The sequence below is a fragment of the Vibrio sp. THAF64 genome (genome assembly GCF_009363455.1).
GTDB lineage: Bacteria > Pseudomonadota > Gammaproteobacteria > Enterobacterales > Vibrionaceae > Vibrio > Vibrio coralliilyticus.
This window is the reverse complement of sequence record NZ_CP045355.1, coordinates 1781335-1896677: the sequence shown is the minus strand read 5'-3', so window position 1 is coordinate 1896677 and position 115343 is coordinate 1781335. Positions and strand designations below refer to the sequence as shown.

105 protein-coding genes (2 of these 105 only partly in view) are annotated in these 115343 nt (G+C 45.1%); 58 read left to right on the top strand and 47 right to left on the bottom strand.

All coding sequences use genetic code 11. The features are described 5' to 3' along the window. Together FIU99_RS08715 and FIU99_RS08710 are read right to left on the bottom strand one after the other, a co-directional pair. Positions 1-594, bottom strand: partial view of a DUF3080 domain-containing protein gene (locus tag FIU99_RS08715; RefSeq protein WP_006962351.1) — the 5' portion only. The gene continues 336 nt to the left of window position 1, outside the view; only the first 594 of its 930 coding nucleotides appear in the window; it begins with the start codon at positions 592-594; the stop codon falls past the left edge of the window. Between the two features lie 153 nt (positions 595-747). Then, complete coding sequence (locus FIU99_RS08710; RefSeq protein WP_006962349.1) at positions 748-2118, bottom strand: MATE family efflux transporter; 1371 nt, start codon at positions 2116-2118, stop codon at positions 748-750. Between the two features lie 176 nt (positions 2119-2294). Between FIU99_RS08710 and FIU99_RS08705 the strand changes: the two genes are divergently transcribed. Continuing rightward, positions 2295-2909: a riboflavin synthase gene (locus FIU99_RS08705; protein WP_006962348.1), complete on the top strand. Its 615-nt coding sequence runs from the start codon at positions 2295-2297 to the stop codon at positions 2907-2909. Positions 2910-2944: 35 nt separating this feature from the next. On the opposite strand, the gene FIU99_RS08700 is transcribed toward FIU99_RS08705, so the two are convergent. Both FIU99_RS08700 and FIU99_RS08695 read right to left on the bottom strand, forming a co-directional pair. Next, entirely contained in the window at positions 2945-3148 is a 204-nt protein-coding gene (locus FIU99_RS08700) for a CPXCG motif-containing cysteine-rich protein (protein ID WP_019276122.1), read from the bottom strand. 270 nt (positions 3149-3418) lie between these two features. Next, positions 3419-4285 (bottom strand): fructosamine kinase family protein, encoded by an 867-nt coding sequence (locus FIU99_RS08695; RefSeq protein WP_006962345.1) that lies wholly within the window; start codon positions 4283-4285, stop codon positions 3419-3421. Positions 4286-4637: 352 nt separating this feature from the next. Between FIU99_RS08695 and FIU99_RS08690 the strand changes: the two genes are divergently transcribed. Next, positions 4638-4982 carry a DUF3802 family protein gene (locus tag FIU99_RS08690; protein WP_006962343.1) on the top strand — a complete coding sequence of 115 codons (345 nt, stop codon included), beginning with the start codon at positions 4638-4640 and terminating at the stop codon, positions 4980-4982. A 2-nt stretch (positions 4983-4984) separates the two neighbouring features. Here the strand turns inward: FIU99_RS08690 and FIU99_RS08685 are convergent, their stop codons facing one another. Beyond that, positions 4985-5497 carry a C40 family peptidase gene (locus FIU99_RS08685; RefSeq protein ID WP_039952445.1) on the bottom strand — a complete coding sequence of 171 codons (513 nt, stop codon included), beginning with the start codon at positions 5495-5497 and terminating at the stop codon, positions 4985-4987. Between the two features lie 95 nt (positions 5498-5592). Here FIU99_RS08685 and FIU99_RS08680 point away from each other — a divergent pair, with 95 nt between their 5' ends. After that, positions 5593-7626: a methyl-accepting chemotaxis protein gene (locus FIU99_RS08680; protein ID WP_039952441.1), complete on the top strand. Its 2034-nt coding sequence runs from the start codon at positions 5593-5595 to the stop codon at positions 7624-7626. Between the two features lie 16 nt (positions 7627-7642). Here FIU99_RS08680 and FIU99_RS08675 read toward each other — a convergent pair whose 3' ends face one another. Further along, positions 7643-8431 carry a sterol desaturase family protein gene (locus tag FIU99_RS08675; RefSeq protein ID WP_039952439.1) on the bottom strand — a complete coding sequence of 263 codons (789 nt, stop codon included), beginning with the start codon at positions 8429-8431 and terminating at the stop codon, positions 7643-7645. Between the two features lie 84 nt (positions 8432-8515). On the opposite strand from FIU99_RS08675, the gene FIU99_RS08670 reads away from it, so the two are divergent. The 3 genes from FIU99_RS08670 to FIU99_RS08660 all read left to right on the top strand — a co-directional run bounded on the left by FIU99_RS08670 (position 8516) and on the right by FIU99_RS08660 (position 10843). Then, positions 8516-9256 carry a tRNA-uridine aminocarboxypropyltransferase gene (locus FIU99_RS08670; RefSeq protein WP_039952618.1) on the top strand — a complete coding sequence of 247 codons (741 nt, stop codon included), beginning with the start codon at positions 8516-8518 and terminating at the stop codon, positions 9254-9256. 142 nt (positions 9257-9398) lie between these two features. Next, on the top strand, positions 9399-10307 hold the full coding sequence (gene nagK, locus FIU99_RS08665; protein ID WP_006962335.1) for an N-acetylglucosamine kinase: 909 nt from the start codon (positions 9399-9401) through the stop codon (positions 10305-10307). Between the two features lie 62 nt (positions 10308-10369). After that, positions 10370-10843: a GNAT family N-acetyltransferase gene (locus FIU99_RS08660; RefSeq protein WP_006962334.1), complete on the top strand. Its 474-nt coding sequence runs from the start codon at positions 10370-10372 to the stop codon at positions 10841-10843. A 12-nt stretch (positions 10844-10855) separates the two neighbouring features. Here the strand turns inward: FIU99_RS08660 and FIU99_RS08655 are convergent, their stop codons facing one another. From FIU99_RS08655 to FIU99_RS08615, 9 genes are all read right to left on the bottom strand, one after another. Continuing rightward, positions 10856-12247: a vWA domain-containing protein gene (locus FIU99_RS08655; RefSeq protein WP_038511267.1), complete on the bottom strand. Its 1392-nt coding sequence runs from the start codon at positions 12245-12247 to the stop codon at positions 10856-10858. An 11-nt stretch (positions 12248-12258) separates the two neighbouring features. Beyond that, a complete protein-coding gene (locus FIU99_RS08650) occupies positions 12259-12807 on the bottom strand; it encodes a TadE/TadG family type IV pilus assembly protein (RefSeq protein ID WP_039952436.1) in 549 nt (182 codons plus the stop codon). A gap of 3 nt (positions 12808-12810) precedes the next feature. Then, positions 12811-13353, bottom strand: a complete 543-nt coding sequence (locus tag FIU99_RS08645) for a TadE family protein (RefSeq protein ID WP_080555961.1) — start codon at positions 13351-13353, stop codon at positions 12811-12813. 403 nt (positions 13354-13756) lie between these two features. Further along, complete coding sequence (locus FIU99_RS08640; RefSeq protein WP_006962330.1) at positions 13757-14023, bottom strand: DUF2960 domain-containing protein; 267 nt, start codon at positions 14021-14023, stop codon at positions 13757-13759. A gap of 51 nt (positions 14024-14074) precedes the next feature. Continuing rightward, complete coding sequence (locus FIU99_RS08635; RefSeq protein WP_006962329.1) at positions 14075-15850, bottom strand: bifunctional molybdopterin-guanine dinucleotide biosynthesis adaptor protein MobB/molybdopterin molybdotransferase MoeA; 1776 nt, start codon at positions 15848-15850, stop codon at positions 14075-14077. Beyond that, a complete protein-coding gene (gene mobA / locus FIU99_RS08630) occupies positions 15847-16434 on the bottom strand; it encodes a molybdenum cofactor guanylyltransferase MobA (RefSeq protein WP_006962328.1) in 588 nt (195 codons plus the stop codon). Before mobA ends, FIU99_RS08635 begins: the two co-directional genes overlap by 4 nt. Further along, on the bottom strand, positions 16412-17128 hold the full coding sequence (locus FIU99_RS08625; RefSeq protein ID WP_006962327.1) for an energy-coupling factor ABC transporter ATP-binding protein: 717 nt from the start codon (positions 17126-17128) through the stop codon (positions 16412-16414). Before FIU99_RS08625 ends, mobA begins: the two co-directional genes overlap by 23 nt. A 9-nt stretch (positions 17129-17137) precedes the next feature. Next, positions 17138-17836, bottom strand: coding sequence for an ABC transporter permease (locus FIU99_RS08620; RefSeq protein ID WP_006962326.1), 699 nt, complete (start codon positions 17834-17836; stop codon positions 17138-17140). A 6-nt stretch (positions 17837-17842) separates the two neighbouring features. Then, the gene (locus FIU99_RS08615) at positions 17843-18661 is read right to left on the bottom strand and encodes a substrate-binding domain-containing protein (protein ID WP_006962325.1); all 819 of its coding nucleotides are present in this window, start codon (positions 18659-18661) and stop codon (positions 17843-17845) included. 247 nt (positions 18662-18908) lie between these two features. On the opposite strand from FIU99_RS08615, the gene FIU99_RS08610 reads away from it, so the two are divergent. The 8 genes from FIU99_RS08610 (at position 18909) to FIU99_RS08575 (ending at position 27621) form a co-directional block, all read left to right on the top strand. After that, positions 18909-20357 (top strand): sigma-54 dependent transcriptional regulator, encoded by a 1449-nt coding sequence (locus FIU99_RS08610; RefSeq protein WP_006962324.1) that lies wholly within the window; start codon positions 18909-18911, stop codon positions 20355-20357. Then, complete coding sequence (locus tag FIU99_RS08605) at positions 20347-22374, top strand: cache domain-containing protein (protein ID WP_006962323.1); 2028 nt, start codon at positions 20347-20349, stop codon at positions 22372-22374. Before FIU99_RS08610 ends, FIU99_RS08605 begins: the two co-directional genes overlap by 11 nt. A 132-nt stretch (positions 22375-22506) precedes the next feature. Beyond that, the gene (locus FIU99_RS08600) at positions 22507-23304 is read left to right on the top strand and encodes a substrate-binding domain-containing protein (protein ID WP_006962322.1); all 798 of its coding nucleotides are present in this window, start codon (positions 22507-22509) and stop codon (positions 23302-23304) included. Positions 23305-23318: 14 nt separating this feature from the next. Continuing rightward, a complete protein-coding gene (locus FIU99_RS08595; protein ID WP_006962321.1) occupies positions 23319-24035 on the top strand; it encodes a hypothetical protein in 717 nt (238 codons plus the stop codon). 7 nt (positions 24036-24042) lie between these two features. Beyond that, the gene (locus tag FIU99_RS08590) at positions 24043-24564 is read left to right on the top strand and encodes an RNA polymerase sigma factor (RefSeq protein ID WP_021457547.1); all 522 of its coding nucleotides are present in this window, start codon (positions 24043-24045) and stop codon (positions 24562-24564) included. Then, positions 24549-25301, top strand: a complete 753-nt coding sequence (locus tag FIU99_RS08585) for a hypothetical protein (RefSeq protein WP_006962319.1) — start codon at positions 24549-24551, stop codon at positions 25299-25301. Before FIU99_RS08590 ends, FIU99_RS08585 begins: the two co-directional genes overlap by 16 nt. A 210-nt stretch (positions 25302-25511) precedes the next feature. After that, positions 25512-27104, top strand: a complete 1593-nt coding sequence (locus FIU99_RS08580; protein ID WP_039952433.1) for an ABC-F family ATPase — start codon at positions 25512-25514, stop codon at positions 27102-27104. Positions 27105-27363: 259 nt separating this feature from the next. Further along, positions 27364-27621: a hypothetical protein gene (locus FIU99_RS08575; RefSeq protein ID WP_006962317.1), complete on the top strand. Its 258-nt coding sequence runs from the start codon at positions 27364-27366 to the stop codon at positions 27619-27621. A gap of 98 nt (positions 27622-27719) precedes the next feature. Here FIU99_RS08575 and FIU99_RS08570 read toward each other — a convergent pair whose 3' ends face one another. Further along, complete coding sequence (locus FIU99_RS08570; protein ID WP_006962316.1) at positions 27720-28298, bottom strand: cysteine hydrolase family protein; 579 nt, start codon at positions 28296-28298, stop codon at positions 27720-27722. Positions 28299-28478: 180 nt separating this feature from the next. Then, positions 28479-29246 (bottom strand): SDR family NAD(P)-dependent oxidoreductase, encoded by a 768-nt coding sequence (locus FIU99_RS08565; protein ID WP_006962315.1) that lies wholly within the window; start codon positions 29244-29246, stop codon positions 28479-28481. 472 nt (positions 29247-29718) lie between these two features. On the opposite strand from FIU99_RS08565, the gene FIU99_RS08560 reads away from it, so the two are divergent. The 3 genes from FIU99_RS08560 (at position 29719) to FIU99_RS08550 (ending at position 33628) form a co-directional block, all read left to right on the top strand. Continuing rightward, the gene (locus FIU99_RS08560; RefSeq protein ID WP_006962314.1) at positions 29719-31200 is read left to right on the top strand and encodes an FMN-binding glutamate synthase family protein; all 1482 of its coding nucleotides are present in this window, start codon (positions 29719-29721) and stop codon (positions 31198-31200) included. A gap of 272 nt (positions 31201-31472) precedes the next feature. Beyond that, positions 31473-33050 (top strand): FAD-binding protein, encoded by a 1578-nt coding sequence (locus FIU99_RS08555; RefSeq protein ID WP_006962313.1) that lies wholly within the window; start codon positions 31473-31475, stop codon positions 33048-33050. 2 nt (positions 33051-33052) lie between these two features. Further along, positions 33053-33628: a hypothetical protein gene (locus FIU99_RS08550; protein ID WP_006962312.1), complete on the top strand. Its 576-nt coding sequence runs from the start codon at positions 33053-33055 to the stop codon at positions 33626-33628. Positions 33629-33676: 48 nt separating this feature from the next. Here FIU99_RS08550 and FIU99_RS08545 read toward each other — a convergent pair whose 3' ends face one another. Continuing rightward, positions 33677-33985, bottom strand: a complete 309-nt coding sequence (locus tag FIU99_RS08545; protein WP_006962311.1) for an AzlD family protein — start codon at positions 33983-33985, stop codon at positions 33677-33679. Further along, positions 33975-34688 carry an AzlC family ABC transporter permease gene (locus FIU99_RS08540; protein ID WP_006962310.1) on the bottom strand — a complete coding sequence of 238 codons (714 nt, stop codon included), beginning with the start codon at positions 34686-34688 and terminating at the stop codon, positions 33975-33977. Before FIU99_RS08540 ends, FIU99_RS08545 begins: the two co-directional genes overlap by 11 nt. 106 nt (positions 34689-34794) lie before the next feature. Here FIU99_RS08540 and FIU99_RS08535 point away from each other — a divergent pair, with 106 nt between their 5' ends. Next, positions 34795-35664 carry a LysR family transcriptional regulator gene (locus FIU99_RS08535; protein WP_006962309.1) on the top strand — a complete coding sequence of 290 codons (870 nt, stop codon included), beginning with the start codon at positions 34795-34797 and terminating at the stop codon, positions 35662-35664. A gap of 120 nt (positions 35665-35784) precedes the next feature. On the opposite strand, the gene FIU99_RS08530 is transcribed toward FIU99_RS08535, so the two are convergent. After that, on the bottom strand, positions 35785-36654 hold the full coding sequence (locus FIU99_RS08530) for an MBL fold metallo-hydrolase (RefSeq protein ID WP_006962308.1): 870 nt from the start codon (positions 36652-36654) through the stop codon (positions 35785-35787). Positions 36655-36766: 112 nt separating this feature from the next. On the opposite strand from FIU99_RS08530, the gene FIU99_RS08525 reads away from it, so the two are divergent. Continuing rightward, positions 36767-37642 carry a LysR family transcriptional regulator gene (locus tag FIU99_RS08525; protein WP_006962307.1) on the top strand — a complete coding sequence of 292 codons (876 nt, stop codon included), beginning with the start codon at positions 36767-36769 and terminating at the stop codon, positions 37640-37642. 69 nt (positions 37643-37711) lie between these two features. Here FIU99_RS08525 and FIU99_RS08520 read toward each other — a convergent pair whose 3' ends face one another. From FIU99_RS08520 to FIU99_RS08510, 3 genes are all read right to left on the bottom strand, one after another. Further along, positions 37712-38785, bottom strand: coding sequence for a M23 family metallopeptidase (locus FIU99_RS08520; RefSeq protein ID WP_006962306.1), 1074 nt, complete (start codon positions 38783-38785; stop codon positions 37712-37714). A gap of 425 nt (positions 38786-39210) precedes the next feature. Beyond that, positions 39211-39786: a YceI family protein gene (locus FIU99_RS08515; protein WP_006962305.1), complete on the bottom strand. Its 576-nt coding sequence runs from the start codon at positions 39784-39786 to the stop codon at positions 39211-39213. A gap of 252 nt (positions 39787-40038) precedes the next feature. Continuing rightward, positions 40039-40920, bottom strand: coding sequence for a LysR family transcriptional regulator (locus tag FIU99_RS08510; RefSeq protein WP_006962304.1), 882 nt, complete (start codon positions 40918-40920; stop codon positions 40039-40041). 136 nt (positions 40921-41056) lie between these two features. Between FIU99_RS08510 and FIU99_RS08505 the strand changes: the two genes are divergently transcribed. Continuing rightward, on the top strand, positions 41057-41659 hold the full coding sequence (locus FIU99_RS08505) for a short chain dehydrogenase (RefSeq protein ID WP_006962303.1): 603 nt from the start codon (positions 41057-41059) through the stop codon (positions 41657-41659). Between the two features lie 202 nt (positions 41660-41861). Then, positions 41862-42413 carry a cytochrome b gene (locus tag FIU99_RS08500; protein ID WP_039952429.1) on the top strand — a complete coding sequence of 184 codons (552 nt, stop codon included), beginning with the start codon at positions 41862-41864 and terminating at the stop codon, positions 42411-42413. A gap of 154 nt (positions 42414-42567) precedes the next feature. On the opposite strand, the gene FIU99_RS08495 is transcribed toward FIU99_RS08500, so the two are convergent. Then, the gene (locus FIU99_RS08495) at positions 42568-44457 is read right to left on the bottom strand and encodes a methyl-accepting chemotaxis protein (protein WP_006962301.1); all 1890 of its coding nucleotides are present in this window, start codon (positions 44455-44457) and stop codon (positions 42568-42570) included. Positions 44458-44586: 129 nt separating this feature from the next. Further along, positions 44587-45366: a formate dehydrogenase accessory sulfurtransferase FdhD gene (locus tag FIU99_RS08490; RefSeq protein ID WP_050778653.1), complete on the bottom strand. Its 780-nt coding sequence runs from the start codon at positions 45364-45366 to the stop codon at positions 44587-44589. 181 nt (positions 45367-45547) lie between these two features. Between FIU99_RS08490 and FIU99_RS08485 the strand changes: the two genes are divergently transcribed. The 11 genes from FIU99_RS08485 to cobB all read left to right on the top strand — a co-directional run bounded on the left by FIU99_RS08485 (position 45548) and on the right by cobB (position 56589). Continuing rightward, on the top strand, positions 45548-46012 hold the full coding sequence (locus FIU99_RS08485; protein WP_006962299.1) for a DUF3305 domain-containing protein: 465 nt from the start codon (positions 45548-45550) through the stop codon (positions 46010-46012). Then, positions 46002-46481: a DUF3306 domain-containing protein gene (locus FIU99_RS08480; protein ID WP_006962298.1), complete on the top strand. Its 480-nt coding sequence runs from the start codon at positions 46002-46004 to the stop codon at positions 46479-46481. The genes FIU99_RS08485 and FIU99_RS08480 overlap by 11 nt, the downstream gene beginning before the upstream one ends. A gap of 182 nt (positions 46482-46663) precedes the next feature. Next, positions 46664-48325, top strand: coding sequence for a 4Fe-4S dicluster domain-containing protein (locus FIU99_RS08475; RefSeq protein WP_006962297.1), 1662 nt, complete (start codon positions 46664-46666; stop codon positions 48323-48325). Between the two features lie 3 nt (positions 48326-48328). Continuing rightward, a complete protein-coding gene (locus FIU99_RS08470) occupies positions 48329-48967 on the top strand; it encodes a molecular chaperone (protein WP_039952427.1) in 639 nt (212 codons plus the stop codon). Between the two features lie 60 nt (positions 48968-49027). Continuing rightward, the gene (locus FIU99_RS08465; protein WP_006962295.1) at positions 49028-49228 is read left to right on the top strand and encodes a twin-arginine translocation signal domain-containing protein; all 201 of its coding nucleotides are present in this window, start codon (positions 49028-49030) and stop codon (positions 49226-49228) included. Between the two features lie 11 nt (positions 49229-49239). Continuing rightward, entirely contained in the window at positions 49240-52095 is a 2856-nt protein-coding gene (locus FIU99_RS08460; RefSeq protein WP_006962294.1) for a formate dehydrogenase subunit alpha, read from the top strand. A gap of 11 nt (positions 52096-52106) precedes the next feature. Next, positions 52107-52715 (top strand): formate dehydrogenase FDH3 subunit beta, encoded by a 609-nt coding sequence (gene fdh3B, locus FIU99_RS08455; protein ID WP_006962293.1) that lies wholly within the window; start codon positions 52107-52109, stop codon positions 52713-52715. Between the two features lie 14 nt (positions 52716-52729). Continuing rightward, positions 52730-53776 carry a formate dehydrogenase subunit gamma gene (locus FIU99_RS08450; protein ID WP_006962292.1) on the top strand — a complete coding sequence of 349 codons (1047 nt, stop codon included), beginning with the start codon at positions 52730-52732 and terminating at the stop codon, positions 53774-53776. Further along, entirely contained in the window at positions 53760-54176 is a 417-nt protein-coding gene (locus FIU99_RS08445) for a hypothetical protein (protein ID WP_006962291.1), read from the top strand. The genes FIU99_RS08450 and FIU99_RS08445 overlap by 17 nt, the downstream gene beginning before the upstream one ends. 292 nt (positions 54177-54468) lie before the next feature. After that, positions 54469-55689: an ammonium transporter gene (locus tag FIU99_RS08440; protein WP_006962290.1), complete on the top strand. Its 1221-nt coding sequence runs from the start codon at positions 54469-54471 to the stop codon at positions 55687-55689. Between the two features lie 162 nt (positions 55690-55851). After that, positions 55852-56589, top strand: a complete 738-nt coding sequence (gene cobB / locus FIU99_RS08435) for a Sir2 family NAD+-dependent deacetylase (protein WP_006962289.1) — start codon at positions 55852-55854, stop codon at positions 56587-56589. A gap of 1 nt (position 56590) precedes the next feature. On the opposite strand, the gene FIU99_RS08430 is transcribed toward cobB, so the two are convergent. The 6 genes from FIU99_RS08430 to potA form a co-directional block, all read right to left on the bottom strand. Continuing rightward, positions 56591-57385 (bottom strand): GGDEF domain-containing protein, encoded by a 795-nt coding sequence (locus FIU99_RS08430; protein WP_019274975.1) that lies wholly within the window; start codon positions 57383-57385, stop codon positions 56591-56593. An 81-nt stretch (positions 57386-57466) separates the two neighbouring features. Next, complete coding sequence (locus FIU99_RS08425) at positions 57467-58504, bottom strand: extracellular solute-binding protein (RefSeq protein ID WP_006962287.1); 1038 nt, start codon at positions 58502-58504, stop codon at positions 57467-57469. Between the two features lie 173 nt (positions 58505-58677). Then, positions 58678-59712, bottom strand: coding sequence for an extracellular solute-binding protein (locus FIU99_RS08420; protein ID WP_006962286.1), 1035 nt, complete (start codon positions 59710-59712; stop codon positions 58678-58680). A 122-nt stretch (positions 59713-59834) separates the two neighbouring features. Next, entirely contained in the window at positions 59835-60605 is a 771-nt protein-coding gene (gene potC / locus FIU99_RS08415; protein WP_006962284.1) for a spermidine/putrescine ABC transporter permease PotC, read from the bottom strand. Then, entirely contained in the window at positions 60605-61465 is an 861-nt protein-coding gene (gene potB / locus FIU99_RS08410; RefSeq protein ID WP_006962283.1) for a spermidine/putrescine ABC transporter permease PotB, read from the bottom strand. Before potB ends, potC begins: the two co-directional genes overlap by 1 nt. After that, positions 61446-62579: a spermidine/putrescine ABC transporter ATP-binding protein PotA gene (gene potA / locus FIU99_RS08405; RefSeq protein ID WP_080555960.1), complete on the bottom strand. Its 1134-nt coding sequence runs from the start codon at positions 62577-62579 to the stop codon at positions 61446-61448. Before potA ends, potB begins: the two co-directional genes overlap by 20 nt. Before the next feature lie 366 nt (positions 62580-62945). Here potA and FIU99_RS08400 point away from each other — a divergent pair, with 366 nt between their 5' ends. The 3 genes from FIU99_RS08400 to FIU99_RS08390 are packed head-to-tail and all read left to right on the top strand — an operon-like array spanning position 62946 to position 65259. Next, positions 62946-63749, top strand: coding sequence for a hypothetical protein (locus tag FIU99_RS08400; RefSeq protein WP_006962279.1), 804 nt, complete (start codon positions 62946-62948; stop codon positions 63747-63749). Beyond that, complete coding sequence (locus FIU99_RS08395) at positions 63742-64587, top strand: glucosaminidase domain-containing protein (RefSeq protein ID WP_039952422.1); 846 nt, start codon at positions 63742-63744, stop codon at positions 64585-64587. Before FIU99_RS08400 ends, FIU99_RS08395 begins: the two co-directional genes overlap by 8 nt. 12 nt (positions 64588-64599) lie before the next feature. Beyond that, positions 64600-65259: a DUF2987 domain-containing protein gene (locus FIU99_RS08390; RefSeq protein ID WP_006962274.1), complete on the top strand. Its 660-nt coding sequence runs from the start codon at positions 64600-64602 to the stop codon at positions 65257-65259. Positions 65260-65322: 63 nt separating this feature from the next. Here the strand turns inward: FIU99_RS08390 and ttcA are convergent, their stop codons facing one another. From ttcA to ccoN, 11 genes are all read right to left on the bottom strand, one after another. Then, positions 65323-66255 carry a tRNA 2-thiocytidine(32) synthetase TtcA gene (gene ttcA, locus FIU99_RS08385; protein WP_006962272.1) on the bottom strand — a complete coding sequence of 311 codons (933 nt, stop codon included), beginning with the start codon at positions 66253-66255 and terminating at the stop codon, positions 65323-65325. 137 nt (positions 66256-66392) lie between these two features. Then, complete coding sequence (gene uspE, locus FIU99_RS08380) at positions 66393-67340, bottom strand: universal stress protein UspE (protein WP_006962270.1); 948 nt, start codon at positions 67338-67340, stop codon at positions 66393-66395. A gap of 129 nt (positions 67341-67469) precedes the next feature. Continuing rightward, a complete protein-coding gene (locus tag FIU99_RS08375; protein WP_006962268.1) occupies positions 67470-68219 on the bottom strand; it encodes an FNR family transcription factor in 750 nt (249 codons plus the stop codon). Positions 68220-68310: 91 nt separating this feature from the next. Beyond that, positions 68311-68982: a sulfite exporter TauE/SafE family protein gene (locus FIU99_RS08370; protein ID WP_152472178.1), complete on the bottom strand. Its 672-nt coding sequence runs from the start codon at positions 68980-68982 to the stop codon at positions 68311-68313. Further along, complete coding sequence (ccoS, locus tag FIU99_RS08365) at positions 68979-69143, bottom strand: cbb3-type cytochrome oxidase assembly protein CcoS (protein WP_006962265.1); 165 nt, start codon at positions 69141-69143, stop codon at positions 68979-68981. Before ccoS ends, FIU99_RS08370 begins: the two co-directional genes overlap by 4 nt. Position 69144: 1 nt before the next feature. Further along, a complete protein-coding gene (locus tag FIU99_RS08360; protein WP_152472177.1) occupies positions 69145-71517 on the bottom strand; it encodes a heavy metal translocating P-type ATPase in 2373 nt (790 codons plus the stop codon). A gap of 9 nt (positions 71518-71526) precedes the next feature. Then, positions 71527-72006, bottom strand: a complete 480-nt coding sequence (locus FIU99_RS08355) for a FixH family protein (protein ID WP_006962262.1) — start codon at positions 72004-72006, stop codon at positions 71527-71529. Between the two features lie 89 nt (positions 72007-72095). Then, the gene (gene ccoP / locus FIU99_RS08350) at positions 72096-73076 is read right to left on the bottom strand and encodes a cytochrome-c oxidase, cbb3-type subunit III (RefSeq protein WP_064487386.1); all 981 of its coding nucleotides are present in this window, start codon (positions 73074-73076) and stop codon (positions 72096-72098) included. Continuing rightward, the gene (locus FIU99_RS08345; protein WP_006962260.1) at positions 73073-73249 is read right to left on the bottom strand and encodes a CcoQ/FixQ family Cbb3-type cytochrome c oxidase assembly chaperone; all 177 of its coding nucleotides are present in this window, start codon (positions 73247-73249) and stop codon (positions 73073-73075) included. The genes ccoP and FIU99_RS08345 overlap by 4 nt, the downstream gene beginning before the upstream one ends. Positions 73250-73264: 15 nt before the next feature. Then, the gene (gene ccoO / locus FIU99_RS08340; protein ID WP_006962259.1) at positions 73265-73885 is read right to left on the bottom strand and encodes a cytochrome-c oxidase, cbb3-type subunit II; all 621 of its coding nucleotides are present in this window, start codon (positions 73883-73885) and stop codon (positions 73265-73267) included. A gap of 13 nt (positions 73886-73898) precedes the next feature. Beyond that, complete coding sequence (gene ccoN, locus FIU99_RS08335; RefSeq protein ID WP_006962258.1) at positions 73899-75326, bottom strand: cytochrome-c oxidase, cbb3-type subunit I; 1428 nt, start codon at positions 75324-75326, stop codon at positions 73899-73901. A gap of 258 nt (positions 75327-75584) precedes the next feature. On the opposite strand from ccoN, the gene FIU99_RS08330 reads away from it, so the two are divergent. Further along, entirely contained in the window at positions 75585-75947 is a 363-nt protein-coding gene (locus FIU99_RS08330; RefSeq protein WP_006962257.1) for a hypothetical protein, read from the top strand. A 131-nt stretch (positions 75948-76078) separates the two neighbouring features. Here the strand turns inward: FIU99_RS08330 and FIU99_RS08325 are convergent, their stop codons facing one another. Next, positions 76079-78904, bottom strand: coding sequence for a hypothetical protein (locus tag FIU99_RS08325; RefSeq protein ID WP_006962256.1), 2826 nt, complete (start codon positions 78902-78904; stop codon positions 76079-76081). A gap of 188 nt (positions 78905-79092) precedes the next feature. Here FIU99_RS08325 and sctR point away from each other — a divergent pair, with 188 nt between their 5' ends. From sctR to FIU99_RS08300, 5 genes are all read left to right on the top strand, one after another. Then, the gene (sctR, locus tag FIU99_RS08320; RefSeq protein WP_006962255.1) at positions 79093-79743 is read left to right on the top strand and encodes a type III secretion system export apparatus subunit SctR; all 651 of its coding nucleotides are present in this window, start codon (positions 79093-79095) and stop codon (positions 79741-79743) included. Then, positions 79740-80009 (top strand): EscS/YscS/HrcS family type III secretion system export apparatus protein, encoded by a 270-nt coding sequence (locus FIU99_RS08315; RefSeq protein WP_006962254.1) that lies wholly within the window; start codon positions 79740-79742, stop codon positions 80007-80009. Before sctR ends, FIU99_RS08315 begins: the two co-directional genes overlap by 4 nt. Further along, on the top strand, positions 80010-80792 hold the full coding sequence (gene sctT, locus FIU99_RS08310; RefSeq protein ID WP_039952418.1) for a type III secretion system export apparatus subunit SctT: 783 nt from the start codon (positions 80010-80012) through the stop codon (positions 80790-80792). It begins immediately after the preceding gene. A 2-nt stretch (positions 80793-80794) separates the two neighbouring features. Beyond that, positions 80795-81847, top strand: coding sequence for an EscU/YscU/HrcU family type III secretion system export apparatus switch protein (locus tag FIU99_RS08305; RefSeq protein WP_152472175.1), 1053 nt, complete (start codon positions 80795-80797; stop codon positions 81845-81847). A 169-nt stretch (positions 81848-82016) separates the two neighbouring features. Next, positions 82017-82661 (top strand): two component system response regulator, encoded by a 645-nt coding sequence (locus FIU99_RS08300; RefSeq protein WP_039952414.1) that lies wholly within the window; start codon positions 82017-82019, stop codon positions 82659-82661. A gap of 69 nt (positions 82662-82730) precedes the next feature. Here the strand turns inward: FIU99_RS08300 and FIU99_RS08295 are convergent, their stop codons facing one another. Continuing rightward, entirely contained in the window at positions 82731-83171 is a 441-nt protein-coding gene (locus FIU99_RS08295) for a membrane protein (RefSeq protein WP_039952411.1), read from the bottom strand. Positions 83172-83185: 14 nt separating this feature from the next. Continuing rightward, positions 83186-85966: a two component system sensor kinase gene (locus FIU99_RS08290; RefSeq protein ID WP_006962250.1), complete on the bottom strand. Its 2781-nt coding sequence runs from the start codon at positions 85964-85966 to the stop codon at positions 83186-83188. Positions 85967-86172: 206 nt separating this feature from the next. Here FIU99_RS08290 and FIU99_RS08285 point away from each other — a divergent pair, with 206 nt between their 5' ends. From FIU99_RS08285 to FIU99_RS08215, 15 genes are all read left to right on the top strand, one after another. After that, positions 86173-86556, top strand: a complete 384-nt coding sequence (locus FIU99_RS08285; RefSeq protein ID WP_006962249.1) for a hypothetical protein — start codon at positions 86173-86175, stop codon at positions 86554-86556. Next, positions 86553-88007 carry an EscC/YscC/HrcC family type III secretion system outer membrane ring protein gene (locus FIU99_RS08280; RefSeq protein WP_006962248.1) on the top strand — a complete coding sequence of 485 codons (1455 nt, stop codon included), beginning with the start codon at positions 86553-86555 and terminating at the stop codon, positions 88005-88007. The genes FIU99_RS08285 and FIU99_RS08280 overlap by 4 nt, the downstream gene beginning before the upstream one ends. 12 nt (positions 88008-88019) lie before the next feature. After that, complete coding sequence (sctD, locus tag FIU99_RS08275) at positions 88020-89225, top strand: type III secretion system inner membrane ring subunit SctD (RefSeq protein ID WP_039952405.1); 1206 nt, start codon at positions 88020-88022, stop codon at positions 89223-89225. An 8-nt stretch (positions 89226-89233) separates the two neighbouring features. After that, positions 89234-89422, top strand: coding sequence for an EscE/YscE/SsaE family type III secretion system needle protein co-chaperone (locus FIU99_RS08270; protein WP_006962246.1), 189 nt, complete (start codon positions 89234-89236; stop codon positions 89420-89422). A gap of 56 nt (positions 89423-89478) precedes the next feature. After that, entirely contained in the window at positions 89479-89823 is a 345-nt protein-coding gene (locus FIU99_RS08265) for a hypothetical protein (RefSeq protein ID WP_006962245.1), read from the top strand. Positions 89824-90094: 271 nt separating this feature from the next. After that, complete coding sequence (locus FIU99_RS08260) at positions 90095-90670, top strand: secretion protein EspA (protein WP_006962244.1); 576 nt, start codon at positions 90095-90097, stop codon at positions 90668-90670. 48 nt (positions 90671-90718) lie between these two features. Further along, on the top strand, positions 90719-91510 hold the full coding sequence (locus FIU99_RS08255) for a secretion protein EspA (protein ID WP_006962243.1): 792 nt from the start codon (positions 90719-90721) through the stop codon (positions 91508-91510). Positions 91511-91519: 9 nt separating this feature from the next. After that, positions 91520-91993: a SycD/LcrH family type III secretion system chaperone gene (locus tag FIU99_RS08250; protein WP_006962242.1), complete on the top strand. Its 474-nt coding sequence runs from the start codon at positions 91520-91522 to the stop codon at positions 91991-91993. After that, positions 91986-93425 (top strand): type III secretion system translocon protein, encoded by a 1440-nt coding sequence (locus tag FIU99_RS08245; RefSeq protein WP_006962241.1) that lies wholly within the window; start codon positions 91986-91988, stop codon positions 93423-93425. Before FIU99_RS08250 ends, FIU99_RS08245 begins: the two co-directional genes overlap by 8 nt. A gap of 14 nt (positions 93426-93439) precedes the next feature. Then, positions 93440-94030: a pathogenicity island effector protein gene (locus FIU99_RS08240; protein WP_006962240.1), complete on the top strand. Its 591-nt coding sequence runs from the start codon at positions 93440-93442 to the stop codon at positions 94028-94030. A gap of 68 nt (positions 94031-94098) precedes the next feature. Beyond that, positions 94099-94578, top strand: coding sequence for a hypothetical protein (locus tag FIU99_RS08235; RefSeq protein WP_006962239.1), 480 nt, complete (start codon positions 94099-94101; stop codon positions 94576-94578). 20 nt (positions 94579-94598) lie between these two features. Next, positions 94599-95777, top strand: coding sequence for a hypothetical protein (locus FIU99_RS08230; RefSeq protein ID WP_006962238.1), 1179 nt, complete (start codon positions 94599-94601; stop codon positions 95775-95777). Positions 95778-96086: 309 nt separating this feature from the next. Beyond that, a complete protein-coding gene (locus tag FIU99_RS08225) occupies positions 96087-97724 on the top strand; it encodes an ABC transporter transmembrane domain-containing protein (protein WP_039952400.1) in 1638 nt (545 codons plus the stop codon). Beyond that, positions 97721-99871, top strand: coding sequence for a peptidase domain-containing ABC transporter (locus tag FIU99_RS08220; protein WP_006962236.1), 2151 nt, complete (start codon positions 97721-97723; stop codon positions 99869-99871). Before FIU99_RS08225 ends, FIU99_RS08220 begins: the two co-directional genes overlap by 4 nt. Beyond that, positions 99864-101177: an HlyD family type I secretion periplasmic adaptor subunit gene (locus tag FIU99_RS08215; RefSeq protein WP_006962235.1), complete on the top strand. Its 1314-nt coding sequence runs from the start codon at positions 99864-99866 to the stop codon at positions 101175-101177. Before FIU99_RS08220 ends, FIU99_RS08215 begins: the two co-directional genes overlap by 8 nt. A gap of 113 nt (positions 101178-101290) precedes the next feature. Here the strand turns inward: FIU99_RS08215 and FIU99_RS08210 are convergent, their stop codons facing one another. Continuing rightward, positions 101291-112129: a VCBS domain-containing protein gene (locus FIU99_RS08210; RefSeq protein WP_152472174.1), complete on the bottom strand. Its 10839-nt coding sequence runs from the start codon at positions 112127-112129 to the stop codon at positions 101291-101293. 530 nt (positions 112130-112659) lie between these two features. On the opposite strand from FIU99_RS08210, the gene FIU99_RS08200 reads away from it, so the two are divergent. Further along, positions 112660-113169 carry an HDOD domain-containing protein gene (locus tag FIU99_RS08200; protein ID WP_050778646.1) on the top strand — a complete coding sequence of 170 codons (510 nt, stop codon included), beginning with the start codon at positions 112660-112662 and terminating at the stop codon, positions 113167-113169. A gap of 110 nt (positions 113170-113279) precedes the next feature. On the opposite strand, the gene FIU99_RS08195 is transcribed toward FIU99_RS08200, so the two are convergent. Next, positions 113280-114422 carry a gamma-glutamyl-gamma-aminobutyrate hydrolase family protein gene (locus tag FIU99_RS08195; protein ID WP_006962231.1) on the bottom strand — a complete coding sequence of 381 codons (1143 nt, stop codon included), beginning with the start codon at positions 114420-114422 and terminating at the stop codon, positions 113280-113282. 530 nt (positions 114423-114952) lie between these two features. Between FIU99_RS08195 and FIU99_RS08190 the strand changes: the two genes are divergently transcribed. After that, positions 114953-115343 carry the 5' end (the start) of an MBL fold metallo-hydrolase gene (locus FIU99_RS08190; RefSeq protein ID WP_006962230.1) on the top strand. Its footprint extends 461 nt past the window's final position, so the window shows 391 of its 852 coding nt (coding positions 1-391); its start codon is at positions 114953-114955; the stop codon falls past the right edge of the window.

Genomic DNA, 115343 nt, shown 5'->3' with positions numbered 1-115343 from the left:
TGAATAGCTGAGCGGGCCTAAAACTGCGTTTTTTTCTAAGACTTCTTGGTAGGGTGTTAGTGCGTTTAAAGTGCTGGTGTAATCCAGTGTTTTGCTAGCTGAAAATCTGGAATCTATTTGATCGAGCGCTTGTATGACTTGAGTGCTGCCTCTACCTTGATCGACGGATAACCATCCCGTCGCTTCTAGTTGATTACGCATTGCGTCACTTGAAAACACCAAATTGGTAAAGTGCGCTGGTAATTGTTTGAGCTTCTGTTGTTGGATTGAAGCTAGTTGTGTTTTAAGTGCAGAGGATATATCTGGGCTCATTAAGCAGCGCTCTATGCCGTAACTCACTTGGAGTTGGTAATCGAAATTTCGAAATTGGTCCTGAATCTTTCCTAATACCGAGTTTTTCTCTGCAACAAGATTGAATAAACCGCATTTTCGAAGCTCATAACTGTCGAGTAGTCCTATGCTGATACTAGGGATAGTAATATGCAGTTCTCGTTTCGTGGGCAGTAAGACATTGACGTTATCCGGCATTGGTATCGCTGGTCTATCTTGGACATTGGCGATACGGGCTAAATAGGTGTCCAAACTGGCGTCCATTGGACTCTTGATAAAATCACAAGCAGAAAGGGACAAGAGTGATACCAAAACAATAAAGATACGCATAGGTGTGATAAATAAGGAAACAATCAAGGTTTGTTATTAGTCTACGAAGTAAATGCAAAAAAGGTCAGCATAGCTGACCTTTTTTGGTTATTTAGAGGAAAATTCCAATTGGATATCTTCAGGTTGTCTATGCATCCAACGAAGTCTCAGACCAAGCATGATTGCAGCTGATGAAAGACCGATAATGAAACCCATCCAGAAGCCATGAGCGCCCATAGGCTCAACAATCCAATCTGTCATTCCTAAAACATAGCCAATCGGGAGGCCTAGAATCCAATAGGCGATAAAAGTACGGTTGAATATTGCGGCCATGTCTTTGTATCCCCTCAAGGCACCAGCCGCAACGACTTGCACGGCATCCGTTACTTGGTAGATGGCAGCAAATAGCAGCAATTGCAAAGCAATCTCTATAACAGCGCGATTGTCAGTGTAAAGTAATGCAACTTGCTCTCTGAACAGAACCGTGAATAGTGCAGTGGATAAGGCCAGCAACACAGCAACAATGACACCTACACGAGATGCGATTGCAGCCCCTTCTACATTGTTCTCTCCAAGGCTGTGGCCAACACGAATGCTGGTCGCTGCACCAATGCTCATTGGCAGCATAAAGACTAACGACGAAAAGTTAATCGCAACCTGGTGCGCTGCGACAATCAGCGAGCCGAGTGGGGCAACCAAGAGTGCAACGACAGCAAATAGGGTAACTTCAAAGAATAACGCGGCTGCTACTGGAAAGCCTAGCTTGAATAAACGAACAAGAGGTTTTAGCTGCGGCTTGTGGAATTGTCCGAATAGATTGATATGGGCAACACGTTTGGATGTCACGACATAGAACAGCAACATAAACAACATTAGCCAATAAACAATGGCTGTTGCGACACCACATCCCACACCGCCCAGCGCAGGAGCACCAAATTTACCGTAAACAAAAATCCAGTTTAGCGGGATATTAAACAGCAGCCCAATGAAACCAATGACCATTGCGGGCTTGGTGAGTGACATACCATCAGTAAAACTGCGCAAGGTTTGGAAAAGCAAAAAGGCGGGCACAGCGTAAATTACAGCATGCATGTAACCGTTGGTTTTTTCAGCCATTAACTGCTCGACATTCATCAAACCCATTATATTTTGAGTCTGAAAAAGCACGCCAATAATGGGTATAGATATGAGCAATGCCATTGCGGCACCTTGTTGAATCTCAAACGGAATCTTAACCTGTCGGCCTGATCCATTGAGTTGAGCGACAACTGGGACCAAGGCCATGAGCAGGCCAACGCCAAATAGTATTGAAGGTAGCCAGATACTTGATGCAATGGATACAGCAGCCATATCCGTCGCACTGACACCGCCTGCCATGACGGTATCGACGAAGCTCATGCCTGTCTGCGCAACGGAAGCAATCAGTACTGGCGTGGCCAATTTGATCAGCTTATTCGCTTCTTGTTTATAACGATGCACGTAAAAACTCCAATGAAAGCAAAGATGCTTTGACTTCTGCAGAATCAAATTATGGAATCAACACGAAAATCAAAGGGGTGAACACCATTGTTATCGATAATTTATACATGGTGCTGTTGTGCTAAATGATAATTAAATGTCACACTAACCTCCACGAAAAACTGTTGGAATTTGCAATGTTTACTGGAATTGTTCAGGGAATGGCGGAAGTCATCGCTATCGAGAAGAAAGAGTCGTTTCAAACTCATGTAATTCGATTGAATTCATCAATGGGTCAAGGATTATCTATAGGTGCATCGGTGGCGCATAACGGTTGTTGTCTGACCGTAACAAAAATCGATGGAGAACACGTTTCTTTCGATCTGATACAGTCTACTTTAAAGCTAACCAATCTTGGTGAGCTGGAGGTTGGTCATTCGGTTAACATTGAGCGCGCTGCCAAATTTGGTGACGAGATTGGCGGTCATACCATGTCTGGACATATTTCCATGGTGAGTGAAATTGTTGAAGTGATCGATACACCTAACAATAGGACGGTTTGGCTTGAGTTACCTGAGAACATGATGAGGTATGTATTGGCGAAAGGCTTCATTGGGTTAGATGGTTGTTCGCTTACCATTGGTGAAGTTGAAGGTAATCGCTTTTCCGTTCATTTAATTCCGGAAACCTTACAGAGAACATTGTTTGGTCAGCGTCAGCAAGGTGACAAAGTGAATGTCGAAATTGATCCTCAGACTCAGGCTATCGTGGATTCAGTCGAGCGTGTTCTAGCAGCTAAAGAGATGCTTTGAGCATAGAGAAATAGAAAAGCGCCTTTCGGCGCTTTTTAAAAAATTTGTTCATCGTCGGCATCAATTGAGAGTTCGATTTCGTCCAACTGTTCGTTAACCATCATACTGAGGTGGATGGCGTTGCAACAGGCAGGACAGTCGTCGTAAAAATTCTGGCTACCATTCGTTGCATCTAACGTGATACCAATTGAGTGCCCACAATGGGGGCAGGTAACTCTTTTCTCTGTGTATTTTCGCATAGCTCTCTTCCTTACGTCTTTGATGAGATCAATGCCCAAGCCTTACATACCCGTGATTTACTTGGTCACGCTTTGAGTATGTTCAATCCGTTATTATTGGCTCCGACAAATTAATCTTAAGTCGTTAAGTTAGTAATAGACGTAAATTAAGTACAAAGTTTGAGATAGCTAATAAAAAACACCAAGGTTGGGCTCGGTGTTTTGATTTGGGTTGAAAGTTTTTCGATTGAATGATTCTAATTTGTTGTAAAATAAGAAAATTCCTACAACTTAGTATGTGAGTATTTTGTTGATTAAGCGTTCGCATTGATCTAAGTAGTGTCCACCAAACTGATTATAGTGGTTGAGTAGGTGATAAAGGTTGTAAATATCTTTACGTTCACTATAAGCAAGATCTAGCGGTAGCACGCTCTCATAGCCTTGGTAGAATTCTGGCTGGAACCCTTCAAAAAGTTCGGTCATCGCAATGTCGCACTCTCGATCTCCCCAGTAACAGGAAGGGTCGTAGCAAATGGGGCCAAATACTGAGTTGGCTGCGTTACCATGCCAGAGGTCACCGTGCAGCAAAGATGGACGAGGGTTATGGTTACCTAACCTGTCCTTTACGAGATGGGTAAAATCACCGATATCAACCAGAGTGACTCCTTTCTCTTTCATTAGCTGAAGTTGCCAGCCAATTCGTTGTTCAGCAAAGAAACGCCCCCATTTTCGGTCCCACTTATTGGGCTGTAAGGTGGAACCAATAAAGTTATCTTGATCAAACCCATACTCTTTCTGTTCTCCCCATTGGTGGAGTTTGGCAAGCTGCTGGCCAAATTTGTAACTGTTACTGCTGTCATCGAGTGGTTTAGTAGGGAGATAGTTCAGAATCAGGAAGGCATGTTCTTTACTCTTTCCAGTAAGAATATGTTCCGGTACGAAAACGGTGGAACTCTCACGTAAAATTCGGATGTTTTCCGCTTCTATTTCAAACTTAGCGTAAAAGTCTCGCAGATTGACTTTCACAAAGTAGCGCTGCTCTCCATCGCTTATCATGTAGCAGTCACTGATATCACCGCCATGTAAGCGGTTTTTTTCGACAATATCAAAAGAAAACATTAATGCTTCAGACAGTTGCTCAGTTATGGCTTGCCACATATCAAGATCCGTTTCCGCAGTTGAGTATTAACATTGTAGAATAAGGAATTGGTTAATTCTGAATCAGACTGCAAAAAATTCAATCATTTAGTGGGCGGATTCATTGGGCTTATCAATTTGTGAACTTTGTCATATCTGGTTAGAGTCTATAAGCTAGTAAAATAGTTTAGCCTGATAAAAGTTGATCCTAGTTCAAAGCAATAAGTTGGAAATTAAACCAAACTCTTCAACTAAGGTATAAACAACTTTTGAATTTTATCAGCGTCCGAGTCGAGTTGAGTTGTGAAAACTCATTGATATGTCTTAGTATTAGATAGTGACTCGAAAGTAGAATAATGAATGGAGAACGACAGTGGTTGTTGAAACCGATGGCTACCTAGCACTTATTGAGCATCTGGCTTTTAATCTTGATGTCTTTTCATCTGACGATGGAGACACGGGTGCTGAAAGTGTCGAAGATGTCGTTACCGATATGGTAGCGAGTAACATCATGGCCATTTTTGAGCAGAACCCAGAACTGCACTCTAGTGTTCGCTTCCAATTGCTTAAGGAAGCAGATTCAGTTGTAGAAGATTTAGGAGAGGTGTTAGCGGGTGTGTGGGCTAAACCTGCAACCAATGATCAGATAACATTCCTTGATGAGTATATCGCACTGGTCAAAAATCTATTTGATTCCGCAGTCGCCAAATACGACTGATTTCAATTCACCACAGGCGGCGTGGCAACCCGTCTGAAATGCCAGAATTTCGAAGCCCAATAGGGATTGTCAAGCCTAGAAATTATGACGCCTTTTGATGTTGAAGCATGCATAAATTGCTTGTTACCAATATACACGCCTACATGACGAACCTTTCTTGATGTTTTGAAAAAGGCTAAATCTCCCACTTGAACTTGTTCATAACTCAGCTCGTTTCCGATGCTTACCTGTGCCAATGTGGTGCGGGGTAAGTGGATGTTCAGGACGTCTCTGTAAGCTACTTGAACAAAAGCGGAACAATCAATACCGTTGTAATTGTTGCCCCCTAGGCGATAGGGGACTCCCTTCCAATCCTTATAGACTTCAAGAAACTCTTGTTGCACACCTTTTTCATACGAAGAGATATTTTTACCACTATCTAAGGTATTGAAGTCTGTTGAGGAAGGGGAACTTGAGCATCCTGCTAAGAGGAGAATTAACAAAGCGATTGAAAATTGCGGCGCAACTCTATTCATGGTGTCTATTTCACCTCTTAATGACATTTGTATGTAATATTATCTAAATAGAATCGCACACTAATTAAACTTTTGTATGATGTCGGTTCAAAATTATGCCTAAGCAAAAGACGAGTTTTTCACTCTCGCTCATTCAAACTATCAGTGCTGTATTCTTAACGATAACCATACTGGTCATTGGATTATCTGTCACCAGTATTAAAGGGATTGAGAGAGTTGGAGCTCAATTTGAGACGCTTTCCGATCAGGCCCTTCCTCTTGCAATGACCAATGCAAAGCTCACACAAGCCATTCTGGAACAAGTTAAGCAACTCGGCTACGGCTCTCAAGTTAGCGATATTGAGGGCTTGAATAGAATCAAGGAACAAACCGTTAACAGTTCGGATGAAACGTCGACGTTAGTGGAACAAGTCTTTGCGATTTCCTCGGAATTCAATCAAGCCATATCGCAACAGCAAGAATTAGAACTTAGAGAGAATATCGAAGCGTTATCTGATTTAACCAACAGAATACTTTCAGCTCAGAAGTCGTTACTGACAATGCAGGGGAGTATAGATTCACAAGTGACAGAATTCCGTTATGGCTTGAGCTCAATCGGACCAGAAATGAATCGAATCAGTTCCTTTCTTGCCGTTGATAACCCTGAATCTTCAGATGCTGCGAATCGATTTATTGCTAGTGCGAGCTCTATGGAAAGTACATTTCTAGTTTTGATGATGCAAACGGATCAAGACAAAGCAATGCAAGAGTACAAGGAAATGCGTAATCGTATTGCTGGGATCAATCTAGCGTTCGATGACTTTTCTGAATGGCACCCCGAGGTTAAAGAGTTTGCGAGTTTAATTGCCCCATACGACATGGTCCAAGATGGTTTTTCTGAGTCAGGGGTGTTAAAGCAAATTTTGAAAAAATTAGAACTGGCACAAAATCAGAGCGCACAGCTTTCCCACGCGGCGGTTTTGGCCAATGACACCATCCAACTGCTTAACAACATTTCCCAGACAGCAGAAGCGCTAATCGATGACAGTAAACGTGTCGTTAGCAACACTATATACTCTATCAATACGATACTGATTATTAGTAGTCTGGTGTTGGTCGCTATTATTGTTGTTTCTTGGGCTTCTTTACGAACTTGGATTAATCGAGGCTTGAAAAACATCACTGGTAATCTTAATAGGCTAACTGAGCATGACTTTACCAACACGGTTACTTTGCTCGGACCATTTGAAATGAAAGAAGTGGCGCGCAAACTGAATCAGGTTATCGAGTCAACCCGTGGTTCTATCTCGACGGTGACGAGAAACTGCGAGACGTTATATCAAACAGCGGAAATTAGTCATGATGCAGCGGAGCAATCTAATCTGAGCTTGGCACGTCAGAATGAATCCCTCACAAGCATGGTTGAGACAGTCACGCAACTCGAAGCATCGATAAAAGAAATCGCAACCGTGACCAACGAGTCATACAGTGAATCCCAACAAGCGGCAGAGTATTCTGGAAATGGGGTGAAAGTCATCGAGCTGAATCAAGTCAGGCTTCAATCTTTAGAAGACACACTTAACATGAATGAACACTCCATGATTGAGTTGGACAATCGAGTGAAGCAGATTCGTGAAATGGTCGATATGATTTCCGGTATTGCAGAAAATACGAATTTATTGGCGCTCAATGCTGCTATTGAAGCTGCACGAGCAGGAGAGCAAGGGAGAGGGTTTGCCGTGGTTGCTGATGAAGTACGTAAACTGGCCAGCGATACATCACAACAGACGTCAAACATCCGCGACCGCATGAGCGAATTGGTTGCTGCTGCCGAGAAATCGCGTAGTGCAGTTTCAGCTAGCCGTGAGGAAATGACTTTCGCTCTTGAGTCCAGTGAACAAGTAAAAAGTACCTTTGAAAACATTGAGAAAGCGGTTAATCAGATACGTCTTCGAGTGGAGCAAATTACTGTAGCGACGGAAGAACAGGAGCGGGCAACAGCGGATGTAAGCCATTCCATCGCTCATGTATCGGAACAGGGAGAGCAAACTAAACTTCAACTTGAATCAATGGTTGAAAATTCAGAACAAGTTGCTGAAATTGCAGGTCATCAACAAGCTATGCTTCATAAGTACGACTTACCACAATAGTCATTGAATCAGTAACTTATTTCTCTCGAAAGGGCTGGGTTAACATCTTATCAACCCTTTGTTCGTTTGGCGTCTGGAAAAGTGGAATCCCAATCTTTACATCGTTGTGTCCACGCTCAGGTTGATCGATGTAAGTGCCGAACCAGCGGTCCCAGATAGAGAGAAAAAAACCAAAGTTAGAATGGGTTTCTCGCGGTATTACTGAGTGGTGCACGCGATGCATGTCTGGTGTGACAATGATTTTGCGTAGAATAGCATCCACCTTGAATGGCAACTTGGCGTTACTGTGATTAAACATCGCACTGGCATTGAGAATGATTTCAAACACGATGATTGCAACAGGAGAAACACCCAGTGCGACCACAAGTCCAATTTTAATCCACATCGACAACACGATCTCAATTGGATGGAAGCGGCTGCCTGTCGTGACATCTATATCCTGGTCCGCATGATGCATTCTGTGTAATCGCCATAGCCAAGAGACTTTATGAAAGACCAGATGTTGGAGGTAGATCGCCAGATCGAGAAAGATGACACACATGATGAGTTCCGCTAATAAGGGGAAATCTAGGTGATTGAGTAAGCCCCATTGTTGTTTGAGAGCAACGTTTGCTGCCTCAAAGGCGAGCACGGGCATAAAGATGCCGAGAAAGACCGAGTTAAACGCGACTAAGCCAAGGTTGTTCATCCAGCGATAGAGCTTATTCTGGGTCAGCTTTTTTCGTGGAGTTAGCCATTCCCACAATCCACACAGTATCAGCACAGATAGAAAAAAGCTTAAGCGAATAAGATCTGGATTCTGCATACGACGTTTTTCTCCCACATGGAACTTGCAACGGATTTGTCTCAAGGTAAACTCTGCACCCTTTATCATTATCCATCAACTTACATGAGAATCCACGCTTTTCACCGTCTCTATCAACATCGCCTAGAGCACTCGACTAAGCCGTTCAATGCAAGAGGCTGTAAAGTCCAGCGTTGTCAGTACTGTCAGGTAGCTGAACACTTTTGTATCTGCGCATATCAGCCAGATGTCTCCAGCTCAGTGGCGGTGATGCTGCTAGTGTCTGAAAACGAAGTCTTCAAACCAAGCAATACTGGGCGGCTTATCCTTGATACGGTAAAAGAAGGTTATGTGTATCAATGGAGTCGCACAGAGCCCGATCAGGCGATGTTGTCGTTGCTCAATCATGAAGATTACCAGCCCATCGTCGTGTTTCCTGATGAATATGTTGAAGATAAGTCTCGCTTGCTTGGAGAACATCCTCGTCAGCAGTGTGGTGGTAAAAAACCATTACTCATCTTTCTAGATGGAAGCTGGAGAGAAGCTAGGCGCATTTTTCGAAAGTCGCCATATTTGAACGCGCTTCCTGTTTTGTCAGTGTCGCCAGAATCAATTTCTCAGTACGTCATGAGACGTTCTGAAAATGAGCAACACCTTGCTACGGCGGAAGTCGCAACATTGGTACTTGAACAACTGGGTGAAGAGCAGACAGCGCAAACGCTTAAACTGTGGTTTGACGTGTTTAAAGAAAGTTACTTGTTAAGCAAAACCCGAATTAAGCCAAATTTTGACCGACCACAGCTGCAACATTATCTGCAGAAGGTGAAAAACGAGAATTCAGTCTGAAAATAATGGGCTTGTTGGCGATAGTCTGCACAGTTAAGTCTAGGTAGTGGTTAAATTCGTTCCACGTCACGGATTGTAGGCGTACCAATGTGGATAATGAACCGATTTTGACTTTTTTATATTTGTTTCTGGGAGAGATACGATGTACTACGGCTTTGACGTTGGAGGCACTAAGATTGAATTTGGTGCGTTTAATGACCAATTAGAGCGTGTTGCCACTGAGCGCGTACCAACGCCAACGGAAGACTATTCTTTATTAGTGAGCACGATTGCTGAACTGGTGAATAAATATGACAAACAGTTTGGCTGCGAAGGCAAGATCGGTCTAGGTCTACCTGGAATGGAAGACGCCGATGATGCCACCGTTCTGACGGTTAACGTGCCTGCGGCCAAAGGTAAGCCACTTCGCGCTGACCTTGAAGCCAAAATAGGCCGTAGCGTTAAAATTGAAAACGATGCGAACTGCTTTGCACTTTCTGAAGCGTGGGATGAAGAGCTTAAAGATGAGCCTTCGGTTATGGGGCTGATTCTTGGCACTGGCTTTGGTGGTGGATTGATTTACGACGGCAAAGTATTTTCTGGTCGTAACCACGTGGCGGGTGAGCTTGGACATATGCGTTTACCGATTGATGCTTGGTTCCACCTAGGAGACAACGCGCCACTACTAGGTTGTGGCTGTGGTAAAAAAGGCTGCTTGGACAGCTACTTATCGGGTCGTGGTTTCGAGTTAATATACGAGCACTATTACGGCGAAGCGAAGAAAGCGATTGATATCATCAATGCATATAAGGAAGGCGAAGCTAAAGCAGCAGAGCATGTTGAGCGCTTTATGGAGTTGTTGGCAATTTGCTTTGCTAATATCTTTACTGCTAATGACCCACATGTTGTTGCACTAGGTGGTGGGTTGTCTAATTTCGAACTCATTTACGAAGAGATGCCAAAGCGGGTGCCTAAGTATCTGCTATCTGTTGCTAAGTGTCCGAAGATTATCAAAGCAAAACATGGCGATTCTGGTGGTGTGCGTGGTGCTGCCTTCCTCAACATCAAATAATCTTGATTTGATTGAATAAATTTGAGAGCTTGCTTAGGCAGGCTCTTTTTATGGTAATCACAATGACTTTGCTCGCCTTTCAACAAGAACACTATAAGCAACTTATCGACTGGATTGATTCCGCTGAGCTTAACTACCTGTGGGGCGGACCTGCGTATCAATACCCATTAACGGTTGAGAGCGTCGATGTCCATTGCTCGCAGGCTGAGGTAAAGCCATATCTGTACGCTCATCAGGGCCAAGAGGCTGGTTTCGTTGAGCTATATCATCATTCGAATGATATTGCTCGAATCTGTCGGGTCTTTGTTGCTCCGCAATTTAGAGGGCAGGGCGTAGCGAAAACCATGTTGCAAGCGTTGATTCGAGAAGCTAGAAACCAAGGGTATAGCGAAATTACATTGTGTGTATTTAGCCACAATCTATCGGCTATTCGCTGTTATCACTCACTAGGTTTTGTCGAAGTGAAGAGAGAGTATGGTATTCGAGAGTTCGACGGAGAGAGTTGGGAGCTTATCTATATGGATAAGCCCCTATAACGAAAAGTTGATCTATAGAGTCAGACGTATAATGACGTCCAGCATTTCGTCAAAACATGGACCCAATGCTTCCTCATCGACTGCGTGGCAGTACACCCCTTGAAGCTGATCGGCTCTGAAATCACCTGCTAAGTCTGCATCATCCAGCATTCTAGGGTCGTTCGCCATACGCATCAGAAGATCTTCCCCTTGCTCATTATCCGGTCCAGTTGACGAAGTGAGAGAGGAGCCTAAACCCAACGTGAATACGTATATATCCTCACCACGAGCTGCTGTCGCGATATCCTCAAGTAAATTTCGAGCGACACGATTAACACGAATGTAGAGATCGTTGGCAGAGTGTGTGCTTGGGTTGTATTGAGTGACAGGCCGGTCAGGGTGGCTTGGGTTTAGTACATTGAATTCGGTCGCGCTAGCGCTATGGGCGGTATAGTAGTCAGGCAACTCAGCAATATAATCATCAATATCGCTTCCTTCATAACCTGAACCTGGTAATTGAGTGGCAATTGCATCGTGATACCACAACCCTCTTGGTGTACCGCTAGACTCGTCGCTGGAGCGAATGGCTCCTGTGTAATTCGTGCTGGTACCAACAAAGTCGAATTCTGAAGCGAAGGTGTTTGGCGCACCGTCGGTAAAGAATACAATGACTTTTAGATTAGCAGGGTCAGTCACATTCCTCAGAGCATCTAATGCTAAGTAAATGCCCTCTGAAGAGTTCGTGTATTGCAAGCTGGAGAGGCTGCCAAAATCAAATGCGTCGATCTCGGTAGTAATGTCGCTGCGACTATGGCCCCTGGAACTTTGGAAAGCAACGGGGACTTCTGCACCATAGGCGTATTTAACTAATGCAATGCGGTCAAAGCTCTCATTGAAATTGGTGATGAAGTCCTTGGAGCGAGCAACAACATCATCCGTTACATCGCCGATAGAGCCTAACCTCAATGAAGTGGTGTTATCAACGACTAACACTAAATCAACTGGCCTACGCACAGTTTGCGCAGTGGCACTAATTTCTAAAGAGCTGTGGCCAAAAACACCTAAGAAAGTAGTGCTGACCTCGGCAGACGCGGATAAATCAATGGAGATATTACCAAATGAGTCATAGCCAAACGTTACTGTTGGACTTGCAGTTGTACTGTCATGGTAGTCTGTGGGTAAATTGGCATTGTAAAACTTAATTGCTGCGTCTCTGGCGGCATCTTCACCCTCAGCGACAGCTCGTGCAGCGGCAATACCAGCAGCATCGACAGCAGCGAATAATTTTGCTTTGACTAAAAAAGCACGACCACTGTCGATAGCAGTCCCTGTTGCTAAAATTAGGAAAGGTGCGGCTATTACGGATATTAATGCCACCAAACCTTTTGACTTACGTATGCTCGCTAAGCGTTGTTTGAAAGGCATAAACTTCGTCCTTATAAGTAAGTAAAATCGCTCATCACAAATGAGCTGTCGTATAGATAGTTGGTCAATGGCGTATATTCGTAATGTATTTCAACCACATAAACGGATTCGTTATCTGCCAAAGTGATTGGAAAATCAGTCAGCTCAGGGAGTGGATCAGGCAGTTCACATTGATTATTTGTCCAAGTCGTACACTGGTCCCACGTTGAGCTGCTATGAACCAGTCCCGAGTTACTCCATACATATTGTTCGCTAACATATGGATCTGCAGATTCTTGACCAACAACCAGCGTAATGTACATAACCCCATCACTGTTCATGTCCAATGGAGCCGATGTTGTCGCGACCAAAGTCATAATCTCATCTGGGGTATTGGTACTGGTTCGCGAGACTAAGTTTGCGGCCTCTCTGCTCATCCCTATCATCACACTGTTGGATTGCAACAATTGCGTCACCTCAATGATTCCCCCAATCAAGACCAGCATAAAAGGTGTGATTAGCGCCATTTCAACGGCGGCAAAGCCACCTTGTTTTTTGGGGAGAGATCTAGATATACGCATAAATCAAAATGCCTCGTTTCTCATCGCCGTACTGACGGTAAATTGATATTTACCACCTTCAACAAATGGGTAGGTGAGTGGGCTGGCAGCAGGCCATTCGCAGTCCAAATGAATCGCGATGATGTCACCGGCACTACCAAAAGATGCGACAGCGTTGCCATCGATATCTTCAACACGTATGTCGTCGACATTCATCACTTGTTCTAGGTAGCCGTTAGAGGCGTCAGAGATCATTTGAATGACGGCCGCTTCACGATCACCATTGCCGTCTGGGTCGAGATCTGAACGGCCAGTGACGGCGTAACGCGCACCTTCTCGGACTGCATTCTGCATAGTCAGTTTGACGTAGCCGTATACCGAGAGATCAAGAATGGTCATGAAAATAGCGAAGAAGAAACTTGCAGCAAGAGCAAACTCGACAATAGAGCCACCAAATTGCTTGCGGCGATGTCGTACTGGGCGGTGTGGCTTGTTTTTAGGCGAATTGACTCTGCAATTTGACTTGCCAGTTTGTACCTGTATTGAGTTATGGATGTACGATCTCATACTCACACCTACTTAACCTAAAAACAGTCAATCACACAAACGTGTTGAGCCTCAAATTAGAAAAAGGCCAATGTAGTAGGTATAGCCTGATTTGACCCAATTTCCAGTGGTAAATTGGGGGTTAGACTAGGTGCTCTAGTGCAAATTTGTTAAGTAAGAAAGGCCTGTGTTGATAGATATAAAAAATAAACTTTAGTTGTTCAGTACATTAGATGTTATGTAGAAGATTATAGTTTGATAAAGGAATATATTCCGCCTAGGTGAAAGAACAAAAAGTTTTCAGGATTGAGAAGTATAAAGGTGCTTTCTGGGGAAGCAGGAACGAAGGGAGACAAACTAACTCATACTTTCGTTCAGAAGCACTGAAAGGAAAGGAGCCCAACTGGCGGGGCTCCTGCATTGGTTACTTGTTCTTCTTACCAACACCGAGATTTTGCTTCTGTTGAAGCGTGATTTTTTCAAATCCTAGCTTTCTAAAGTGGTTGTCGCGGTAATTGCGCATTGCCTTAGTATCTGACACCGCTTCAATTTGCTGTTCCATCTTAAGGAACTCGGAAATATCAATACCTTCTGCTTCGGCCACTGCTTCATGAATATTACGATGTTGCTGATATGAAAAAGTCAGCGTTTTGTCTTCACCCTTATAGGTATACAGGATTGTGCGAGCCATATGTCTTTCTCTTAAGATAACTGAGGCCAGCTGAGCTGGCCTTTGATTGCGCTAGATTCTGCCTTGAAGAGGAATGATTGTCACGCTTTCTCCGACTTTTACTGTATCGATCGCTGGCGAAACTTCGATTAAACAATTGGCCTCACTCATTGAACGCAAAATGCCAGAACCTTGTTTCCCTGTGCTCCTGACGGTCAATTGCCCCTGAGGATCTATCTCATAAACGCCACGGCTGAACTCAGTACGGCCTTGACGAGAACGTAAGTCTTCAAGTGCGACCGCGTTGACTTTCAAAGGCTGCCAACCTTGCTCTCCTTGCATTTTACGCAGCGCAGGCTCAATAAAGTTAATGAACGACACCATCACGGCTACGGGATTGCCCGGTAGGCCGAAGAAGGGTTTATCGTTCACCTGACCATAGGCCAGCGGGCGACCCGGCCTCATATTGATGCGCCAAAAGTCAATGCTGCCCAATTTATCTAAAGCGAGTTTGATGAAGTCGGCATCACCGACAGAAACACCACCTGACGTGACAATGGCATCCGCTTGAGCCGAGGCAGCTTGCAGGGCCTCCGTCATGCTCTGTTCATTGTCTTCGAGGATACCAAGGTCGAGGATCTCACAGCCTAATTTTTCTAACAGGCCAAGTAGGGTAAAGCGGTTGGAGTCATAAATAGAGTTTGGTGCTTGCTCGGTACCCGGCGCCTGCACTTCATCGCCTGTAGAGAACACTGCGACTTTCAGGCGGCGAAAAACAGGACACTCTGCAAAACCCAAAGAGGCGATCATCCCCATTTCAGGTGATTCTAGTCTTTTACCTTGACTGAAAACCACACTGTCTACTGGAAGGTCCTCACCAGCCTGACGAACATTTTGACCAGCTTTAATTGATGCACCCGCAAAAGAAACCTGATTTCCAGTTTGCTTTGCCTGCTCACGCATTACTACGGTGTCCCCACCTTCTGGCGTTGGCGCGCCAGTCATGATTTTTACCGCTTCACCTTTGTGAAGAGGTGCATCGTAGGCGTGGCCAGCAAGCACTTCAGCAACGACGGTGTATTGTTCTCTTTCCACATCATCGCCGCGAATGGCATAGCCATCCATTGCTGAGTTAGTGTATTGAGGCACGTTAATTGGCGAGTGGATATCTCTAGCCAGTACTCGTCCGTAGCTTTGCTCAATAGCGCATGTTTCCACGCCTGCCAGGGATTGAACTGAGGAAAGGATTTTGTCTTGCCCTTCGCTGACAGAAAGAAATGCAGGAGACAAAGTGTCGCAACAGCCTGTAGTCTTAGCGACTTGCTCTCGCTTCTCGGGCTTGACGTAGTCGCAAACAAAACGCGCGATTGCATCAAGATCATTAATATTCATCTGAGGAAGGGATACATCTTCAACATGCGTGTCTGCAGCGATAGCGATGATGTTACTGTCGTTAGGGTGCAGCCAAGGTTTGCCCACTTCTTCTCTGTGCAGCTCGATTTTTGGAAAGGCGATGTTTTTGCACCCTTCAACCAAGATGACGTCTAACGTGTCCGTATCGAAGCGGCTAAGTAGGTACTCAAATTCAGATTCAGCTTCGGGAGTTTCAGTCATTAACGCGTAGCGATTACGAGATGAAATGAGCATCTGAGAGGCGCCAGCTTTACGTAGTCGGAAGCTGTCTTTGCCTTCTTTATCTACATCAAAATTATGGTGTGCGTGTTTTAGCATACCAATGCGTAATCCTGCCTGAGTTAATCTTGGCAACAAAGCTTCCAACAGCGTGGTTTTACCGGTTCCAGAATAAGCAGCAAACCCCAGAATTGGGATAGGGAGCGAGTGTTTCATGAATGTATGGTTCCAAATTGTGCCAGTTCTTCAGGGGTGTTCAGGTTAACGAAACAATCCGTCGCATCGCTAAAATCCACATAGTGCGTCTTGCACTCTTTATAAAGAAGAATGATTTTTCTATCGCCACGTTCAAGAAACGCGGTCAGTTTCGGCAGTACACGCTTGTGGTAGAGCGTGAAGACGGGCTGCTGATAGTCACCGTCATGGGCGACCAGAATGTCAGAATCTTCTTTGACTGCAGAGCAAAAACGAGCGACCAAATCCATGCTGATCTGTGGGCTGTCGCAGGGAACAAACCCGACCCAGTCTTTAGTTGCTGCCGCTAGACCTGCGTGAATACCGCCCATAGGCCCAGGGAAACCTTTGATTTTATCGCCGACCACGACACCATACTTTGAATAGGTATCTTGATTGCGGTTTGCATTGACCATGATGTCAGAGACTTGTGTGGACAGTCGTTCATATACATGTTGAATCAAAGGCTTATTGTCGAGTTCAATAAGGCCTTTGTCTTTTCCGCCCATACGTCTAGCTTGACCGCCAGCTAAAATAACCCAACTAGTTTGCGTTGGAAGAAGCATAAGTGTTCTCTTGCCTTGTATCTTTAATAACGTGTAGCAGTGGCGACTCTATCAGAGTCGTATCTTTAATCCACCACTGCCTGCGGCATAAGTCTGTCAGTGCATTTTCCTGGTGACTAGTGATAACGATACTTGATCCCCGAGCCAGAAGATCTTTCGCCATTATCACCAACCTATCAATGGACTCTTGATCGAGAGATGCACTAGGCTCATCCATCAAAAGAATGGATGGTTTGAGTATCCAGGCTCTGGCCATCGCAACGCGTTGTTTCTCGCCTCCCGAAAGCACAGAAATATGTTCATCCGCTAAAGTTTCCAAGCCTACCATGCGTAACGCAGTAATAACTTGAGCTCGCTTAATTTTAAGTGATTCTTGTTGGTATCTGATGCCATAGACGACATTTTGATAAACCGTGCCATCAAACAGGTAAGGCGATTGGTGCAGATAGATAACGTCTTTTCTTCCTGTTCGGCTAAAAAATCGCTTAACCCAAGTATCATAGGGGGCGTTGACGTGCCCAGTTGTGGGCTTCGCCAGACCAGACAGAATTTTGAGTAGCGTCGTTTTTCCAACCCCGTTGTCACCTTTCAGGTAGATGGCGTCGTTAGGACCAATGCTCAAAGTGGGAATATGAAAGAGTACCCGTTCTTTAAAGCGCATCGAAATATCTTGTGCCGTGATTTTGATGGTCATAATTCGCCTTTACGTTCTGAGGTAGCCTTTGCCGCGCATACTGGTCAGGAAAAAGTTGAGGGCAAGCGCCAGCGCGAGTAGAACCATGCCCAGAGCCACACCTTGGGCGAAAGCGCCTTTATGGCTCTCCATCGCGATCGCGGTTGGGATGTTACGCGTCATCCCCATAATGTTTCCGCCCACCATAGTGGAACAGCCAACTTCAGTCACAATGCGTGAAAACGCTGCGATAGTAGCTGCCATGAGTGGAAACCTTGTTTCCCAAATCATGGTCGCCGCAAGGCGTGAAGGGGATGCTCCCAGTGTAATGGCCGTTTCGACAGCGCGGCGATCGCTGGATTGCAGCGCACCGTGCATCATAGAGACCAGAACCGGAAAGCCGATCAACATTTGACCTACGATCATCGCTCGCTGGGTAAACAGCATTTGCCAGTCCCCGAGAGGACCTGAGCGAGATAACATCATGTAAAGGAGTAGGCCAATTACAACGGTTGGAACTGCTTGTAACGTATTAATCAGGGACAAAAAAATCCACTTTCCGCGAAAATCTGTATAAGCAAGAATGAAAGAAAATAGAATCGCCGGCAGCAGTACCAGTGAAATGGCCGTAATGGAGACGCTGAAGGAGACCGCTACGATCTCCCACAGCTCCTGATCAAAGCTGGCCAATAACGCCAAGGCGTCTATTGTTGTCTTCCCTAAGGTCATAACGGGTTACTTTTCGTTTGCATTGGCAACAAACAATTGTTTGCCATGCAACTTATAGTCGTTGATTAGCTTCTGTCCTTTAGGGTTGACCAACCAATCACTGAAAACTTTAGCCCCTTGATAATTGATGCTTGGGTAACGTTCTGGGTTCACCAAAATTACCTGATAAGGGTTAAACAACTTTTGATCGCCTTGAAACAGGATCTTGAGATCGAGTTTATTGTTGTACGCCAGCCAAGTACCACGGTCAGTCATGGTGTAGCCTTGCATCTCATTCGCCATGTTCAGAGTAGGGCCCATTCCCTGACCCACCGAGCGATAGCCGCCAAAGTTTGGCTCGACTTTGGTCTGTTGCCAAATCCCTTTTTCTTTTTTGTGTGTGCCTGAATCGTCACCACGGGAAATAAAGGTCGCGTTCATATTAGCGATGTGCTTAAACGCTTCCGCTACGTTGTGTGAGTCGTGAACTTTGGCTGGGTCAGCGTCCGGACCGACAATCACAAAGTCGTTGTACATGAGTTTACGAGGTAAGACGCCATAACCATTTTGAACAAAATTGGCTTCTGCTTTAGGGGCGTGAGTCATAACTAAATCGACATCGCCATTTTCACCCATTTTGAGTGATTTCCCCGTGCCCGCTGCGATGACATCGACTTGGTAGCCCGTTTCTTTTTCAAACTGAGGGAGTAAATAATCCAGCAGTCCAGAATGGTAGGTGCTGGTGGTGGTCGCCAAGCGAATGTGATGGCTGTCATCCGCCGCAAAGGCTGAAGAACTGATAAAGGCTAAAGACGCCGCTGCAATGGTAAAAGTTGTTGCTTTCATGGCTATTCATTCCGTACTAACTTTATTGCTCAAATGACCGCTTCTGAGCGATCTATCGAGGGCTTTATGTTTAACGCCTATGAATAGCAATCTTGATGCCAATAAACACCGAATATCTTTATCTTAAATATCAATGAGATAGTGTTTGCAAATTTGATGTGGGACAAAATGTCGCACGTTAATTCTCGTCGTCCTAAATTTTCTTGGTACACTCTGTCCCAATTACAATAACGAGTAATGAGTCAATATGTCCCCAACGTTAGATCCCAATAAAGTGGCGCAATATCAAGCATTTTCTGTATTAGTGGTTGATGATGAAGTCGGAATGCAGACGATTCTCAAGAAAGCACTCAGCAAGTGGTTTTCGAGAGTGGACACGTCGGGGAGTATTGAGGAAGCGGAGTCGCTTAGGGTCGTCAACCACTATGATTTGATCATACTGGATATTAACTTGCCGGGGCGCTCAGGAATCGACTGGGAAGAGGCGTTTAACGACGAAGACCGAAAGTCAGATGTGATTTTCATGACGGGTTATGCCGATTTGGAAACGGCGATTTCAGCACTTAAGCTCGGTGCTTCCGACTTTATTCTCAAACCTTTTAACCTTGATCAGATGCTCAAAGCGGTACAACGCTGCATGGATAAGCGCCTGAACGATCGGCTCCAATACGCACTAAAACATGACTTCAAGCGACTGATAAAAACTGACATGGTTGGCAGTTCAGAAAAAACGCGCCAACTGAAACAGCTTATTACTCAATTTGCCCCTTCACGTGCGTCTGTATTAATCGAAGGTGAATCCGGCACAGGTAAAGAGCTGGTCGCTCGTGGTGTTCACGATGCGAGTCAGCGAACAGGGCCGTTTGTACCTATCAACTGCGGCGCGATAGCACCTGAGTTGCTTGAAAGTGAGCTATTCGGTCATACATCCGGTGCTTTCACTGGTGCGAAAAAAAACCGCGAAGGGTTATTTAGAGTCGCTAGCGGCGGCACCTTGTTTCTTGATGAGATTGGCGAGATGCCATTGCAAATGCAGTCGGCATTGTTGCGTGTTCTCGAACAAAGAACGATTCGCCCCGTGGGCAGTGAAAAAGAGATCAGCGTTGACGTCAGAGTCGTGGCGGCTACCAATCGAAACTTGGCAGAGGAAGTGTCGAAGGGCAATTTCCGCCAAGATCTCTTTTATCGATTGAATGTGCTTAAAATCGATGTCGCGCCGCTTAGAGAACGCAAAGCCGACTTGCTTGATTTGGTCCCTTTCTTTACCCGTTTATTAGCGGCTGAACTGGGTATGCCTGACCCTAAGTGGGCGCATGAAGATATTATCGCGATGAACGACTATGACTGGCCGGGCAACATTCGTGAACTTAAAAACTTGATTGAACGTTGTATTTTACTTGGCAAGCCACCGGCGCATTATTGGCGAGAAGTGAATGGATACCTGCCTCAAACGCATGTGTCTGTGACTGTATCTAGCGGCAGTGCTGTGCTGGACTTACCTGATGATAGCGGAGCCAAAGAAGGTTACCCCAATAGCTGGTCGCTCAAGGAAGTTGAAAGAGCGCATATTCAACAACTGGTTGATTACCACGATGGAAACAAATCCGCGGCCTCACGTGATTTAGGCGTGGCGCGCAAGACACTAGAGCGCAAATTTAAAGAGTGGGAAATGGCGGAGTCCAACTATGCCGAGTAAAGGCGGCTTGTGGTCCAAGTGGCGTTATCGATTCAAAACCATGGTTCGTTATCGCCTCATGTTTCTGACTTCTGCGCCAATCTTACTCACATTGATTGCTCTCATTGGAATTACAGTTTACTGGTCAATTCACTACACCTGGCAGAGTGCATTGCTTGATGTTTCTGAGCGCTTAGGTGTGGCGCAAAATAGCATTGAATTGATACAAGAAAAACAAGCCAATCACGTTAAGGCGTTTGCTGAGTCTTATGGGTTTGTATCGAGAGTGAAGCAAGTCGGTGACACTCAAGAGTTTGAACGTTGGGTTTCTGAGCAAAAGAAGCGGTATAAGTTGGATTTTCTTCGATTTCATCGCGTTGATACGATTGAAAAAAAGTTCCGCTATCTCGATTTGACTCGTAAGGAGTCGTTCTTTGATGTCTTAGAACAAGATGAGCTGAATTGGCTTGATCCTGAATTAGCCAGACGAGCGCAAATTCCAATCCTGAAAAGTCAGCGAGTCGAAGGTCGAGGGCTGGTCAGCCGTACAGTAATTACGATTTACAACCGCCATAATGACATTATTGGCTTTCTCGATGGCGGATTGCTGCTCAACAACAGTACGGTATTGGTCGACCAAATTCGTGACCTGATTTATCCAACAAAAGAAGACAGCTTGCGCCCAGTTGGCACCTTGACGGTTTTTCTTGATGATCTTCGAGTCAGCACGAATGTTCCTCTCGACAGTGAAGGGAGAATCGGTCGTGCGATTGGTACTCGCGTATCACCTCAGGTTAATCGAACGGTGCTGCATGAAGGCAAAGAATGGGTAAACAGAGCCTATGTTTATGATGCTTGGTATATCACCGCGTATCAGCCGATTCGAGACCAATACGACAATGTTATTGGCATGCTTTATACCGGGTATTTGTTGTGGCCATTTGTTGAAGCTTATATGACCAACATTGCTGAAATCTCCATTACGACACTGGTGCTGCTGCTGGTGTCTGGGTTAATGGTATATCGAGGGTCGCGTGATTTGTTCAATCCAATCGAGCACATTCACCGAGTCGTAAAGATGATTCAGCTGGGGAAAGAAACTCGCATTGGTCCGCTTGGGCTTGATGAAAATCATGAGTTGGCACAACTGGCAAAACAGTTTGATAACATGCTCGATTTGCTCAACCAAAGAAAGAATGAGTTAAAGGCGGCCGCAGGAGAGCTGGAAGAAAAAGTACAGGAGCGGACGGCGAGCCTTAAAGAAAAAACAGAAGAGTTGGAACTTCATATTCAGCTTCTCAATCAGACCCGTGACAAGTTGGTCATTAATGAGAAATTGGCGGCACTAGGCGAGCTGACGGCTGGCATCGCCCACGAAATTAACAACCCCACAGCGGTTATTCTCGGCAACGTTGAATTGATGCAGTTTGAATTAGGTAACGACTCTCAGCGAGTACAAGAGGAAATTGACGCGATCCACGCTCAGATTGATCGAGTCAGGAACATCACCCGAAGTTTGCTGCAATACAGTCGCCAAGGTGGAGTGCAAGATGAGATAACTTGGCAGCACATCAACCCGATTATCGAAGAAAGTATCACTTTGGTGAAAACGGGTTCTAAAAAGCGTGCGGTACAGTTCATCACTGATCTTAAAGCTAAAAACTCGGTGGAGGTTAATCGCCACCAACTGCTGCAAATTCTGGTCAACCTTGAAATGAACGGCATTCATGCGATGAGTGGAGAAGGTACACTGACGATAAGCAGTGAAGATTGGATTGAAAACGATCAGGAATTGGGCGCTATTATTCACGTCGCTGACGAAGGTTGCGGTATCAAACCAGAAAATTTAGCGCGTATTTTCTCACCTTTTTATACAACGAAGCGGGAAGGAACCGGGCTGGGTTTATCCGTTTCCCAGAGCATTCTTAGCCAAACTGGCGGGGAACTCAAAGCCGAGTCTGAATGGGGCATAGGCAGTAAGTTCAGTATATACCTGCCACAGCGAGCAGACACATCTTTGAAAATCACCAATCTGTAATCATCTCCGGTGTTGGCGCTGGGCAAGATTGCCCAACGCCGGCACGTTTTGAAAATAATTTCTTTTTACTGCATCCAAATTGCGTCGCCGTACGTCTCTTGTCTGAAACTGTCGTTTATTTAAGGAGAAGACATGAAGCGTCACCTGACTTTGACCAGCCTAGCCATGCTAATTGCAAGTGCATCAGCATTGGCTTCACCTCAGCTTGATCCAAGCATCACGCATCAGCCTAAAGATAATGTGATTAACGTCTATGGACCAGGAGGCCCTGATACTGCTTTGCGTCACGCTGCTGAAGCTTTCACCAAGAAAAGTGGTGTACAGGTCAATGTGATTGCCGGTCCCGAGTCGAAATGGACTCAGGATGCACAAAAGAATGCTGACCTAATCTTTGGTTCCTCTGAACAATCAATGAGTGCTTTTGTTGAAACGTATCCTTTCATCACCAATCAGGATGTGGAGCCGATATATCTTCGCCGCGCAGTCATTGCTGTTCCAAAAGGAAATCCTAAAAACATTTCGGGGATTAAAGATTTGCTGGATAAGCCCTCACGTATTGTCGTTACTGAAGGATTAGGCGTGTACAACACATCCGGAACAGGTGTCTGGGAAGATGTTGCAGGTCGAACGGGGTCACTGGCTGATGTTCAAAACTTCCGTGAGAAGATCATTGCGTACGCCAAGGGCAGTGGTGCAAGTTTTAAAGCGTTTCAACAGCAGAGCGCGGACGCTTGGATTACATGGATTCACTGGCCTCTGAATCATGCGGACAAGGTTGACTACGTTGAAATAGAGCCAGAGCGACGCATCTACCGTGATCTAACCCTGGCTAAAACGAAAGGGGCAGATCCGCAAACTCAAGACTTCATCAATTTTGTCAACAGCAGTGAAGGTCGCCCCTTTTTCACCCGCGAAGGCTGGACCCGATAATAAGGAAAACAACAATGAAAGCACTATTCGTTTCAATACTAATGCTCATTCCAACCAGCTACGCCATGGCGTCAGCATCGACAGTCGATACTGGCTTCGGCGAGGTATACGCGGATGATACAGGTAAATCTCTTTACACTTTTGCTAAGGACCCAATCGGGAAATCGGTATGTAAGGGAGACTGTGAGGCGTTATGGCCACCACTATTGGCTGAAGGGCACAATAGTATGCAGTTCGCGGGTCAGGCAGGTTTCAGTCAGATTGTTCGTGCAGATGGCGCCAAACAGTGGGCATTAGAAGGAAAACCACTGTACCGATGGGTTAAAGATAAGCGGCCGGGGGATATTTCGGGTGCAGGTGTCAAAGGTGTGTGGCCACTTGCCCGAGCAGACGATGTGACGATTAAACTGTTTAACGATGGTAAGCGCCGCTTCTTGGTCGATAGTAGTAACCAAACACTCTATACGTTCGATAAAGACAAGATGAACAAGTCAGCATGTTATGGGGATTGCGAAGTGAAATGGCCGCCAGCATACGTTGATTCTAAGCTGACCGAGAAAGGCATCGACAGCCTAAAATTAACCGGAGGGTTTGGGATTACGCAGCGAAATGATCACTCATACCAATGGACATTTGAGGGCAAGCCGCTTTATCGTTGGTTTAAAGACCAGAATCCGGGTGACACCAGTGGTGATGGTGTGAAAAACGTTTGGCACCTTGTTACCCAATGAGGAAAGTGTGAGTACAGATAAACAGCAAATAGGTTTACTGCTTTCCAAAGTAGCGCTTCGAGACCGGGAGGCTTTCGAAGCGCTCTATCAGTTAACCAGCACAAAACTTTTCAGCTTGATTTGCAGTGTTGTAAAAGACGAGCAAGTCGCAGCGGAATTACTTCAGGAAGGCTTCGTTAAACTTTGGTATAGCGACCACCGATACCCATTAGATTATCCATGGGCGTGGCTGTGTCAAAGTATGAGGAACCTTGCTATTGATGAAGTCAGGAAACGTAGCAGGCGAGGAGAAGAGCCGCTGGAAAAGTCATTGGATCAAGTTGATCGGCAAGCTGTATCGACTTCAGATTCTGGGCTCGATCGATGTTTACATTCTCTCAGCGAAGAGAAGCGAAATGCGATAGTGCTAGCGTACCAACACGGTATGAGCCATCAGGAGATCGTCCAACACATTAAAACACCACTTGGCACGGTAAAGTCTTGGATTCGCCGTGGGCTACAGGAGCTGAAACGATGTCTGACCGATTAACGAGCCGCCGTTACCAGAACTCTGAGCTAAGAGATAAGCTGGCCAGTGAATACGTCTTGGGGACGCAAACGCCTCGGGTACGACGAAGGTTGGAAACTTTGATGCAAGCAGACCCGACGTGGTGGGAGCATGTAGAACAGTGGCAACAGCATTTATCTGGTCTAAATCCTTCCACAGAACTTGGAACGTCTGAACATGGCCTAAAACGCCCACCGAAACGGGTTTGGAAAAATATCGCTGAGCAAACATTTAGTCCTAGTCGTGGGGCAAAGCGTATACGTTGGTGGTGGCTACCAACAGGTATGGCACTCTCTTTATTTGCGGGTGTTTGGCTGCAACCGATTTTGTTGCAAAATCCGTTACCTGTTGAAACCGTTCAGGTACGTCCTGTGAGTTATTTGGCCATGATGTCTTCAGAAACCCAGAAGAATCATTTTGCGCTGGTGGCATACCAAGGCGATAAACCCGGCCAATCAAGTCTGCGCATGCAACGCAATCTAAACATGGATAAAGTGCCGATGGATAGGGCGATGGTATGGATGAGAAACTCAGAGACTGGTGAACTCCAACTGATCGATAGTTTGCAAAACGTGAATGACGTTCGTTATATGTCGCCTACAGAGTGGCAGGCGTTGAAGAACAGCTCTGAACTATTGGTGACCGCAAATCGCGATCCAGAGAGTGAAGTCTTGTATCGCGGACGTTGCGTCGAGTTAAGTAGCTGGCAAGCAATTTAAACCACATAAGAAAAGCGCCCTTTAAAGGGCGTTTGTTTTTTAGAGCAACCATCAACGGTGGCAAAAAGTCTCTTGAAAAGGAAATGGATTTGAACAATTGATGTAGTTCACAGTTCCAAACTGCTATACTCTGCGCAAATTCTTATCTGTTTCAATAATGATTTCTCTATCCTTATGAAAAGTATAGATAAATTGTAGGGGGATACTCTCATCATAAGTACAAATAACATCACGCAGCAATTTGGTGCAAAACCACTGTTCGAAAACATTTCAGTGAAATTTGGCGAAGGTAATCGTTACGGCCTGATTGGTGCTAACGGTTGTGGTAAGTCGACTTTCATGAAGATTCTGAGCGGTGAGTTAGACCCGACTGGAGGTAACGTTAGTTACGATCCAAATGAGCGTGTTGCTAAACTGAATCAGGATCAGTTCGCTTATGAAGAGTTTACGGTTATCGATACCGTTATCATGGGCTACAAAGAGCTGTGGAAGGTAAAGCAAGAGCGTGACCGTATTTATTCTCTGCCAGAGATGAACGAAGAAGACGGAATCAAAGTTGCTGAGCTTGAAGTTGAATTTGCTGAGATGGACGGATACATGGCCGACGCAAAAGCAGGTGAACTTCTTTTAGCTGTTGGTATACCAGAAGAGCAGCATTACGGCTTGATGAGCGAAGTTGCTCCGGGCTGGAAACTGCGTGTGCTTCTTGCTCAGGTTCTGTTCGCAGACCCACATATTATGCTTCTTGACGAACCAACCAACAACTTGGATATGGATACTATCCGTTGGTTGGAAGAAACGCTGAACCAGCGTAACTGCACCATGATTATCATCTCGCACGATCGTCACTTCTTAAACTCTGTATGTACTCATATGGCTGACCTAGACTACGGTGAATTGCGTGTCTACCCGGGTAACTATGATGAATACATGACGGCTGCCTCTCAGGCTCGTGAGCGTCTGCTGTCTGATAATGCGAAGAAGAAAGCGCAAATTGCTGAGCTACAAACCTTCGTTGCCCGCTTCTCTGCAAACGCATCTAAAGCTAAACAGGCGACTTCTCGTGCTAAACAGATCGACAAGATTCAGCTAGAAGAAGTGAAAGCATCAAGCCGCCAAAACCCGTTTATTCGCTTTGAGCAGTCTAAAGAGTTATTCCGTAATGCTCTAATTGTAGAAAACCTCTCTCAAGGTTTTGAAGACGATCTATTCTCAGATTTCAACGCAATTTTCGAAGTTGGTGAGCGCGTTGCAATTATCGGTGAGAACGGCGTAGGTAAAACGACGCTTCTCAACACATTGGCGGGTGCTCTTGAACCACGTTCTGGTGAGTTCAAATGGTCTGAAAACTCTAACATCGGTTATTACGCTCAGGATCATGCTGAAGATTTTGCTGAAGATATGAATCTGATGGATTGGATGGGCCAGTGGCGTCAGGAAGGTGAAGATGAGCAGGTTGTACGCAGTTTCCTAGGGCGTATGCTGTTCTCTCAAGACGACATCAAAAAGTCTGTTCAGGTACTGTCTGGTGGTGAACAGGGTCGAATGCTTCTTGGTAAAATCATGATGCATAAACCAAATATGTTGTTAATGGATGAGCCAACTAACCACATGGATATGGAATCCATCGAGTCGTTGAACTCGGCACTTGAGCAATATAAAGGTACCTTGTTCTTCGTTTCGCATGATCGAGTGTTTGTTGACTCTTTGGCGACGCGCATTATTGAAATCAAAGACAACAAGATCACTGATTTCAAAGGAACGTATGCTGAATTCCTGAAATCACGTGGTATAGACGGTTAATTAGCTGACATCACAAAAGCAAAAAGCTCCATAATAGATATGGAGCTTTTTTATTGCTTATTCACAACGAAACTTACCTTCTAAATATTATTTCTGCTTTTTACTTCAATGCGTTAAGAATGGTTAAGCATTATTAATCATAAAGCTTTCTCTAAATGGTAGATTAGCGAAAAGGATAGAGATACTTTCAGTTGCATTGGCTAATGTCCGAATTTATCCAAGGTCAGCGCTATGCTGGTCAAACTGAAAGGTGTCTCTCATGAAAAAATTACTCGTCTTGTTAAGTATTGCTGTAGCGGCAGGTTGTGCTTCTTCATACACCGCAGAAGTGTCGCAAAAAGTGGTCGATGGAAAAGTCCAAGTCACCTACACTGATGAAGAATCGTTTGACGAGTCAACGAACCTTCAGCGCTTTGCTCAATGGAACAAAGAGCTAAGTTATTGCCCGTCAACGTATACAGTAAAATCAACGTCCACGACGTCTGACCGATTTACCATTACTGTCATGTGTGACTAAGTGGTGGAGATATTTGTGACTTATGATTCTTGGATCAAAAATCACTTATCAGGCCTCAAAGGAGCTTGAACGAGCTCCTTTACAAAGTAGATAGCCGCTTACAGTTCTTCTGTTGATAAATCCGAAGCTGAGGCTATATCCGCAATGCGACTGAGCATAGCGAGGGAAGTAGAGTGAGCTTCTTTTGAAGAGGCGGCACAACAGTCTTCCAAGATGGTGATTTTATAGTCTCGGTCATGACCTTCTCTGGCTGTGGATTGAATTGCCCATTCTGTACTTACACCCGCAAGAAACAGCTGTGTCACGTGGTTAGCTCGTAGCGTGGCCTCTAATGATGTGTTATAAAACGCACTAATTCTTGGTTTCACAATGATCGAATCATCTTCTCGAACGTCGACATCGCTATGAAATTCAGTACCAAAGCTCCCCAGTTGTAACGCTTGATACTGGTCTGCCCTACCAAATATAGGCGAGGACTTGGGCTGCGCCGAATAGTTGGTATCAAAACCTACTTTGATGTGAACCACTAACCAGTTGTTTTTTCTCGCATAGTTCAACGCATGATTGGTATTAGTGATTGTCTCCATCTCACTAGCAAGCTGAGCACAGCTTGGTATCTTACCGTCGGGATGAACAATATCGTTGATTAAATCGATTATTAGGATCGCTTTAGACATAGGAGTCTCCTAAATATGAACTGGCTTGAGGGCGGGTATTGACTTATTAGCGATAGTATTGAATCGAGCGATGGAAGAATGGTGTTAAAGTTTAATTTTCAAAAATGGAAAAAACTTAACCGATGATTTCAAAAAAGAAAAGAGCCACATGAGAGGCTCTTTTAAAATGGGGTGACTTGTTTATTGTTTATGGCCCCAATCTTCTGGGTCACTGATGTAGGTGACGCCACCATCCATCATAAGATCGCTAGTGGTCATAAAGGCTGAGTCATCGCTGGCAAGGAATAGCGCAGCGCCAGCCACTTCTTCGACCGCGCCTTTTCTTCCGAGAGGAATTCCGTCTTTAGCAACTTGGTCAACCTGGTCTCGGTAATCAACCTTGTCCCAAATTTCAGTTTCGGTTACACCGGGTGAAATGGTATTGGCGCGGATTTTTTTATGAGTGAGTCCACAGGCAAAGCTCTTAGTTAGAGAAGAGATAGCTGCTTTTGAGGCGTTGTAAGGCGCTTGGTTCCAACTGGCATGTATCGCACCAACAGAGGAAATAGAAATAACCGATGCTCCTTCACTCAATAGTGGCGCTGAATATTGCATAGTAAAGAAAGCGCCTTTAACGTTGAGTGCAAACATGTCGTCAAAGTCTTGTTCAGTTGTTTCTGTAAACGGCTTTAGTTGATAGGCCCCCGCATTAACAACCAATACATCCAGTTCAGAAAACTCTCTTTTAAGCAATTCATACGCTGAAGCAATATCTTCCACTTTGGAAATGTCTGCGACCACTTCGAGTGCTTTGTTCGAGAAGTACTCTCTATTAATTGTTTCCAACTTTTCGGCATTTCGTCCGTTAATAGCAATTGTCGCGCCTTCTTCAAAGAAACGACGCGCAATAGCTAAGCCGATGCCTGAAGTTGCTCCAGTAATGAACGCTTTTTTTCCTGTTAGTTTCATAATATTCCTTCAATAGGTGAATGGTTGAAGATGGACAATCTCTAGTGTTATAGGGTTCGCAAACCTCAGCTGTTTGTAGGGGAAGAGGTAGTGAGTTTGTGCATTCTTGTGACGATAAATACATTTTGACGACTGATTAACACATAACTAATACAAAATGCTCTAAATGGATTTAGTCATACTAAAACAATATGTTAGGTACATGTTTAAGATGAATGTAAGGGGAAAGTCAGCAGTGTAGAAAGTTTGATTTGTGCTAAAGGAACTAGCTATAACATTTATGAAAATGTCAGTGCTGATTAGAGCCTCATGAAAGATGCCGGCGAGAAAACGGAGCGTTGTAGATCAAGTTACTTAATCACGAATTGAAGCCGCTAATTGATTGAAAAAATTCAAATTGCTCCAGATCGTCAACTATATTGATGAAGACGGTCTATACAAATAGAAAATACAAAGACTACTGGAGCATAAAATGGGTGAATTTTTTGTCATCGGGATCGATCTATTCTCAGGGCTTTTCATTATCGCGATTGGGCTTGGTGTAATCAGTGTTCTGTACATGTACGTTGCAGACAAACGCCAGCACAAACATGCCATTCGACACAACTATCCTGTCATTGGGCGTTTTCGCTACTTGTTTGAGAAACAGGGAGAGTTCTTCAGGCAATATTTCTTTGCTATGGACAGAGAGGAGATGCCATTCAATCGTGCAGAACGTAGCTGGGTATACAAAGCGGCGAAAAATGTTGATCGTACGATAGCTTTCGGCTCGACCCGTAATCTGGACGCGACGGGCACCATCATGTTTATGAACTGCGCGTTTCCCACTTTGGAGGAAGATGCCGTATCCCCAGCCGCGGTCACCATCGGTGAAGGTTGCCGAACGCCTTATACCACGTCATCGATTTTCAATATCTCCGGAATGAGTTTTGGTGCCTTATCAAAGCCTGCGGTTCGAGCCTTGTCTAAAGGCGCAAAGATCGCCGGATGCTGGATGAATACGGGAGAGGGCGGCTTAAGCTCGTATCACTTGGAAGGCGATTGCGACATTGTGTTCCAGATCGGGACAGCTAAATACGGCGTTCGAGACGAAGAAGGCCATCTTTCTGATGACAAACTGCGAGAACTGGCCGCACATGATAATGTCAGAATGTTTGAGATAAAAATCAGTCAGGGAGCGAAACCGGGCAAAGGCGGCATGCTACCCGGGCGCAAAGTCACAGCTGAAATTGCTCAAATTCGCGGTATCCCTCAGGGGCACGACTCTATCAGCCCGAATGGGCATAAAGATATCCGTAATGTTGGCGATTTACTTGATATGATCCAACGTATTCGAGAGGTGACGGGCAAACCCGTTGGCTTTAAGAGTGTCATTGGCTCTCAAGTATGGTTCAAAGATCTTCTCGATGAAATAGAGAGGCGAGGCCATGACAGTGCCCCCGATTTTATTACGATTGATAGCGCTGACGGCGGCACCGGCGCCGCGCCTCAACCACTGATGGATTACGTAGGGCTGCCGTTGAAAGAAAGCCTGCCTCTGGTAGTAAATTTACTTAGTGAGCGTGGTCTAATCCCGAGAATTAAAGTGGTTGCCTCTGGCAAGCTCATCACGCCTTCCAAAGTAGCTTGGGCGATTGCTCTAGGTGCCGATTTTGTTGTTTCTGCTCGAGGCCACATGTTTGCACTGGGTTGTATTCAGGCGCTGCAATGCAATAAAGATACGTGCCCGACAGGCATCACCACTCATGACGTGCGCCTGCAACAAGGATTGAACGTTGAAGACAAAATGGAGCGTGTCGCGAATTACAACAAATACATCCACTACGGTATTGGCTTGATCGCTCACTCATGTGGCGTGACCAACGCCCGTGATTTGGCTCGCGAACATATACGTATTGTTAAAGAAGACGGATTATCCGTCGCATTGGATGAGTTGTACCAAAATCACCGATAGCCTCAATGTGCTCATTGGATTTATGAGCACATTCTTTTCCCCTCATGAACTCCCATCTCATAAATTGTCTGTACTTTCGTGTTTTTATGTATTTATTTCGTCAATATTAATGTTGTTATCTACTTGTTTTTGCTGAATGCATTCACCCCGCAGATATGTGTATTGTTTGATATTTGAGCTGCTGAGATAATCCTGCCCCTAATTGAAACAGCAGACAAAGTTATCGAGCAATCCCTTGATAGCCGTATTATTCACCAGTAAAGGAGCTACACGTGTCATCTGTTGTGGAACAGGCTGATTTGCATCAGCCAATCGAGCTGCGCAGTGGCCTCGGCCATCATTCGCGCATCGTCCCGCAAATTCTTCAGCCTCAAAATGGTATGGAGCTGCAACAAGTTATTGAACAGGCGTATTTAAAAAAACTGCCTGTTTATCCTGTCGGGAAAGGCAACAACTGGGGGTACGGTTACAAAACACCTGCCAGTGATGGTTGTACGTTACTCGATCTTAGCGGCATGAACCGAATACTGAGCTTTGATGAAGAGCTTGGAGTTATTGAGGTCGAGCCGGGTGTAACACAAGGTCAAGTGTCTGGATATCTCAAACATACGCCATGGATGTTGGATTGCACGGGAGCAGGGCCAGATACCAGCCTGATGGGGAATATATTAGAGAGAGGATTTGGTCACGGTCCTGTTGGTAACCGAAGCCAACACTTTACGATTAGCGAATTAATCTTAGCCAATGGCAAGGTGATGAAGCTAAACCAGAGCGCGCGATATTGTGGCCGAGCAGGCCTTGCTGCCAATCTTCACGAGTTGTTCACTCAGAACAATATTGCCGTGATCAGCAAAATTAAGTTCGAACTGATGCTTAGGCCAGAAGCGAGCTTACGTTGTTTAGTACGCCTGAAAAGCGCGAATGATTTACCTGCCTATATCGATATCATGCGCCGCCTGAAATCAGAAGGCAGCATTGATGGTTTGCCTCACTTGGGTAACACCTACCGAATGCTAACCATGATGGAACGATTCAATTTTACCAAATGGAGCACGAGTGATGGTGCAAACCAGGCGGATATTGAATCGCTGTGCAACCAATACAACTTATCTCCTTGGTCGGGTGCGTTTGTGATCATAGGCACTACGGCAGTAGCAAAAGCTAAAGCCGCACGTGTAAAAGCACTGCTTAAGCCCATCGCTAAAGTAAATGTAGTTAGCTTGGCAAAGCTGAAACAAATGAACCAAATAGCAATCAGTGCCAGTCGTTTGCTTGGGCGCTTGTCCGTGTACCAGCGCTTGCAGGGTAGTCTCAATGAGTTTACTGAGATGATGGATATGCTCGAGGGGAACCCTAAAGATTTGGCCCTCAAAGGTTGCTATTGGCGCTATCGTGGAAACATTCCAGAAAAAATGAACCCTGTGGAAGACGGAGCTGGCTTTTTTTGGGTTGCACCTACGTTGCCGATGGTCGGCGAAGACGTTGAAAAATGTATGCGTTTGTCACAGCAAGCCTTCGACAAAGCAGGGTTTGAATTTGGTGTCACGTTAACCGCCGTCAATGCTTACATGTGTCAGGCGATTATCAGTATTTACTATGACTCTGGTAATCCTGATGAAGTTACCAGAGCGACCGATTTAGTACGTAAATTGCGCGCCTTATATCGACGCTACCAGTGGCCGTGTTATCGACGTGCCGTTGATGAAATGCCATTCAATAGTGAATTCGAGCTGGAGCAAGACGCATTAGAACTGCGCAGCCGTATTAAAGCCGCGTTTGATCCCGATGACATTGTTTCTCCGGGCCGTTATCAGATGGCGGCTTCTTACCAATTTTCGGAGGACAGTTAAGAATGATCTTACCGAGCAAACGCCTTTCCAGAGATAGTGATTTTCTGGAGTTTGCCAAGCACTATCAATCCATATCAGGCAATACGAGCAAGATAGAGCAATTGAAGAGCCGAACGTGTGTTCGTGCGTTTTACGACTCAAAAGGGCAGATGTGTGCAGGGTATAGCGTAAACTGCGACAACCCTTTGGTCTACATCGCGGATTTACCGAAAGACATGGAAGCGCACCCCCTTCAATACGCGACGGAGAACATTGTTGAAGGTGGAGGGCTTTGGGTAGAGCGAGAACTATCTGATTTCGAACGCGGTTTTGTCTTTATCTATGCCAGCTGGGACGCGTACCGTATGAAGAAGCGTTATTTCATGTCAGGTGCACGTAACCCTAAAGTCGCTGAAAGACAGAAGTATATTTACCCCAATATCCTGTTTGAAGGCCCAACTGAGAAGTTTGATTATGTCTGTATGCTTTACTGCCGGCGTCAGTATATTCTGTTCCAGATTGGGCTCTTCATTTCGCGATACTGGATTGCTCAACCGATTAAAAAATGGTTTAGAAACCTGAAAGCAGCGACGACCTGACTTCAATGGAAAGAGCCTAAGATAAGGCTCTTTTACTACCTAGTCCCGCTAAAAAGTTCTAGTTAAAGCCGCCAGCACAATACCAAGGGTGATGGATGTCAGAGGTCGTTTAAAGGCCAGTGTGCCAATAGCCGTCACCAGCAAGGCGACTTTAGCGCCCATATCTCCGGTAATAAACAGTGGCGCTATAATCGCCACTAACACTGAGCCCGACATAGCGGCGATAAACTGCTGAACGCGCTGGCTGATGGGAATGTAAGACATCACATAGATGCCACCCCAGCGAGTAATAATGGTCACGATGGTCATAACTGATATGATCGCCAAGGTGCCTAGATCCGTTGTCTCAATGTTCATCTTTCTTTTCTCCTACAAGCACACCAGCAATGCCTCCGGTTAAAGCACCAACAATCACGTGAGCGTTCTCTGGCAGATACAAATACGCGGCAATGGATGAGAGCGCCGCAGACGCCCAGATAATGTAGGTACCGTTGTCTTTATTACCCTCAAGCACCATGGTAAGCAGGAAACACCCCATGACCATATCAATGCCATAAGCGGATGGGTTTTGAATCGCGTTACCAAAATAAACACCGATCCAAGTGCCGATAATCCAGAAAATCCAAATCGCCAGACCGCCACCAAACAGAATACCTAGTCCTTTCGAGTGTTCTTCGTTAGCAAACGCCTTCATCGACATTGCCCAGTTGGCATCTGAAGCGAGTAACATCACGCCGTAACGTGGCAAAGCCTTCATGGTTTTAATGTGAGGATACAGTGTTGCGCCGATAAGAAGGTGGCGGGCATTGATGGCAAATACCGTGATAGCTAAAGGAAAAACAGGGACATGCGTTCCCCATAGATCTAACGCGCCAAACTGAGATGCGCCAGCAAAAACCAGCGTGCTCATCCACAAAGAAGAAGATTCGCTCAGCCCGACCTGAACGGCCGCCAGACCAAATGCAGTGCCAAAGACCACAACGAATATTGAGATCGGCAGTAAGCTGATAAAGCCTTGTTGCACGGATTGATACTCTAGTTTTAATTCTTTTTCGAGCATGGAGTTAGCCATTTTTATGAGTGATGCAAAGTGAATCAAACAGTAAACTGGAATGATTAAATCGAAAAGCGCATAATTCAGAAATTACCCATTCGAAAATCGAATAATGAATAATCAAGATCTTCAAATTGACTGGTTAAAGAGTTTTGTAGCTATCATAGACGCTGGCTCTCTATCTAATGCAACGGCAAGTGTCCACCGTTCACAATCTGCTGTGAGCATGCATCTAAAAAAACTGGAAAATGCGACGGGTAGGAGACTTATCGTTAGAGGCAGTCGAAGCATAGACTTAACTGAAGAAGGTCAGGTGTTGCTGGGCTATGCTAGGCGTATACTGGATTTGCATTCTGAAGCGCAGGCTGCTTTTCATGGTAATGAGTTAGTCGGTCAGGTGAAATTAGGGGTGCCCGAAGACTATGCTGCGGAGTATCTAACCCCCATATTAAGAAACTTTGCTTCTCGCTTTGCGGGCGTTGAAATCGAACTTGATTGTGAGCAGTCCACTTCATTGATTCCTAGAGTTGAAAGTAACGATCTGGATTTGGCTTTGGTTTCAAGAGATAACGCCAGTAGGGGAACACTGCTCTTTCAGGAGCCAATGGTCTGGGTTGGAGCGCCACAATTTGAAATTTGGCGCAGAGAAACTCTGCCTATTGCCGTTTATGAAAGCTCAAGTCTGGCAAGGCGCAGTGCAATCAACTCGTTGGCTAAGCATGGTCGGCCTTATAAAGTGGTTTACAACAGCTCCAGTGTTGCTGGACAAATTGCAGCAGTTGAGAGCGGGCTTGCTGTAGCGGTGTTTACTCAGTGTAGTGTGCCAGATCATCTCGAAGTATTGGGGCAGGAACATGGATTGGGCCCATTGGAACCAATGGAAGTGGCTGTTTATCGTAGCAAAGCGTCCAAAGGCTCCAGAGCCGTAGACTATCTTCATGATTTGCTAGCGAAGACGTTGAAAACAGTGTCTGTTCGCTAAAGCGTTATCATATCGATAGAGTACGAGAGAGAATGAAATACGCTTGATTTTCAATTATCTCCGTTGATGTGGTGATGCTGAAGCACCAACCACACATTGTTTTTTACCACAAATTGATTCTTACCACTCCATTTCTCCTTTATGGACTTTTGCTCCAATACTGAGAGCAACAGGCAGCGCTGCATCTCTATATTTCTCATTCATTTTCTCAATCAGCTGCTCGCTGTTCTTGGTCGTTTTCTTAGCTTGCTTAAAGTCCTGAAGATATTGCTGAGAATATTGAATGGAACCCACGTTTAACTCTGTGCCTGAGATCATATGGCCCGGAACAACGATTTCTGGTTTCAGTGACTGAATTTCCTTCAGTTGTTTAGACCAAAGTGCTTGGCTTTCATTGCTTTGGGCATCTGCCATCCATAGGTGGAGGTTCGTGCCATATATTGAAACGTTACCAAGTACCGCTTTTTCTGATGGAACCCAAAGATAAGGTCGGTGGGCAATGTCACCATCAGTACCATGAATTTCAATGGTATGGCCATCAATGGTTAAACTGGAAGCGGTGTATGCTGTTGGAATATAAGGTGTTACTGGTGCGTTATCGCCCATGCGCGGCGCCCACACCTTAAGTTTGGTCGGCAGTTTTTCCTCGATAACTTTTCTTACAGCAGGTGTAGTAATGATTTGCGCTTCTGGGAATAAGCTATGCAGTACTTCCGCACCAAAATAATAATCCGGGTCCGCCTGGCTAATAAAGATCGTTTTCAAGGTTTTACCTGTATCCAGCACTTTGGCTGCAATGCGAAGTGCATCTGCTTTGGTGAATCCAGTGTCGATAACCATAACCTCAGTTTCGCCGATAATGAGTGTTGAATTAACGTGGAAACTGTTTTGGTCAGCGTTGTAAACATCAAAAGTGAGGTTTGATTGTTCAGCCGCCAAAGTATTCGTCGCGATCAGCATCGAAGCAGCAAGTAGGGTAAGTCTTTTCATCATTCTCTCCATTAACTGGGCTGTGTGTTGGGACATGAGGATGATAGGAAATTGACCTGACCAGAAAAATACCTCAAAGTTAACAACATTGTTTCTTAAATCGAACATATAGATGGATAGACTTACCGCTGCTAAAGTATTTGTCGATGTCGCACAGTCGGGCAGTTTTACTGCCACAGCAGATCGGCTAGATATGTCGAGACCGATGGTCACCAGATACATTGAAGCAATGGAAGACTGGCTTAGTGTGCGGCTTCTACACCGGACGACCCGAAAAGTCTCTCTCACCACGGCAGGTGAATCTTGCCTTAAGCAAGTCGAACAATGGTTGGAGCAGGCTGATAAGCTAACAGCGACAACGGATACTGGTGATGAACTAACAGGGACGGTGAGAATTGCGACCAGTATGTCATTTGGCTTTTCGCAACTCATACCTGCGATTACTGCGTTTATGAAGCTGCATCCCAAGGTCAGTATTGACATCGATCTTCAAGATTCAGTGACAGATATGGCAGACAGCCAGATTGATTTAGCGATCAGAATCGCTTCTAACCCAGACCCGTCTTTGATTGGCAAGCCCATAGCCGTATGTGACTCTGTGATTGTTGCCTCTCCGAGTTATGTTGAAAATGTCGAGCTGAGTAGACCGGAAGATTTATCGCGATTTCAGTGCTTAGGGTATAAAAACTTCCAGCGCCACGTATGGCATCTGAGTAAAGGCGACGAGCATAAAGCGGTAGAGGTGCATTGTCAGTTAACCGCGAATGAGGCTACCGTGTTATTACACGCAGCGCTGAATGGGGCTGGTCTAGCGATTCAACCTAGGTACTTAGCTGATGAATATTTATCGAGTGGTAAGCTCGTACAAATACTCCCCGAATGGAGGCCACAACAGATGAAGGTGTATGCCTTGTATTCTTCTCGAAAGCACTTGTCACGGACAGTGCGTTGTTTGATAGACTTTTTTGAAGATTACCTTGTAAGCTGAACATCTCTATTAAATCAATGAATCTTAAAGCTATCTCCCGAAGAGAAATCGAGAGATAGCTGCATCATATTAAGGGTTGTCTACTCGATACCAAAAGCATCGTTTTGAGTTGGTTCTCGCATCTAGCATCCACGTATAGCTACAATGGTTATCATAGCTATAACGGCCTACGTCAATCGTGTATGGGCCAAATGAAATATCTTGTAGCGACTCAAAACGTCCGTTATACAACAACGAAAAATGCAGGTGAGGTCCTGTTGAAGAACCACCTTGACATAAAGCAATGTTTCTTTGACTAGCATACGTTCCTATCTTTTGGTTCTTGGACACCCAGGCCCCATCTTGAACCTGTATTCCATCCATGTGGTAATAGTTTGTTGCCCATCCGTTTGGTGCCGTTACTCTCAGTTGGCAACGAGAAAATACAGAAACATAGCCTTCATGTGCAGCGGTGACACTATAAGTTTGCTCGCCCCAGCGTGGCCAGTCATAAGATACGTCAACTGAAGACAGAGGGTAGCCAGATCCTGTGTGCGAATGTGGGCCGTTTGGTATCCAGTTATATCCCACCCTCCAAGGCCACTGCATATCTGGGGGAGAAACGAAGGAGGTTTCTTCAGCAATTATTGGTGTCCCAAATTGCTCAGAATAAAACGTCTGCCACTTAGGCCATTGTTCGACACTCTGGAGTGATGACACAACAGCATAGGTTACAGCGAGATCTTGTGTCTCCAGCTGTTGCTTTGTGTGATAAAAAAACTGTGAAAGGCGATTTGCAACGTGTCTAATTTCACTCCTAACTTGTTCTAACTCAGCCTCAGATAATGTGTGATTAAGCGTCCAGCCATGAGACACCGCCAGTGTTGCTAAAATCACTCTAGGATCAACCCCCATTGCTCCGCTCCAATGGTTGAGCTCCTCTTCTAATACTAGCCACTTAGAGTTTTCATCGAAGTAATCAGTGATCAAAAATGGGTATGTTACTGGCCTGTAGACGAAACTTTGCTCTGTGAGTAGAGTTGGAATATTGTGCTGCTCCAATGTCGAAAGGTTAAGTTCACCTGTGTCGATAGTAGGTAGAATAGAGTGCGAGAACCCTTGCGCACTAAAAAGTATTAGCAAGGTACCAAGTTGTGTTTTCATAATGTTCTCCAGCCAACTGTTATGCTTGCAAGCCCCAACATGGTGAACTTACGAGCTGACAGCGAGTTCATAGGAGAACGACTGCTCGTAATCTTTTCTCTTTTGATCATTGCAGCACTGCAAGCGATCTTCACTAGCAATAAATGCCAATGACTCTTAAGCCTAATACGGCTTGTTACTCCTGATGTGCCGATGTTGAATAGAGTAAAACTCTGCCGTTTTGAAAGTGTAATAAGTAGTGCACTTAGTACCAAAATAGTGCTGTGTCGTACGCTGTATAGAATGATGAACAGAACTTGTGTTGATGGCGAAGAGTGAGAGGCAGAAAATGGATGATAGCTCTGATTACAAGGTCTCTAGATGAGTGTATAAGCAGAGCTACAGTGGGATAAATGGTATAGAAGAGAGTTCTATGTCGATCCAGCTTACTTCTCTTTGAAAGTCAGAGTCAGGTTAAGCGGCACACGATCTGAAATCTTAATCCCCCCAACCGTCGCTGCTAGATTTGTTAGGTTCTCAGTAGGGATACCAAAGTCCGATGCACCAACAATCACTGGAGAAAGCGAACTGACCATTACGTGGCCGTCTGATTTGAACGCCACGACTGAAAAGCTAATGGTCTTAGTTTGTCCATAAAGGGTGACCTGGGCGGGCACTGTTAATTTCTGTGGAGCATCAGACAATGATTGTATATCAACGTTACCGCTTACCGTTACTGTCGGGAACTTAGCAGAGTTAAAGAACAGCTCGTTCAGGCGACTATCACGAATTGGAATGCCTGTTTGGATGCCTTTTAAATCAATAGACACTTCAAACTTACCGCTACTGTCAAAAGTGCCCGATAAAGTGTTAATTGTTGCAGGCTCAACAACAAACTGATTTTTAATCGTTGCGAAGCTGACTGAAGAAAGTGAGGGATCCAGTTGGTAATTATCTGCAGCAAACGAATGAGCAGACGCCAAAGCCAGAGCAAGACTTAAAACCGGTAGAACTTTTTTCATTATTGTAATCCTTTTGATAAGTGTTCGGACTCATAGTAGTCCCATAGACGACAAGGCAACAATGAATTTATTCGATAGATTTTTGTGCTTTTTTCGATGGAATATTAAGCAGGTACAGGAGGCCTAAAAGCAACACGATGTATTTACGTAACCGTCACCTCGGCTCCCCGTTGATTTGTTAAATACGATCCAGTGATAGCTGCCATATTCTCTTGGTTCTTGCTCGGGAGGTGTTGATTGGTGTACGAGTCTTCAAAGTTGGGCGAATTTTTCTCGAATTAATGGTGTCACATACTCGAAGAACGCATGAACTTTCGCACTACGCCTCATATCAGGGTGCGCCAGCAGCCATAGTTCAGTGTCATATTGGCTCAAGTTCCTGTGTATCGAATGCAAGTTAGGGTTACTTTCGCATAGATAACGTGGAAGAGCAGCAATTCCGAAGCCTGCGACAGCAAATTCATGAACACCCATCAACGAGTTCGAAATTGTTACCGGTGCATCGGCATGTTTGAGTTGGTGAACGATCTTGTTCATTGATGACTGATTAAGGTTGTCGATCAATCTTAACCAGCGAAAGTTCTCTGGCTTATCGTCGGCCATAGTTTCTATATAATTGTGGCTTGCATATGTGGCATAAGATATTTCGGAGAGCTTCCGACCAACCCAGTGTTCTGGTGGGTTTCGTGTTGGCCGTAAAGCTATGTCGGCTTCACGCTGAACCAAGTCTAAATTTTTCGCACCGGTTAAAATACACAATTCGACATCTGGATAGGCATATTGAAATCCTCTAAAGATATCCACCAGCGTATACATCAGAGAATCAGTAGTCGTAATGGTGAGTTGGCCTTCAAGTCTAGAATTCTGGCCGCCTAGCTCTCTGTGAATGCGGTCAACACCTTCTTTTAGTTCCTGAGCATGCTGGAAAAATTTTTCTCCTTCGGCTGTCATGACATAGCCGGTCTGCAGCCTTTCAAAGAGTGTGACGCCAAGCTTTAGCTCAACGCCTTCGATACGGCGAAATACAGTCGAGTGATTTACTCCCAGCTTTCTCGACGCAGCAGATAGCGACCCTGTCTCGCAAACAGCTAACACAAAAGGAATGTCATTCCAATCTAAGTCCTGTGCATTCATGCAAGCATCCTTTGCAATGTTGCTTAATTTACGTGCACAGACTATCGAATTATATTTTCTTCATCAACTACGGTTTGCCAAGTAGCAGTCGGCAGCCGAAAGGTTTGAAACTAAATAATGGCTTAGGAGAGAAGATATGAAAGTTTTGGTTATCGGCGCAACAGGTACCATTGGTAAGGCTGTTGTCGAACAGTTATCAACGCAGCATGAGGTTATCCGTGCAGGTTATAAAGGAGGAGATGTCCAGGTTGATCTGTCTTCAAAGACGTCGATCGAGGAGCTGTTTAATCAAGTTGGGACATTGGACGCTATTGTGAGTACCGCTGGGGCAGCCAACTTTGTTTCGTTAAATGAAGCTAAAGATGAGGATTTCCAACTTGCGCTTAGCAATAAATTGATGGGGCAGGTTAATTTGGTGAGATTAGGGCAGGAGCATTTGTCTGATGGTGGTTCTATCACTTTAACCTCAGGTGTTCTATCTCGTCAGCCGATGCCGGGCTCAGTCACGTTGAGTATGGTTAACGGCGCTTTAGAGTCATTTACAAAAGCGGCTGCGTTGGAAGTGGAGCGTAATATTCGTATTAACGTTGTTAGCCCTGTCTTTGTTAAGGAAACCATGGCGATGATGGGTATGGATCCAACCTCTGGTCTTTCCGCTGACGACACCGCTCAGGCGTACGTCGCATCAATCGAAGGTAGTGCCAATGGAGAAACGTTAGACGTTTTAGATTTTGTGTAAGTAAGCACTGTTTTTCAAATAAAGGGGCCTAAGTAGAGGCCCCTTTTATGTGGGAGATGCTCCGTCCTAAGTAAGAACTGATTGAATGGCATACAGGTACGCGTCGTGTGTAGCTCAGTATCCATACTAGGTGTTCATATTTCATTCACGTGGTAAATAGTAATTTGAGCCTGTTGCTAGTTGCATTAGCGGAGAAAGGTAAATGGATAACAAAGAAAAACTATCATCGATTACCATCACACTTCACTGGGTCGTGGGGGTATTAATGCTCTACATGGTGATGTCAGGCCTCTTTATGGAAGACATCGGAATTCAGTGGCTGTTTGATTCTCATACCTCGTTTGGAGTGGCAATCTTACTAGTCATCATTCCTAGAGTTATCTGGCGGTACTCAAATGGCTGGCCGGAGCATGTTGGAGACTACACACAGTTTGAAAAAATAAGTGGTAAGGCAGTGCATTGGGCACTTCTGATTGCGACTCTACTTATGCCGTTATCAGGCATGATGATGGCGATTGGCGGCGGGCATGGCTTACACTTTTTTAGTTTTGATCTTTTAGCGGCTACGTCAGACCCGGCTAATCCAGGAGAAAATCTGGTTATTTATCCGCTTCTTGATGATATTGGGGATACTATCCACTCCTTCATCGGCGAAACACTCTTACCCGCTGCGATCATTCTTCATATTGTCGGAGCACTCAAGCATCACTTAATCGACAAAGACAGAACGCTGCTGCGAATGCTAGGTCGATAATTACTTAAATTTAGGTACCGTTCTAATGTTTCACATGGAGTTATAAATGCGCCAGTGTCAAGAAGACCCGTCAAGTAAAATCGGTGAGCTGGGCGCACAAAAAAGGCCGTATCATTTTCATTGCCCAAATGATACGGCCAAAGCTATCAATCGATTAATATTTGAAGTTAGCGACAATTTGCTCCAGTTTGTGGCTAACACCTGACACTTGTTCGCTACAACGAACGGAACCTGCTACTACTTGGTGTGTGTCGCCTGCTAAAAGTGCAATTTCGGTAATGTTGCGGTCTATCTCTGCAGATACCATGGATTGCTCTTCTGAAGCGGTTGCTATTTGTGTATTCATGTCCGACATTTCACTGATCCGCAACGTCATCGCGTCAATCGCCTTGACCACTTCCTTGGTACTGGCCTTGGTATGATGCGCTTGATCTAAGCTTGAAGACATTTTCGTAACGGTTTGTTGTATACCGGATGTCAGAGTCTGAATTGTGGTTTCTATTTGATGGGTGGAATTGTTTGTCATCAGCGATAGCTGTCTGACTTCATCGGCTACCACAGCAAAGCCACGGCCATTTTCACCCGCCCGAGCGGCTTCTATTGCAGCATTTAGAGCAAGGAGGTTAGTTTGTTCTGCAATCCCTTGGATGGTCGCGATAACTTGATTAATCTCTTTGCTCTGCTCAGCTAGGTCCTCAATTAAGGCTTGGGACTCTTCAATATTCGTCGAGAGAGCTTCAATACTGTCACTGGTTGAGTGGGTGACATTTAGAGCGCTGTCGGCCTGATGTTTCATACTCTCAGCATTTTGAGCTGCGGACTCGATATTGGCAGTAATCTCATTGCTGGTCATCACTAATTCGTTGACCGCAGTCGCCACAGATTCTGACTGTACCTTCTGCTGCTCAGCATTATTCATACTTTTTACAGCGGCATGCTCTGAACTGCATGAGCTTTCACTCAACACCGACATAACACTGGCTAACTCTTTAATGTGACCATGAAGTTGGGATATGAATCGGTCAAAAGAGTTAGCAAGTTGGGCTAATTCATCATCACCTTTGGCATTCATGCGCACTGTAAGGTCGCCATCTCCGCTGGCAATGTTTTTCATAAGCACGTTGATGGCTTGAATGCGGCTTAGGATGCTTTTACCAATGAGGAACAACATACTAGAAAGTAGGGCAACAATTGCTCCACCAATTAAGAAAAGCTGGCTTTTGATGTCGGCGGATTTTTGAGAGATGACTTGGCTTATCTCGGTTTGGAGCCCATTGATGGCCTGTTCAGTATTGTGAACGTTCGATCTTAACGCACCTCTAAGCCCTTCGTTGGAGGTCAGTCCTAGAATTTCACACGCTTCGACCAATTTTTCTGCGTTGCGTCGGTAGTCAGTAAACACAGGTTGAAGTTCTTGAGGGACATGTTCACTCGCAGAGAATTTATCGAGAGCGGCGAGGAGAGATGCGCTGGTTTCTTTATTGGTGTTAGCGAGATACCGGTAATCCGCTTCCATCAGTTCAAGCAACTCCACCTCCAAAGCAAAACTGTCTTTGTCGGCCGCGGCTGCCTTTAATGCCTTTCTGGAGTTCTCCAGTTCTGAGACGAAATTGGAAGAAACATCAACGCCTTCAATTGCGTTAACTTGGTTTACCAACTGGTGAAACTGGACTTGGTACTGATTGAGAGTTGATACAATAATGGAAGTACGTTCTTCCATATCAAGATTGTGAGACTTTAAAACGATGGTAAGGGCCGTTAAACGTTCTGATAACTCTTCAAACGTTTTGTCGAAACGCTGCGGGTATTTCATATCTTTACGCGCAAGAAAATCCTTTTCGTGACGACGTAACATAAGCAGATCGACGGAGCTTTGTAGATTATCTATGGCCGCATGCTCTAAGGATTCGAAGCTGTTAAAACTGACTTGCTCGTAATAAGCGTACAAGCCGACGCTAACCAGTAAAGTCAAATTGATAAGAATTAACTTAGCACGAATGGAAAAAGAAAAAGCAAACCGCTCTGATTTAGGTGAGCCGTTCATGGACACCTCCCTGTAGCCTGATGACATTGAATATTCGCTTTAATTATGTGCTTTATGACAGTTTTGTTAATGCGAATATAAAACTAATAGCATTGGAGAGGTGTTTTGCAAGTTAGCTACTTATAAATGTCATTTCATATCACCTTTTACATCAAATACGATTTTTTCTGCTCCGGTGAAAACCTGAAATCTCAGCCCTTTAGCCCTTGCTATCGTCGTAATTCCAAACTTTTTAGCTAAATCTAACCCCATTTGGGTAACGCCAGAGCGTGAAAGCAATACTGGAATACCCATCTGCGCTACTTTGATGACCATTTCTGACGTTAGTCGACCCGTTGTGTAGAAGATTTTATCCTCGCCGCTTAGATTCTCTAGCCACATTTCTCCGGCCAGTGTATCGACAGCATTGTGTCGGCCGACGTCTTCGACAAAAGACAACACTTCATTGTGTCGACAGATCGCGCAACCATGAACAGCACCGGCTTTTTTGTAGGTGTCGTTGTAGTGAGTGAGCGCCTCAAGTGCAGAATAAATCTCCGATTGCTTGAGTTTCATTTGTGGTACCTGATAGTTCTCAAGCTGCTTCATGACATTGCCGTACATGGTGCCCTGACCACAGCCTGAGGTAACGGTTTTCTTTTTTAGTGCACTTTCAAGATGCTCAGTGTTTTCTTTCGTGATAACGGCTGCGCTATGGGTTTCCCAATCGATGATGACTGACTCAAGTAACTCTGGGTGTGAAAGAAAACTCTGGTTTTTTAGGTATCCAAGTACAAGAGACTCAGGGCGTGATCCTAATGTCATCAGCGTGACGATTTCTTTCCAGTTGAGCATCACAGTAAGAGGGCGTTCACAAGCGACCTGTTTGACAATTTTTTCACCATATTCATCGCAGACTTCTACTTCCATGGTCTGCAGTGGATTCTCACTGGTTCGGATGATGTTAGGTTTCACTACAAGGTTTCCTGCTTTAGATTGTTTGCGGTTTTGAAGGGGTAAGCAAATACCGTTCCCATCACGTAATCCAATCACAGACCTTAGGTACAGTTATTGCTAGAAAACAACAAAATGAATATTTGAGCGAATAAGTATGTCAAAACAAGAAATTGTTAGTGCTCAGCTAGAGAAATCTGAGTCTTTGTGGTCCATGAACTGTGACCTAAAATCCCATGAAATCTCGACGGGAGTATGGTCAACCACGCAATGGCAGCTGCTTGGGTTTGAGCTTCAACCTGACAGTTACAGCGAAAATACAACGACGCTACAACTACATCGAGATGAGAGAACAGATTACCGCTTCAACCTAAGTTCTCAACAGCCGAAGCTTTTTCTGATTCTGGATGCTGTAGACAATGAAGAACAACCCCATATCGTTTCACTGACGGCTTCGCAGAGTGCTGCTGGTCAGTATATGGATGGTGATTATCTGGTGTTATCTAATGAAATGCCGTTGCCTGTTCAAGCTTGGATAGAAGCGTACATAGGTCGTCATGGTGAGCTGCTTGAAGTAAAACGTAAAAAGCGTAAAGGAGCGGGGCGTTCAAGTGGCAAGTAGCTTTATATCGCGTTGGTCTAAACGCAAGCTTGATGGTGAGCAGGAACAGAACGCTTCCCTCACCGAGCTGCCTCCTGAAGACGCTGCAGGCCAACTCGAAAGTGACGGTAGCTCTACAGAGATCACGCTAGAGCAAGACTCTGAAGAGACGAGTGTGGCAGCGTTATTGGTCTCTGAAGCCGAATCAGCCGTAAAGAAAGCGGCGTTGAGAAAGCTGTTCTTATCCGGTGAGTTTAGTGAGGTTGACCGACTCAATGACTATGATCACGACTACAAAGCGGTGAAGAGTTTATCCACCGACGTAGCCGCCAAGCTTCGGGAGTGGGTGAATCAAGATGATGAGCAAGAAAATTCCACTGACGTGGAGTCTGATAGTTCAGATGTTGAACAGCCTTTGAATACAGAAAGTGATTTAAGTGCTGAAACCGATGTCGATGAGATGGGACAAAATATACCACACAAAAAATAGGTACATTTTGACTAAACAATCAATTACGAGGGTGGGACAAAATGTCTCACCCTTTTTTTATTCGGTTCTCTAGTAAGAAGAATGACTGTAACTAGCTGATAATTAATGATATTAAAATTGGTATAGCAATTGCTAATGAACGGATAAAACAAAATTCATGTTCTTAATGCTGGAACAGAGCAATGCTAAAACAACTATTACAACAATCTCAGTCAGTGAATGGTAAAGCGCGTCTTTATGCGTTTGAGAATACCGTTGAACTGACAAACCTTATTCCTCCCACGGTCAGTTATGAGAGTGGGGGACATACACTTGTCATCGGGCCGACTTCAATTATTGAAAGCGCCGCAGAGCAGTTGTCTCAAATGGGAAGCTTAACACTGCTATCTACTGATGGTGAGCCTGGCAGCCATGGCAATATTTATTACGCCAATCAGGTTCAAGTCTCAGGGTTTCTCGGCGCATTTGATGTGCATACACAAAACCATGGCTTGAGGAGCAATCTGGCTCAGGTCGCCATCAATCAACAATGCTTCGATATCGTATTAGATCTTTGCCTCAATAGCTGTATGGATGAAGAGGTACCCGCTCCGGGTTACTTCCCTGTAGGCAGAGGTTATCCAAAGCTTGCGGATGCTCTGGAAGAGATCCCAAACTTAATGGGGACGTTCGATAAACCGAAGTTTTTTCGATTGGATACCGCTCTCTGCGCGCATAGCTCACGAGGGGTTAAAGGCTGTGAGCGCTGTGTTGACGCTTGCCCCGCAGGTGCTTTGTCTAGTGAAGGGAGTGACAAAACGGGTCATCGAATCGAAATCAACCCGTATTTGTGTCAGGGCGTAGGTACTTGTGCAACGGCTTGCCCGACAGAAGCTATCCACTATGCATTGCCGAACCCTCAAGAGACTCAGAAATTTATTGAGCGTACTTTGGCGAATTATCACCAAGCTGGAGGAGTTGCTCCGGTTGTACTGATATGCAGTGAGCGTCACGAAAACTTTAACGTTATGGCGCTAAATGTGTTGCCGGATAATGTTGTTCCTATTGTGGTTGAAGATCTTCCGTCGGTAGGTATCGACTCTTGGTTTGCAGCTTTGGTCAATGGAGCAACACAAGTGTTGTTTGCCGCAAGCAAGCGTATGCCAGCGACGATATTACGCGTTTTGCAAAATGAAGTTGCCACAGCGCAGGAGTTATTGTCTCAAATCGGCATTGACCGAGACACTATCGATATTCTCTACATGGAATCGCTAAGTGAGAGTCGCCCACAATTGCGTGTTGACTCGTTTGATTTGTCACTGGGTGACTTACAAGGCAATAAAAGGCAGCGACTTTTTACCGCTCTTGATTCGCTTGCCCAGACTCGAACTCCTATTGAAACCCTTGTTGAGCTTCCTGCTAATGCGCCTTACGGCAATATCTCTTGCGAAAGTAAAGACTGCACATTGTGCATGAGCTGTGTTGCTGTTTGTCCGAGCAGAGCACTTCATACTGACGGCCAATCACCATCGCTTAAATTTGTTGAGCAAGACTGTGTTCAATGTGGGCTATGTACCAAAGCCTGCCCTGAAAACGCTCTTACTATGACGCCTCGAATGAACTGGGATGCGGCTGCTCGGCAGTCAGTTACGACGATTCACGAAGAAAAGGCGGCGGAATGTATACGCTGCCACAAACCTTTCGCGCCTCAATCTATGATCGATATGCTTCAGAATAAGTTACGTGGTCACTCTCACTTTAATGATGACAGTGCGCTCAACCGTATCGCGATGTGCGAGGACTGCCGAGTCATCGATATGTTTGAAGCGATGGCTGACGATCCGACCAAACAGCTGAACTATTAGGAGATGAAAGTGGAAGAACAACTTACTTTAAGAGCTGACATCTACTTGATGTTATCAGCGTTGTATCGCCAATGTCCTACCGTGGATTTAGTGCAATTTTTGGCTGATTTGGAAATTGAAAACGCGCCTAGTGATATGCAGTCGGCATGGCAGGCTCTCAAGCAGGCGGCGCTTGACGTAAATGCCTCAGAACTTGAAGACGAATATCACGAGCTGTTTATTGGTATAGGCCGTGGCGAAGTCGTTCCGTTTGCATCGTGGCATCGTACTGGTTCTTTGATGGAGAAGCCGCTTGCCAACATCCGCCATGATCTGAAGTTGTTAGGTCTGGAGAGAGAAGACAGCATCAAAGAACCAGAAGACCATATTTCAGCCTTGTGTGAAGTGATGGCGGTGCTTGTACGCGAGCAAGATTCTCAGCAACAACATTTCTTCAATACTCACATTTCGCCTTGGTTCACCTCTTTTGTTCGTCAGGTTAAGCAGGCTCAGCACGCACGTTTTTACCTTTCTGTGGCTCAGCTATGCGGAGCGTTCTTAACACTAGAACAGGTGCGGTTCAGCGCAAAGGTGAAAGGCGGTAAAGCTCATTCAAGCATTGATATGAAAAACGCCGCTGAATACGAGCAGACTCAGCGATAAAGCATTCACGTCGAGAAGAGAGACAACAGTCTCCAGATACCTTATTGGTAAGGAAGCAAAATGAAAGACAATAAAGATGTTAATACCAGCCGTCGAGACCTTTTAAAGGGGCTGACTACCGCTGCTGTTGCCGGGGCTGTCGTTGCAGGAACAGCCAATGCTGCGACAGCGGCTGAAGCTGTACAGCCGGAGAAAGAAAACGCGAAATCAAAAGGTTATCGCGAAACCCAACATATTCGTGATTTCTACGACACGCTGTAAGGAGCAGAGCAATGAAATTAGTTAAACGCTCAGACAGCGTGAGCAAAGAACGGAACCCGCTTGGCGTATCGCGTCGTGCATTCATGAGAAACTCTTCGTTGGCGGCGGGTGGCGCTGTTGTAGGCGCTGGATTGTTTGCTCCAGGGATGATTAGAAAAGCAGAAGCAAAGTCTGTGGACCCTCAAGCGAAAACCGAAGTTAAGCGGACGATTTGTTCTCACTGTTCTGTTGGTTGCGGTATTTACGCCGAAGTTCAAGATGGTGTCTGGACAGGGCAGGAGCCTGCATTCGACCACCCATTTAACGCTGGTGGGCATTGTGCGAAAGGTGCCGCTTTGCGTGAACACGGCCACGGCGAGCGCCGTTTGAAATACCCGATGAAATTGGAAGGCGGTAAGTGGAAGAAGCTTTCTTGGGATCAGGCTATCGAAGAAATTGGCGATAAGATTCTGGATATCCGAAAAGACTCCGGACCAGATTCTGTCTACTGGCTAGGTAGCGCGAAACACAGTAATGAACAGGCTTACATGTTCCGTAAAATGGCCTCATTGTGGGGAACAAACAATGTCGACCATCAGGCTCGTATTTGTCACTCGACCACGGTTGCCGGGGTAGCGAACACTTGGGGCTATGGAGCGATGACCAACTCGTTCAATGACATGCACAACTGCAAATCGATGCTGTTCATTGGTTCTAACCCCGCAGAGGCTCACCCTGTGGCGATGCAGCATATCTTAATCGCCAAAGAAAAGAACAACTGTAAGATCGTTGTCGCTGACCCTCGCCGAACACGCACTGCAGCCAAATCTGACCATTACGTGTCACTTCGTCCGGGATCAGATGTGGCGTTTATCTGGGGCATCCTTTGGCATGTGTTTGCCAATCAATGGGAAGACAAAGAATTCATTCGTCAGCGCGTTTTTGGTATGGATGAAATCCGTCAGGAAGTCGCGAAATGGACGCCAGCAGAAGTAGAGCGTGTGACGGGGGTGACTGAAGCGGATGTATACCAAGCTGCGAAGCTGCTTTCTGAAAATCGACCGGGTTGTGTTGTCTGGTGTATGGGTGGTACTCAGCATACGACAGGGAACAACAATACGCGTGCATATTGCGTGTTGGAACTCGCATTGGGCAACATGGGTAAATCCGGCGGTGGTGCAAACATTTTCCGTGGTCACGACAATGTTCAGGGCGCAACCGACCTTGGTGTTTTGTCGCATACTTTGCCCGGCTATTACGGCTTGTCAGATGGTGCTTGGAAGCATTGGTCGAAAGTGTGGGGGCTCGATCACGAATGGGTTCAGAAGCGTTTCGATCAAAATGAATACCGCGGCAAAAAGCCAATGAACAATATGGGGATTCCTGTTTCGCGATGGATTGATGGTGTTCTTGAAAACAAAGACAACATCGAGCAAAAAGATAATATCCGCGCAATGTTTTACTGGGGACACGCGGTGAACTCTCAGACTCGTGGTGTTGAAATGCGCACTGCGATGAAGAAACTGGAGATGATGGTCATTGTTGACCCTTACCCAACAGTGGCTGCGGTCATGAACGATCGCACCGATGGCGTGTACCTTCTTCCCGCGACTACGCAGTTCGAAACTCACGGCAGTGTGACGGCATCAAACCGCTCGATTCAGTGGCGAGACCAAGTCGTAGAACCACTTTTCGACTCTAAGCCTGATCACGAAATCATGTACCTGCTGACCAAGAAACTCGGTTTTGCAGAGCAGCTATTTAAGAATGTTAAAGTCGAAAACAACCAGCCAGTCATCGAAGATATCACACGTGAGTTCAACCGCGGGATGTGGACTATCGGTTATACCGGGCAAAGCCCAGAGCGTTTGAAGTCTCATCAGCAAAACTGGCACACCTTCCATAAAACCTCGTTGGAGGCAGAAGGTGGCCCAGCGCATGGTGATACTTATGGGCTTCCTTGGCCGTGTTGGGGCACCCCAGAAATGAAACACCCAGGGACACACATCCTCTACGATACGTCTAAACCGGTTGCGAAGGGAGGTGGTAATTTCCGCGCAAGATACGGTGTTGAGTACGAAGGTCACAATCTTCTGGCGGAAGACAGCTACTCAAAAGGCAGTGAGATTGAAGATGGCTACCCTGAATTCAGCGATAAGTTATTGAAGTCTCTCGGTTGGTGGGATGACCTAACTGCTGAAGAAAAAGCCGCGGCAGAAGGCAAAAACTGGAAGACGGATTTGTCTGGCGGCATTCAGCGGGTTGCGATTAAGCACGGATGTATCCCTTTTGGTAACGCGAAAGCTCGTGCCATCGTCTGGACATTCCCTGACCGCGTACCTTTACACCGTGAGCCGTTGTATACGCCACGTCGAGATTTAGTGGCGGATTATCCGACTTGGGATGACAGTGAATCTATCTATCGACTGCCAACCATGTACAAATCAATTCAGGATCAGGATAAATCTGGTGAGTATCCGATCATCCTGACTTCAGGCCGCTTGGTTGAATATGAAGGTGGCGGTGAAGAAACTCGTTCAAACCCTTGGCTTGCTGAACTTCAACAAGAAATGTTTGTTGAGGTGAACCCGAAAGACGCCAACGACCTTGGTTTCCGCGACGGAGACATGGTTTGGGTTGAAGGTGCAGAGAAAGGCCGCATTCACGTCAAAGCAATGGTGACACGTCGAGTGAAGCCGGGCATGGCATTTATCCCATTCCACTTTGGTGGCAAGTTCCAGGGCGAAGATTTGCGAGATAAATACCCAGAAGGGACGGACCCTTACGTCATTGGTGATTCCGCCAATATTGCCACTACCTATGGCTATGATCCTGTCACTCAGATGCAGGAAACCAAAGTCACCCTCTGTAACATTCGTAAAGCGTAAGGAGTTAACCAATGGCTAGAATGAAATTCCTATGTGATACCAAGCGCTGCATCGAATGTAACGGCTGTGTCACTGCGTGTAAGAACGAAAATGATGATGCGCTTGAGTGGGGTATTCAGCGTCGTCGCGTGGTCACACTAAATGATGGTGAACCGGGCGAGAACTCAATCTCAGTAGCGTGCATGCACTGTACTGATGCACCTTGTATGGCGGTGTGCCCGGCAGACTGCTTTGAACACACCGAAGATGGCATTGTGCTTCATAACAAAGATCTTTGTATCGGTTGTGGTTACTGTTTGTTTGCCTGTCCTTTTGGTGCACCTCAGTTTCCTAAGCAGGAAGCGTTTGGCGAGCGTGGAAAAATGGACAAATGCACTTTCTGTGCTGGTGGCCCTGAAACCGAAGCAGGGTCAGTGGAAGAGCGTCAGAAGTACGGTGCAAACCGCATTGCTGAAGGTAAGCTGCCTATGTGTGCATCTTTGTGTTCGACGAAAGCTTTGCTAGCGGGTGATGCAGAGAAAGTCTCGGACATTTTCCGTCAGCGTGTAGTTGAGCGCGGCGCGAAGGGCGCAGGCTGGACGAACGGTAATGACCTGTCTTACGACGCCACCAAAAGCTAACGTTGGAGATGGTCATGTTTTCAATGTTTAAACGTGCATCTCTTTTAATGCTGTCGATCATGGCAGCATTAATGTTTGCTTTTTCATTGCCTGCTCAGGCAGAGCAAAAAAAAGCTGATGTTGCACAACGAGAAATGTCTCAATTGGCTGGCGCGGATTTCTGGCGTCAGGTTCGTCAGGGAGAAGAGGGCTACACTACTTCTCAATTCCCAGAGCATGGGATGCTGATCAGTGCTCCCGGCCAGACTTGGTACATTCTCAAAGAAAAGTGGATGTCTCCGGCAGGCGCAGTCGCCATCTTTGGCAGTATTGCGTTCGTGACACTGATGTACATCGTGATTGGCCCTCTGATGCTCAGTGCGCCAAGAACAGGTAAAAAAATCAAGCGTTGGTCTCGATTTGATCGAGCATTGCACTGGAGTATGGCGTTTACGTTCTTAACATTAGCCTTTAGTGGATTGATGTTGGTTTACGGTAAACACTTCCTTAAGCCGTACATTCCATCAGAGTTGTGGGGTTTCATCATTATGTTGGCCAAGCAATACCACAACTACATTGGGCCAATCTTCTATGTGCTGCTGATTTGCGTACTAGTGAAATGGTGGCGCAAGTCGATCTTCAAGAAAGTCGACCTTGTTTGGTTTATGAAATTGGGTGGCATGGTCGGTAAACACAAGGGCTCTCATCCTTCTGCTGAGTTTTCCAATGCAGGTGAAAAGGCTCTGTTCTGGCTACTTATCGTAGTTGGAACCGCGGTTGCGCTGAGTGGCTTAGTTCTGGACTTCCCGATCTTCGGACAAACGCGACGTGATATGGAGATGTCGAATCTCGTCCATATGGTTGCTGCTCTGATCCTGATTTGTGGCTTTATTTTCCATATCTACATTGGTTTGTTTGGAATGGAAGGCGCACTGGAAGGCATGGTGACGGGCGAAGTCGATGAAACTTGGGCAAAAGAACATCATGACCTGTGGTACGAGGAAATGAAGGCGAAAGAGCACCAAGGAGCTTCGGAGCATGATAGCGTAAAAGGAGTGCAAACCAATGAACAAATCTCATAAAGGAATTTGGATAGCGTACATCCTAAGTATTTTTACGCCACTTACTTGCTTGATTTCAGGTGTTGTAGCGATTGTCTATGCGGGTTACAGGCTGGATAAAGGTCAGGATGGAGAAGTAATTGATTCACACTATTATGGTTTGATTCGTACTTTCTTTCTCAATCTGATCTATTTCGTTGTTCTTATCATCACTGTCGCAACGTCTAATGGGGTTTTGAAAGGCGTGAATGATTACTGGTATCAGAACCATATTATTGATGATATCGCTTACTACATTCCCTATGTAGGTATCCTCTTTGGGGCAATAGCTATTGCTGTCTGGTTTGTACGTATGTATCAAGGTATGACCAAACTACGGGCGAATCAGCCGTTTTCATTCAATAAAGGGCCGAACCTTTAAATGTACATAGCCCTGTTATCTCAGGGCTTTTTTTGCACCAAGTTAACGCGCTACAGCATGGTGCTCTGTCACCATCTTAGTGCGATTAATTTTAAATCTATCATTTACTATGGGCGTGCTGTAATTATTAAATTTATACCTATCAACTAGATAGGTGCTCTCGACTTCCCGTTGATTTGCTGGCACGGTCGTTGCTCCACATTCGCTTTTCAAATTGATGTCACCACTTTGGTGATTTTATTGTGCTAGTGCACAGGATAAGTGCGTAGCGAATTGATGGAGACACTTTACAATGAGCGTAACTGCCAGTCAGGTTCACGGAGCGGTTCAAACCTTGACCCAGAGTTCCGATACTCTTTTCCTTCTACTCGGCGCCATTATGGTATTTTTAATGCACGCTGGGTTTGCCTTCCTTGAAGTTGGAACGGTGCGACACAAAAATCAGGTTAACGCACTGGTTAAAATACTCGCTGACTTTGGTATTTCTGCAATTGCTTATTTCTTTATCGGCTATTGGGTTGCGTATGGTGCTAACTTTTTTGCTGATGCCCAAACTTTGTCTCAAGGTAACGGTTATGAATTGGTCAAATTCTTCTTTTTACTGACGTTTGCTGCCGCAATACCAGCGATTGTATCAGGGGGAATTGCAGAGAGAGCTCGTTTTTACCCGGTACTTGTTGCGACCTTTTTCACCGTTGGGCTCGTATATCCTGTATTTGAAGGCATGATATGGAACGGAAACTTTGGTCTGCAATCCTGGTTTGAAGACCACTTTGGTTACGGATTCCACGATTTTGCAGGGTCCGTTGTTGTCCATGGTGTAGGGGGCTGGATCGCATTAGTTGCGGTAGTGTTCCTTGGTATGAGGAAAGGTCGAATTCGCGCCGGAAAGCACACTAACTTTGCTCCTTCCAATATTCCATTTCTCGCGCTTGGCGCTTGGATTTTGTGTGTGGGCTGGTTTGGGTTTAACGTCATGTCAGCACAAACACTTAATGGAATCAGCGGCCTTGTTGCAATGAACTCTCTAATGGCGATGGTAGGAGGCATTGTTGTGTCTTTGATTGCGGGTAAAAATGACCCCGGCTTCATTCACAATGGCCCACTTGCTGGTTTGGTTGCTGTATGTGCTGGCTCAGATCTGATGCATCCTATTGGTGCTCTAATTACAGGTGGTATTGCGGGTGCCTTGTTTGTTTACCTGTTTACGTACTTGCAAAATAAAACCAAGATTGATGATGTACTGGGGGTTTGGCCTTTACATGGCGTATGTGGCGCGTGGGGCGGCATTGCCGCAGGGATATTTGGCCAAAGCGCACTAGGCGGTTTGGGAGGCGTGAGTGTCAGTGTACAGGTGCTTGGTACTTTAGCTGGCATCACAGTTGCTCTTGTCGGTGCGTTAATCGTCTATGGGGTCATCCATAAAGTATCAGGGCTACGCTTATCAGAAGAAGACGAGTACAACGGTGCAGATCTAGCTATCCATAAGATTTCTTCTACCAGTGAAGACTAAACAAACAATATTCTAAAGCGGCCTTTGGGCCGCTTTTTTGTTTCACTTCACATAAATACAGTAGAACTTGAATGGGTGCGACCATGGTCTAATTCCAACCGCTTCTGATGCTTAACTCTAAGTGCTAAGCTAGCAAAAAAGCATAAGAGAAAGGAATGTCGTATGAAATTTCCGTATCGAAACGTCGTTGTACTTACTGGGGCAGGTATTTCGGCTGAGTCAGGGATTCAGACTTTTAGAGCTCAGGATGGTTTATGGGAAGATCATCGCATTGAAGATGTGGCTACGCCCGAGGGTTTTGATCGCAATCCAGACCTCGTGCAGGACTTCTACAATCAGCGTCGTTTAAAGCTTCAGGAAGAGGGTATAGAACCCAATGCCGCACATTTAGCTTTGGCGCGCCTTGAGAAAGAACTCGAGGGTACAGTAACCATCATCACGCAAAATATTGATAACCTTCATGAGCGCGGTGGAAGTGTGAATGTGATTCATATGCATGGAGAGCTACTGAAAGCACGATGCAGTGAATCTAATCAGGTTGTTGAAGAGAAGGGTGAAGTTAAGACAGGAGACCTTTGTCACTGCTGTCAAATTCCTTCTCAGATGCGACCTCACGTTGTCTGGTTCGGAGAGATGCCTTTGCGAATGGGCGATATCTACGAATCATTAGAAAAAGCCGATTTGTTTATCTCGATTGGTACGTCTGGGGTGGTATATCCAGCCGCAGGGTTTGTACATGATGCAAAAATGCACGGAGCGCATACGCTTGAAATCAATCTTGAACCTAGTGCGGTTGAGAGTGAGTTTGAAGAAAAACGCTATGGTAAAGCAAGTATCGAGGTACCTAAGCTGGTCGAAGAAATCTTAGCGTTGCAAGAGCCAAACGTTAAACACGCTTAATTCAGTCACTCTCGGCGCCTTTGCGCTGAGAGTTTTTCATTTCATACATAGCTTTATCCGTTTTTATCAGGTTCTCTTTTAAGGTTTCAGGTGTAGAGGCCTCAATGCCGTAGCTGAATAGGATTTGTTCTTCGACCAAGTCTTTTTTGATTCTATCGATGAAGGCTTCACCTTCTCCCGGGCCAACCACAATTACAAACTCATCTCCGCCGATGCGAAATGCTTTATCCGTAGGGCTTACCGATGCATTGACGGCTTGCGCGAAACGGATGATGGCTAAATCGCCACTGGCGTGCCCTTGAGTGTCGTTGATTTGCTTGAGGCCATCTAAGTCGATGTAGATTAAATCAAACTGTTTACGTGCGATCGAGAACAGCTTCTTACGGTTAAAAAGCCCTGTTAGCTCATCTGTATACGCATGCTCGCTCATTTGGCGAAACAACCGGGTCACACCGAAAGCAATTAATAGATAGGCAATTTGGATTCCCCCATCTTCAATCAATGTATGGGTGAATTCGTTATTGTCTGTCCATTGATCTAAAACGGGAATTTCCGTCAAGATATCATAAGCTTGATTGACGACTAGGAGTATCAACCCCCATTTTATGAAGGTGTTGTTGCGGTATAATTCACGCGATACGAAGTATATGAAAAGAAGAACGAATAGAGTATTGGCCTCAAAAAGAAGGTCACTATAGGATTCAGGGTTGGTTTGATAACTGATTGTCGTAACCAGTATCGCAAGCCCAGACAGCACGCAGAAGCCAGACAGGAATCTTTTGTACCTTACAATCATAGCGTCCTCGATCCATGAGAAAACAAATAAAGCGGCTTGAGCCGCTTTATTAAGTATATAACTGAAAACAAGTTTACGTTTTTAGTTGTCAACTTTTAACTTTTGGAAGTACTCGTCGTATAGCACGCTTGCTTCACCAACTTCGTCTTGCCAGGTTCCACTGTCCATCACTTCTTGAGGCGGGAAGATGCTTGGATCGTTTGCAAATTCTTCAGGTAGCAACTTATGCGCTGTTGCAACAGGAGTTGGATAGCCGATTTCTAGAGCGATTTTCGCTGCATTTTCTGGGCGTAGAAGGAAATCGATCATCTTATGAGCTGCATCCACATTCTTCGCTTCTGCAGGAATCGCTAGGCTATCCATCCAGAAGATAGTGCCTTTTTCTGGCCAGATAATGTCAATGGATGCGCCTTCCTGACGAGCCATGTAAGCAGAGCCGTTCCAAAGCATACCTAGAGATACTTCACCAGCTAAGTACGGGTTTGCAGGGAAGTCTGAGTTGAACACCAGTACATTTGGCATTAGCTTCTTCAGTTCTTCGTAGGCTGCTTTAATCTCGTCTGGGTTCGTTGTGTTTGGTGAGTAACCCAGTTTAGTTAATGCGATATGGAAAACTTCACGTGAGTCATCCATGAGCATCAACTGGCCTTCCCATTTGCTGTCCCAGAAGTCGTCCCATTTGGTGACAGAAGACTTGTCCAGCATGTCAGAGTTAATACCAATGCCTGTCGCACCCCAGATATAAGGGATAGAATAATTGTTGTTCGGGTCGAAAGGCTTGTTCAGGAAGTTTGTATCAAGATCAGCGAAGTGCGACAGTTTTTTCTTGTCGATTTCTTGCAGCATACCTTCTTTACGCATCTTAGAAACGAAATAAGTAGACGGTACTACTAAATCGTAACCCGATCCTTGAGTCTTAAGCTTGGCATACATGCTTTCATTTGACTCGTAGGTAGAGTAAATAACCTTGATTCCAGTTTCTTTCGTAAAGTCTTCAAGAACTTCATTTGGAATGTATTCAGACCAGTTGTAGAAGTAGAGTTCTTGATCAGCAGCCATTGCAGGTGAAGCGATCAGAGACGCTGCGCAAAGTGCACTTGCATAGAATTTACTTTTCATTCTTTTTCCGTTTTGTTTTTGCTGAATCAGTAAACCGTCAGCCCTGACGATGTTTGGAGATAAAGCCGTGAGTAAAGATGTTTATCGTAACGACAAACCATACAGAAAAGAATTATATCAGCCAATAACGAAAATAGGCAGCTAATGCTGCCTATTTCGAAGAAAATGAATGCTTATTGACCTGCTTTGAGCTTCATGAAGTAATCTTCATATTTCATCGTCAGATCACCAACCGCATCTTGCCATTCAACACGATCTAGATCTTCTTGAGAAGGGAAGAGCGGGGCAACATCTTTAAACTTCGCGTTCGACGCTTCAACGGCGGTTAGGTAGCCAGTGTCACGAGAGATTTGCTCCGCTATTTCAGGCCTTAGAAGGAAGTCGATCATCTTATGCGCTGCGTCTACGTTTGCTGCACCGGATGAAATCGCAAAGTTATCCACCCAACCAATTCCTCCCTCTTTAGGGAATACCAGTTTAAGGTTCATACCTTCACTTTGAGCCGCCGCTGCACTGCCATTCCAAAGCATGCCTACGCCAACTTCACCTGACATATAAGGCGCACCCGGATTATCAGAGTTAAACACTAGAACGTTAGGCATTAACTTTTGCAGCTCAGCGTAAGCTTCGTCGATTTGTTTCGCATCAGTTGAATTGCCCGAATAACCTAATTTTCGTAGCGCAATATGGAACACTTCACGTGTGTCATCCATCAGCATGACCTGACCTTCAAGCTCCGGATTCCACAAATCTGCCCAGCTCTGAAAGTCATTAGGGTCATACATATCGGCGTTAACCGCTAGACCGGTAATCGCAACTACGTGGGGGATAGAGTAGTCATTGTTAGGGTCATAAGGTTTATCTAGATAGTTTTTATCCAGATTATTGAAGTTGCTTAGTTTAGATTTATCGATTTTTTGCAACATACCTTCATCGCGCATTTTGGCGACGAAATATGTCGAGGGTACAACCAAATCGTACCCTTGATTGTGTGTCTTTAGCTTGGCATACAAGGTTTCATTTGACTCATAAGTCGAGTAAATAACCTTAATACCTGTCTCCTTGGTAAATTGCTCCAGAAGGCTGCTACTGATGTATGGCCCCCAGTTCATAAATACCAATTCTTTGTTTTCATCGGCGAGCACTGAACTTGAGAACAGTGAAAGCGCGTATGCACTACCAGCTAAAAAAGTAGCCCATTTTTTCATTGACGTTAGCTCCAAACCAAACGTTGCCGAATGCTATTGAGTAATCGCGTAAGCATAAACGGCGGTCGATAGAAAAACAGAATGGCATCAAGCCATTCTGTTTCATGAAAAAAGATTCAAATCTATTTAACTTTTTCTCTCGCCAGTAACTGAGAAATCACGACTAAGATCAGTGAAACAATCAGCATGACAGTGGCCAGCGCATTCACCTCAGGAGAGATTCCCACTTTAACCATTGAGTAGATCTTGAGTGGCAATATCTCATAGGTTGGCCCGGTCACGAACGAGCTGATGATGACATCGTCCAGAGAAAGCGTAAAACTTAGCAACCAACCTGCGGCCACTGCAGGTTTCGCCAGTGGCAGAATGATTTGTTTGAGAATCACCCATTCGCTAGCACCAAGGTCTTTAGCGGCTTCAAGCATTTTCACATCAAAGCCATTTAAGCGGCTGTAAACCGTAACCACAACAAACGGTAAACAGAAGGTGATGTGTGCAATCAACAAGGTGAAAAAACCCAGTTGTGCACCTAATACCAAGAACAGCGCGAGCAGAGAGATAGCCATAACAATGTCTGGTGACATCATAACAACGAATAACATGCCATTGACTGCACCTTTTCCTTTAAACGTATAGCGGAACAGGGCAACGGCCGTTAGGCTGCCGATCACAGTCGCTGCTGTCGCAGAAAAAATAGCGACATTCAGTGAGTGCCAAGCGGCTTGCATCAAGCTGTCATTGTTAACTAATGTTTCGTACCATTTAGTGGTAAAGCCTCCCCATTTCATGCCGAATTTATTGGCGTTAAACGAGTTAACGATCAATACGATGATTGGCAGGTACAAGAACGCATACACCAACGCCATAAAGCTAAATCTAACTGTACGTCCCATCAGTCTAGCTCCACTTTCTTGTTCAATAACTTGCCTGCTCGATAGTAGGCATAAAGCATGATCGCCATGGCAATAGTGAGCGCGATACTTGTCGCCGCTCCAAACGGCCAGTCTCTGGCATTGAGAACCTGACTTTTAATCACGTTACCAATAAGCAGGTTTTTCGCCCCGCCGAGTAGATCAGCAATGTAGAACATGCCTAACGCAGGAAGAAGCACTAATAAACATCCGCCGATGATACCTGGCATGGTGAGCGGCAGAATGACTTTAGTGATTGTCTGAAACTTGTTTGCTCCAAGATCCTTCGCTGCTTCAATGTATGTATTATCGAGCTTCTCAATAGCAGAGTAGAGCGGCAAAATCATAAATGGCAATAGGATATAGACTAGGCCGATCATCACCGCCGTCTCTGTGTACATCAAACGAATAGGCTTATCGATGATTTCCATTGCCATGAGTGATTTGTTCAACACACCTTGCGTCCCAAGCACAATCTTAAGACCATACGTTCGGATGAGTGAGTTGGTCCAAAAAGGCACTATGACCAAAAACAGCATGATAGGTCGCCATTTCTCAGGCATCTTCGCAACGATATAAGCAAAAGGATAACCAATCACCAAACACAATAGAGTTGCAATGATTGCCATATAGAAAGAGTGCCAAAGCACCTTCGCATACAGCGGATCCATCAGACGAATGTAGTTGTCGAACGTGAAAGTGAGTTCAATTAGATTCGCTTCATCACGAGTCAGAAAACTGGTACCAATAATCATTAGGTTGGGTACAAGCACAAACAGCGCTAGCCAACCGACGACCAGTGTGATGATGGCGTTCTGCAGATTAAGCTTCTTGCTTATCATTGAGAACGACCTCCCAGCTTTCAACCCAAGTAATCGCCACTTTCTGTCCCAATGAATGGTCCACATCAGGATCATCTTCGTTAAAGAACTCGCTGACCATGACGCGCATGCCTGATTCCAATTCAATCACAGAATCTAGAGTCATACCTTTATAAGTACGTTCTGTTACGTGGCCAACAATCCCTTTTTGCTCGGACTCTTTGATTTCTTCTAGGCGAAGATCTTCTGGGCGGAGCAGAACTTGTAGCTTGTCACCGGTTAGTGCTTCTTTATCGTAGTAAACGATCGATTCTACACCTTCGATTTCAGCGCGAATTCGTTTGTCATCCATGCGTTTAATCATGGTTGCATCGAATACGTTAATTTCACCAATGAAGCGAGCAACGAACAAGTTCTTAGGTTCTTCGTAAATCTCTCGTGGAGAGCCATCTTGTTCAATAACGCCATCACGCATAACTATAATGCGATCTGACATGGACAAAGCTTCTTCCTGATCGTGTGTCACGAAGATAAAGGTGATGCCAAGCTGGCGCTGAAGCTGTTTAAGCTCAATTTGCATCTGTTTACGGAGTTTGTAATCCAGTGCAGACAGAGACTCATCAAGCAGTAACACCTTAGGTTTATTGACGACAGCGCGTGCGATGGCGATACGCTGCTGTTGACCACCTGAAAGCTGGTGTGGTTTGCGCTGAGCCATTTTCTCAAGACGAACCATTTTCAATGCTTCCATAACACGCGGTTCGATGTCAGCTGCCGGCACTTTTTGCATACGCAAGCCAAAAGCAACGTTTTCAAACACGGTCATGTGTGGAAACAGGGCGTAACTTTGAAATACAGTGTTGACGTGCCTTTGTTCAGCAGGGACTTGAGTAACATTCTGGTTATCAAGAATGATGTCGCCATTATCAGCGGCCTCAAAACCAGCAATCATCCTCAATACCGTAGTTTTACCACAACCGGATGGGCCTAAAATCGTTAGGAATTCACCGTGGTTCACATCGAGGTTAAGATTTCCGATAATTTCTTTACCATCGAAACTTTTGCTAATGCCAGTTAAACGGATAACTGGTTGTCCTGCTTTTGGTTTAGCGTTCAACGTCTGTTTTTCTCCCACTCCGGCCAACAGAAAATGACCTGTAATTACACAATTTCGAGGCGCGCATCATAATCACCAAAAGTGTGAAATCAAAGCATTTTCTTACCTTGAAACACAAAAAATTTTGCAGGTAAAAGTAAACATTCCTTACCATACTGTTTTTAGACAAATTTAATGCCTGAAACATAGAAAATCTAAGGCAACTTTTGGCTTTACTTACGCATTTAATGGTCAATTATCAACCATGTAGGCAATAAAGCAAGCGGATGAGCGTGAATCGATTTTGGACTTGGAAAGGATTCAGTATAATGTCGGGATATCGCAACATAACTCTTAATCAACAAGTTAGCTTAGTGAAAGATTCATTAAGCACCGGATTCAATAATGAATAATGACATTGAAAAAGATTTCAATTTAGGTGGAAGTGTCGAACGTGCTCTTTCCGGTAACTACGAAATAAAAGCAGGTGAAGTTTTCAGAGAAGCGTGGGGTCATACGATCAAAAACTTCTTGTCGTTTTCTCCCGCTATTATCATTCTGCTTATCGTCCAACTCGCGATTTTCTATGTTGCATTAAAACTGCAACTTGGTGACCCTTCAATCATTCTTGATGCTGTGACAAACCCTGAAGGTATTGATCCAAGAATCATCCAGGCAATATTTGTCGCAAACTTCAGTTATGAAGTAGTGAGCGCACCTATCTATGCAGGTATTAGCTTAATGGCAATGAGCCATGCCGCTGGCTTATCAACAAAGCCTCGCCATATTGGCAAAGGGCTTCAATATACGGTTCCTGTTATTTTGGCGACCTTGTTTAGCTTATTGCTTCAAGGAATTGCAGGCATGCTCCTGCCGTTTCTGTCTATGTATTTGTCTCTTGCATTCAGCAACTCCATCCTTCTCATTTGTGAGAAGCAGATCCCACCAATGCAATCTTTATTACTGTCTTTACGTGCGGTGAATAAAAAGATTTTTGTTTTGGCAGGGATCTATTCATTGGTTATGTTAATGTTCGTGGCAGGAGCCATGTTCTATGGTCTGGGGTTAATCTTTGTTTTACCGTTCTTCTTCCACGTGAAGGGCATCATCTATCGCAATATGTTCGGTATCAAACTCAAGGTTGTCGCAACGGACAGACCGAAAGATGAGGATGACAATGACGACGATTCACAAGTGTTCAATGCGTAAAAGTGAATTCATTGCTATCGCTGCAGCTGGCCTAATCGCCAGCTGTAGTTTTTATAGCTATGAGAAAAATGAAGCTCAGGAACGCGAGCGTAGAAAGCAGGCCCAAACGACAGAGCAATCTATATCGTTTGATGGTCATTCTGTAGGTCAAGCGCCTGACTTTTCAGCTATCACCAATGTGACGGAAAAGAAACAAACGTTTTTCGACTATCTGCGCCCGGGCATTGCTTTGGAAAATCAACGCATTCTTAATGAGAGAAGTCGATTAGATAAAATACAAGCTAACTTCAAATCTGATCAGCTTTCCAATGATGACACGAGTTACGCAAAGCGATTAGGAAAACTTTATAACGTGGAGCTGCTGGGCTCCAAGGGAATTAGCCAGCAATGGCTTGATCAAATGTTTCATCGTGTAGATGTTATTCCAGAAGCGTTAGTACTAGTGCAGGGTGCGAATGAGTCTGCTTGGGGGACATCGCGATTTGCCACCCAAGCCAACAATTATTTCGGCCAATGGTGCTATAGCTCGGGTTGTGGTCTCATTCCGTTACAGCGGGGAGAGGGTATGACACATGAAGTCGCAAAATTCAGTTCTGTACAGCAGTCCATACAGGGCTACTTTATGAACGTTAACCGTAATCGTGCTTACGAAGAATTGCGTGAAATTCGCTACCAACGCCATCTAAGAGGTGAAAGCCTGACAGACACTGATGCCGCTATTGCTTTGACTAATGGCTTGCTGAAATACTCTGAGCGAGGTGAGGCATACGTCAAGGACTTACAAGCGATGATCAGGCACAATCAGGCGTTCTGGGAAGACACCCTTACTAAAAAATAAGTATTATATTCAATGAAAAAATTATCGTTAGCCCTTTTAACTGCCGCGGTGACTTCTGCTGCGGCGTTACCTGTCTCTGCGCAAGAATACATGTTTACCTATTCAAAGCTCTTCACTCATATGAAGCAGAATGTGAAAGAAGGGCATGAAGATGTAAAAGTCGGTTTCTTCTTCCTTAATGCCGATACAAAGCAAAACTGTGTTATTGAGAAAGCATGGATGGAAAAAGAAGAACACTATGAAGAGCTGAAATCTTCGCCATACCATGAGTTGATTGTTCCACTGGACAACAACCTTAAATCAGCTAACCCACTTGTTTTTGTTCAAACGCCAATGGATCAGCGATGTGACTTCTCTATGGTTGTGATGACGAAAGAACCCTTTAACGGTGAGATCGCGTACGCTGATGTAGAAAAGCTGATGCCGCAGATGCAGGCCATGCTTGAAGATTTGGGGGGCATGTTTGCAAGCTGGTTTACTCCAGATGTAGAAGGGGTGACGCTTGAGTTTGCTAACAAATTGAATTCAAAAGTAGAATTCTCTAACGGTTCGAGCAAAGACATCGTTGATGGAAAAGTGCAGGTCGCACTATCAGATATCGGTGAAGGCGGCAAGATGACACTGCCTCAAGAAACAGCTCGTGTCCTGCCTTACCTGCCTAAAGCTAACTAATCCGCTGGGTGTTTATGCAAAAAGGGTCGCTGTTGCGACCCTTTTTTTTAATTCTAAATGCGTTTAGATGTTGGTGACATCAAGTTGTAAGCTAGGATCAAATTCCTGAACCATATCTTCATCAACAATAGGCTGCTTTGGCATTTCTTCTTTGTCGAAACCGATATCGCCACCGTTAATAACACCTGAGTCTTTGTCGATCGATTTAAAATCGAAAAGCTCATGGTCCGCTAAGTGACTTGGAACAACGTTTTGCATTGCACGGAACATACTTTCAATTCGGCCTGGGAAGCGCTTATCCCAGTCGTTTAGCATTTGTTTGATATTCTGACGCTGCAGGTTTGGCTGAGAACCACAAAGGTTACATGGAATGATAGGGTAACCACGCATGTCAGAGAATTTAATGATGTCCTTCTCACGACAGTAAGCTAGTGGGCGAATCACCACATGCTCACCGTTATCTGATACCAGCTTAGGCGGCATGCCTTTCATCTTTCCGCCGTGGAACATGTTTAGGAACAGTGTTTCCAAAATATCGTCACGGTGGTGACCTAGAGCAATCTTAGTTGCACCAAGTTCGTTCGCGGTACGGTATAGAATGCCGCGACGTAGGCGAGAACATAGAGAACAAGTCGTCTTACCTTCAGGGATCTTATCCTGAACAATCGAGTAAGTATCTTCCTCTACGATTTTGTATTCAACACCTAAAGACTCTAGGTATTCAGGAAGAATATGGCCCGGAAACCCCGGCTGTTTTTGGTCTAGGTTAACTGCAATTAGCGAGAAGTTAATCGGTGCGCTTTTTTGCAAACTCATCAGAATATCAAGCATAGTAAAGCTATCTTTACCGCCAGACAGACACACCATAATGCGATCGCCTTCTTCAATCATGTTGAAGTCTTGAATCGCTTGGCCTGTATTACGACGAATACGCTTTTGTAACTTGTTGAAATTGTATTGTTGAGCTTTTGTTAGCTCTTGAGTTTGCTCAGTCATTCGCTTGCAGTCTTAATCAATCATGAAACCAAAATGAAGTGCGTATAATACGGATAAATGAGTCAGATGCCAGTTCTAATAATAGAAGACTATAAAAAATCCCCTCAAGTTACCTTGAGGGGATTCGAAGTCCTAAGTTATACCGCTGTTTTAGGGTCTAATGGGCTGATATACCCTTTAGGTTTCAGAGCCAGAACGTCACAGTTGATCTTATCAATGACGTGCTCCGCGGTATTACCGATAAACACAGCAGACAAACCTGTGCGGCCTGTTGTGCCGACGATAACCATTGCTGCATTAAGCTTTTCAGCGGATTCTGGAATGACGTCTTCAGGAAGGCCTTGCTCTACAATGGTTTGTTGCTCGTCGTAACCATGCTTTTGGCGCAGTGCTTTCATTGCGGTTAGGTGGTGGCCGCGTACTGCATCGCTATAGGTTGTCGGATCGAACTCAGGCAGTTCGATTGTAATGTTAGCAGGAGTCACAGGGTAGGCGTTAACCAGGTAAGGTTGGGCTCCTAAGCGTTCGGTGAGGCTTTTAAGCTGTTCGACCATACTGTCGTTTAAGCCTAAGTGGGTGTCATTTTCAGAGCCAACATGGACAGAGGCGAGAATGCTGGCATCTTCAGGCCAATCGGCATTTTTCACCAATAACACCGGGCAAGGGCATTTACGTAGCAAGTGCCAGTCCGTTGGCGTGAAAATCACTGACTCTAGAACATCGTGCTTACGCGTGCCTTTAATCACGATGTCATGGCTACCCGCGAATGTCTCAGCGACGATGGCTTCATAAGGGCGATTGTGCCACACGACTTTTACTTCAAAATCAATGTCTTCGTTAATGTAGGGTTTAGCGACGTTTTGCATCCATTGCTCACGTTGGCCAATGACACCACGGCGCATTGCGTCACGCTCATCGATAGAGAGCATTGACGTCATGTCATAAGAAAAGTCGTAGATGGATAGGAAGAAAGTCACGTGACTACGAGAACGACTTTTCGCAGCAAGCTGCATGGCACGGGCTAAAGCGGGTTGTTCATCTTTATTGATGTCAGCAACAACTAGTATTTTGTTATAGATACTCATAGTAACTCCTTGGGAGTGGGAGAGTTATATGATTAATGTAGCCTAGCTAGATGAAGATTTTTAGAAAAACAGTGAGGAAGGTGAAAAAAGTATGACGTAGCTCAGTTTTGAGCTACGTCATTGAAGTTATTAAGATTCTGTCGAAACACCAGCCAGTTCCATGAGGGTATCATGATCAAGAATCGTGATGTACTTGCCCTTAACGCTGAGGATTTCTGATTTCTGGAAACGACCTAACAAACGAGAAATGGTTTCAACTGTTAGACCTAGGTAGTTACCAATGTCACCACGCGTCATGGTTAAACGGAACTCACGAGGGCTGAAGCCGCGTTGAGAGAATCGAGTTGACAGGTTGTATAGGAATGCCGCCAAGCGCTCTTCTGCATTCTTCTTAGATAGAAGCAGGATCATTTCTTGGTCGCCTTTGATTTCGTTACTCATCAAACGCATGATTTGCTGACGAAGTTTAGGCATTTTACCTGAAAGGTCATCTAAGATTTCGTATGGAATTTCGCATACCATCGAAGTTTCAAGTGCTTGCGCGAAACTTGGGTGTAGGTCGCCAGTAATGGCGTCAAAACCAACCAAATCACCAGCTAAGTGGAAAGCTGTAATTTGCTCGTCACCTTGTTCTGTGATGGTGTAGCTTTTGATTGTGCCAGAACGAATCGCGTATAAAGACTTAAGATCATCGCCCGCTTTAAAAAGCTCTTGTCCTTTTTGGATTGGCTTTTTACGTTCAATAATCTGATCTAATTGGTCAAGCTCAGACTCATTCAGTGTAAATGGAATACACAGTTGGCTGATACTACAGTCTTGACAGTGAATAGCACATCCGCCGGATTGGATGCGTTTTGTTGCAGGCTTTTCAGAAATCATAACAACCTTTCACGATTTGATATACATCAATATTTTAGCACTCATTAATACTAAAGGGTAGCTAAAAAAGCCGCAGAAAAACAGGGGTATATCATGTTAGTGATAATATAGTTACCGCACCGTAAGCCGTGTAGATCCCGTAAGATAAGATCAATAACGCCCCGAAGTTACGAAATATCGACGATTGTTGCAACTTGTGTAAATAGGTTGCGCCAAAGCCCATGAGCAGCATAGCAGGTAGAGTACCAGCGCCAAACGCTAACATGATTAGAGCGCCATTTAACGCGCTCCCCGATACCGCAGACCAAGTTAATGTGGAGTACACTAACCCACATGGTAACCAACCCCAGATAAAGCCAAAAGGAAGAGCATGGAACGGAGATTTTAATGGCAGTAAGGATTTACCTGCTGGCGAGATGAACTTCCACAGTTTCTGGCCTATCTTCTCAACATAAAGTAGCCCTTGCCACCATCGACCAATATAAAAAGCCAATAGAATCATAAACACAGCGGCACCTAACCTTAGCCATGTTAGCGCATTGTTCATTGTACTGACTTCAGCGATGGAAGAGATGGCGCCACCAACAATAGCACCTATGATGGCATAGCTTATTAGTCTACCGAGGTTGTAGAAGACAGGGACTAGCTTCGAGCTATTGGCTTGCCCCATAGTAAGCATGGAGGCAATGCCTCCACACATCCCCATGCAGTGTCCTGCACCGATGACACCGATCAGCAAGGCACCTAACCAGTCTGGCGTCATTTGGTCTTGCTCTCGTTTTTCTCGTCTTCGTCGAACAAAATATTGTGACCCTGTCGCTCCAAATCCTCAAACTGATCGCTTTTTACCGCCCAGAGGAAGATTGCAATGGCAACACAAACCAAAACGATAGCAATTGGGATAAGAATATAAAGGCTTTCCATCTTATTTACCTTGTTCTTTGAGCAAGCGTAGAGAGTTAGATACTACAATAATTGAGCTTGCAGACATACCAACAACAGCAAAATAAGGCGCAACAAACCCTGCGACGGCTAATGGTAGTATCAAAACATTGTAGCCAAGTGACCAAGCGAGGTTTTCGCGGATAATCTTACGTGTTTGCAGAGCGAGCTTACGAGCTTCAAGAATGCGGTCCAATTGGTCGCCGAGCAGGACCATATCAGCAGAGGCTTTGGCAACATCAGCACCGCCGCCCATCGCGACAGATAGATGGGCACCCGCGAGGGTAGGGGCGTCGTTGATTCCATCTCCAATCATCATGGTAACATCGTTGTCGTCGACGTTTTGCAAGTATTCCAGTTTGTCTTGAGGTTTTGCGCCTGCAACCACTGTTTCGATACCGATCTCTTTGGCGACTACGTCTGCGTTAGATTGGGAATCCCCAGTGAGCAAAGTGACTTTGATACCCGCCTGCTTAAAGCGCTCGATGAATGTTTTAGATTCTGCTCGAATTGGGTCTTGGTAAGTGAAGGTGGCGACATGTTGACCATCTAAGGACAGATACACGGAGTTAGGCTCCGCTTCTGCTTGCTCCCCCAAAATGAAGCTTGCACTGCCGATCTTAACGCTTTGGCCTTGATAAGTACCTTGAATGCCAGAGCCAATAATGTTTTCTACATCATTTACCTGAACTTCCAAGCTTTGATATGACTTAAAAGCTCGCGCGATTGGGTGGTTTGCGTGGGATTCCAGTGAGGCTGCGATCGCTAGAGCTTCGTCTTTTGACGTATCAGAGAAGGTGTTTACTTCGCTGATCACTATGTCGCCGTGCGTCAGCGTGCCTGTTTTGTCGACGATAAGGTGGTTAATCTTACAGAGTGTTTCGAATACGTGCCCTTTACGCAGAAGAATGCCTAGGTTACCCATTCGAGAGGTAGCACAGGTTAATGCTGTTGGTGTTGCTAGAGATAACGCACAAGGGCAGGTAGCCACTAAGACTGAAAGCATGATCCAAAATGCGTCATCCGGTTTGGCCTGATGCCAGAAAAACCACGTACCTGCTGCAATTACTAAAATAATCGCCACAAAGTAACGGGCGACAACGTCTGCAATTTGAGCGATTTTCGGCTTCGACAGCTGCGCTTCGTCTTGTAAGCGGACAATGTTGGAAATCATCGAGTCGGCTTTAGTTGAAGTCACTTCTAGCTCGAACGACTCTTCGCCATTCAATGTGCCAGCATATACGTAATCATCGATATTCTTGACCACTGGCACTGACTCACCAGTTAACATGGATTCATCAATATGGACACGTCCTTTGATGATCTTCCCGTCTGCAGGAACATGCTCGCCCGGAAGAACACGAATTTGATCACCGAGTTTAAGCGTTTTAACAGGAACCTGATCGCCATCTAACTTAGTCGCAATGGCTGGGATGAGCTTGAGCAAGTTTCCGCTTGCTGCGGCAGCTTTGCGTCGAGCTCGCATCTCAAGAAAGCGACCTACGAGGAGGAAGAACGCAAACATAGAAATGGATTCAAAGAAGACTTCACCTTGCTCGGTGACTGTTGCTACCAAACTGGCAAAGTAAGCGAAGATCATGGCCAATGAGACAGGCACATCCATGCCTAGCGTTCGACTGCGAATACTTCGCCATGCATTGATGTAGAATGGAAGGGCAGAGTAAAGCATCACTGGCGTTGCGAAGATTAAACTCACCCAACGAAAGTAGCTTTTAAATTCAGGCTCCAAGTCACCAAATACTTCAAGGTACAATGCAACAGCCAGCATCATTACTTGCATTGTTGCTAAGCCAGCAATGCCTAGTCGATATAGATATTGCTTCATGGACTCATGATAAGCGGCTTCTTGTTTATCTGCTTCAAAAGGTGCAGCTTTGTAACCGAGCTGATGAATGCTAGAGAGCAGTTCGCTGAGTTTAGTTTGGGTTTTATCCCATGCTAGGATTGCTCGGTTTGTCGTGGTATTGACTCGAATAGAGAGAACGCCAGTACGAGTTGAGACTTGCTTCTCTATCAACCATGCACACGCGGCACATGATACACCTTCTAGTGATAAGGTAACTTCGGCTTTGTCTTCAGCGTTTCTTACAAACTCGGACTGGACTTCTTCGTTGTCATAATGAATCAGTGCCTGAAGTTGTTCAGGCACCAAATCGGCTTTTTCTGCAGGGGCTGTTCGATACTGGTAGTAGGAAACCAGTCCGCTATCGACGATAGTCTGAGCTACTGTCTCACAGCCTGGGCAACACATATCTCGTGTTTCACCCAAAATTTCGACTTTGAAATCCGTGTTGGCTGGTACATCTTCACCACAGTGATAACAGGATTTGCACATAGACGCTTCTTAATTGGTTAGTTGTACTGCTGACGATGTTGGGAACTCTACACGGCCTTGGATTAGCCACTTCTCGTCGTGCGGGGTTAGCTCTATAAACCATGGACCTTGAAGCTCACTATCAAGCTTAAGTCGGTACTGACCACTTGCGTCTGATGTAACAAGCTTAGTGAAATCATGGTCAGGAAGGGTTCGGTGAGCAAACATAGCGGTAATTGCTGGGTAATGCTTTAGCTGGCCTTTATCAAACTGAATCACCACAGTGTCGCCTTCGGAGCGAACCGTAGCGTCAAGGCCTAACTCTTTAGTGACTTTGACTCTAGTGATGTCGACGTTAATACCTTTACCTTTCTTGTAATAATCCTCAGTCACTAAGTGAATTGAGTGGTTGGTAAGTATTGCGACTCGAACCAAAGTTAATATAGACACTCCGACCGTTAAGGAGAGTATAAACCAGGGCCAAAACTGCTTATACCAAGGCTTTTCCATACAAAAGTTCTCAATAAAAAAATTAAATAAATTAGGGCTTTAACTGTAAAGGAAAGACGGCCCCTTCAAAAGGGGCCGTTATTGAAATGTTACTTATTATCTGAGTTGCTTAAGCTCCAGACATAAGCTGAAACAAGTTGGACTTTATCTTCGCCCAGAATGTCCTTCCATGCTGGCATTACACCGGAACGGCCATTCATTACAGTTTCAGTTACGTCAGCGCGTGAACCGCCGAACAACCAGTCCTGATCGGTCAGGTCTGGTGCACCAACAGCAGGGTTACCCTTACCATCAGTACCGTGACACGCAGCACACACAACGAAGCGAGCTTTACCAGCTTCGGCTTCACGTGCGTTAACAGAACGTCCAGAAAGGCTTAGCGTGTAGCTAACCACTTCTTTAACGCCTTCTTCGCCTAGCGCGTCTTTCCATGCTGGCATCTGACCGATACGACCTTGCATTACAGTCGTTACGATTGCTTCAGGCTCACCGCCGTATAGCCACGCGTCATCAGTTAGGTTAGGGAAACCTCTCTGACCACGAGCATCAGAGCCGTGACACTGAGAACAGTTCTGTAGGAACAAACGTTGACCTACTTTTACTGCTTCTTCATCAGCGGCAATTTCTGGAATAGGGCGTAGTTCAGAAGAACCATCAACATACGCTAGACGCTTGAAAGCTTCACCGAAGTAAGTTTCTGCATCGTCTAGTTCTTTCGCGTATTGCACAAGTTCTTTGTTCTCTTGAGCTCTAGCGATAGACGCTTTTGATTCTTCAAGCGTTGTTACCAACTGGTCAGAACTCTGCCAGCCAAGCACGCCTTTGAAACTACCCATACCAGGATAAAGTGTGAAGTAAACTGCTGCAAATACGAAAGTACTTACAAACAGATACGTCCACCACTTTGGCAGTGGGTTGTTTAGCTCACGAATACCATCGTATTCGTGACCCATATCTGCACCTTCTTCAACGCCCATTTTATCTTTAAGGCACCAAAACAGTAGTGCAGCACAGCCGACCAGTGTACCGACTGTGATGATGATTATCCAAAGACTCCAAAATGTAGTCATTGCTTAGTCACTCCTTGTTCTTTTGAGGGTGCTTGCTCTTCATCGGCAAAAACAAGGTTCGCAGCTTCATCGAAGCGAGCTTTGCGGTTTTTACCGTAGGCCCACCAAACTACACCTATAAAGCACACGAAAAGCACTATGGTCCAAATACCATGAATAGTACCGATATCCATAATTTCACCCCTTTATTACTTCATTGCGTGACCAAGAGACTGAAGGTAAGCGATGATGGCATCCATCTCAGTTTTACCTTCTACATCTTTAGACGCGTTTGCGATTTGCTCATCAGTGTATGGAACGCCAAACTGATCGCGGAAGATTGTTAACTTCTTCTCTGTGTTCTTACCATCAAGAACATTGTCAGCCAGCCATGGGAAACCAGGCATGTTTGACTCAGGAACAAGCTCACGCGGGTCAATTAGGTGAACGCGGTGCCACTCATCAGAGTAACGACCACCAACGCGTGCTAGGTCTGGACCAGTACGCTTAGAACCCCATAGGAATGGGTGTTCCCAAACACTTTCACCAGCAACAGAGTAGTGACCGTAACGCTCAGTTTCAGAACGGAATGGACGAATCATCTGGCTATGACATACGTTACAACCTTCACGGATGTAAACGTCACGACCTTCCAGCTCAAGAGCTGTGTATGGGCGTAGGTTGTCAACAGGCTCAGTGGTTTGTTTTTGGAAAATAAGCGGGGTGATCTCTACAAGAGCACCCAAGCTGATTGCAAAAACAATAAGAATCGCTAGCAAACCGACATTGCGCTCAACAATTTCGTGGCGATTGTTAGAATTAGAACTCATTCTTTTAATCTCCTTATGCCGGCTGCGGGATAGCTTTTAAGCTATCTTTTGGCGCTGTTACAGTCTTGTACGTGTTGTATGCCATTAAGAACATACCAGTTAGGAAGATGAAACCACCTAGGAAACGTACGAAGTAGAACGGGTAAGAAGCCTGTACAGATTCAACGAAGCTGTAAGTCAACGTACCGTCAGAGTTAACTGCACGCCACATCAGACCTTGCATTACGCCAGAGATCCACATTGCAACGATGTATAGAACCGTACCGATTGTTGCCAACCAGAAGTGCGCGTTGATCATGCTCACAGAGTACATACGCTCTTGACCAAACAGGCGAGGAACTAGGTGGTATACAGAACCGATAGAAACCATTGCAACCCAACCAAGTGCACCAGAGTGTACGTGGCCGATAGTCCAGTCAGTGTAGTGAGACAGTGCGTTAACTGTCTTAATTGACATCATTGGACCTTCAAACGTAGACATACCGTAGAACGATAGAGATACGATTAGGAAACGAAGAATTGGGTCATAACGAAGCTTATGCCAAGCACCAGATAGCGTCATGATACCGTTGATCATACCACCCCAAGAAGGAGCGAACAGTACCAAAGACATCACCATACCAATTGACTGCGTCCAATCTGGAAGAGCAGTGTAGTGCAGGTGGTGAGGGCCAGCCCAAATGTATAGAGATACAAGAGCCCAGAAGTGAACGATAGATAGACGGTAAGAATAAACAGGACGTTCAGCTTGCTTAGGAACAAAGTAGTACATCATACCTAGGAAACCCGCAGTGAGTAGGAAACCTACCGCGTTGTGTCCGTACCACCATTGAACCATCGCATCCACCGCACCTGAATAAATCGAGTACGATTTACCCATAGACACAGGGATAGCCATGCTGTTAACGATATGAAGAACCGCTACTGTGATGATGAAGGCTCCGAAGAACCAGTTCGCTACGTAGATGTGAGACGTATTACGCTTGATCAATGTCCCGAAGAACACGACAGCGTAAGAGACCCAGACTACCGCGATAGCGATGTCGATCGGCCATTCCAGTTCAGCGTACTCTTTGCCTGAGGTCATACCTAAAGGCAGAGTGATAGCTGCTGCTAAGATGATTGCTTGCCAACCCCAAAAGGTGAAGGCAACAAGAGGGCCACCAAATAAACGAGTTTGACAGGTACGCTGCACAACGTAGTAAGACGTTGCGAACAGAGCACTTGTACCAAACGCAAAAATAACCGCATTAGTATGCAGAGGACGTAAACGACTGTACGTCAACCACGGCGTATCAAAGTTTAGCTGTGGCCAAACTAATTGAGCGGCAATCAAAACACCAACGCCCATACCGACAATACCCCATAGAATGGTTACTAGGGTGAACTGACGGACGACCGTATAGTTGTAGTTTTGTTCAAGCTGCTTTTCTTGGCTCATTTGCATGCTTCCAATTTCTAATTAACTACACTTTACTTCCAACACGACACATGTCGTAATGCCACCCAAACCATAAAGAAAATGACGCCGAAACAGTCGGTTAAACTTTCTTGCCGATTTTAATAAAAAAGTGGCATTTTCAGCCGCCAACTATACTGCATTTAACAATTCAATGACAGGGTAGTAACCTTACAGTCGGTCAGGTTTTGACCTTTTATTTTAAAACTTTGAAGTTTGTTACACGGAGAACCGTACCGAATGGCAGCCGAAAAACTCACACGTGGTCGTTTTGCTCAAATAATCATCATGTTAACCCTTTTAATTACTGCGTTTATTTGGCGAACAATGGCCTACAAAGAGCAAGGAAATGTGGAATGTGAGTTGAAACCAAGTTGTACTTTTAATGTTAAAAATAGTTCTATCAATGCCGTTTTGGAAGGCTCAAAACTGGTAGTGGAAAAACCGACAGGAAATTGGCAGTTAACCAGTGAAAATTCCCTGCTAAAAGTCGAAAGTAAAGAGAAAAGTTGGGAGGTTGAACTCTCATCAAAAGAAGATTTTGAACTAACACTTCAAGATCTCGAAGAAGCAAATATTATTGGTGTTAAGTTCCGCCTTTAAATTTTATATCAATCTAATATACCTAGATTGTCTTTTTGTTTAGATATATTTACTGTTTCTATTTATGGCCATTCGCCCTCTATATAAGAGCGAATGGCCTTTTCTTTGAGGATTTCTAAGTCAGCAAATTATTATTCACTTTGTGTGATTTTTTCACTGAAATTATCGTAGCTAACGTTAGCTGGTTGATTGGAATGAAAAGCCACCTTTAAGTTCTGTGTTGAGTTATACGGAATAGTGATCAGTGTTGATTCGGCCTCATACTTTATGTCTATAGCGTTAACGAACGATTGGATTGCGTGACTGTTTCTTAATGGCAGTATCAAAGAGACAATTTTAAATGACTCGCTTGTGCCAAGTGATTTTGAAGCGCTAAACCATTCCCTTTCTTCATTGTCCCAAATGTTTCTGCTCAGTTTCACCTCAACGTCTTCATCGGAAGCTTCAAACACCAATAAGGTATCGAGTTGCTGTAGCTCTCCTGAGGGTAAGTCTGTTGGTAGCATTTTTTGTTGCCCTTTAAGAAGAACCCAGTTGTTACCTTGTGACGATTTTAGTTGCGGTAATACCTGATAAAGGGCGCCGCCGATATGATCTCCTGAGTAGGTTGGTGTAGTAGATAGCGTGTCCAATACCACTAAAACGCCATTGTGGAGTAACACGGTTTCACGCTTAGCAACTACATCTTCGTATTGGTAGCGGCGATATTTAACTACGCCATAGGCTGCGTCATCAGAGAGTTGTTGTGCACTATATTCTTCAATCTCATAGCCAGATGAAGGTTCATAGTTCATGACTTGCTTAAACCGTTCATTATCTCCGGGTGCTGATACTTCCTTTGAAGGATAAGGTGCTGAGGGATATTCATATTGAGTAGGATTGATGTATATCCCATTGGTTTTATTGGCTTCAGCCCACCGTTTCATTCTGGTTACAGTATGAGCACCATTGAAGTTGTGATTATCGATACCAGAACGATGGTCATGTGCGGCTTTATGTTGGGTATAGCTCAAATCCATCAACATATAAGGTGCTCTTGGGTGATGCCCAGTTGAAAGTACCAGCTTATCTTGGACATCTACGTAGTTTGTATCACCGCGGCCAAGTAATAGTCCGTCATACTCACAACAAGAGGTTATGCGAGGAGTAGTACGAGACAGTACGTCTCCAGTGTTTGGTTTAGCTAACTCGATATTGAATGCATCAATGCCCGCCGGCCAAAGATCTGGTGAATAGTCACTGCCTGAAAATGGACCATGGTCTTGATAAAGAAAAGCCTGGTATTTGCGCGCCATGTAAAGGTAATGAGGATGATGCCACAAGCGGTAGCTCATTTTTAAAACCCACGGAAGGTTAGCCCCAGCAGATATTTTTATCTGACCGGAAGAAATACTCTCCATCGATTTTCCCCATTTCGCAGATTGACCACTCGGCATCACTGTTCTCGAAATACGATCTATGATTCTTAGCAGATGCTCAGACTGAATTACATCCTGTTCAAGGCCATGCCTTAACGCCATATTCAAAATGATTTGGAAGCCGGTGCTGTTGTCGTAGTGTGGTGAGTTGTCACCGTCGTATGACATTTGGGTGACGTTGTGCCAGAAGGAATGAAAAGCTTCTTTCATATTTGGAAACTTGCTCGTGCTTTTGTAGAGCAAAGCTACGGTTGATGCTACGTCCATGGCAAACACTTCTTTATTGTAACCAGTGGTGTAATACGCCCCCTTATAGTAGGGATCGATCCCTTCAAGATAGCGAGTAACGAAGTCCTCGAATTGGGTACGGAAGCGTATTGATTCTTCGGTATTATCATGAAATGCTCCAAGCATATAGAGTCCCCAAGCGTAGTCCATGTATCGACGAATGGGAGTGACTTGCTTAAGGTCGTTGACTTTGCCGTCACTCTCAACAATGACTCGCTCAGCTTCAACGCGCGCAAGTTCCCCCTCTGCATAGAGTCGACTAACTGTGTCACCTCTCCAATGGGGGAAAAAAGATTCATCAGTTATCAACATGATTAGAGTTCGAAGCGCAGATTTTGAATCATCCTGTTCGTTATTCTTGGCGATCAGCGCATCGATCAGTTGTTGGCTATGACCAAGCCTGTCTTGCTCAAATAAGTAAGCAATATATTGATTACGAATATTCTTGAGCTTTACTTCACGTGCGAGGATCTCTTCATCGCTTTCGAAATGAGGTACATAGTCCATTGGAAATAGGTGGGGGACAGATTCTGGTTTCTGCTTTGGCGAATTTACTAACTCATCAAGTTGATTTCGATCACCATCTTTTGGCGTTTCTTCCATATCTAAATCGTGGTCGAGGCTGAAGATAAAGCGATCAAGTGCGAAACCTTTTTCCCGGTCTCGGATTGAAAACGTAAGAACCCTTCCTACGTCTTGCTGAGTGACGGTGAAATCATTGTTGACTCGATACCAAAAGAATTTTCCCTCAGAAGGGTTGCTCTCTGGATTGGATTCACCATCACTATCCTGAGATTGACGGCTGCCATGTTGAACAAAACCTCCTCCATCAAATTCGTTCGCGTAGAAAAATGAATCTTCTCCGCCGTAGGAAGACCCATTGTCTTTTTCAAACATAGAGCGTCGGTAATAAAGGCGATAAGTTCCGGGTGTTTGAAAAACGACTTGGTACTCAACGGTTGATTGGTTCATGTCATACTCGTAGCGAAAATCGGCTAGCAAAGCGCGGTTTTCTGAAGCGGGATAGGCTGAATTTTCGGGTAAGACTGAAGTGCCAAATTCGGAGGTGAATTCGTCGATTGAGACAACGTTGAAACCGTCATTGTCTCCGTTGTGCCGAATAATGTTGTGGTAGTCCTCCGCTTCGAAAGCGAGGTAGTGCGTGTCAGTATCCTGATAAGAAGGGCTTGCATTGGTCAACCACGCCATGGTGGTTGCGACTAGCCCTAGACTAAGCGTACGTATATTCATCTTCATATGTCCTCTAAGGTTTACTTAGCTTTAAAGGATATGTCGAAGATTCAGAAGTGATTGATTATAAAAACTTATATCTCCATTTTTATTCAATTCCATGTCACTTATATCTCAGGTCCTGACCTGATACTAAGCAATGGCTATCTAGTGCAAACTCACCATGTAACCATCGTTGGGAGGTGTTTATGGCCTTACTGGATAATCCAATTCAACTGATCGCAGTATTATTTTTCATGTCACTTTTGCCATTGTTTGCGGTCATGGGCACATCATTTTTAAAACTTTCGATCGTGCTGTCCATGTTGCGAAATGCTCTGGGTATTCAGCAAATCCCGCCTAATATGGCAATTTATGGTTTAGCGCTAATTCTGACGATGTTTACGATGGCGCCTGTTGGTTTAGCTATACGAGATAATTTGGCCGCGCATCCTGTGGATTGGGCGTCACCGGAAGTGTTTAGCCAAATCAGTGATCAGATCATCGCGCCATATCATCAATTTCTCAGCCACAACACTAGTGATACCCAAATTCAGTTCTTCTCTGAGATTGGGCACAAAATCTGGCCTGAACAATACCAAAGCGAGCTATCCAAAGATTCACTGCTGGTCATGGTCCCGGCGTTTACCATGAGCCAATTGATTGAAGCGTTCAAAATTGGTTTCTTGCTTTATTTGCCGTTTGTCGCCATCGACTTGATCGTTTCTAACATCTTACTAGCGATGGGCATGATGATGGTATCGCCAATGACGATTGCTTTACCGTTCAAGCTATTGATTTTCATACTAATGGGTGGTTGGGACAAACTGATTGGTCAACTGATGGGGTCTTTCTCATGAACGAAGCGGTGATTATCCATTTTACGTCTGAGTTGCTTTGGTTAGTACTGATCCTTTCTTTACCTGTGGTCGTCGTGGCTTCTGCGGTGGGGATTCTGGTGAGTTTGTTTCAGGCACTGACGCAGATACAAGACCAGTCTTTACAATTCCTTATCAAGTTGGTGGCTGTCTGCATCACACTTGCTGTGAGCTATCACTGGATGGGGAGCACTCTACTTAACTACGCTGGATTGGCTTTCGATCAGATTGGATACATAGGGGGCTAAATGGCAACCCTGATGCAATATGTTCCGATTCTTGCACTTTGCATGATGCGACCACTGGGCATGATGATAATGCTACCGCTTTTCAAAGGTGGAGCGATGGGAAGCGGGTTGATTCGCAATACACTGGTACTGATGTTCGCACTGCCCATCATCCCGATGATGCAAGCTCACCCAGTTAACTTTGCAGCTAAACCATTAACAGAACTAATATTCATTTACGGTGAAGAGCTCTTAATTGGCCTGATTGTTGGTTTCTGTGCTGCCATTCCATTCTGGGCGATTGATATGGCCGGATTTGTTATCGATACAATGCGTGGTGCATCGATGTCGACGGTACTCAACCCGTTGATGGGGTTACAATCCTCAGTGTTTGGTATGTTCTTCACACAGATACTCGGAGTGTTATTTCTGGTATCTGGTGGTTTTAACGCCTTGTTAACCGCTCTATACCAGTCCTATACCGTGTTACCTCCTGAGTCAGCCTTGTCTTTTAATCAGGACCTGCTGTCATTTATCAGCCAACAGTGGCAGATGATGTCTGACATGTGCTTGAGTTTTGCACTGCCTGCAATGGTCGTCATGATCATGGTGGATGTTGCACTTGGCTTGGTTAACCGGTCTGTTGAGCAACTCAACGTGTTTTTCCTATCGATGCCCATAAAAAGCATTTTAGTCGTCTTTCTACTTTTGGTGAGCATGCATTTCGCACTGTCTCACTACCTCAATCAAATAAATCAGTTTGAAAGCAACATCTCAACACTGTTCCAATTATTTAAGGGCTAGGTATGGCTGAGAAAACCGAAAAACCAACCCAAAAACGCTTGCGTGATGCGCGAAAAAAAGGCCAAGTCATCAAAAGCAATGAGATTGTGACAGGCTTTCAGATGGCAGTGATTCTTGGTTACTTCATTATTGAAGGACAAGGCATGATGGAGGCGATTTGGAAAATGATCGATCTCGCCATCACTTCTATCGATTTGCCACTTAAAGTAGCGGCAGAAACCGTTGTTGCGGCGTTTGTTTATATCCTTATTCGATTTATTGCAGGGTTGGTCTTTATTCTGGTAATTACCGTCGCGTTTAGCTGCATGGTTCAGACAGGACCTGTTTGGGCATCTGAAAGCTTAAAACCAAGTTTTAACAAAGTGAATGTCATCAACAATGCAAAGAACATCTTCTCAATGAAAAGCTTGTTTGAGCTGTGTAAGAACATGCTCAAGATTTTGGTGCTCAGTTTGGTCTTTTATTACCTGCTGCATCAGCATGTGAATCTGTTCCAGTATTTACCTACATGTGGTGTAGATTGCGGTGTTGAGATCATTTTTACGCTGATCAAATGGCTGTGGGGCGCCTTCCTTGTTTGTTACCTTGTCTTTTCCGTTGGGGATTACGCTTTCGTTCATTTCCAGACAATGAAACAGCTCAAGATGTCGAAAGAAGACACTAAACAGGAATACAAGGAAACAGAAGGTAACCCTGAAGTGAAGCAAAAACGTCGCGAACTGCAAAGAGAAACAGCGAACGGCTCGTTGGTTTCTAATGTGAAAAAATCGACAGTCATTGTCCGAAACCCTACGCACATTGCGGTATGCCTCTATTACCAACCGGGTGAAACACCGTTGCCATTGGTTTTAGACAAAGCGCAAGAACATATGGCTCTGCATGTTGTTGAAATGGCGGAGAAACATGAGGTTCCGCTGGTTGAAAACATTCCGCTAGCACGTGCCTTGTATCACCAGGTAGAGCCCGGTCAGGTCATTCCAGAATCATTGTTTGAGCCTGTTGCTGAGTTACTTCGCGTGGTGATGAACGTCTCTTACGACGATGGAGAAGACTAAACGCGCCCTGCGATCTGCCTCGTTATGAGAACCCATGTCACTTAAATGAAAAACGCCCTTGATAACTTCACGTTGAATGATAGATTGAATATCGATAACAACAATAAATTCGTAGCAGTTTGGTTATATTGAACCTTATATGCATCGATTTCTGACGTGGAGAATGACGATGACATTTGGCGAGTATTCACATTTAAAAATCTTGGTCGTGGATGATCATGACCTTATATTCGACGGTTTAAAAAGCTGCCTTTCTCCATATCCAAATTTGGAGTTAGTAGGATTCGTGACAGATGGGCTAGGGGTATACGAGGAGTGTCTTAAGCTCAAGCCTGATATGGTCTTCATGGACCTTAACCTACCGGGCATGTCCGGTGTCGAGGCAATTCGACAGTTACGTAAACGTTGGCCGGATATAATGATCATCGTATTGACGGCCTCTGAAGAAGAGCGCAAAGCACGAGAAGCGTTAGATGCCGGTTCAAACGGTTACGTTTTGAAAAATGGTTCTAAGAGTACATTGCTCGCTGCAATAAAGAGTGTGACACGAGGCAAGAGTTTCCTCGACCCAGCTTTGGATGCCAAACATATTGAGGCATTAAGTGGTGTTGAAGAGGGGGATATCCCGGTTTTAACTCCGCGGGAAAAACAGGTACTCAAATTGATCTTCGAAGGCAAACGTAATCGAGACATTGCTGAAGCTTTGTTGATTGGTCTGAAAACCGTAGAAACCCATCGGATGAACATCATGCGTAAGCTAGACGCCCACAATGTTGCCGATTTAATGAAATGGGCGCATAGGATGGGTATCTAATATAGATAAAGTTTAACGAAACGGCGAACTAAGCATTTACTGAGTTCGCCGTTTTTTATGCTTAATTGGTTAGGCACAAGGTTGTGTGTTTAACCCTTTTACAAGCCGAGTCTGACAAAGCCAAAGCACGGGTAAAACGCAGAGTGCAGTCGTGATGATATCTGAAAACGTATGATAGTGTTGGTACATCATCAAAATGGCATAGGCGATCATAGACGCCACGCTGACCCATTTTAGTGCTTTGCTATGGGTAAACAGATAGGTGACGAACACCAGTGCTAACGCAGTGTGGGTGCTATAGTCCATCCCGAATGAAGGCCAAATTTGGAAATAGTTATCTGCAAACATCAGTGCATAGATGTACAGCGTTGATACTAAAGTTGCGAGCAGCTGCTTAGTACCGGTTCTCAAACCAGACCTAAAACCCGTAATCAGGATTACGATTAGGCTAATGCAACCTATAAGTGGAATGTAGGCATCAGCAATTGCGTCCCATTGTTCGTATGTCATATTTTCCTACTTCGCTATGAACGTGATTGATAGTTTTCTAAAGCGCGGAGCAGCGGATCAAGTTTTTCGCTTTCAATATGATTGGTTTGCTCCAATTGCTTTTCTAGATCGGCAGCAGCGCTCGAAACATCATTGATACCAGCAAGACCAGCACTTCCTTTTACGTTATGTAATATGTCTCTGAGTTCTTGCCAATTCTGATCCGCTAAGCTCTCACGGGCAGCTTGAGCCATATCTTTGAAATGATTAGCGAGTCGTTGGGTAAATTCGTCTTCGGCGAAATCCATAATAGGGGTATCTGAGTCTGTATTGATATCTGGCTGCATGTCACGATCTATCTGAATTTCTGCCGCAACATCAAGAGCTTTTGCCAGCTCCTTCAATGAAACAGGTTTGGTGAGATAGCCGTTCATCAGGTGCATAGACTGATCGTGTTCCGAGTGATTGGCGTTCGCCGTTAATGCCATAATAGGGCAGTCGGTATCGAGAATAGTCTCGCTTTCACGCCAGAGTTGCGTCGCTTGATAGCCGTCGATGCCTGGCATACGAATATCCATTAATACTAGATCGAAGATATGGCGCTCGCCGGTTTGCAACGCTAGCTCACCGCTCTCCACACAAATCACTTCTTGGCCTAGTTCAACCAACATTTTGGTGATGATATCGCGATTGGTTTCAACATCATCAACCAAGAGTACTTTCAACTTCCAAGGCAACATCTCCTTGGCGGGAACGGTGGTTTTCTCAGTTGAAATACCATGCTGAATTTCGTACAAACGCTTCCAAAGTCGCCAAGGCAGATAATTGAGTTCATCATTTTGAAGTGATTCCGAGTGTTTATTGACACACTCTCCGCCCCAAAGTGAAATCTGTGTATGTAGATTTTCTGGCGCATCAATGACGCCTTGTTTAAGGCGTAGTCGCATGCCAGGCTCAGTCAGTGGCATAGCGAAAATAAATGTTGAACCCACACCAAGCTCACTTTTCAAAGACAAACTACCACCCATGATGCTGGCAAGTTTGCGAGAAATAGGTAGCCCCAGTCCGGTGCCAACCTGATGCTGGGAAGATTGTCTGAATGGTTCGAAAACTTCATCCAGCTTATTAGCTGCAATACCGGGCCCTGTATCTTCGACAGTGAAATATAACATGTCATCTTCGCTATCAATGTAGAGAAAAATGTGTCCTTGCTCTGTGAACTTTGCCGCGTTGCCGAGTAGGTTAACCAGTACTTGCCTTACTCGGATTGGATCGAATATGCAGCTTTCAGGAATGTTATCGGCAACAACGGTTTTTAACTCAACAGGCTTGTTGATGACATTAGACTGAATCGTCAGCATAGCTTCATCGACCACTTTGAGAAGGGGATTGCTAGCAAGATTAAGCTCAATTTGATCTGCTTCAATTCTGGAAAAATCGAGCAGGTTGTTGATGATGCTGAGTAGGGATTTAGCACACGTATAAGCCGTATTTCTTAAGTCAGCTTGTTGTTCATTCATCTGAGTATTGCGAAGTAACTCAAGCGAACCCGTGATGCCATTCAAAGGCGTACGTAGTTCATGGCTGATGTTTGTCAGATGCTCGCTTTTTCGCGCGGTCGCCTTTTCAGCCAGTTGTTTTGCATGAGCAAGCTCAACGGTTCGTTGTTCAACTTTAGACTCAAGCTCGTCATAGCTGGATTTAATCGTATCGAGCAACATGTTGTAAGCGCGAGCGATATCGCCAAGTTCATCTTTCCTAGATTCTGGTAAGCGTCTAGAAAACGTTGGCTGACGGTCACTTTTAATGATGCCGACAAATTTACGGATGGTTTGGGCTAGTGATTTCCACAAGATCCACAACATGACTAGAATCATTACAGCAAAAGAAACCAGCGACCATTTGAGCTCGTTGTAGAACGGTGTGTAAGCCATCTTCTCAATTCTTGATTTGGGCACCATGGAAATCTGCAACCAATCAGGGCCATCGATGAACTTACTGACGACATAATAATTGTCGGTTTCAAAAAACTCTCCAACATTTTCTACGCCACCGGCTTTCATGATTTGGTTATTCAACTGAGCTTTGGTTGGTTCGTCCGGTTTAGACTGACCATGAAACGGTACAACGCCTTCTGGTGTAAGAAACACATTTTGGTCGCCTTTGGTATAAACATTGGAGACAGTGACGACGTCTTTAATGTCAATGGCGAAGCCAACCTGACGCGCCATTTCATCTTCCGGATTTAAGGTGTAACTAAGGAGAATGTAGACGCTGTTTCTACTGGCATCGTATTTGGGTTCACTCCAGCGAAAACCGTCTTCCGTATCAAGTTGAGAAAGGTCGATGATCTCATTGACTCGTTGATCAAGGTGAGAACGTTCAATTTCTGAAGCAGCATAAATAGAGACTTGCCTGTCCGGCTCAATAATAAAGCTATCTACATAACGCTGCTGGCCTGCGATGCCAAAGGTTTGTAGCGCCCAAAGTTGTTTGCGTTCTATAGGTAGGTTGGTATCGCCGATATTGAACTGATGGGCAACTAATTCAGCGTTAGAGTCCACTTCCATGGTCTGGAACTGCTCAAGGCGCTGCTCAAATTGCTCGGTATCATCCTTCGCTTGAGCAAAAAGACTGCGATTCATCTGCGCTCGAATCTCACTGATTTGGTCGTAACTCTTCAGCGTTTGCTTTAAGGTTCCGTTGTAGGTGTTATCGAATGCATTTATCTGAATCAGTACCCATAGACCGACAAACACCGATATAAAAGCAATGGTGAGTTTGGTCACCAGTGAAGAATTCCAACGAGTTTTCATGTCTACTCCTGTAGTCATTGATTTTTAACGCAATCATTTCAAGATTCGCTCTTTCTACCTTAGCGTGAAGCATCACGTAAGATCCATCTTTACCTTGATGTAGATAATAAAACTTTTCCCCTCAGGTGAGACTAAGGTGTTCACCTGATACCGAACAAAAACCTCTCGATACATACTGAATTCGAAATCAGAGAAAGAGGTTCTCAATGATCGAACGTTTAATTGCTATGGGGTATCTGGATAGCGCATCAGATGACAGCCAGTGGCAAGGCCAATGCGCAAGCAGAAGACTTCGATGGCTGCAGTCAGAGCATTACGTGACGATCGGTATGCAAATTGAGCCACCACAAAACCGCCTTTGGTCAACGCAAGCGTCTCTTGTGCTCGCTGTATGTGAAGAAGGCTGGGATTGCAGCCTAGAAAGTCGTGATGATGAGTGGGTATTGTGGCGCTGCTACCCAAATAAGCTTGACGACGAAGCACTGATTTCCTCTATAAAAATGCAACTGGCACTGTCCAGATATCTGGAGCAAGAGTTGTTGAAGCCTGTTCCAGCCAGCAAACCTCGTATTTGGAGGAGCAAACTATGAAGAAATTACTATGCTGGTTACTTCTTTTAACGATCAACTTTGCTCATGCTGCGCCGATATCAGCGGTTCAATGGCATGGTGAACCGTTTGTATTCTATAGCCGTGGAACGCCTTTGAAGTCAGTGATTGAAGAAGTGGGCAAGAACTATGGAATCCCGATGGAAGTCAGCAGCCAGATTAGCGAGTCTTTCAGTGGTCAAATAGATGGTCAGACACCAAAGCAGATCCTAACCATGCTTGCGCAGCAGTACGGCTTGGTCTGGTACTATGACGGGGATTTATTGCATGTAAACAAGGCGAGAGAGGTCACCAATGAGGTAATTTCTCTGTCTTCACTCTCTAATCAGGAAGCGACGCGCTACATCGCGAAAGCGGGTTTCATTGACAAAGTAGCGTGTGAGGTAACATCTATTTCAGGCTTGCACGCAATCCAAGTCAATGGGGTTCCGGCATGTGTAAATACAGTGAGTAAGTATGTTCAGCAACTGGACAACGATTCTAAGCAACATGCGCAATCACAGAAGTCGGTCAAAATCTTCCCACTGAAATACGCGTCTGCAACAGACACCGTATATAGCTACCGTAGCCAAGACGTCACGATACCAGGTGTGGTCTCTGTGCTTAAACAAATGGAGCAAGATGAAGGACCTGATGCCAGTAATCAAGGCACAACCAGTTTTTCAGCAGACTCACGGCAAAACGCTGTGATCATTCGAACCAACAAAATGGATATGGCGATGTATGCTTCTCTGATAAAGCAATTGGACATCACGCCAACCATGATTGAAGTTTCAGTCACCATTATTGATGTTGACACTTCGGACTTTAATCAACTCGGTATCGATTGGTCTGCCGCCGCGAAGTTTGGCGGAGGGAGTGTCACCTTCAACCAAGGTAGCTTGAGCAGCGATAACTTCTCAACGGTGATTGGCAACACTGGCAACTTCATGGTTAGACTCAATGCACTAGAGCAGAACTCAAAAGCAAAGGTGTTATCAAGACCTTCCGTTGTCACACTCAACAATGTTCAAGCGGTGTTGGACAAAAACGTAACCTTCTATACCAAGATTGAAGGAGAGAAGGTGGCTAAGTTGGAATCCGTAACTACAGGTTCGCTTTTAAGAGTGACACCAAGACTGGTCAATGAGAATAACTTTAAAAAAGTGATGCTGTCACTAAACATTCAAGATGGCCAACAAGCAAAGCCCGTGAGTAGTAAAGATCCATTACCTCAGGTTGAGAACTCAGAGATTGCAACGCAAGCCACGCTAAAAACCGGTGAGAGTCTATTGTTGGGCGGTTTCGTTCAGGACAAAGACCATACCGTAGAAAACAAAATTCCATTACTGGGTGATATCCCACTACTAGGAGGACTTTTCCGTAGTACAGACCACAGCAAGCAAAGCGTTATGCGTCTGTTCTTAATTAAGGCAGAACCCGTCAATCAATAAGTGGGAGTGGCTATGGAAAATAGTACCAAGCTCTTATGGCTCACAGGCCCAATGCAAGGTAGAGAACTGAGATTACCTCAGGGCGATCTATCAATGGGGCCTAGCGGCGACATCATGGTGCCACTTGCTGAGCGTGAGTTATTGAATATCAGGGTTGATGAAAAAGGTGTGTTTGTCAGGGATACAGTTAAAGTCTGGGCAAATGGCTCTCTGGCAAATACCGAAGAAGCCTTACCGATGGGAGAACCGATAGAAATTTGTGGTGTCGGCCTGGTTATAGGAAAGGCAGAGCAAGCATTAGAGTGGCAAAAGTTACCGGCGCATGTAAAAAACAGCCAAAGCAGATGGAGAAAGGTGGTGTTGCTGGCAATGACACTGATTACCATCGTTCTAATGGCATTTACCTTGATGTTACCGGCTAAAACACAACCCGTGTTCGACCCGCAATTATGGTTACAACACCAACTCAATGTTCCGGCATTACATCAGGTTGAAGGAAACTGGAGCCCTGATGGAGTAGTGACGCTGACAGGTTACTGCGACAACTCAACCGCCATGGCCAAGTTAAAAGAAGGGTTGAAACTGCATTCGATACGTTTCACCAACTCCGCGGTTTGTACCGATACATTGATCAGCAACGTTGAGTCGGTATTGAGCGCAAATGGTTATCAGAACATCAATGTTCTTCCATCACGAAGAATGGGTGAAGTCAGAATTTCAGGTGCGATTCAATCTGGTGAAAAGTGGGACAAAGTGACTCGTGAATTAGAACAAGTTCAAGGGCTTAAACACTGGCAAGTGGCAAACGATATTGGTGGCTATGTGCAAAAATTCATTGAAGCACTTAGAGACAAAGGGCTACTTCAAGGCCTGATGGTGGAACGTCGTCAAGACAGCATCATGGTAACGGGGCAGTTTCAAGATGATGTCCGCAGTCAGATTCGCCAGGTGAGTAGTGAGTTGATGGCGAACACAGGCCAAAGCATTGATGTCCGATTTGAGAACATCCCAGTAAGGGACAATTTATCCCGTTATCTGTCTGGGCAAATCGTCAGTTTTGGTGGTAACAGCAGCCACCCATTTGTGGAGCTTAGCAACGGAACTCGACTTAAATTGAACAGCAAACTCGATAGCGGTTATGTGGTAAGTCACATTGATTTGAAAGGGCTAGACCTCAGTCGAGATGGCGAACTTATACACATACCATTCATTTTATAGGAGGCGTTATGGCTCGAATTACACAACTGGAATCCACGCTTAAGGAGAATCCTGAAAGCAAAGACGAATTGATTTCTCAGTTAGAAGCGGCTCGAAATGAGTTGAATAAAGGATCAAAACAGACTGCGGAAAGTCTCTACCATGCCATTTACGCTGCTCAAGACGTGATCAGTATTTTGGCTAAGCGATATCAGTAACAAGCTCTATACATCAAACGAACTCTACCGTACCACTTTAAAAACCGGAGAAAATTATGGATACATTCAACGACATTAAATCCGTAATGGATGACCTCAACAGCCGTCGCAGTATGCTTGCTGAACAAATGAAGGAATTCGAACAACTGCAGAGTGAAATTCAGGTTTTGGCCGAAAAATCTGCGCACGATCCAGATGCACGTAGAAAATTAGAAAAGCTGAATCAGGCATTTCCCGAGGGTTTTCAAAACTCTCAGCAAGCCATTATGTCGAAAGTGACCCAGCTTGAGAGCAACTTTAAAAGCTTGGAGGAAGGGTTCAAAACCATGGGAGATTCCGAAGATCAGCAGCCGGAATCATCTCCTAAGCCCAAAAAACGAGTGTTAAAGAAATATATGTAACTCTCTAAAGTTCATCTCTTATTCGTCAATGACCACTGTGGTCCCTTACCGGTATAGCGATATTGTTATGCCGGTTTTTTTGTAACTGTTTTAATATTTGAAAATATATTCAACAAACTGGTCGAACCACCAATTTGTACTGGTTGGGGATATTAGAAATAAAAAGATCAAACGGGCGGTAATATAGAATTACAAACTGAGATGCTAAATGGTGATTTTCCAATTTAGAACCCAGCTTGTAGTAATAACCTATTAATAAGAGGAAAATATTATGGCTGTTAATCTTAATGATACATCAGGTACTCAAGGTACTAGCATCATCAACTCTCAACAAAGTGAAGATATTAAAAATACTATTGCATCACGTGGTGACACTGTACTTTCCGGTGGTATCGCTGTGCTGTATATGTTCATGAATCTACTGTCTGAAATGGCTGACGCCAAATACTCTCAGATGCAGAAAAAATCTGAAGTGTCACGTACCGCTCAGGACATGGCAAACCGTGTCGATGAAAAAGTCGCGGAAGCTGCTAAAGAAGGCGATAAAGCGACAAGACAACTGTCTCCTGAAGTAATTAACTACATGAGAGACAACGGGTTCACCGTCGATGGCAAGACCATTGATAAATACCTAGAAGCTAACGGTAAGGACCTAGATCAGGGCAAACTCAAAGCGGTTAAAGCCTCGCTAGAAACCGTATCGAACCGAGCGTCAGATTTCGTTTCACAATCTCAACTTCAATTACAAAAATTGATGCAGACATACAACGTGACCGTCAGCCTTTTAAATAGCATGCAAACCATGTTAGCTGAAATGAATAAATCCATCGCTCAGAATATTCGTTAATTATTTAAACGATAAATCTGTTCAATAAAATAATAGTAAGGAGTTGTTATGCTTCAAGTCGATAACAGCGTGAGTGCTCCTTTGTCTAAAGAAAATGACAAAGTAGAAATTGAAAATGCTATTAAAGGCGATAGCGTATTATCAGGTGGCGTTGCGGTATTATATTTATTCATGAATCTTCTGTCTGAATTAGCTGATGCTAAATACGGTCAGATGCAAGCCAAAGCGGATGTATCTCGCTCTGCTCAGGACATGGCTAACCGTGTAGACGAAGTGATTGCCCGAGTCGCTAAAGAGGGCGACAAAGCAACAGGTCAGCTACCACCTGAAGTCGTGAAGTATATGAAGGACAATGGTTTCTCAGTTGACGGTAAGTCTATTAGTGACTACCTCAAAACCAACGATCCATCAGCTAAATATCTCGACAAACTGAAAGCAAAAATTGACGCCAGTGGCCCAGAGGGTATGCAGTCATACAGCTGGCAGGACGTTGTGACTTATATGGATCAACATGGCATTAAGGTCGATGGAAAGCGGGCTTGCGATTACATCTGGAGCCTACCTGAAGTGGGCTATATGTCTGGTCAGCGTATCAACAAAGAACACATGCAGCACATCGCAGACACTCTGCAAGCAGCCGGTGGACTGGATCAGGGCAAACTCAAAGCGGTAAAAGCGGCACTCGACACAGTCTCTAACCGTGCGTCCGATTTCGTTTCCCAATCACAGCTACAGCTTCAGAAAATCATGCAAACCTACAATGTCACTGTCAGCCTGCTGAACAGCATGCAAACCATGCTGGCAGAGATGAACAAGTCCATTGCTCAAAACATCCGATAGGGGGCCGTTATGGTAGAGAAAGAATTTGAAACCTTGCAGACATTCTTGCAACAAGGCGGCTCGTTAAAAATGTTGGCTGACGTTGAAGAGAAAGATCTCGATCTTCTGTATCGATACGGAACCCAGCTAATGAACTACGGGGACTACGAAGGTGCCAAGCGAATCTTCTATTTACTAATGAAAATTGATCAGTGGAACTTTGATTACTTCTTTGCACTAGGCACATGCTGCCAGCAACTCAAAGAACACGAAGAAGCGATTTTCTGTTTTGGTCGTGCAGGCATCGTCAAAGTGGAAGACCCTCGTAGCCCTTACTATGCAGGCAATAACTATCTTGCCGTTGGCAATAAAGAGTACGCCATTAAATCTTACAAAGCGGCATTACGCGTATGCGATTGTCACCCAGACGGGGTTTGGGATGAAATAGCCGAGAAGGCCAACAAAGCCTTAGCTCAATTTACTCAGGAGGTGCATCATGACTAGTGTTAACTTCAATACCCAAATGCCAGTAACGGGCACTTCGGAAACTGAGCGTCTTGATAAAAGTAAGGAAACCAAAGCACGTTTGCCTTCGTCTGGAACACCGGGTGGTCTTGTTGATGTAATTGACCGCGAAACAAAAACGGGCGTGGTCAGCTCAGACATAGCAAGTCAGGCATTGCAGCGCGTACTATCGGCATTTCATAAGGGTGACAACGTCACAGTAAGTCAGCTAGAAAAAGCTTCCATGAACGACATGGTTCTTATGGCAGCCAATCTAGGACTTAAAACCTTTGGTGATACAGCGAATGCAGCAGCTAAAGCCAGTCGACTAATGACGGATACTCAAGCCGTACTCCGTGATCAGCAAGTCAAAGAGTTCCAGGAACAGCTCGCTAAGCGAATCGAGCAAGCAGAGAAAGCCCATAAAGGCGGTATCTTCGGTGCGATCTTCGACTGGATTGTCGGTGCTGTGGAAGCCATTGTCGGCGTATTCAAACTGATTGAAGGTGCCGCGCGAATAGCCGTAGGAGATGTTGCAGGTGGGGCATTGGATATGGCTAGTGGCGCGGCTTACCTCACTGCAGGCATTGCCGGAATGGTCAAAGCCGCTGCGGAAACGGCAATTCTGTGTGGAGCGGACAAAGAGAAATGTCAGAAAGTCATTGATGTCGCCGGTAAAGTGCAGTTGGGTGCCGAGATCGTGGGCATGGCACTGGATATCTTCCAGGCAGGCCGAGCTATTTCAGCCACTCGCTCTATCGCCAAAGGCACTGAAACCGCAATGAAAGAAGCCGCACCGAAGCTAGTCGAAAGTATCGGTAAAGGCTCGACTCAAGAAGTCACAAACATTGCGCAGCAAGTCGGTAAACAAGTCTCCGAACAAGTGGCAGAGCAGGTCAGCAAACAGTTGATGAGCGGCGTGAGCAAAGGAGTAGAGCAAGTCGCTGAACGGGGTGGCCAAATTGCTAAGTCTTTAGGTAAAGCGTTCAGTGAAGAGGCGATTCAGCAACTCGTGACTAAGTCGGTAGAAAAAGCGGCAACTGCGGCCATCGAGAAAGGTGCCCAGATTACCGCCCAAGAGATCACTAAACAGGTCACTACTATGGTGCGCAATGAAGTCATTAAAACGGTCATCAAAGCGTGTACCTATACCTCACTTGATCTTATTCGTGCATCAGCCGGGTCTGGCAAAGCCATCACCAGCGGCATTGTGACTGAAGAAAAAGCCAAACTTCAAAAACAAATTGAAGATTTGATCCTGAAACAAAACCTGATGGAGTTCTGCTACGACTGGTACGACAAAGCCAAAGAACAGCAATCCAAAACCATCAAAGATTTAGTTGATAAACAAGGCGACACCTTAGATGGTGCAAGCAAAGTGATCAATGAAACAGGCATGTTACAGGCTCGCATTGCCACATCAGCAGTGTAGCTAAGGGGGAAATTATGAGTGAAGTACAAGTTTCAAATAACGCACCAGTGAATGCAGCAAGCTCTACGAGCTACGACCATGATGTCTCTGGCAGTGAAGCGATGGATGCGATTGCTCAGCTTAACGAACTGATTGTAAAACTGGCAGAGATCTTTAAAAAACTGCGCAACGTGCTCCAAGAGTATAACCAGAAGCAGCAATTGCTTGGATGGGATGTGCAAAAAGCGTCGATGGACACTAAACGAGATGCAATTAAGAGTGCTTTTGAATCTGCAGCTTGGTCCGGTGGCTTACAGATCCTGTCAGGGGTCGTAGGTATGGTCGGTGTGGGTGCAACGTCAAAATTTGGCGAAGGTGCGACACACCTAGGTCAGGCACTCGGAAAAAGTGTTGATGGCGCTGGCTCTATGGTTTCAGCTTCCATTACTAAAGACGCTGAGATGGAAAAAATGGACGGCGAATTCAAAGCAATGAACGCCCAAAACTACGCCAAAAATGTAAACGAACTCAGTGATAAAGCACGTCAAATCTCAGAGCAGATGCGTTCATTGGTCAAAGAGTTAGTTGAACTTCATGGGCGCATCGCATCAGCGGTTCACAACTAATCCGTTCTTTACGTAAACCAAATGTAGGGCACCGTTCATTCGGTGCCTTACCGATGATGGAATATCTCATGACAAATACAAATTTCCTTCCAGTCGACATTAATCAAGTTGCCGAATCCATCCAGGACGTCGTTAACGGGCATAAAACTCTGGCGCAATTAAATGGTGTTGAAGAGTCAGAATTAGATCAGGCATATCAAAGCGCACTGGAGCAATATCAAGAAGAAGATATGTCCGGTGCTCTGACACATTTTACTTATCTGGTGATGAACAATCCTTGGCGACGCGAATACATGTTTGGTATGGCCTCCACGCTGCACGCGTTAGATCAATTTGAACATGCGCTGATCTTCTACGGTTATTCGACCTTAATGAATGCATGTGACGCTGGGGTGACCTTCAGAATGGGTCAATGTTATCTATCGCTGGAAAAGCATTCAGAAGCTGTAGATGCGTTGCACACCTGTATTGAGCAAAGCTTTATTATTCCGGAGCAACCGGAGATTCGTGCGCTTGCTCAGTCATTACTCGATGAGATTACTCAATAACAAGTAGTAGGAGTATTACCATGCCAATAGAGATTTCTTCTCAACAGCTTGCTGGCCTCAATTATTTAGACTTAGAGATGCCGAAATCTTCCCCAAAGCAAGAGGCAAGAAGCTTTGATATTTCACAAGTGCCTTTACAAAGCCAAGCGGATACGGTCGATCATCTAGATTTAGCCATCACACCAGCTCAGAAAGAGTATTTAAGCAATCATGAAACCTCGACGACAGAATCAAAACAACTGCTCGAAAAATCGACGGCTCTCTATGATCAGGCTAAGAAAGCTGGGGTAGACGTAGCAAAATGTACATTCTTTAAAGAGCTGTTTAACGTTGCGATAGCGGGAGTGGGACTAGGGTTGGCTATTGCGGCAACTGTCTTTAGTGGTGGACTAGGAGTGCCACTTGTCGCTGCGGCGGGAGTGGCATTTGCGCTAGCGGTTTCCGATGCAGGCTGTGCAGCCGCAGATTGGTATAGCAAAGCACATGGTGGTGAAGGGCTGAAAATGGGCTCAGATACCATCTCGAATTTAACGTATAAACTGCTTGAAAAAATGGGCATGAATGACGACAGAGCGCAGTACTGGTCCAAAGCCACCTCGGCTGTACTAAGACTTGGGCTGACAGTAGGCACACTATTCGCTGGCACTGTTTCTGTGCCGTCCGTGCTTGGTACCGCTGGCAGTGTTATGTCGACGACTAAGCTAGCCAAACTTGGGGCTGGTGCAGCAGGGGACAAGATACTGGGCTTTAACTTAGACAATACCAAGAAGGCGAAGGAAAAAGCGGACAACGAACTCAAACAGCATAAAGATAAGATCAAATCCCAACTTACAGTTGAAGTGATGTCTGGTGCGACGTCTATGAGGACGTCAGATATGTCTAGCAAAATTTCCGGCCTGTCTACGAAGGTGTCTGGTTTGTCTGATGAGCTGACCTCAGTTAAGCAAGAGCGGGATGATCGTACCCGTGAAGTTCAAGACAAAGACGAAAAACTTCACCTAGCTAGTGAGAAAGCTAAGCAACAGGAGCAGTCTCACGCAATGTTGTTGGCCGCGAAAAATGCGGCTAATGCTTCGTTAAGAAAGGATTTAGAAAAGAGAAATCAAGTCATTGATAACTTTCAACAGAAACTAAATCAATTGATGCTTTCAGATGATGTGAGCCCTGATATTCGTCAACTTGCTCTTCTGCTTCAGTAAACAGTCAACGATAGGAAATCAATCTGGGCTTAGAATAATCTAGCCCAGATATAATCCCGACAGGTTTCTCTAACTCATCTTTGAGCAAAATCATTTAGGATAAAAGTTTACTCATAACCTGAAAATATGAGCTATACAAACATTCTTAATCAATAAGAAGCTCTAATAATAATCTTTATTTGATCTAAATTTTGATGGAAACAACTGAGTTTTACCAATATCTTAAAACTAAATTAAATCAGCACCTTACCTTGCACAACTAAATAGAATATACCAATCTTATTTCATAAGCTCGGATAAGGATTGTGTATGCCCGTTACATCAGTACAAAGCAAAGGGGTTGTAAGGAAAGTCTTACTGCCTTCTTTACTTATTAACCTCTTGTCATTAGCCGTTCCATTAACGGTCCTCCAGATCTACGATCGCATTCTTCCCAATCAAAGTTATGGTACGGCTACACTGCTTTTAGCGGGGGCGACACTAGCCGTAGCCATGGAAGCACTCATACGTTTTGTTCGTACTTGGCTTTTGTCTGCGGCGGCCAGCAATACCGAAAAAGCCACTTACCAAACTTTAGTTGAAAGGGTCACGACTGCATCATCAGGACACCTTCGTAAGCTCGGTGTGGGTGGTGTCGAAGAGGGGCTAGGATCGGTATCCAAAGTTAAGGATTGGTACTCTGGTGGAATAATCTCTGGATTTATCGATCTGCCTTTTGCATTGATCTTTCTGGGTCTGGTGGCTTATATCGGCGGTGAGCTGGTGGCGATACCTGTGGCAGTTTGGCTTGTCACGCTCGGTATTGTTTGGCTGTCTTCTATCCGCGTGAAAAGTTTAAGTGAAGAAGCTTCTAAAGATGAGCAAGAAAGAAAAGCCTTCTTGATCATTCTTAGCCAAACTATTCAGGGTATTAAACGTCAGGCTGTTGAATCTCGAATTTTTAATCAGTTTAAATCGCTCAATAATGTCCGATCTCAATCCAAAGCCAAAGAAGAAGAGCAGAATGCTTTCGCTCAAGAGTGTATTCAGCTTGCTGCGCTTGCGACTTCTGTTTTGTTGGTGATTACCGGGAGCTTGTGGGTATTGGATGGCCAATTGACCACGGGGGGGTTAGCAGCATGCTCCATCTTATCGGGTAGAGCTGTTGCGCCTCTGAGCGCTCTGGTTGGGGTTCGAATCAAGCTTAATTCAATCCATAGTGCTAATCAGGCAATTGAAAAGTTAGGGGACTTGTCACTGCGTGATTCTGATGGTTCTGAGCTGAACTTCTCTGGCTTTGAGACTTTAGAAATCAAGCAAGCCACTGTTGAAAGATATGGTGAACTCGCTAGTGCGGATGTGACGCTAAATAAAGGTCAACTGGTGCTGTTAGAGAGTGAAGATCGCCATACCAACAGTCACTTACTCTCTTCGATAGCAGGGGTTGATGATTTAGCCGCGGGTGAGTGCTTCATTAATGGCGAAGCTGTTTCTATTGCGTCTGTCGCTCAAGCTACAGCTTACTGCGGGGTTAAAGGGCAGTTAGTCTCAGGTACGATTCTGGACAATTTGTGTGGCTTTGATCCTGAGAGAACACAAAGCGCCAATGCTTACGCTGTCCGCTTGGGATTAACCAAAGAAATTACCCGTTTACCTGATGGGTTAGAAACACAAATCGGCCATACAAGTGCCTCTTTGTTGAGTATGGGCAATATTAAAATGCTCAATATTGCGGCTCAATTAGCGAGTGGCAAGCCCGTTATCATGCTAGAAAGACCGGATTCGTCGCTCGACCTCAATGCTCTCGGTAACCTGGTTAAGGTGCTGGAAGAAGAAGTATTGGCAGGGCGAACCATATTGATGGTGAGCTATCATGCAAAACTTCGCGAAATAGCGAGTCGAACAATTAGAGTAGAAAACGGTTCGATTGCCGAAGACAGTTCTACTCAGCAGGAGGTCATTGCATGAATCGTTTAGATGCTAATCGCCATGGCGAAATAGACGGTCAACATGAGCCGATGAACCGACTGGAAACTGAAAGCCTTTCTGTGCTCAGGGAGTTGGAAGTAAATGCGAATATCCAACTGTTCGCGCGCCAATGGGTTGATGAGAACGGAATTGAATCAATAGATGATATGTTTGCCCTGTTTGATAGGCTTGCCTTGCCATATCGCTTGGTTGCTAACCTAGATGAAGTCGGCGATCACAAATTAGTTCTCCTAGTTCTTAGTGAAAGTGAATTGGTTTCTGGTTACTTGGAGTCAAAACAGTTTGTGGCTGTTGATGGCAATGAAGACGTTTCAGAAGCTCCTCAATTTTGCATTGTGATCGAAGGGGCGCCATTGGAGAAGGCTACTCCGGATTGGGTTGGTGAACGGTTACATGCTTTTCGTCCTATCATTCCTAAATTGCTCTTGGTCAGCTTTGTCACCAATCTATTTGCTCTCGCAGTGCCATTCATCACGATGTCGATCTATGACCATGTAATCGGTGGCGATGCTGGGCACGAACTGCAAGGTATTGCCATTGGGGCTGCTTTGTTGTTTGTGATGATGGGCTGGTTAAGAACATTGCGTAGTCGAGTGTTTGCTTCTGTGTCCAACCGAGTCAGCCGCGAGATATCTCAATCCCTTGTGCAGCGATTATTAAGAAATAGCTATGCGCAAAACCAGCAAACTGCCTCGTCTAGTCAGCAAAACCAAGTGATGTTATCTGAGCGTATTTCAGGTGTGTTATCAGGACCACTCGGTAATGCGTTGTTTGATTTACCTTTCATTGCCATTTTTGTCCTTGCTATAGGTGTGCTAGGTGGATGGCTGGTACTGGTTCCAATCGTCTCTTTGGTCCTGTATTACCTGTTAGCTAAGCGCTCAATACGTTCGAGTAGTAAGCGCTCAATGCAATCGACGGTAGCCGGCACGAATCGTCAAAATATGGCGAATGAGTTGTCTTCCAAGCTTGCCTTTATTCGTAGTGCTGGGTTTTCAGAGCACTGGATCCAACGTTTCCAAAAGGCCAATCTGCTTGCCTCTACAGTGACGTTCAATCAAGCGGTTCTGCAAAGTCGATACACCTCGATATATTATTTCATCGGAGTGGGCTCAACATTGGCTGTCATGGGCTTAGGTATTGGACTTATTTTCGAGCAAGTGATGACGCCCGGTGGTTTGATTGCATCAATGATGTTGATTTCCAAAGTGACAGGGCCTGCGCAAGTGCTGGCAAACAGCGCGATGCGTTTTAATAGCTTTAATCAATCTAAGCTGCAGGTAAATCGTATTCTGTCTCAGCCGTCTGAACGTGAATTCAGTTACCAGCATCACCCATTGCCAACGGTCGCTCCGAACTTGAAGTTAGATCAAGTGACTCTCCGTTACCCTAAACAAAGTCGCCCTGCATTGAATGGGGTAAGTTTTGATGTTGAAGCGGGCGATATTGTGGCGATCACCGGCCCTTCAGGCAGTGGTAAATCGACACTAATTGAAGTGTTGTCCGGTTTACTGCCTATTCAAAACGGCATGGTTGAGCTGAAAGGGGTAAACCTTGCTCAGTATGATCCACAGCTTTATCGACACTGGTGTTTCATTCGCGCGGCTTACCCCGACTTACTCACCTTGAGTATTCGAGAGTGGTTAAGCGATGGGCATAAAGTTGAAGAGCAGAAAATGATAGCTGCCATTGATATGGTTGGGGGCAAGCGCTGGTTCTCCACATTACCTGACGGACTGGATACCTCTATCAGCAGCATCCAGCCGGATAGCCTGTTTGACATGTTGTCAGGTACTGTCGCTCAGATCCTCATTGACGCCAAAGCTTTGGTGTATGACTACCCCATGTTCCTAATGGATAACCCGGTGCCTGATGGCCATCCCAATGCTAAACGTGTATTTGGTGAGTTCTTAGCAACGAAGAAAGGAAAAGCAACGGTGATATATACGTCACATGATCCTGACTTGATTAAGCTTGCTGATAAAGTCGTGGTGTTAGACGAGGGGGCTGTGGTTTATGCAGGTCCTCTGGAGCAGCCATCCGAGTCTCAAGAGCAGCAGTTATCTGACACACAAGAGTTACCAAAGCAAAAAGTAGAGTCAAAGCAAGGAGTCGCTAATGGCTAAAAAACCTATCGAGACTGGCAAGCGTTACGGCGAGCTTGTTGAATCACAAAATACAGCTCGAACATTGGCGTTAGCGACATGGTCAGTTGCCTTGTGTGTCATTGCTTTTGTCACTTGGTCTGTGGTCACTCAAGTGGATGAAATCGCTAAAGCAAAGGGGGCGGTGATTCCTGAAGGGGAAAAGCAAGTGTTACAAAGCGCCATTGGCGGCAAGTTAAAGCAAATTCTTGTTAAAGAAGGTCAATTGGTAGAGAAAGGGCAACCACTTGTTGAATTTGACGCTACCTTCCAGCGCACAGCCCTAGAAGAGTTGAAATCTCAACAAGTAACCTTACTTGCGAGTATCGAGCGGATGAACGCTTTGCTAGATGACCGTGAGCCGAATTTTGGAGAATTTGAAATTGATTTCCCGGAGATCGTTAGCCAACAAAAGGCGCAGTTAAATGCTCAAAAAGGGCTCTACTATCAAAAGCGCATTGTGTTGGAAAAGGACAGTGAGCAAATTGCAGAGCAGCTTCGTGTCGTAGAAAAGTCTCTACCTAGCTACGACAAAGAGCTGAATGCGACTAAGCAAGAGCTGAACATCTTGGAAAAAGGCAATAAAGCCGGGAACATCTCTCGTTTACGTGTACTTGAAATGCGTCAAAAGTTGGCCAGCATAGAGCAGAAAATTGAAGAAGCTCGCGGCAAGAAGTCGGTTCTGATTAAACAGGCAGACAGCAATGAGCAAAAAATCGAACAACTTCTTGCAGAAGCCAAAGCAAAAGTAAGTGACGATCGATCCAAAGCAGTATCAGATTTGTCGGCACTTAATGCACGAGTGCGTTCAAGCCAAGCGAAATTGACGAACACCATGTTAGTGTCACCACTACAAGGCTTAGTGCAAAGCCTACCAAGTACGCAGAACGGTGGCGTTATTCAACCGGGTGGCACTGTAGTTGAGATTGTCCCTGTCGGCGGAAAAGCGGATTTTAAAGCTCGTTTATCACCGAGGGATATTGGTTTCGTGAACGTAGGTCAGCCAACTCGAATTAAGATTGATGCGTTTGATTACAGCCGTTTTGGTGCTTTAAAAGGGGAGGTTGAGAGTATTTCACCAACAACAAGCCAAAGTGAACGAGGTGAAATCTATTATGAGGTTGTGGTGTCTGTTGAAACGCCATACTTCCGTGATAACCCTGAAAGCTTTTCTATTCTTCCCGGTATGACGGGAGAGGTAGACATTACGACGGGCGAGAAGTCAGTATTCCAATACCTTTGGAAGCCGATCTATACCAATATTAGTGTTGCATTCGGAGAAAGGTAACTTGAAGAGTCACAACTCTTCTTTGTTCAGAACGATACAAGAAACAATCATTAAAAAGGGAGCACATAGCGTGCTCCCTTTTGTTTTCTTCACTAATGATTAATCACCCACCATTAGTTATTTGGATCTATGTCTGGTAGTCCATCTGCGTCGTTGTGATGATGGTGTTCATCATCTTGGTTGTGGTTATTGGCTGCATCATGGTGTTCAAGTGCATCCGACATATCCAAATGCGTTTGATCGTAATCTGCAGCATGTTGTTGGTCGACTTGTGCAAGCACTATGTCCATGTCAGCAGGCTGATCGTGCTCGGTGGTATTCGATGCATTCGGCTGAATACCTAGGGCATCCAAATAAGCCGCAGCACCAACAGGGTGTTCATGACTGACTTGAGCATGATTATCCAAAGGTGCGTCCGCACTTAACGAGTCGTCTAAAGTGACCGTAAAGTCCTGTACGCTATCTAACGGTGAGAAGTCTGGCTCATCGTGTTGAACTGGCGGTGGTGGTGGAGACGGCGGATTTACATGGCTTTGAATATGTCCGTGCAGATCTTCTGTTGTTACAGCGGTAACGCCTGTTACTGAGTTATGCGTAGTTACCTCTGTTTCAAAATAGTGATGCCCGCTGCTGATTGGGTGTGCGGAGATGACAACCAAATGCCCATTGGTTGGCACGGTGTAACTACCATCCTGATTAGCATTGATGTTATGTCCATTGCTTTGTAGCGTTAACCCTTGTTGTAGGTGAGTAAGTCGAATACTCGAAACCGATTCATCACTGGAAGATAAATGGGCTTGGATATTCACTGGCACTTCATAGTGATCGTGTCCGATAGAAGGGAAGTTAGGTGGCAAGTGACCTTTCAATACCGTTCCGTCACCCAAGATAATATTTTCGATACTTTCTATTTCCATATTACCTATTTTGTCACTGTGCAGTCTTGGTGCATTGTTGCGGTTGTAAGCACCTAGAATGAGCGTATCACGACCACTCCCACCTTCGATTTCCTCGTCGGTTAATCGACCTCCTATATACAAGATATCATTACCACTCTTCAGTTCAGCTTCTTCGTGAAGGCTGCCTTGCACAATGAATATTTCACTGTGCCCATGACCTTCAATCTCATGGTGACCTGACACTGTTCGAGCGGATTGTCCGATGCTATGGGCATAAGCTTGTACTGTGCTTGCGGTAATACCCGCAGTCACATGGTGAGCATTTCTTGTATCGACAGTGACACTGATGGTTGGTGGCGTGTAGGGTATAGGATCGGTGTGACCATTGATGGTCATGACAATCTCTTTCGAAACCTTACCTCCATGTCCGTCATCGACAAGCAATGTGAACCTATCGGTAAGTGTATCGCCGTCGTTTAATGCATCAACTTGAGGGTTGGCATTGTTTAAGTGATAAGCCCAAGTGTTGGTTTGGCTGTCAAATTGAACAGAACCAAATTGAGCACTTTGGCCTGGGTCTACAGTTACGCTAACTGCATCACCATCAATGTCACTTATATCAAGTTGCCCTCTAGCGTTCGGGTTAGTGTCTTCGTTTACTGAGTGACTGCTACCCGGGGTGTGTTCTGAGACAGTAGGTGCGTCGTTAGTACCTGTTATCGTAATGACGATGTCATGCGTTGTACCATCTTTTGCTTGTACGGTGATTGTCTCAGTATCAGTTTGTCCTTGTTTCAACTGTTGAACAATCGTGTGGTTGTTATAGAGGTTGTAGGTCCAATGTCCGTTGCTGTCTATGTGGGCGTGCCCGTATCCTTTGCTTCCCACAATGCCAGCGCCACCTTGAACGGCAATGAAACCTTGTGTGCCATCAGGATCAGTCACACTCAATGTGCCAGAGGCTTGGGTATGAGTATCTTCTTGAGTGCGACCTGTGGAATCACCGCTGAATGTGGCAGGGTCATCGACAGGGGCAATATTAATGAATATAGATCCTTCTTTCGAGTCAGTGTGGCCGTCATTCGCTGTAAATTGGACAGCTCCTAGTCCGTTTAAACCGGCACTGGAGTAGTTGAGTGTTGGAGTGAAGACTAACGAAGAAACATCTGCAGCGGAAACATCATCGCCAACACTCACACTATGCCCATTTAAACTCAGTGTCCCGTGTGCCACATGAGTGATGGTGATATGGCTCAGTGCATCACCATCGACATCGGAATATTTGAAATCGGCTTTCGTAAAGCGCATAGGCGTATCTTCGGGAGAACTCTTGAAGCTAGAACCTACAGTTGGATCGTCATTCACTGCATTGACGTTCAATGTCATTGTCGCACTTGCTGAATCTTGTTGGCCATCATTGGCAGTAAACGTAAAGTGCGCATAGTTGGTACCGTTTTCGTTGTGGATTGGAGTGAAGGTCAAATGACCGGCGTCTAAGTCAGCTTTACTGATTTGCTGGTTGGTGGTTACCGCTTTGCCATTGAGAAGCAATAAACCATTTGCAGGCAATTGGCCAACGGTGATGAAGTGAAGGGCATCGCCATCTTGATCGGTATAGCCAAATTCGGCGGTAGAAAAAGTATGAGTTGTATCCTCATTCGTTGAAACGGAATGGGCAGTGACGACGGGAGTATGGTTATCGTCGGTGCCTTGGATGGATATCGCAAGATGCGCTGTCGCTTGGTTGCCATGGTTGTCGCGCGCAGTGTAGGCGATACTATCGACGAGAGGTGATGAAGTAGAATCAAGCTGCTGAATTACGCTCAGTTGGTTGTTTAAGGTGTAAGTGTAACGACCGTCTGAACTTAAATGGAATGTCCCGTAAGTACCCTGAATGTCACCTGTTGTGGTAACAGTAGTCGCATCAGCATCGTTGCTTAGTAGGTTGCCTGAGACTGGTGTCGTTGAGTCTTCAACGGCTGTGTTGCTATCATCGCTAACGCTAGCGGCTGTGTCTAATACATAATTCGAACTTGCTGATGATTGAGCAGTGACGGTATTGCCTGCAGCATCTGTGCCTGCGACTCGAATTGTTAAATGACCATCCGGTAACGAAGATAAGTCTATGCCAACAAACTCTTGATATTGATGGTCAGGGTGACTAACACTTGTCCCCGTCCCTTGTCTCTGCACCGTTTTCAGGTCGACAAGCAGAGGCGCGCCACCGCCGTCACTGGTAATTTCGAGAAGCGTGACTTCTGAATCCTTAGGTAAGTACACTTGCACCATCATGCCTTGACCATGTTGGTCGACCTGAGCGGAATTCACTCGTATGTCGGTTTGAGTGTCTAAGGTGTAGGTGAGCGATGTAGAAGGAGATACGTTACCCGACACATCAGTCTGTCTAACTTGAACGTTATTAACACCCTCATTTGGAGTGAACTGAGTACTCCAATGCACACCATTGTCAGTAGAATATTCCACTGTTGCACCTTGTTCGATGCCTCCAACGTTCAGATCTCCAACGTTAGTAATATTATCTGAAGAGGAACTCCCTGAATCTGAGGTAAGGGAAACGCTTGGTGCTGTGGCGGTGTTATCCAAAGTGAAAGTTAAAGAACTGCTCGCGGAAACATTTCCGGCAATATCAGTTTGTCTCACGCTAACGGTATTTGAGCCTTGTTGAGGGGTGAAACTCGATGTCCATGTGTGTCCGTTGTCGGTCGAGTACTCAACGGTTGCGCCTGTTTCTTGTCCAGTGATAGTCAGTGAACCATCGTGAGTGATCAAATCAGACGAATTGATTCCTGTGTCGTGGGTTAACGAGACTTGAAGCGGTGCGACTACAGTATCAACATGCAATGAAAGAATGGATGATGTTGCTGGTAAAACTGAAGAAGGAGCCAACGCTTTGGCAGAAAGATTATGATCGCCATTCGATAAGCTGCTTACCGTCACACTATACTGCCCCGAGCCATCAGATACCGCATGCCCAATAGGTGTGGAGCCATCATAGATGGTGACTTGTGAGTAAGGAATATCCGTATGCCCGGTGATTGTTGGAGTGCTGTCTTTAGTGAGGTTATCGGTATCGGAAGTACCAGTATCACTAGATGCCGCTATGTCGACGGTGACCGCATTATTTGGCGGAGTGTTTGTCCCAGTTGGTAAACTTGGCTGTGTGTTCGTTACCAGTGGATTGGAAGGCACAGAGGTTGAAATCGTCGGTGATTGACCTGACACAACTGAAACATGACCGTTGGCATCAAAGGTGATGAACTTTGACGATTCACCACCGTGATTGTCAGCCACTTTGACTTCAAACACATCGGTGCCGTGATATGTGTGTGTCGCCGCGTTGTAACTCATCCCAGCAACCGAACCGTTGGCTGTATACACATACGCGCCTGAATCTGGGTCGACTGATAGCGAACCGAATTGACCTGTTGAATTGACGACAGAGAAGGTATGCGTGTCGTTCACGTCAACATCAGTTTCGGTCAGCGTGCCCGTTGTTGGAGTGGTTTGGGTTACCGATAAAACGGGATCATCATTGGTGCCATTAATAGTGAGAGTAATCACATGTGGCGTGCCATCTTTAGATTGGATAGTGACGGTATCCGTGAGCGTTTCACCTACGCCTAAACTTTGAACTTCAGACTTACGATTATCGATGTAATAGTGCCATCTTCCTTGTTGATCGATTTCTAACTCACCACCAAGTGCGGATCGGTAAGGTGCCCAGTTAGGATGCGAGGGAGCGCTGATCAGCGTGTGGTAATCAAAGCCTGATTCTCCAGCATCAGGGTCGATGGCCGTAAGGTGTCCCTGAGCTTCTAATTTATTAGAGTAGTTGCCTTGTACTGAAGGATGGACATTCCTATCTTCGGTGACACTACCTGTGTCTACACCTGATATGGTTGCAGCATCTCCAACCGCATCGATATGTAATGTGTTAGTTGCTTCTGCAGAGCTAGCATGTCCGTCGTTAACGGTAAATTTAAACTGAACATCGCCGTTAAAGTCGGTGGCTGGGACAAACTGAAGCTTAGCTATATCGGCAGTCGCGATACTTTGACCAGCAGTGATATAGTGTCCATCGAGTACAAACTTACCTTGAGTCGCTGGCGGCAGGTCAGTGATCGCGATTGAGTGCAGCGTATCGCCAGTGTCGACATCAGTGAAACCGAACTGACTGGCCTGCATTTGATAGTGTGTATCTTCCGTGCCATGGGCAAGAGTGGTTGCGGATACGGTTGGTATATCGTTGGTTCCCACGATCTTAATATCAATGACATGATAATCACCGCCAACAGTATGTACGTTGTATTGGACATGCTCCTCTTGCCCAGTTGCCAATTGCTGAATTTGGCTGTTGTTAACGGTATAAGTCCAAGAACCATCTTTGGAAATGTGAAGACCACCGTGCACGCCACTGTTAAATGGATCATGGCGTTTGCCCACATCCGTTGAGAATGCTGCTTGGTCGTGGTCAGGATCGAGGGCACTCAGTTTACCTGATATGATCTCGACGGGCGTTGAAGAGCGATCTTCATACACATCTGGGTTTGAGGTGACGGATATCGTTGCCTTGTCATTACTCCCTTGAACTAGCACTTCAATATGTTTAGTTGCGGTTGAGCCGTCAGTCGATATCGCTGTGATATCAAAGCCTTCTGCCTTTGTCTCACCTTGTTGTAGCGCATTGGCCTTTGAGTGGTCTAGGTCATAATGCCATTGCCCATTGCTATCCACATGAAGCGTACCGTAAGCGCCAACAGAGTTACCTGCGGTAAAGGTGACGGAATCTTTACTGTCGGAATCGTGCGCGAGTAAGGTGCCTGAAATAGAGGTAACCTTGTCCTCAACAGCCGTTCCCAATGCAGCTGCTAATGCGTCAGGCGTATCAATAATCACATGATCATCGGTACCTAAGATTTTGGCTGTCAGCGGGATTCGTGTCCCATCTGCGGTGATTAGAGTGATCGTATCAGTCAGTGAATCGCCGTGACTTAGTGATTGAACTTCAGTATGACTATTGTCCGCACTGTAGCTCCATTTATCGTGGCCATCGGTTGAATGAGTGAAGTTGAAGGTACCGTGGACGCCTGCAAGGTTCATCGCGAAGTTTGCTGGTACCGTATGCTTAACACCGTTGACCTCTATTTGAGTAACTTTCGCTTCCGATGGCGAGTCAATATCCTGAATATCGAGGTTTTTCCAACCTGACCATAACGCATTGGTGCTGGTTCCCGATTTAAGATGATCTTCAGTTACAAAGTTTGAGGCGAGTGTCGGTTGCAGTGTGGCAGCATCATTGCTCGGCAACAGCGTGGTAGACGCGCCAGTATGAGTAACGCCACCATGAGCATCTTTGACGTCATAAGTGAAATGCACTTTACCGTTGAAATTATGGTCTGGAGTGAAGGTGAATGTACCATCCTTATTATCGACGAGAGTGCCGTGATCCGCATGCAGATTTGCGATAGAGAGTTGCCCGGCATCGTTAGTATCCACATCGACAGTATTTGCAAGCAACTCAGTTGTTGTGATGGTTTGTGCGAGATCTTCTTTTCCGCTGTTGAGCTGAACTTCTGAAGAGCAGTACGGACGGTCATTGTCGCCATGAATGGTGATATGAATGTCGTGAGTGGTACCATCAGCCGATTTGACGGTAACAGTATCGGTTATCGATTCACCTTGACCTAGATGATCAATTTTTCTACCCGTCGCGTCTTGACCTATGGAAGCGTAGTAGCTCCAATCTCCGTTACTCTGGAGTATCACATGTCCGTGTGTACCCTGGTAAGTGCCTGTTTTAGCATGGCTCTCACCGGAGTCTGGATCAACGATGCTCAAGTGGCCATCAGTGTGTATTTCATCGTTCCATATTTTACCGATGTTTCCATGCATATGATCTGGTGAACGATCATCGACGTATCCGCCAGACATAGAACCGTCTGGCGCTGTATAGGTATGTCCTTCATGAACATCTCCCGTATCGCGGCCAGTGAACTGTGCAGCATCGCTAACCGCGTCAATATGCAGAGTGTTGGTTGCTTCTTGTGAATCGACATGTCCATCATTCACCGTGAATTTGAATTGAACATCACCGTTGAAGTTCGGGGTAGGGACAAACTGAAGTTTAGCGATATCGGAGGCTGCAATACTCTGACCTGCGGTGATGTCGTGTCCATCGAGTAAAAACTTACCTTGAGCTGCTGGTGGCAGATCAGTGATCGCTATAGAGTGAAGCGTATCGCCTGTATCGACGTCGGTGAATCCGAACTGACTCGCCTGCATTTGGTAGTGTGTATCTTCTGTGCCGTGAGCCAGTGTCGTTGCTGTAATTGTTGGCTGATCGTTAGTACCCATCACCGTAACAGTGATGTCATGAGTATCACCACCACGCGTTCTAACTTGATAAATTACATCCACTTTCTCACCTTGAGCAAGGTGTTGAATGTTGGGGTTAGGTACTGAGTATGTCCAATCCCCGGCTTTACCTATCGATAAATTTCCTCCGAACGGATCGCTTACAGCATGCACATTTCGGCTGTGAATAAACTGCGCCTCTCCTGCATCAGGGTCAGTAACAAGGAGTACACCAGACACTGCAACGGTATTAGGCGAAGTACCTTGAACATGCACATCTTCTTGAACATGTCCTGTGTCTTGTCCCGAGAATGTTGCGGCATCTTTAACGGCAGTCAATGTCATCGTCGCCCCTGCATGGGTAACCCCACCATGTGCGTCTTTTACATCATAGGTAAAGTGAACTTGGCCGTTGTAATCTTTATCAGGCGTGAAGGTATAAGTGCCATCTTTATTATCAAGAATAGAACCATGGTCGGCATGCAGATTGGCAATGCTCAGTTTGCCTATATCATTATGGTCAACATCAATACTATTGGCGAGTAACTCAGCCTGAGTAAGGGTTTGTGGTAAATCTTCTTTCCCGGAATTAAGTTGAACTTCACCAGAAACATAAGGCGCGTCATTGTCGCCATGAATCGTGACCACAATGTCATGGGTAGTACCATCTTTGGTTTGAATTGTGATGGTATCGGTTAGAGTTTCTCCAGCCCCGAGCTTGTCGATGGTTGAGCCTGCGGTTGTACTAACACCTTGGTGTTGCCAATCCGTTTGTCCCGCTGCGACTGCATAGTCCCAGTGTCCATCGCCTCGAAGTAGCAGGTGCCCATATTGGCCATGATAAGAGTAAACTCCGCCCTTGGTATCGAACGTTGCTTCATTTGTATCTGGGTCAACAATTGATAACTGACCTGAGGTGGTGAGTGCATCATGACTAATTTTCGCCATGCCCGGTTGGGCGTAGTCAGGCGACATATTTTTCCCAGCCTGATTCTCATGCACATCACCAGTATCCACACCTGACACCGTAGCTGCATCGTTGGTGCCTGTAATTACAATCTCAAGATTCTCAGTGGTACTTGCGCCATGCTCGTCTGTGACCGAGACGGGAATAGTGACTGTTTGCGTCTGCCCTTTTGAGAGGTGTTGATAGCTGGCATTTGTTGGATCAAAACTATAGCTACCATCCGCGTTAAAGGTTAATCCATCAACGGGTTGAGCAATGGAATAAGTTAGAGTGGCATCGTGGTCGATGTCACTCCCAACCATCTGTCCTGATAACAAAGAACCATCTTCCGTTACAGAGTGGTGTTGGGCGGTTAAGGTTGGCGCATCATTAGTGCCGTGTATGCTCACTTTTATGGTGAAAGGGGTGCCATCTTGCGATTTCACCACACACTCATCAGTGATGGTTTCACCCTCTTTCAGGTTCTGCACCAATGGTTGATGATCTCGGATGGTATAGGTGTAGCGACCATCCTGCATTATCAGGATATGACCACCGAGCTTGGTGTCGTAGCCAATACCTTGATAGGTTTGTGGACCAATATTCGGATCAAACTGAGCCTCTCCCGCATCAGGGTCTTGGATGTTTAGTTTGCCGTCGTAATGCAGTTGGTAGTGGGTATCTATGTAACCACGATCTTCAGTCACTCCCCTTAAGTCTGCATTGGTTTGTGCGTCTGTAATAATCGCGTTATCTGGAGTTGCGGTAAGGTCAAACTTAGCTTGAGTGCTGACGCTACCACCATGGCCGTCAACGACATCATAGGTGAGTCGAATCTCACCATTGAAGTCTTTGTCTGGCGTGAAGGTATAAGTGCCGTCTTTGTTGTCGACCAGGTGTCCGTGAGTGACTTGCAGATTCGTCACATGCAAAACATCGCTACTATCAACATCGCTTGCATGCGTTAGCAAATCAGAAGCTTTTATGGTTAAAGGTTGATCTTCTTTGCCCGCAGGAAGCTGAGTCCACGCACTGACAATCGGTTTGTCGTTGCTACCTTGTACATCGATAACGATTTTATGAGGGACTGTTGCTCCAGCTGAATCGGTAGCGGTGATCCAGAATGATTCAGACTGATGCTCACCAGCCGCGAGCTTATCCGTGGCACCACCGGTCGAATTGTCTAGCTGATAGTGCCAATGTCCATTCTGATCAATCGACAACATTCCCCATTGGCCTTGGGGTTGGTTAATTGCCCACGTAATGGTGTCAGACTTGTCTAAATCAGTTACTCTTAAACTCCCTGCCGCATCGGGTTTTCCTGCCGTATTCAAACCTTGTTCGATCACTGCGCCACTTGAGGTGCCGGAGATAGTAGGGCGATCATTGGTGCCGTTAATGGTGACTGTGATTTGATGTGGCGTACCATCTACCGAATGAACGGTAATCGTATCAGTCGCCGTCGAGCCTTTACCCAAGGCTTGCACGGTTGGATTGGTGTTATCGAGGTCGTAAGTCCATGCTCCATCTTTGCCGATGGTTAACGTACCTAGATGGCCATTAACTTGAGAGGCTTGAAAATGGTCTTCTCCAAGGTCTGGGTCTGTTACTGAAAGTTGTCCTTGTACTTGAGTAGTTAGATCCTCTAAGACCGAGCCCGCGTCCACACCGGTGATAACCGCATTGTCATCGTTGCCCCCAATGGTCATATCAATGGTTTGCGGCGTGCCATCTTTAGTGTGGATCGTGAAACTTTCATGCAGTGAAGTCGCCCCGGTTAATGCTTGAACGTTAGAAAGCGAGTTGTCTACTTGATACTGCCAGTGTCCATCGGCCTCTATGTTTAATGAGCCATATTTACCTGAAATAACTTCTGGAGTGACTGAACTTTCATTTTGGTCAGGGTCAATGACGTCAATTTTACCATTCGCATGCAGCAAGCCTTGTGAATCGATATTGTGATCTTCGGTAACGACCCCTGTTAAATCGCCAGAAATACTTGGTAAGTCTTGCTTACCAGTTACCGGTATCTGAACAACGATGCTCGCGCCATTAGAAAGATGCAACGCAAAGTGATCAGTACCTTGTTGGTGTTGATTCAGCAAGATGTATTGAGGTGAGTTTGGGTTTAATACGAACGTGTATTGGCCGTTTACATCAACATGAAGCTCTCCGTACGTCCCCTTGATCACCTCTGGAATAAAAGTGACTGGTAAAGTTGGTGTAGGGGGCGTGTTTGAATGAGTTGGCTGACCGTTACCTCCTGCAGAAATGGTTGGCATGGAGGTCGAAGGGATGTAATGAACTTGCGGGTGTGAAAGCGTAGATAGGTGGTGGGAAGGAACTAAATGCGTGCTTGCTCCATGAGGGCCCTCACTTCCAGTGGTATTGGGGTTTTCTTGGCGCTCATTTATTTGAGTGCTTTGATGAGTGGCTTCTAAGGGTGCTGCATTTTCTTGTTTATCGACGATGGTTTCATCTGCAACACTGTTTGTCGTTGTTACATCGTTGTCATGGGTAGAATCACCTGACCCCTCGGTAGCTTCTGCGTGCTTAGCTAATGATGGTAAGATCATCATGAGAGACTGGAAGAGTGGGATGTTAACCCTCAGGTGTGAATGCAGCCTGAGCTTCTTCTTTTTTGTTCTTTCTTTTGGCTTTAGTTCGCTGCTTTTTTCAATCTCTATTTTGGTATTTTTTTTATCTGTATTGACGTTGTTGTTTTTAGCCATCTTCTCATCCGCGAATCTTGGTTGCTCTCTGTTAAGTAAAATACACAGATAGGGCTTTCGCTAGCTAATTAAATAATTTTTAAAGAAAAAATTAGAGTTAAGGTTGTTCTTCTTAAATGTGCGCCAGTGTATCCAAATATATTACTAGTAACTATTTAGTGGACGCTTCGAATTATTATTTAACCGATCAGTTTGTGAGCGTATAGATTGGATTAAAAGTATTGGGCAGTCGCAGATTGGTATAGCAAAGCGCATGGTGGTGAAGGGCTGAAAATAGGCTCAGATACCATCTCGAATTTAAGCTAGAAAAAATGGGCATGAGTGATGACCGAGCGCATTACTGGTCAAAAGCCACCTTGGATGTGTTAAGGCTATTCGCTGGTACTGTTTCTGTGCCGTCCGTGCTTGGTACGGCTTGGTACGGCTTGGTAGCCTGACGATTAGACTTATCCATATCAAGCGGTTTGTACTTATTTGCGTCTTAACTATTCTTAGAGGATTGGATACGTTAGTGGGAACGGGAAGACAAGATGATTGATATTGATGAAGGAAAAATGGCATCGGTGATATCTAGTTTTCAAGTACCTGCTAAGCCTAAAGCGTTGTCGGAATTGCAGGAAATAATGAAAGCATCAGAGCCTGACATCAATCTCGTGGCGGATTTAATTTCAAGTGACATTGGACTTTCATCTGCCATATTGAAGGTAATTAATTCGCCATACTATGGTATGAGCAGAACGATATCTGAGATAAAGCAGGCTGTCATGATTATCGGGCTCACAACAATTAATAGCCTTGTCACCTCTTTACTACTTAAATCAGCCCTTCAAGGAAAAGCCTCAATTTCATTGGAACGCTTTTGGGATGACTCTTTGGACGTCGCAAATGCCATGCTATTTATTGGTAATAGAATTAAAGACAAAGTTCCTATTGATATGCTTTACACCGTTGGGCTATTTCATAATTGCGGCATTCCTTTGTTGGCTTTACGGTTTGACGACTACGATGACTTATATACACAAGCCAATGGCGACATATAGCTTTAGGCAACACTTTTTAGGTTGGTTAGTCTCACGCCATTTAAGGCGTACCTTTCCAGTTAACTTGCTATAGGGAGAAGCTTACATCACCTAACTAACTGTCATCGACCTTAGTTTGGTGACTCTTCCAGTTTTAACAGCTCTTGGCGAAGCCTTTTCATTCTAGGTGTCCACGTATCTGGGCGAAGTGTTGTTTCAGCCTGTTTTATTGCCGTACGTCCATTATCGAAATCTTTATTCGTGTACAGACCTTTGGCCGTTTTTAGGTGTTGGTAGGCGGCATGTTCTTTTCTTACCTCGTCGGCGACTGACTGAACGCCTTTTTGCCTGACATAGGCTGCCCAAACCATGAAAGAGAATATTGCCTGACTTTTCAAGGCTGTCTGATATGCCTCATCAGTTGGCGTATCGGGTAAACCGGGCATAGTGGGTAAATAAGATTCTGGATGCCACTGGATTCCTAAAACAGGCGTGCCATATAAAGATTCAAAGGCTTCGACCGTTTTCGTATCCTGACATACAGCGCTGATTTCTAAATGCCGACTGGCTTCAGTTGTGCCTGAGTCACGACTTTCTAATAGGTGATCTCTTGTTACGGCTACAGCCCAATGAGTGGAGTTTACTTTCGCTAAATCTGAAGGGCTGACTCCTTTTTTGTGCATGAGTTGAGTTAGCATTTTGCCACCAAGTAACTTAACGGCATGAGAGATACTCCAAGGGTTTTTGGGGTTGTGGTGAACCGCTCTCTCATTGAGTTCCATCGTTCTGACTTTGCCACCGTATGCTTCTAATAAGCGCCAAGAACCAGCACAAACAGCAAGAATAGGAATACCACGCTGTCTGGCGTAACCAATCATCTTGAGCTCAAACTGAGTGCGGAATTGGTGTTCTTTGTGCTTGCGAATATCAGATGCTTTAGTCGGGCTTGGATTCACTCGATTAAAGTCTTTTTCTTTTAAATGGTCAGTAGATGATTCTTCGGATGTGGCCACTTGGGTGTCGTTTGCAAAAGGCCCGCCTGGAATATAAAGCATATCGATACCATCGAGATCCGTCCATGAAGCATCATGGATTGGAGTCTCAGAGCCAGAAACGCCTTTTGGCAAAGTAACAGCTTCCACCGTAAAAGGAAAAAGGGGGTCTCCCTTGTCATTTTTTAACAAGTTGATACTGTTGATAGCGACACAGTCATAGTCAGAATGCGCTTTACCTCTGTTGTCAGTCCTGAATGTAACCCCGATTTTTACTTTCATGAGAACATACCTGTTTAATTGCCTTTGACGTATCGATATCTCAATCACCTTCAGCAAAGTAATATAGCAGTATCAGTACCTTGAAAAATGTGTGATTTTTCTTACTTTAGCTGCGGCTATATCGCAGTATTCCAATAACTTTTAGAACTGTGATCAACTTTAATGAGGAGTAGATAACTATTAGGGTGATCAGTCAGCAATATGGATAGATGTAGAACTGCTTAATTGGAATTGATTAAGGTATACCTCAGCCAGAATCGCTTGTGAATGATTCTTAGACGTTTTTATAAATTCTGTCTTTCTATGACATTTTGTCATTATTCCTTTAGTCGATAATTTTCATTTGGTGTACGAGCAGGGTGTGGTAGTTAAGCGCCATACCAAGTCATTGAATGTTCAGCTAAATGCATATAATAGCGTGCTGTCTGTACATCCAGTATGGTAGTCTGCCAAACTAAACACCAGCGTTTAATTCTAAAATGGCAAAGGCGGTGGAACTTTGGCTATTGATTGGCATTAGGGAGAAAGGAATGCGCTTAGTTCTATGTTTGATGACAGTGTTTTTGTCAGCATCAACATTTTCGCAAACGAGTATACCTAAGATGAGTGCTGAGAACGGCTATATTGAGCCGTTTAAGATGTTCGACAACGTTTATTACATTGGCGACAAATGGGTTTCTTCCTATGCGATAGATACGTCATCTGGCTTAGTGATTATTGATACCCTTGATTTTCCGTACAGTAAATGGATTCCCCAAAACTTACAGAAGTTAGGGTTAGGTGATAAAGCAGTGAGCTATATTATTGTAACGCATGGACATTCCGATCATGTGGGTGGGGCAGAGTTTCTCCAATCCATCTACAATTCAAAAGTGATCATGACAGAAAAGGGCTTAGAACTAACTAAAAAGCAATCAGAAA

Excerpts from the sequence above, each read along its gene's own strand:
- FIU99_RS08705 (WP_006962348.1), top strand. The coding sequence starts at position 2,295 with ATGTTTACTGGAATTGTTCAGGGAATGGCGGAAGTCATCGCTATCGAG.
- FIU99_RS08700 (WP_019276122.1), bottom strand. The coding sequence starts at position 3,148 with ATGCGAAAATACACAGAGAAAAGAGTTACCTGCCCCCATTGTGGGCAC.
- FIU99_RS08695 (WP_006962345.1), bottom strand. The coding sequence starts at position 4,285 with ATGTGGCAAGCCATAACTGAGCAACTGTCTGAAGCATTAATGTTTTCT.
- FIU99_RS08685 (WP_039952445.1), bottom strand. The coding sequence starts at position 5,497 with ATGAATAGAGTTGCGCCGCAATTTTCAATCGCTTTGTTAATTCTCCTC.
- FIU99_RS08680 (WP_039952441.1), top strand. The coding sequence starts at position 5,593 with ATGCCTAAGCAAAAGACGAGTTTTTCACTCTCGCTCATTCAAACTATC.
- FIU99_RS08675 (WP_039952439.1), bottom strand. The coding sequence starts at position 8,431 with ATGCAGAATCCAGATCTTATTCGCTTAAGCTTTTTTCTATCTGTGCTG.
- FIU99_RS08670 (WP_039952618.1), top strand. The coding sequence starts at position 8,516 with ATGAGAATCCACGCTTTTCACCGTCTCTATCAACATCGCCTAGAGCAC.
- nagK (WP_006962335.1), top strand. The coding sequence starts at position 9,399 with ATGTACTACGGCTTTGACGTTGGAGGCACTAAGATTGAATTTGGTGCG.
- FIU99_RS08660 (WP_006962334.1), top strand. The coding sequence starts at position 10,370 with ATGACTTTGCTCGCCTTTCAACAAGAACACTATAAGCAACTTATCGAC.
- FIU99_RS08655 (WP_038511267.1), bottom strand. The coding sequence starts at position 12,247 with ATGCCTTTCAAACAACGCTTAGCGAGCATACGTAAGTCAAAAGGTTTG.
- FIU99_RS08650 (WP_039952436.1), bottom strand. The coding sequence starts at position 12,807 with ATGCGTATATCTAGATCTCTCCCCAAAAAACAAGGTGGCTTTGCCGCC.
- FIU99_RS08645 (WP_080555961.1), bottom strand. The coding sequence starts at position 13,353 with ATGAGATCGTACATCCATAACTCAATACAGGTACAAACTGGCAAGTCA.
- FIU99_RS08640 (WP_006962330.1), bottom strand. The coding sequence starts at position 14,023 with ATGGCTCGCACAATCCTGTATACCTATAAGGGTGAAGACAAAACGCTG.
- FIU99_RS08635 (WP_006962329.1), bottom strand. The coding sequence starts at position 15,850 with ATGAAACACTCGCTCCCTATCCCAATTCTGGGGTTTGCTGCTTATTCT.
- mobA (WP_006962328.1), bottom strand. The coding sequence starts at position 16,434 with ATGCTTCTTCCAACGCAAACTAGTTGGGTTATTTTAGCTGGCGGTCAA.
- FIU99_RS08625 (WP_006962327.1), bottom strand. The coding sequence starts at position 17,128 with ATGACCATCAAAATCACGGCACAAGATATTTCGATGCGCTTTAAAGAA.
- FIU99_RS08620 (WP_006962326.1), bottom strand. The coding sequence starts at position 17,836 with ATGACCTTAGGGAAGACAACAATAGACGCCTTGGCGTTATTGGCCAGC.
- FIU99_RS08615 (WP_006962325.1), bottom strand. The coding sequence starts at position 18,661 with ATGAAAGCAACAACTTTTACCATTGCAGCGGCGTCTTTAGCCTTTATC.
- FIU99_RS08610 (WP_006962324.1), top strand. The coding sequence starts at position 18,909 with ATGTCCCCAACGTTAGATCCCAATAAAGTGGCGCAATATCAAGCATTT.
- FIU99_RS08605 (WP_006962323.1), top strand. The coding sequence starts at position 20,347 with ATGCCGAGTAAAGGCGGCTTGTGGTCCAAGTGGCGTTATCGATTCAAA.
- FIU99_RS08600 (WP_006962322.1), top strand. The coding sequence starts at position 22,507 with ATGAAGCGTCACCTGACTTTGACCAGCCTAGCCATGCTAATTGCAAGT.
- FIU99_RS08595 (WP_006962321.1), top strand. The coding sequence starts at position 23,319 with ATGAAAGCACTATTCGTTTCAATACTAATGCTCATTCCAACCAGCTAC.
- FIU99_RS08585 (WP_006962319.1), top strand. The coding sequence starts at position 24,549 with ATGTCTGACCGATTAACGAGCCGCCGTTACCAGAACTCTGAGCTAAGA.
- FIU99_RS08575 (WP_006962317.1), top strand. The coding sequence starts at position 27,364 with ATGAAAAAATTACTCGTCTTGTTAAGTATTGCTGTAGCGGCAGGTTGT.
- FIU99_RS08570 (WP_006962316.1), bottom strand. The coding sequence starts at position 28,298 with ATGTCTAAAGCGATCCTAATAATCGATTTAATCAACGATATTGTTCAT.
- FIU99_RS08565 (WP_006962315.1), bottom strand. The coding sequence starts at position 29,246 with ATGAAACTAACAGGAAAAAAAGCGTTCATTACTGGAGCAACTTCAGGC.
- FIU99_RS08560 (WP_006962314.1), top strand. The coding sequence starts at position 29,719 with ATGGGTGAATTTTTTGTCATCGGGATCGATCTATTCTCAGGGCTTTTC.
- FIU99_RS08550 (WP_006962312.1), top strand. The coding sequence starts at position 33,053 with ATGATCTTACCGAGCAAACGCCTTTCCAGAGATAGTGATTTTCTGGAG.
- FIU99_RS08545 (WP_006962311.1), bottom strand. The coding sequence starts at position 33,985 with ATGAACATTGAGACAACGGATCTAGGCACCTTGGCGATCATATCAGTT.
- FIU99_RS08540 (WP_006962310.1), bottom strand. The coding sequence starts at position 34,688 with ATGCTCGAAAAAGAATTAAAACTAGAGTATCAATCCGTGCAACAAGGC.
- FIU99_RS08535 (WP_006962309.1), top strand. The coding sequence starts at position 34,795 with ATGAATAATCAAGATCTTCAAATTGACTGGTTAAAGAGTTTTGTAGCT.
- FIU99_RS08530 (WP_006962308.1), bottom strand. The coding sequence starts at position 36,654 with ATGAAAAGACTTACCCTACTTGCTGCTTCGATGCTGATCGCGACGAAT.
- FIU99_RS08525 (WP_006962307.1), top strand. The coding sequence starts at position 36,767 with ATGGATAGACTTACCGCTGCTAAAGTATTTGTCGATGTCGCACAGTCG.
- FIU99_RS08520 (WP_006962306.1), bottom strand. The coding sequence starts at position 38,785 with ATGAAAACACAACTTGGTACCTTGCTAATACTTTTTAGTGCGCAAGGG.
- FIU99_RS08515 (WP_006962305.1), bottom strand. The coding sequence starts at position 39,786 with ATGAAAAAAGTTCTACCGGTTTTAAGTCTTGCTCTGGCTTTGGCGTCT.
- FIU99_RS08510 (WP_006962304.1), bottom strand. The coding sequence starts at position 40,920 with ATGAATGCACAGGACTTAGATTGGAATGACATTCCTTTTGTGTTAGCT.
- FIU99_RS08505 (WP_006962303.1), top strand. The coding sequence starts at position 41,057 with ATGAAAGTTTTGGTTATCGGCGCAACAGGTACCATTGGTAAGGCTGTT.
- FIU99_RS08500 (WP_039952429.1), top strand. The coding sequence starts at position 41,862 with ATGGATAACAAAGAAAAACTATCATCGATTACCATCACACTTCACTGG.
- FIU99_RS08495 (WP_006962301.1), bottom strand. The coding sequence starts at position 44,457 with ATGAACGGCTCACCTAAATCAGAGCGGTTTGCTTTTTCTTTTTCCATT.
- FIU99_RS08490 (WP_050778653.1), bottom strand. The coding sequence starts at position 45,366 with ATGGAAGTAGAAGTCTGCGATGAATATGGTGAAAAAATTGTCAAACAG.
- FIU99_RS08485 (WP_006962299.1), top strand. The coding sequence starts at position 45,548 with ATGTCAAAACAAGAAATTGTTAGTGCTCAGCTAGAGAAATCTGAGTCT.
- FIU99_RS08475 (WP_006962297.1), top strand. The coding sequence starts at position 46,664 with ATGCTAAAACAACTATTACAACAATCTCAGTCAGTGAATGGTAAAGCG.
- FIU99_RS08470 (WP_039952427.1), top strand. The coding sequence starts at position 48,329 with ATGAAAGTGGAAGAACAACTTACTTTAAGAGCTGACATCTACTTGATG.
- FIU99_RS08465 (WP_006962295.1), top strand. The coding sequence starts at position 49,028 with ATGAAAGACAATAAAGATGTTAATACCAGCCGTCGAGACCTTTTAAAG.
- FIU99_RS08460 (WP_006962294.1), top strand. The coding sequence starts at position 49,240 with ATGAAATTAGTTAAACGCTCAGACAGCGTGAGCAAAGAACGGAACCCG.
- fdh3B (WP_006962293.1), top strand. The coding sequence starts at position 52,107 with ATGGCTAGAATGAAATTCCTATGTGATACCAAGCGCTGCATCGAATGT.
- FIU99_RS08450 (WP_006962292.1), top strand. The coding sequence starts at position 52,730 with ATGTTTTCAATGTTTAAACGTGCATCTCTTTTAATGCTGTCGATCATG.
- FIU99_RS08445 (WP_006962291.1), top strand. The coding sequence starts at position 53,760 with ATGAACAAATCTCATAAAGGAATTTGGATAGCGTACATCCTAAGTATT.
- FIU99_RS08440 (WP_006962290.1), top strand. The coding sequence starts at position 54,469 with ATGAGCGTAACTGCCAGTCAGGTTCACGGAGCGGTTCAAACCTTGACC.
- cobB (WP_006962289.1), top strand. The coding sequence starts at position 55,852 with ATGAAATTTCCGTATCGAAACGTCGTTGTACTTACTGGGGCAGGTATT.
- FIU99_RS08430 (WP_019274975.1), bottom strand. The coding sequence starts at position 57,385 with ATGATTGTAAGGTACAAAAGATTCCTGTCTGGCTTCTGCGTGCTGTCT.
- FIU99_RS08425 (WP_006962287.1), bottom strand. The coding sequence starts at position 58,504 with ATGAAAAGTAAATTCTATGCAAGTGCACTTTGCGCAGCGTCTCTGATC.
- FIU99_RS08420 (WP_006962286.1), bottom strand. The coding sequence starts at position 59,712 with ATGAAAAAATGGGCTACTTTTTTAGCTGGTAGTGCATACGCGCTTTCA.
- potC (WP_006962284.1), bottom strand. The coding sequence starts at position 60,605 with ATGGGACGTACAGTTAGATTTAGCTTTATGGCGTTGGTGTATGCGTTC.
- potB (WP_006962283.1), bottom strand. The coding sequence starts at position 61,465 with ATGATAAGCAAGAAGCTTAATCTGCAGAACGCCATCATCACACTGGTC.
- FIU99_RS08400 (WP_006962279.1), top strand. The coding sequence starts at position 62,946 with ATGAATAATGACATTGAAAAAGATTTCAATTTAGGTGGAAGTGTCGAA.
- FIU99_RS08395 (WP_039952422.1), top strand. The coding sequence starts at position 63,742 with ATGCGTAAAAGTGAATTCATTGCTATCGCTGCAGCTGGCCTAATCGCC.
- FIU99_RS08390 (WP_006962274.1), top strand. The coding sequence starts at position 64,600 with ATGAAAAAATTATCGTTAGCCCTTTTAACTGCCGCGGTGACTTCTGCT.
- ttcA (WP_006962272.1), bottom strand. The coding sequence starts at position 66,255 with ATGACTGAGCAAACTCAAGAGCTAACAAAAGCTCAACAATACAATTTC.
- uspE (WP_006962270.1), bottom strand. The coding sequence starts at position 67,340 with ATGAGTATCTATAACAAAATACTAGTTGTTGCTGACATCAATAAAGAT.
- FIU99_RS08375 (WP_006962268.1), bottom strand. The coding sequence starts at position 68,219 with ATGATTTCTGAAAAGCCTGCAACAAAACGCATCCAATCCGGCGGATGT.
- FIU99_RS08370 (WP_152472178.1), bottom strand. The coding sequence starts at position 68,982 with ATGACGCCAGACTGGTTAGGTGCCTTGCTGATCGGTGTCATCGGTGCA.
- ccoS (WP_006962265.1), bottom strand. The coding sequence starts at position 69,143 with ATGGAAAGCCTTTATATTCTTATCCCAATTGCTATCGTTTTGGTTTGT.
- FIU99_RS08360 (WP_152472177.1), bottom strand. The coding sequence starts at position 71,517 with ATGTGCAAATCCTGTTATCACTGTGGTGAAGATGTACCAGCCAACACG.
- FIU99_RS08355 (WP_006962262.1), bottom strand. The coding sequence starts at position 72,006 with ATGGAAAAGCCTTGGTATAAGCAGTTTTGGCCCTGGTTTATACTCTCC.
- ccoP (WP_064487386.1), bottom strand. The coding sequence starts at position 73,076 with ATGACTACATTTTGGAGTCTTTGGATAATCATCATCACAGTCGGTACA.
- FIU99_RS08345 (WP_006962260.1), bottom strand. The coding sequence starts at position 73,249 with ATGGATATCGGTACTATTCATGGTATTTGGACCATAGTGCTTTTCGTG.
- ccoO (WP_006962259.1), bottom strand. The coding sequence starts at position 73,885 with ATGAGTTCTAATTCTAACAATCGCCACGAAATTGTTGAGCGCAATGTC.
- ccoN (WP_006962258.1), bottom strand. The coding sequence starts at position 75,326 with ATGAGCCAAGAAAAGCAGCTTGAACAAAACTACAACTATACGGTCGTC.
- FIU99_RS08330 (WP_006962257.1), top strand. The coding sequence starts at position 75,585 with ATGGCAGCCGAAAAACTCACACGTGGTCGTTTTGCTCAAATAATCATC.
- FIU99_RS08325 (WP_006962256.1), bottom strand. The coding sequence starts at position 78,904 with ATGAATATACGTACGCTTAGTCTAGGGCTAGTCGCAACCACCATGGCG.
- sctR (WP_006962255.1), top strand. The coding sequence starts at position 79,093 with ATGGCCTTACTGGATAATCCAATTCAACTGATCGCAGTATTATTTTTC.
- FIU99_RS08315 (WP_006962254.1), top strand. The coding sequence starts at position 79,740 with ATGAACGAAGCGGTGATTATCCATTTTACGTCTGAGTTGCTTTGGTTA.
- sctT (WP_039952418.1), top strand. The coding sequence starts at position 80,010 with ATGGCAACCCTGATGCAATATGTTCCGATTCTTGCACTTTGCATGATG.
- FIU99_RS08305 (WP_152472175.1), top strand. The coding sequence starts at position 80,795 with ATGGCTGAGAAAACCGAAAAACCAACCCAAAAACGCTTGCGTGATGCG.
- FIU99_RS08300 (WP_039952414.1), top strand. The coding sequence starts at position 82,017 with ATGACATTTGGCGAGTATTCACATTTAAAAATCTTGGTCGTGGATGAT.
- FIU99_RS08295 (WP_039952411.1), bottom strand. The coding sequence starts at position 83,171 with ATGACATACGAACAATGGGACGCAATTGCTGATGCCTACATTCCACTT.
- FIU99_RS08290 (WP_006962250.1), bottom strand. The coding sequence starts at position 85,966 with ATGAAAACTCGTTGGAATTCTTCACTGGTGACCAAACTCACCATTGCT.
- FIU99_RS08285 (WP_006962249.1), top strand. The coding sequence starts at position 86,173 with ATGATCGAACGTTTAATTGCTATGGGGTATCTGGATAGCGCATCAGAT.
- FIU99_RS08280 (WP_006962248.1), top strand. The coding sequence starts at position 86,553 with ATGAAGAAATTACTATGCTGGTTACTTCTTTTAACGATCAACTTTGCT.
- sctD (WP_039952405.1), top strand. The coding sequence starts at position 88,020 with ATGGAAAATAGTACCAAGCTCTTATGGCTCACAGGCCCAATGCAAGGT.
- FIU99_RS08270 (WP_006962246.1), top strand. The coding sequence starts at position 89,234 with ATGGCTCGAATTACACAACTGGAATCCACGCTTAAGGAGAATCCTGAA.
- FIU99_RS08265 (WP_006962245.1), top strand. The coding sequence starts at position 89,479 with ATGGATACATTCAACGACATTAAATCCGTAATGGATGACCTCAACAGC.
- FIU99_RS08260 (WP_006962244.1), top strand. The coding sequence starts at position 90,095 with ATGGCTGTTAATCTTAATGATACATCAGGTACTCAAGGTACTAGCATC.
- FIU99_RS08255 (WP_006962243.1), top strand. The coding sequence starts at position 90,719 with ATGCTTCAAGTCGATAACAGCGTGAGTGCTCCTTTGTCTAAAGAAAAT.
- FIU99_RS08250 (WP_006962242.1), top strand. The coding sequence starts at position 91,520 with ATGGTAGAGAAAGAATTTGAAACCTTGCAGACATTCTTGCAACAAGGC.
- FIU99_RS08245 (WP_006962241.1), top strand. The coding sequence starts at position 91,986 with ATGACTAGTGTTAACTTCAATACCCAAATGCCAGTAACGGGCACTTCG.
- FIU99_RS08240 (WP_006962240.1), top strand. The coding sequence starts at position 93,440 with ATGAGTGAAGTACAAGTTTCAAATAACGCACCAGTGAATGCAGCAAGC.
- FIU99_RS08235 (WP_006962239.1), top strand. The coding sequence starts at position 94,099 with ATGACAAATACAAATTTCCTTCCAGTCGACATTAATCAAGTTGCCGAA.
- FIU99_RS08230 (WP_006962238.1), top strand. The coding sequence starts at position 94,599 with ATGCCAATAGAGATTTCTTCTCAACAGCTTGCTGGCCTCAATTATTTA.
- FIU99_RS08225 (WP_039952400.1), top strand. The coding sequence starts at position 96,087 with ATGCCCGTTACATCAGTACAAAGCAAAGGGGTTGTAAGGAAAGTCTTA.
- FIU99_RS08220 (WP_006962236.1), top strand. The coding sequence starts at position 97,721 with ATGAATCGTTTAGATGCTAATCGCCATGGCGAAATAGACGGTCAACAT.
- FIU99_RS08215 (WP_006962235.1), top strand. The coding sequence starts at position 99,864 with ATGGCTAAAAAACCTATCGAGACTGGCAAGCGTTACGGCGAGCTTGTT.
- FIU99_RS08210 (WP_152472174.1), bottom strand. The coding sequence starts at position 112,129 with ATGGCTAAAAACAACAACGTCAATACAGATAAAAAAAATACCAAAATA.
- FIU99_RS08200 (WP_050778646.1), top strand. The coding sequence starts at position 112,660 with ATGATTGATATTGATGAAGGAAAAATGGCATCGGTGATATCTAGTTTT.
- FIU99_RS08195 (WP_006962231.1), bottom strand. The coding sequence starts at position 114,422 with ATGAAAGTAAAAATCGGGGTTACATTCAGGACTGACAACAGAGGTAAA.